This is a genomic window from Rhizobium sp. CC-YZS058, from assembly GCF_034720595.1.
Taxonomy (GTDB): Bacteria; Pseudomonadota; Alphaproteobacteria; order Rhizobiales; family Rhizobiaceae; genus Ferranicluibacter.
Genome location: NZ_JAYESJ010000001.1, coordinates 3,957,501 through 4,072,843, shown reverse-complemented (window position 1 = coordinate 4,072,843; position 115,343 = coordinate 3,957,501). Strand labels below are relative to the sequence as shown.

The following is a 115,343-nucleotide window of genomic DNA, read 5'->3' as shown; positions in this document are numbered from 1 at the left end:
GCGCGGGGCGGAGGTTCGGCTCAGTTCGGCAAGAATGACGTAATCCGGAACATGACCGCCCTGGAACGGGTTGCGGAGCGCCGGAACATGGGCAAGCGCCGCGCGGATGGCGGGCGCGGACATGCCTTCGAAGGCGGAGAGCATGTCGCCCAGCCGCTCCTCCATCATCCGCAGCAGCGGCATGACCGCATCGGCGCTGGACGGCACCAGATAGGCAGCCGCACTTTGCTGCGGCAGTCGCTCCAGGTTGAGGATGCACTCGGTGACGATGCCGAAGACACCGGAGGTGCCGATGAAGATCTGCTTCCAGTCGATGCCGGTGTTGTTCTTGCGCAGCGGCGATCCGAGGGTCAGAACCGAGCCCTCCGCATCGGCCAGTACCACGGTCAGGCCGAGCACGTTTTGCCGCACATCACCGTATTTCAGGAAGCGCGAGCCGCCGGTGTTGGTGGCAATCATGCCGCCGATCCTCGGATCCGCGCCGAGATCGATCGGGAAGAACAGCCCCTCGGCCTCCAGCCGCCGGTTGACCTCCGAAAGCGTGAAGCCGGCATCGAGCCGGACCGAGCGATTGTCGGCATCCAGCGCGAACTGCTTTGCCATCCGGTCGAGGCTGAGCACGATGGCTTCGCCGCTCATATCCGGCGTCGAGCCGGAGACGAGGCCGGTATTGCCCGACTGAGGCACCAGCGCGAGACCGTTCGTCACGCAATAGGCGACGGCTGCGGATACCTCCGCGGTCGAGCGCGGACGGAGAACTGCCATCGCCTGGCCCGCATCGTAGCGCGCTCCGGTGACATAGGCTGCCATGGCAGAGGGCTCGGTGAGGACGTCGCCCTCTCCGAGCAGACCGCGCAAGGCGGCAAGATGGACGTCTCGGCTCACTCAGCGGCCTCGGCATGGGCCGCACCGGAGCGGCAGGCCTCGAGCGAGGCGGCCTCGATGGCGGCATAGTGATCGAATTCGTCGAGAACGCTCTGCCCGAGATCGGTTTCGAAGCGCTTCTGGCTGGGGCTCGCGGTGAAATCCTGCGCCGCGGCATCGCCGAGGTTCGACTGGAAGATGCCGGCGGCGCTGACGGGGAGAAAGTCCTCGTAGACGATCGGATCGGCCTGGATCAGACCCTCGGCAAGCAGCGCATCGACGCTGCCGGTCGAAAGATCGGCGCCTCGGCCCAACTCGGTCGGGCTGTAGCGGAAATAGCCGAGCCCTTCGGCGCGAATCTCCTCCCAGCTGTCCGGGAAGGTTGCAAAAGCACTGGCAAGGGCGGCCTCATAGGCACGCGCATTCGACCCATCGGCGGCGGGACGCACGATCTTGCGGGACTCCTCAAGCAGCCGGTCATAGAGCGCGCGGCCCTTGGGGGTCAGGGCGATGCCGCGCTGCTCGATTTCCCCGAACCGGGCCGTGTGCGATCCCGGCTGCCAGGTGCCGTCCGTGCCCTGGAAGGAGACCGGCTCGTCCAGCGCCTTGAACGAGGTCTGGCGAAGGAGGATCGGGCAGGCGCGGGTCGGCGGTCCCTCGATCACGGCCTTCGGCTCGATGCCGCGCGCCGGCATCCGTGCCTGGACGGCATCGATATCGAGCGTGCGCGGGGTGAGGTGATTGATATGCGGCCCCTTGAAGGAGACGACATCGGCGATCAGCCGGTGCGTGTCGTGCAGACGGCGATACATCTCTGGGCTGACGATGGCCTTGTCATGCCAGCGGAAGGTTTCCAGCACCGCTTCGACGAAGCGCGTCGCCTCTTCGGCAGACAGGCCGCCTTCGGCCTCGGCCCTCTCTGTCAGTGCGATGGCTTCGGGCGTGAAGATCTGGCGTTCGGACAGAATGCGCTCCGCCTCGGCCCGTAGCGCCGTGTCCTCGATTAGGTCGAGCCGCAGCAGCGAGGTGAAGACACGGAAGGGATTGCCGCTCAGCGCCGCGGCGCCGACGGGCCGGAAGGCCGTGGAATGAACCGGGACGCCGGCAGTGCTCAAATCGTAGTAGCCGACCGGCATCATGCCCATGACGGCGAAAACGCGCCGCATCATGGCGAGCTCGGAGGGGAGGCCGAGGCGGATTGCCCCGTGTCGCTCGTCGGAAATGCGCGACAGCTGATCCGTCTCCGCAAGACGCGCCGCGAGATCTGGGTCCTTCGCCAGCGCCTCGGCATTGACCTCGGCCACGAGGTCCATCAGCGTGCCGTAAGCCGGCACTTCGCTGCGGTACATGGCGGACATGGCGGCGGAAAAGGCCGAGCGGATATCGTCGCTCGAAACGACGGTCTTCTCTTTCATGACGGCAAGCCTCGCGATATGGATCGGATGGGTCGATCATTCTCAATCCGGATCATATCTATCCGAAATGCGAATGGATTGCGACCGTTCTGACTATGGTCATGCGAGGGCGGAATGAGGTTGACGCGACGGCTGATCCCGGACATTGCGACGCTGCAGGCCTTCGAATGCGCGGCGCGCCACGGCAGCTTCACCCAGGCGGGCGCAGAGCTGAACCTGACCCAGAGCGCGGTGAGCCGGCAGATCAAGGATCTCGAAAGCCAGCTGGGCGTGCTCCTGTTCGAGCGCGTCCGCCAGCGGGTGGTGCTTTCCGATGCGGGGCAGCGGTTCCTGCCGGAGGTGCGCCGGCTGCTGGCGCAGTCGGAGGAGTTGATGGTGCGGGCCATGGGCGCCGCACGCTCCGACAATGCGCTGTCGATTGCGACATTGCCGACCTTCGGCAGCCGCTGGCTGACGCCGCGGCTCGCCGATTTCCTGTCCCGCCATCCCGATACGGTCCTCAACATCGCCTCACGCTCGCGGCCCTTCGATTTCGGCGAGGAGATGTTCGACCTTGCGATCCATTACGGCCAGCCGGTCTGGGCCCATGCGGCCTGCCACTATCTGTGCAGCGAGGTGACTGTGCCCGTCGCAAGCCCTGCCCTGCTCGAGCGCTTCCCTGCGACGCAGCCGGGTGAGCTCGCCGGTGCCCCCCTGCTGCATCTTGCGACTCGGCCGAAGCTCTGGGCGGAATGGTTCGAGGCCACGCATGCACCGATCGAGGGCGCCTATCGCGGCACCCGGTTCGATCAGTTTTCGATGGTCATCGAGGGCGCGATTGCCGGCCTCGGCTTCGCGCTCCTGCCGCGCTACCTGATCGAGCCCGAACTCGGCACCGGCGCCTTGCGCGTGGTCTTCGACCTGCCGATCCAGACGGAAAACAATTATTACCTGGTCATTCCGGACGGGAAGCTGGAGAACCAGGCGGGCCTTGCCTTCCGTGCGTGGATCATGTCGCAAATTTCGAACCCACCGGCATGAACACGCCCCTACTCCGCTTGAAACAGCGGGAACTTTTACAGCGACGCGGCGTTAACGCGGGGTTGAACTGTGCGCGGGCGGCGATGATGGGGCATGAACGGCCGTTCGGTACAGGAAAAGCGGCATGCCCGGCGCTGCAAACCGCTTGTCTTCCGGTCACTTGGGCGCGCCGCTGTCGCCTCCCCAGCTTGAAAGCGATGCGCGCAAAGGCTAAAAAATGCCGTCTTCACGTCTCACCCCCACGCCATGACCCAGCCTGTCGATCGGCCCTCGCGCACCGCTTACCGTTTTTGCCGAGCCCTATGCGTTCGACCCGGCCGCGCGTGATGTCCTGCAGTCCGGCATAGTCCTGCCAAACTTGACGAACACCCAGGCTTCGGCCTGACCCGGCTTCGGCCGCTCCTTGAAACACCGCTTTGGATCCAGAACCCGCTCCATGCTCCAGCACGCCACTCCCGCCACCGCGCCGCGCGACGCCCAGCCCGCCGCTCTCGATTACAACGACGCGATCCGCTCGACCTATATGTCGATCGAGGAGTTGCGCGCCTGTGGCGAGCATCTGGCCCGCAACGGCGCGGACAGCTTGCCGGCCTTCTTTCCCTTCGAGTTTCGCCAGCGGCATCGGGAAAATGAAACCGAGATCTTCAGGATCTACAAGATCACCGCGGCCGATGTGGAGCAGGGCGCACAGATCACGCCGGCCGCCGAATGGCTGCTCGACAACCACCATGTGATCGAAGAAGCGATCCAGGAAGTGCGGCGCGATTTTCCGCGCAAGTTCTATCGCCAGCTGCCGACGATCGATGTGGCGGGCACGACCATCCCGCGCACCATGGCGCTTGCCTGGCTTTATGTCGCACATACGCACAGCACCGTTTCGCGCGAAAGCCTGACGGCGATGGTCGAAGGCTTCCACGAAGGCGGCACCTTCAAGATCGGCGAGCTCTGGGCGCTTCCCTCCATCATCCGCTTCATCCTGATCGAGAATCTGCGCCGTGTGGCGATGCGCGTCGAGCGGTCGCGCGCCATGCGCCACAAGGCCAATGATGTCGCCGACCAGATCGTGCGGCTGAGCGATCCGGACAAGGCGCAGACGCTGCTCAAGGACTACGAGGCGCAGACGGCCGACAATACCTTCGTCGCCCAACTTCTGTACCGCCTGCGCGACGGCTCGCAGAGCGGCCGCGTCGTCATCGCCTGGCTGGAAGAACAGCTGGAGAAGCGCGGCAGCGATATCGAATCCGCACTGTTTGCCGAGCAGAACCGCCTTTCCTCCGGCAATGCGACGATGAGCAACATCGTGCGGTCGCTGCGCGAGATCGACGACAATGACTGGGCGGTCTGGTTCGAAAGCGTCAGCAAGCTCGATGCCGCCATGCGTGACGGCTCCGACTACATGTCGCTCGATTTCGGCTCGCGCAACAAATACCGCACCACGATCGAACAGCTGGCCAAGCGGTCCGGCCTGACCGAACTCGAAGTGACCGAGCGCGCTCTGGCCCGGGCCCGGGCGGATGCGTCGGTGATCGAGGAGGAAACCGGACAACCGGTCATGGCGCCGAATGTCGGCGACTATCTGGTCGGCAACCGCAAGATCGAATTCGAACAGTCGATCGGCTACACGCCGACCGTGCTGCAGCGCATCGTTCGCTTCGCCCGCAGCCTCGAATGGCTGGCGATCGCCGGGCCGAACATCGCGCTCACCGTTCTGGCGATGATCCTCGTCTATGCCTTCATCAGCCCGATGGCGATCCCGGCCGGTGCCAAGCTGCTGCTCCTGCTGCTCTTCGCCCTGCCGGCCTCCGAAGGCGCGGCTGGTCTCTTCAACACCGTCGTCACCTTCTTCGTCACGCCCTCACGCCTGGTCGGCTATGAATTTCTGAAGGGTATTCCGGCCGAGGCCCGTACGCTGGTCGTCGTGCCCTGCATGATCTCCAAGCGCGACCATGTGGACGAACTCGTCCGCAATCTGGAGGTCCACTATCTCGCCAACCCGAAGGGCGAAATCTATTTCGCGCTCGTCAGCGACTGGGCCGACAGCCCGACGGAAGAGACGGCCGCCGATCTCGACGTGCTCGACTATGCCAAGGGCGAGATCGCCGAACTGGTGAAGCGCTATGCCCATGATGGCCGCACGCGCTTCTTCCTGCTGCATCGCCGCCGCCTGTGGAACGAGAGCGAAGGCGCATGGATGGGCTGGGAGCGCAAGCGTGGCAAGCTGCACGAGCTCAACCTTCTGCTGCGCGGTGACCGCGACACGACCTTCATCGCCGGTACGGACAAGGTGCCGGACGGCGTGCAATATGTGATGACGCTTGATTCCGACACGCGCTTGATGCGCGATGCGGTGACCAAGCTCGTCGGCAAGCTCTACCACCCGATCAACCGTCCGATCGTCGATCCGAAGACCCAGAAGGTCACCTCGGGCTATTCGATCCTGCAGCCGCGCGTCACGCCCTCGCTCACCACCGGCAGCGAGGCGTCCGCCTTCCAGCGCATCTTCTCGGCCAATCGCGGCATCGACCCCTATGTCTTCACCGTCTCCGACGTCTACCAGGACCTCGCGGGCGAGGGCACCTTCACGGGCAAGGGTCTCTACCATGTCGACGCCTTCGAGGCAGCGATCAAGGGCAAGATCGAGGAGAACGCCATCCTCAGCCACGACCTTCTGGAAGCCTCGCTCGCCCGCTGCGCGTTGGTGACCGATGTCGAGCTGGTCGAGGATTTCCCGATCCGCTACGAGGTCGAAGTGTCGCGCCAGCATCGCTGGACGCGCGGTGACTGGCAGCTGCTGCCTTATATCTTCAACGCCGGCAACGGGCTGTCCATGCTCGGCCGCTGGAAGATGTACGACAACCTGCGCCGGTCGCTGATCCCGGTCGCCTGGCTCGGCGCCTCCGTGCTCGGCTGGTACGTGATGGAGCCGACCGCGGCGCTCATCTGGCAGGTGGTGCTGATCTTCTCGCTCTTCGTGGCGCCGACCCTTTCGCTGCTTTCGAGCCTGATGCCGCGCCGCAACGACATCGTCGCCCGCGCCCATTTCCACGCCGTGCTGGACGAAATCCGCTCGGCCAATGCCCAGGTCGCGCTGCGCATCGTCTTCATTGCCCATTCCGCCGGCATGATGGCCGACGCCATTGCGCGTGCGCTCTACCGCACCTTCGTCAGCCGCAAGCTGATGCTCGAATGGCGCACCGCCGCATCGGTGCAGAGCGCCGGCCACGGCACCGTACTCGATTATTACCGGACCATGTGGATCGCCCCGGTCCTGGCGATCATCGCCGTCGGCATCGCTGCCGTCTCCGCCACCGGCCTGCCCTTCATCGGCATTCCCTTCGCGCTGCTCTGGATCCTCTCGCCGGCCATTGCCTGGCTCGTCAGCCAGTCCGCCGAGACGGAAGACCAGCTGGTGGTCTCCGAAGACGTGAAGGCGGAGTTCCGCAAGATCGCCCGGCGCACCTGGCGCTATTTCGAGGATTTCGTCACGCCCGAGCAGAACTTCCTGCCGCCGGACAATTTCCAGGAAACGCCGCACCCCGTTCTTGCTGCCCGCACCTCGCCCACCAATATCGGCGTCTACCTGCTCTCCGCCATGTCCGCGCGCTCCTTCGGCTGGATCGGCTTCGAGGAGACGATCCGCCGGCTGGAGGAAACGGTGGCCACCATCGACCGCCTGCCGAAGTATCGCGGCCACCTCTTCAACTGGTACACGACCGACCGGCTGGAGACGATGGAGCCCAAATATGTCTCCGCCGTCGACAGCGGCAATCTCGCCGGCCATCTGATCGCCGTGTCCTCCATGTGCCGCGAATGGGCGGAGGCGCCTTCGGCGCATGTCCAGGGCAATCTGGACGGGATCGGCGATGTCGCGGCCATCCTCTCCGAGGTGCTGGCCGAGCTTCCCGACGACCGCAAGACGGTGCGCCCCCTGCGTCGTCGCGTGGAAGAACGGCTGATCGGCTTCCGCAATGCGCTGGAAGCAGTCAAGCGCGAGCACGAATTCGCGTCCATCCGGGTCATCAACCTTTCGGTTCTTGCCCGCGATATCGAGAAGCTGACGCTCAATCTGGATCACGAGGTGCAGAGCAAGGAAACCAAGGACGTGATCAAGTGGGCGCGCCTGCTGGTCAACACCTGCGAAGCCCATATTGCCGACAGCGTCTTCGACCTGAGCGCGATCGACGCGATGCGCGACCGGCTGATCGTCCTGCGCGACCGCACACGCGATCTCGCCTTCTCGATGGACTTCTCCTTCCTGTTCCGGCCCGAGCGGCGGCTGCTGTCCATCGGCTTCCGCGTCAACAGCGGCGAGCTCGATGAATCCTGCTACGACCTTCTCGCCTCCGAAGCCCGCCTGACGAGCCTGTTCGCCATCGCCAAGGGCGACCTGCCGACCGAGCACTGGTACAAGCTCGGCCGTCCGGTGGTGCCGATCGGGGCGCGGGGCGCGCTGATCTCCTGGTCCGGCTCGATGTTCGAATATCTGATGCCCCCGCTGGTCATGCAGGAGCGCCAGGGCGGCATTCTCAACCAGACCAACAATCTGATCGTACGCGAACAGATGAACCATGGCCGCCGTCTCGGCACGCCGTGGGGCATTTCGGAAGCAGCCTTCAACGCCCGCGACCATGAACTGACCTATCAGTATACGAATTTCGGCGTACCGACGCTGGGTCTGAAGCGCGGCCTCGGCCAGAATGCCGTCATAGCGCCCTATGCATCGATCCTCGCCAGCATGTACGAGCCGGAAGCCGCGCTGTCGAACCTCGAGCGTCTTCGTGCCGTCGGTGCGCTGGGCGTCTATGGCTATCACGATGCGGTGGATTTCACGCCGACGCGCGTGCCCGAAGGCAAGACCTGCGCCGTGGTGCGCAACTACTATGCGCACCACCATGGCATGTCGATCGCAGCGGTCGCCAACGTGGTTTTCAATGGGCAGCTGCGCGAGTGGTTCCACGCTGATCCGGTGATCGAAGCCGCCGAACTCCTGCTCCAGGAGAAAGCGCCGCGTGACATTCCGATCATGAACACCAAGCGCGAGCCGGAAGCGCTCGGCAAGGGTCAGGAAGATCTTCTGCGTCCGGAAGTTCGCACGATCAAGAACCCGATCGCCAAGGAGCGCGAGGCCGTCTTCCTGTCGAACGGTCATTACGCGCTGATGCTGACGGCCGTCGGCTCCGGCTATTCGCGCTGGAACGGCCAGACCGTCGTGCGCTGGAAGCCTGACCCGGTCGAAGACCGCACCGGCACCTTCATCTTTCTCAAGGACACGGCAAGCGGCGACTGGTGGTCGGCGACGGCCGAACCCCGGCGTGCGGAAGGCGAGAAGGCGACCGTCCGCTTCGGCGACGACAAGGCCGAATTCATGAAGGTCGTCGGCGATATCTCGACCGAGGTCGAATGCATCGTGGCCACCGAGCACGATGCGGAAGGACGTCGCCTGACGATCGTCAACACCGGCGCCGAGGATCGCTTCATCGAGGTGACCTCCTATGCCGAGCCGGTGCTGACCACCGATGACACCGACAATGCGCATCCGCTCTTTGCCAAGATGTTCCTGAAGACGGAAATCGATCCGAAGGGCGACGTGATCCGCGTGACGCGAAACAAGCGCACGCCTTCCGAGCCGGATATGCAGGTCGCGCATCTGATTGCCGACAATGCCGGCACCGATCGGCCGACCGAGGCCGAGACCGACCGTCGCCGCTTCATCGGCGAAGGCCGGACACTGGCAGAGGCCCGCGCCTTCGACGGCGACGTGACGCTGTCGGGAACGGACGGATTTACGCTGGATCCGGTGATGGCGCTGCGCCGCACGGTTCGCGTGCCGGCCGGCAAGAAGGTGAGCGTCATCTTCTGGACCATCGCCGCGCCGAACCGCGAGGAGATCGACCGCGCAGTCGAGCGCTATCGCCACCCGGACAGCTTTACCCACGAGCTGATCCATGCCTGGACCCGCAGCCAGGTACAGATGCGCCATGTCGGCGTCACCTCGCAGGAAGCCGCCAGCTTCCAGCTGCTCGGTCGCTATCTCGTCTATCCCGACATGCAACTTCGGGCCGACAGCGCCACGGTACGCGCCGGGCTTGGGCCGCAATCCGCCCTCTGGCCGCTGTCGATCTCGGGCGACTTCCCGATCTTCACCGTCCGCATCAATGACGACGCCGATCTTGCGATCGTGCGCGAAGGGCTGCGGGCGCAGGAATATATGCGGGCGCGCGGCGTGTTGGCCGATCTCGTCATCGTCAACGAGCGCGGCTCGACCTATGCGCAGGACATGCAGCACGCCATCGACTCGATGTGCGAGAACCTGCGTCTGCGCAGCCAGAGCGATGGCGCCCGGCCGCATATCTTCGCCGTCCGCCGCGACATCATGGAGCCGGCCACCTGGGCGGCGCTGCTGTCCGCCTCGCGCGCGGTCTTCCACGCCCGCAACGGCAAGATCTCCGACCAGATCGCCCGTGCAGAATCGCTCTACGCGTCGCCGGAGCTGAAGAAGGACAAGCCGCAGTCGATCGTGCCGCTGATCGCTGCGCCGACGGCGCTCTCGGTAGAGCCGGCCGAGATCTCCGGCGAGGGGCTGGACTTCTGGAACGGCTATGGCGGCTTCTCGACCGACGGCCGGGACTATGTGACCCGCCTGCGCGGCGGCGAAGCCACGCCGCATCCGTGGATCAACGTCATCTCCAACGATATCTTCGGCTTCCATGTGGCCGCCGAAGGTGCCGCCTTCACCTGGAGCCGCAATTCGCGCGACTATCAGCTGACCAGCTGGACCAACGATCCGGTTTCGAACCGGCCGGGCGAGGCGATCTTCATCAAGGATCTAACGAGCGGCGCGGTCCTGACGCCCTATGGCGCCCTGTCCAGGCGCACGGACGTCGCATTCGAAACTCGCCACAGCCAGGGCGTCTCGACCTTCTTGAGCGTTCAGGACGGGCTGGCGATCGAAGTGGTGCAGACCGTGCACCGCAGCCTGCCAGTGCGCTACAGCCGCCTGACGCTGCGCAATGATGCCAACGAGACGCGGCGGCTGCGGCTCTATGCCTATGCCGAATGGGTGCTGGGCAACAACCGCGCCCGCACTGCTCCCTTCGTCGTCACGCAGTTCGATGCGGAAGCCGGCATGATGTCGGCCACCAATCCCTACAGCGTGGACTATGCCGGGCGGACCGCCTATCTGGCGCTCAGCGACACGCCGACCAGCCACACCGGCAACAGGCGTGAATTCCTGGGCAAGACGGGGAGCATCTATGCACCGCAGTCCGTCCTGGAGGGCGCGACGCTCTCCGGCGGAACGGATGTGGATGGCGACCCCTGCGCCGCCCTCTCGCTCGACGTGACGCTGAAGCCAGGCGAAAGCCGTGAAATTCTGCTCTATATGGGCGATGGTGACAGCCGTGCCCAAGCGATCGAGCATCTGGAAGCCGCGCGCGGCATTCCGTTCTCGACCGTGCTGGACGAGAATGCTCGCTACTGGGACGCCTTCACCGGCGTCCTCCAAGTCGAGACACCGGACAAAGCCTTCAACAACCTCATCAACCGCTGGCTACCCTATCAGAGCCTCGGGTGCCGGATTCTCGCCCGCTCCGCCTTCTACCAGGCCAGCGGCGCCTTCGGCTTCCGCGACCAGCTGCAGGATACGCTGGCCTTCATCCTGCACCGGCCGGAGCTGGCGCGTGCGCAAATCCTCAATGCTGCCGCACGGCAGTTCGCGGAGGGCGACGTGCTGCATTGGTGGCTGCCCAACACCGGCGCCGGCGTTCGCACGCTGATCTCCGACGATGTGGTCTGGCTTGGCCATGCGACCGCGCATTACTGCACGGTCAGCGGCGATCGCGCCATCCTCAACGAGGAGATCGCCTTCATCGAGGGCGCGGCCCTCGAGCCCGGCCAGCATGACAGCTTCTTCCAGCCGAAACCGTCCGAGACCAAGGCCAGCCTCTATGAGCACTGCGCCCGCGCGCTCGATCTCGCGATCAAGCGCACCGGGGAGAACGGCCTGCCCCTGATCCTCGGCGGCGACTGGAACGACGGGATGAATCGCGTCGGGATCGAGGGCAAGGGCACGAGCGTCTGGCTCGGCTGGTTCCTCGCCACCACGCTGCGCAGCTTCCTGCCAATTGCCCAGGAACGCGGTGACCAGGCCCGCGCCGAGCGCTGGTCCGGCCATCTCGAAAGCCTGAAACAGGCGCTCGAAACGGCGGGCTGGGATGGCGGGCACTATCGTCGTGGCACCTATGACGATGGTACCCCGCTCGGTTCGGACGCGAGCGAGGAATGCCGGATCGATTCGATCGCGCAGTCCTGGAGCGTGCTCTCGGGCGAGGGCGATCCAGCCCGCGCCTCGCAGGCGATGGATGCGGTGATGGCGCGGCTGGCGGATGAGGAGCATCGGATCATCCGTCTCTTCACCCCGCCCCTCTCCGGCACCGAACAGGATCCCGGATACATCAAGGCCTATCCGCCCGGTGTGCGCGAGAATGGCGGGCAATATACCCACGCCGCCACCTGGGTCGTGCTGGCGCTCGCGAAGCTCAAGCGTTCCGACGATGCCTGGAAAGCCTTCCAGATGCTGAACCCGGTCACCCATGCGCTCACCCGCGACGAGGCCGATCTCTATCGGGTCGAGCCCTATGTCGTCGCCGCCGACGTGTATGGCGAGGGCGCCTTGACCGGCCGTGGCGGCTGGACCTGGTATACCGGCTCGGCCGCCTGGCTCTATCGCGTCGCGGTCGAGGGCATCCTCGGGCTGCGTCGCGAAGGCGATCGTCTGATCGTCGATCCGGCCCTCCCCTCCGACTGGACCGGCTTCACAGCCCGCCTGACGATCGGCGGCGCGACCCATGCGGTGACAGTGACGCGGGAAAACGGGGAAATCGTAAGCCGCGTTGATCAAACTGTCATAAAAAACGCGCATGATGGCACTTTGCTTGGTGCCCAAGACCAAGACAAACAAGACCAAGACGAACAAGACTGAGACGAACGCGGCCGCGCCCCACCGGCGCGGCCGCGCTCTCGACTGTGACAAGTCAGGACGGGGTTGCAGGGCGGGGGCGCCATAACCCGGACGAGACTTTCCTGATGCTGCAGAGACTGCGCACGGCGACACCCACCGCAAGCACCACCGTGATCGGGACCGTACCGGCCGCCTCCGGCGATCGCGATACGCGCCTCGATGTCTATCGCGCCCTGTGCCTGCTGATGATCTTCATCAACCACGTGCCGGGCCAATATCTTGAATATCTGACCTCGAAGAACTTCGGCTTTTCGGACTCGGCCGAGGCCTTCGTGCTGATCTCCGGCCTCTCTGCCGGGCTTGCCTATGGCGCAAAGTTCGTCCGCGGCCATCGACTGGCGGTGAGCGTGCGCATCTGGCGGCGGGCGTTCACGCTCTACACGGCCCATATCATGACCAGCATCATGACGCTCGCCATCTTCGCCGGCGGCGCGCTGTATTTCGGCCGGCAGGATCTGATCAGCGAAATCAACATCAAGCCGCTGATCGACAATACGGAGCAGGGCGTGGTGGCGATGGTGCTGCTCGGTCATCAGCTCGGCTACAACAACATCCTCTCCATGTATGCCGTGGTGCTGCTCATCCTGCCCGGACTGTTGTTGCTGAGGGCGATGAGCCCTTGGCTGGTGCTGGCTGTTTCCGCCACGCTCTGGTTGCTGGCCGGCCTGTTCCAGATCGTGCCGCTCAACGCGCTCGACCAGGGCTACTGGTTCTTGAACCCATGGTCCTGGCAGTTTCTCTTCGTCATCGGGCTGGTGGCGATGATGCGGTCGCGCGCGGGTCATCCCCTGCCCCGCCATCCGCTGCTCGTCGGGCTTTGCGCCTTCTATCTCGGCCTTTCCAGCCTGTGGGTGTTGTTTTCCTGGTGGAGCATCGACTTCTCGCTGGGTTTGCCGGCGGTTCTCACCGGCTTCGACAAGACCTTCCTCTCCACCCCTCGCCTGCTGCATGTCCTGGCGCTCGGCTATCTGCTGGCGGTTATTCCCGTCTTCTCCCGCTGGAGCCGGCTGCGTCTCGATCATCCGCTGGTCATGATCGGTCGCCACTCGCTGCCCGTCTTCATCTTCGGAACGATCCTTGCCATGATCGGCCAGGTCCTCCTGTTCGTGACCGGCAAGAATGCCATCTTGGGTACGCTCTTCGTCCTGGCCGGCATCGGCCTGCATTTCGCCTATGCCTGGTACCTCGATTGGCTGCGCGGGCTCACCCGGCCGGCCCGGGCCAAACCTTGATCATCCGCCGCCAGCGGCGTTGCCGGTTTGCACGACCTTCAGCACCGGCGCGGCCTCCGAGGTGCAGGCCAGCGATAGGGTGAACGCAGCCAGAAGGCAGAGAGGCAGGATCGGTCGCATCAGACACTCCTTCGGTCGGGCGGTACGCACCGCCCCAGGAGGGGAGCATCGCAGCGCCGCACCCTGAACGCTGTTTCGCGCGAAACAGCTTGGTGCGGTCTGAAATTCTCGACATCACGGATTTTCCTGCGGCTGACCATGCGCTAGAACGCCGGTCACATTTGGCGGGCACCGCCCGTTTTCCGCTCACTCGACCTGGAGGCTTCCCCTATGACCGTCCGCACGCTTTTCCTTTTGCCGGGTGACGGCATTGGCCCTGAAGCCATGGCCGAGGTCCGCAAGATCATCGCCTATATGAACGAAGCCAAGGGTACCGGTTTCACGGTCGATGAAGGCCTCGTCGGCGGCTCGGCCTATGATGCGCATGGCGCAGCCATTTCGGACGCGGATATGGCCAAGGCGATGGCTGCCGATGCCGTGCTGTTCGGCGCCGTCGGCGGGCCGAAGTGGGACGCGGTCCCTTATGACGTCCGGCCGGAAGCCGGTCTCCTGCGGCTGCGCAAGGACATGCAGCTCTTCGCCAATCTTCGCCCGGCGATCTGCTATCCGGCGCTGGCCGATGCCTCTTCGCTGAAGCCGGAGCTTGTCGAGGGCCTCGATATCCTCATCGTGCGCGAGCTCACGGGTGGGGTCTATTTCGGCGAGCCGAAGGAGATCATCGACCTTGGCAACGGCCAGAAGCGCGGCATCGATACCCAGGTCTACGATACCTACGAGATCGACCGCATTGCCGGCGTCGCCTTCGAACTTGCCCGCACGAGACAGAACCGCGTCTGCTCCATGGAAAAGCGCAACGTGATGAAGTCGGGCGTGCTCTGGAACCAGGTGGTGACCGAAACGCACAAGGCCCGCTATTCGGATGTGCAGCTCGACCATATGCTGGCCGATGCCGGCGGCATGCAGCTTGTACGCCAGCCGAAGCAGTTCGACGTCATCGTCACCGACAATTTGTTCGGTGACATGCTGTCCGACGTTGCCGCCATGCTGACCGGATCGCTCGGCATGCTGCCCTCCGCCTCGCTCGGCGCGCCTGATGCGGTCACCGGCAAGCGCAAGGCGCTCTACGAGCCGGTCCATGGTTCGGCGCCGGATATTGCCGGGCGGGGCATCGCCAATCCGATCGCCATGATCGCGTCCTTCGCCATGTGCCTGCGCTACTCCTTCAACCTCGTCGAGGATGCGGATCGGCTGGAAAAGGCGATCGCCGACGTGCTCGACCAGGGCATCCGCACCGGCGACATCATGGCGCCGGGCGCCCGGCAGGTCGGCACGACCGAGATGGGCGATGCGATCCTCTCCGCCTTCAAGGCTCTCTCGGCCTGAGACACGGCCGCCCGACACACAACGGCGCGTCTTTTCGGCAGAAAGGCGCGCCGTTTGTCATGATCGGCTGTTGAAAAGAGCGGGAGGATCGACACATGAGGCGGATGAAGAAGGACCTGAGATGAACCGCCCGCTTTCCTCCACTGTCTACATCCTCGTCGCCACCGTGCTTCTGGTTCTGGCCCTGGTGCCGTTCGATCCGCTGATCTCTCAGCGTGCGCAGGCGCTTCCCGAGCCGATCGTTCTCTTCAACCAGCGCATCACCGATTTCGGGACCTTTGCCTGGATGATCTACGGATCCGGCACGCTGGTGATCCTCGCCTTTATCGCAACCCGGACCGTGAAGGCGGAGAACACGGTGCAGAAGCTGCGCACGGGACGACGGCTCGCCTTGTACTTCCTGGTGACGATCGGCAGTGCCAGCGCGCTCGTGCATACGATCAAGTTCTTCATCGGCCGCGGTCGGCCGGAAGTCTTTGCCGACTATGGTGCCTATGCGCTGCAGCCTTTTGCCAGCGACTGGCTGTTCCAGAGCTTCCCATCCGGTCATTCGGCCGCCGTCGGCTCCTTTTTCGGCGCTTTTGCCATGCTGGTGCCACGTCTGCGCATCGTCTTTGCGCTTGGGGCGCTGACCATCGGGGTCACGCGCGTCATCGTGGGTGCGCATTATCCAAGCGACGTCGCGGCCGGGCTCCTGACCGGGCTCTGGACCGCGATCATGACCGCTTTCTTCTTCGCCCGCCGAAACTGGCTGTTCCGGTTGGATGAAAAGGGTTGGCCGCGGCCGAAATCGACCGCGCAGGGCCAGCCGGTTCCTCCCGAACCGAAATAGCGCACATCGGACCGGCACTGCCAGCGCTTGCCCTTGTCTGCCGGGTGTGGAACCATGGCGCCTCATGCGGTGTAAGGAGCTGATGTCATGGATCTTCTCGCCTCTCAGCTCTCCGATCCCTTTCGCATCGGCCTGATCCTGTTTTTGTTTCTGACAGCGCTGCGAACGCGGGCGGCAATGGGACTGCTCACGCCCCTGGCGCTCGGCATCGTGTTCGTCGCGGTGCTTCTGCCGCTGACGACAGGCGCGAGCGCGTTGGCCGACAATCAGGCCCGGTGGCTCGCGATCGGGTGGGGCCTGCTCTCGAATGCGATCATTCTCGCCTGTATCCTCGGCCTTTGGTCGGTTTGGGAACGCGTTCGCCGATAAGAATTCAAGCCCTTCCTCAGCTCTCTATCCAGGAACGAAAAGGACGCCGCACCCTTCGATGCGGCGTCCATGACGGTGGGGCATTCGCAAGCGCGATGCCGAGGCCGGCCGTGCAGCCGACCGATGCTGGTTCTAGCGCCTGTCGTCGGCGAAGATGTCCTTCTTGTGCGTGTTGCCAGGCACGAAGAGAACGCCGATGACCACCGTGGCGGCAGCGATGACGATCGGGTACCAGAGGCCACCATAGACATTGCCGGTCTGCGCCGAGATGGCGAAGGCCGTTGCCGGCATCAGACCGCCGAACCAGCCATTGCCGATGTGGTAGGGCAGCGACAGGCCGGAATAGCGGATGCGCGTCGGGAACATCTCGACCAGCATGGCAGCGATCGGGCCATAGACCATCGTGACCAGCAGGATGAGATAGGTCAGGATCAGGATGACCGCGATCTTCTGGCCGGTGAAGATGTCGAAGAAGCTCTGCGCCCTCACCACCGTGGTGTTGGCATCCGCCGAGATCGGGTAGCCGGCGGCCGTCAGCGCGTCGTTGACACTCTTGGTAAAGGCCGCCGTCGTCGTTTTCAGATCGTCGCCCGTCAGCGCACCGGCATCATAGGCCGGAATGACGGTGTCGCCGATCTTCACCTGGGCAACGGTGGCTGCCGGATCTTCGACCGTAGTGTAGTTGACCGAGCTTCGGGCCAGCGTTGCCTTGGCGATGTCACAGGACGAGGTGAACTTCGCCGTCCCGGTCGGGTTGAACTGGAACGAGCAGTCCTCCGGCGCGGTGGTGACGGTGACCGGCGTCTGCTGGGCCGCATAGAGCGCCGGGTTCGCCATCTGCGTCAGGAGCGGAAAGACGAAGTGGTAGGTCAGGGCGGCGATCAGGCAACCGGCGAGGATAATCGGCTTGCGGCCGATGCGGTCCGACAGGGCGCCGAAGAACAGGAACCCGCCTGTTCCGAGGATCAGCGACCAGGCAACCAGGACGTTCGCCGTGAAACTGTCGACCTTGACGACGTTCTGGATGAAGAACAGCGCGTAGAACTGGCCCGAATACCAGACGACGGCTTGGCCTGCGACGAGGCCGAACAAGGCGATCAGGGCAAACTTGCCGTTCTTCCAGGTGCCGAAGGCTTCGCGCAGCGGCGCCTTGGAGGCAGCCCCCTCCTCCTTCATCTTCTTGAAGGCTGGGGATTCATGCATCTGCATGCGGATATAGAGCGAGATCAGCAGCAGCACGATGGAGCCCAGGAACGGGATCCGCCAGCCCCACAGGTCGAAAGCCTTGATCATCTTCGCCGTGCCATCCGGGTTCATCACCGCAGCGCCGGCCGCATCGAGGACGGGCGTCGGCTCCCAGTTGCCGTTGACATAGCCTTGGACCGCAAGAATGACGATCAGCGACAGAAGCAGGCCGAGCGTCGCGGTGGTCTGGATGAAGGCGGTGAAGTAGCCGCGCTGGTTGGCCGGCGCGTGCTCGGCCACATAGACCGCGGCACCGCCATATTCACCTCCAAGCGCCAGGCCCTGCAACATGCGCAGCGCGATCAGGATCACCGGCGCCGCGGCGCCCCAGCTGCTGTAGGACGGCAGCAGCCCGACGAAGAAGGTCGAGAGGCCCATGATGAGAATGGTCATCAGGAAGGTGTATTTGCGCCCGACGATATCGCCCAGCGCACCGAACACCAGGGCGCCGAACGGGCGCACGATGAAGCCGGCAGCGAAAGCCAGAAGCGCGAAGACGTTGCGCGTCGCCTCGGGAAAGGCTGTAAAGAACTGCGCGCCGATGATCGCGGCCAGCGAGCCATAGAGATAGAAATCGTACCATTCGAAAATGGTCCCGGCGGACGAGGCCATGATGACCTTCCGCTCCTCCGCCGTCATGGGACGCGAGCGATCCCCAGCGTTCACCTCTGCTATTGCCATGAATGCTCCTCCGTGTTGGCCGGCGTCGCCGCGCGGCTCTTGCGTGCCCCTCACGGTCGAGCCGCTCCCTGACGGCATGACCGATCTCCCAAGACACAATTCCTCCACCTCAACGCGGCAGACTAGTTGAGACCGGGTCGGTGCCAAGCCCACGAATGGTCGTACGACGAAAGTCGAGTTCTACTTACGCGGAGCACCCGTTCTTGAATTTTCCGCTCCAGAGCCGAGCCTGCCAGCTCTCCGCTCGTCCTTCGTCTTGACACGCGCCTAGAAACGCCTAAGAGCAGCAGCGTCAAAGGGACACGCAATGCACCGGATCGGCTCGATGATCGACTGCGCGAACGAACCTGCTCAGGCAGGGGCGGCGCAAGCCATGTCCGGACGTTTCACATCCACGGCCAAAACGACGACGAAAACCGTCTGACGTCTCTGGCCAACCGCTCTCTCCCCGGCACGGCCGGGGACGCGAAGCCCGCGCGGCAGATGCCACGGGTTTCTCCCTGATCCCGCGGAGAGAAGAGAAAGAGAGCAAGACAATGGGTTTCAAGATCGCTGTGGCAGGCGCGACCGGCAATGTCGGGCGCGAAATGCTCAACATCCTTTCCGAACGCGGCTTTCCGGCCGATGAGGTCGTGGCGCTCGCCTCCGCCCGCTCGCAGGGAACCGAAGTCTCCTTCGGCGACAAGACGCTGAAGGTGAAGAACCTCGAGAACTATGATTTCTCCGACACGGATATCTGCCTGATGTCGGCCGGCGGCGCCGTGTCGCTGAAGTACTCGCCGAAGATCGGCGCGCAGGGCTGCGTCGTGATCGACAATTCCTCCGCCTGGCGCTACGACGCCGACGTTCCGCTGATCGTGCCGGAGGTCAATCCCGATGCGGTGACCGGCTTCACCAAGCGCAACATCATCGCCAATCCGAACTGCTCGACCGCCCAGCTCGTCGTGGCCCTCAAGCCGCTTCACGATGCAGCCAAGATCAAGCGCGTCGTCGTTTCCACCTATCAGTCGGTGTCCGGCGCCGGCAAGGAAGGCATGGACGAGCTGTTCAACCAGACCCGCGCCGTCTTCGTTGCCGATCCGATCGAGAGCAAGAAGTTCACCAAGCGCATCGCCTTCAACGTCATCCCCCATATCGATGTGTTCATGGAGGACGGCTACACGAAGGAAGAGTGGAAGGTTCTGGCCGAAACCAAGAAGATGCTCGACCCGAAGATCAAGGTGACCTGCACCGCGGTGCGCGTCCCGGTCTTCATCGGCCATTCGGAATCGGTCAACATCGAGTTCGAAAACGAGATCACGGCCGACCAGGCGCGCGACATCCTGCGCGAAGCGCCAGGCTGCCTGGTGGTCGACAAGCACGAGAACGGTGGCTACGTGACCCCGTATGAAAGTGCTGGCGAAGACGCAACCTACATCTCACGCATTCGTGAGGATGCAACCGTCGAAAACGGCCTCAATATGTGGGTTGTCTCGGATAACCTTCGCAAGGGCGCGGCGCTGAATGCGATCCAGATCGCCGAGCTTCTGGTCAGCCGCGGTTTGATCAAGGCCAAGCAACGCGCTGCCTGATCGCCAAGGATCAGGATGATGGTTTTCAGGCTCCGTCGATCCGAACCGGAACGGCGGGGCTTTCTTTGGTGACCCGAAGCTCCATCTTCGAGGTCGACGACAAACACGACGCCGGCACTCTGATGGACAGAGGCGGCACTTGCAGGCAACGGGGTTTTTGATGCGGAAAATCACACGGGTTCGGTCGGCTGTCTGGGCAGGCCTGATGACGGCGGCAGCCGCTGCCTTCGCGCCGGCTGCGGCTTCGGCGGCAAGCTGTGGCAACACGGCTGCGGGCTTCGACAACTGGGTCCAGGAGTTCAAGCAGCAGGCCGCAGGCCGTATCAGCCCGGCAACGCTTGACCGTGCCTTTGCCAATGTCAGCTACAACAAAGCCACCATCCGCGCCGATCGCGGCCAGAAGAGCTTCAAGCTCTCCCTTTCGCAGTTCATGGACAAGCGCGGCGGCGCGGCGATCATCTCGCGCGGCAAGCGCATGAAGGCGCAGAATGCGGCACTCTTCAATTCCATCGAAAGCCGCTACGGTGTGCCGGCTGGCCCGCTGATCGCCATCTGGGGCATGGAGACCGGTTTCGGCGGGTTCATGGGCAAGGAGCACACGCTCTCCGCCGTCTCGACGCTCGCCTTCGACTGCCGCCGCTCCGATTACTTTACCGACCAGCTCTATGCGGCCCTTACTCTCGTTCAGCGCGGCGATCTGAGCCCGGATGCCCGCGGCGCGGCGCATGGCGAGATCGGCCAGACGCAGTTCCTGCCCGCCAACGTGCTGAAATATGGTGTCGATGGCGATGGCAACGGCCATATCGACATGGTTCGCTCCAAGGCCGATGCCTTGGCCTCGACCGCAAACTTCCTGCGCGGCCATGGCTGGCGGCCGGGTGGCGGCTATCAGCCGGGTGAGGCGAACTTCGGCGCCATCCAGGGCTGGAACGCTGCGAGCGTCTACCAGCAGGCGATCGCCCAGATCGCTGCCGAGATCGACGGCGGCTGATCAAGCCGCTGAGAATGCGTAAAAAAGCCCTGCTCGCGCGTCGCAAGCAGGGCTTTTTCTTTGGTAAGCGTTGGCAGCCTTACCGGCCAGGGCGGGTGAAATCGCCACTGTCAGGGTTCATGACCCACAGCTCGCCGGTCGAGATATCGAACCAAGCGCCATGCAGGGACAGGTCGCCCTCCTCTTCCCGCGCCCGAATGTTCGGGAAGCTGCGGAGATTGAGGATCGAGTTGCGGATGGAGATCCGCTCCAGCGCGCGCTGCCGTTCGCCTGCCGTCAGAATGCTGTTGCTGCCGATCTGGGCTGCAGCAGGCTTGAGCAAATTCATCCACTTGCCGATGAAATCCCCGGGCGACAGCGGCTCGGCATCCTGGTCCAGTGCGGCCTTGATGCCACCGCAGCGGCCATGGCCCATGACGACGATGTTCTTGACCTGCAGGGCCTGAACCGCGAATTCCAAAGCCGCCGACGTGGAATGATAGTTGCCATCCGGCTCGTAGGGCGGAACGAGATTGGCGACGTTGCGAACCACGAAAAGCTCGCCCGGGCCGGCACCGAAGATCGTTTCCGGCGCGGCACGGGAGTCGCAACAGGCAATGATGAGCGTCTGGGGCTTCTGTCCGGTTTCTGCCAGAGCACGATATCGCTTTTCGTCCTCCGCATAGCGGCCGCTCATGAACTTCTCATAGCCGTCCAACAAATCCTGCGGAAAAGACTGCATCTCGCTTACCTCTCGGATAACCAGCGCATCCCAATGGCGCCTCTGCCGTTTAAGCGACGAACCGCTCCTCAGGCAAGCGCTTGTTGAGGCTTACCGGATCAACGTTTCGGCTTCTGGGCCGGATGCAGCAAATGCCGCATTTGCACAAGGGCCATGGGCCGGGAGAGACTGGCGGAGTCCTGCTGAAGCGTCAACTCATCGGCACCGCGGCGAACGGAACGCGAGACGATCTCGAAGACGCTGGCCGTCGCAAGTTGCAACGTCCGCTCCTCGTCATGCCCTTCGAGAAGCCGGGCGAGCAGAAGAGCCGCCATGAGATCGCCCGTGCCGTTCGGCGCTCCATCGATCATCCGGTGTTCGGCGAGCAGCGCATGGTGGCCGGAGAGATAAAGATTGCCGGTGCTGCCGCTCATCATCGCCACAGCGGAAGTCACCAGCATGCGTGGCGGCCCAAGCGCGAGAGCGGCATCGAGAATTTCGGCGTTGGAAGCAAGCGGGACGCCGCAGAGCCAGGAGAGTTCGAAGCGGTTGGGAGTTGCAATCGTGGCAAGGGGCAGAAGACGGTCACGAATGGCAGCGGCCACCGGTTCCGGTACATAGAGCCCTCCTTCGTCCCCGATAACCGGATCGCAGGCATAGATGACGGCCGGATTGCGTGCCTTCAGCGTTTCGACGAAATGTTCGACCGCGGCAACCTGGCCCGGACTGCCGAGATAGCCGGAAAGAACCGCCTTGACGTCGCCAGCCCATGGCGATGCCGCGAGTTCCTGAAGCATTGCGTCGAAACTCTCCGTCTCGAGCGTCACGCGGGTGGCGCGGCCGTGGCCCGGATGCCAGGGAAGGATGACCGTCGGAACGGCCCAGACGGTGAAGCCGAGACTTTCGAGCGCGAAGACGGCAGCGCGATTGCCGACGCTTCCGCGCATGACATGGCTTGAGATGACGATGATGATGCCGCTGGCTGCGTCGGACATGGCACTGTTTCCGATATCGATTGACGACTGATCGCCTTCTCTCCCGCATCCGTCAACCATTCCGGCGTCGTGACGCGCCGCAGTCATCATCCTAGTCAGGAAGAGTGGTCGCGAATTCACAGCACTCTGCTAGGGTCCGGCGAATCAAAGTCGATGGAGGACGACGCATGGTGGCGAAGCATCATCCGAAGCGGGAACGGCTGATCGAGCAGGTGACACGGGAGGCAGCATCGCTGGCGGGGACACCGCTTTCGCCGATGAGCCTGCTGGCCTATGCCAGCCAGGACGATCTCGAGCTCTACAATCCTACCATGCTTGCCCATGCCGCCATTCATGCGGGGAGAGAGCTGACGGCGTGGACAGGTGAGGGGCCGCGCATCACCATCACCCGCATTCCGGACATCGCACCCGGCGGAGAGCCGGTCTCGGTGCTGACCGTGACCGACCGCAACATGCCGTTTCTCTATGATTCCGTGATGGGCGAAGTAACGAGCCGCCACCGCGACCTGACGCTGGCCGTGCATCCGATCCTGGTCGTGGAAAAGGGCAGGGCGCCCATCCTGTTTGATCCCGACGCAGCCAGCGACCCGTCTGATCGCGTCAGCCATATCCACATCCATCTGGCCGAATTGACCGACGCGGAGGCAGAGGATCTCAAAGCCCGGCTGGAGGCTGTGCTTGCACAGGTGCATCAGGCTGTCGGCGACTGGGAGCCGATGAAGGCCCTGCTCGACGAGGCCATGGTGAACCTGGAAAACCATGCGCCCCGAAGGCGCCAGAGCGACCGCGACGAGGCGCTCGACTTCCTGAAATGGCTGCGCTCGGACAACTTCACCTTTCTCGGCATGCGCGATTATGGTTATTCCGGCGAAGGAGAGACCGCCGTGGTCGATCGCGGCACGGGGAAGGGCCTCGGCATCCTTTCCGACCCGAATGTCCGGGTGCTGCGCCAGGGCAATGACGAGGTGGTCACCACGCCGGAGATCCTTGCCTTCCTGCAGGGGCCGGACTTTCTGATCGTCACCAAGGCCAATGCGAAATCGGTGGTTCACCGGCGTGCCTATCTCGATTATGTCGGGGTCAAGCGCTTCAACGAGGCAGGGCAGGTGATCGGGGAGCTGCGCATCGTCGGTCTCTTCACCTCGACCGCCTACACCATGCCGGCCGCTGAAATCCCGCTGTTGCGGCTCAAGGTTCGGCGCATCATCGAGCATTTCGGCTTCGACCCGCGCGGTCATTCGGGCCGCATGTTGCTCAATACGCTCGAAGCCTATCCGCGCGACGATCTCTTCCAGATCGACGGCGGTCTCCTCGAAAGCTTCTGCGAGCAGATCAACGAACTGGCAGACCGCCCCCGCGTGCGCGTGCTGCCCCGCATCGACCGGTTCGACCGTTTCGTGTCGCTGCTCGTCTATGTTCCCCGCGAGCAATATGACTCCGACGTGCGCGAGAAGATCGGGCTTTATCTCAAGGACGCCTATGGCGGTCGGCTGTCGGCCTATTATCCGAGTTTCCCGGCGGGCAGTCTGGCCCGCGTGCATTTCATCATCGGCCGCACCGGCGGCAAGACGCCACAGATTCCGCAGGCGGTGCTGGAGCGCCAGGTGCGCGAGATCGTCACCGGCTGGAGTGATCGCTTCGCCCTCCTGGCGCGCGACCAGGATGTGACCCTGGCGGCCGGGCAGGCCTACCAGGCGGCCTTCACGCCGGCGGAGGCCTTCGAAGACCTTGAGGATATGGCAGCGGTCACGCCGGACGATCCGATCCGCATCGCCTTCTACACACGGCCGAGCGAGCCGGAGAACCGGCTGAAGCTGAAGATCTTCCATGCCGGCAACGCGGTGGCTCTTTCCGAACGGGTCCCGCTACTCGAAAATCTCGGCTTCCATGTCGTGAGCGAGCAGACCCACGAGCTCAATGTCGGCGATGCGGCAGGGCAGCGGGACGTCGTCCTGCATGATATGGAACTCATGCATCGCGACGGACAGCGGCTGGACCTGAGGAAGACGGGACCGCTTCTGGAAGAGGCCTTCCTCGCCGCCTGGACGGGGAGGGTGGAAAACGACGCCTTCAACCGCCTGATCCTGCTTTCGGGCATGAGCGCGCGGGAGGTGACGGTGCTGCGCGCCTATGCCCGCTACCTCCGGCAGGCCGGCATTACCTATTCCCAAGGGCTGATCGCCGACACGTTCAACAAATATCCTGCAATCTCGGCTTCGATCTTCCAGCTTTTCCTGGCGCGCATGGATCCGGTGCTCGAGGACAAGCCGCGGAACCGTCGGCTTGCCCAGCTGCAGGCCGGTCTCGACGAGGCACTGAACAGCGTTCCGAGTCTTGATGAGGACAGGATCCTGCGGCGCTGCATGAATGCTGTACAGGCAACGCTGCGGACCAATTATTTCCAGCGGGATCAGCAAGGGCTGCCGCCCGCCATGCTGGCCTTCAAGTTCGATCCGAAACTGATCGACGGCCTGCCCGAGCCGCGGCCGTTCCGCGAAATCTTCGTTTACGGCGTCGAGGTGGAAGGCGTGCATCTGCGCTTCGGCAAAGTGGCGCGGGGAGGCCTCCGCTGGTCGGACCGGGCGCAGGATTACCGGACGGAGGTGCTGGGGCTCGTCAAGGCGCAGCAGGTCAAGAATGCGGTCATCGTGCCCGTGGGCGCCAAAGGCGGCTTTTTCCCCAAGCTGCTGCCGGCCGGCGGCACGCGCGAGGAAATCTTCCGGGTGGGGACAGAGGCCTACAAGACCTATATCCGCACGCTCCTCTCCATCACCGACAACATTGTTGGCCAGGAGGTTGTCCCGCCTGCCGATACGCTGCGGCTCGATGGAGACGATCCCTACTTCGTCGTCGCCGCCGACAAGGGCACTGCGACCTTCTCCGACACGGCCAACGGGTTGGCACAGGATGCCGGCTTCTGGCTGGACGATGCCTTCGCGTCCGGCGGCTCCGCCGGTTATGATCACAAGAAGATGGGCATTACCGCCCGTGGCGCCTGGGAAACGGTCAAACGCCACTTCCGCGAGCTCGACCGCGACATCCAGACGAGCCCGGTCACCGTGGTCGGCGTCGGTGACATGTCGGGAGACGTTTTCGGCAACGGCATGTTGCTGTCACGCGAAATCCGCCTCATGGCAGCCTTCGACCACCGCGACATCTTCATCGACCCCGACCCGGATGCCGCCTTATCCTTTGCAGAACGGCAGCGTTTGTTCGCCCTGCCACGCTCGAGCTGGCAGGACTATGACCGCGCGCGTCTCTCCACGGGCGGGATGGTCATTGCCCGCAGCGAAAAATCAGTCGTCCTGACCACGCAGGCCGCCGCAGCCATCGGCCTCGACAAGACCGAGGCGACGCCGTTCGAAATCATGACAGCGATCCTCAAGGCCAAGGTCGACCTTCTCTGGTTCGGCGGCATCGGCACCTATGTGCGCGCCGCCAGCGAAACCGATGCGGAGGTGGGCGACCGCGCCAATGATGCGATCCGCATCACGGCCGAGGAGGTCGGCGCGAAGGTGATCGGTGAGGGGGCCAATCTCGGCGTCACGCAGCGCGGCCGCATCGCCTATGGCCTTGCAGGCGGGCGCTGCAATTCGGATGCCATCGACAATTCCGCCGGCGTCAATTCCTCCGACGTGGAGGTCAACATCAAGATCGCCCTGGCCTCGGCCCTGCGCGACGGACGCCTGACGCGGGAAAAGCGCAACACGCTGCTTGCCTCGATGACCGACGAGGTGGCGGCATTGGTGCTGGCCAACAACTATCGCCAATCGCTCGCCATTTCGCTCACCGAGATGCAGGGCCTCGCCAACCGCACCTCTCTTGCCCGGTTGATGACGCGGCTGGAAGCGGAAGGGCGGCTGAACCGCAGGGTCGAGGTGCTGCCGGGCGACACGGCATTGAGCGAACGCTACCAGGCCGGCAAGCCGCTGACCCGGGCCGAAATCGGCGTGCTTCTCTCCTATGCCAAGATCGTTCTCTTCGACGCGCTGGTGGAAAGCGATCTGCCGGATGATCCCTATTTCCACGAGACGCTGGTCGGTTATTTCCCGAAGAAGATGCAGAAGGCCCATGCCGCAGACATCGACGGACACCGGCTGCGCCGGGAGATCATCGCGACACTGCTTGCCAATGACGTGATCAACCGCGGGGGACCGGCTTTCGTCTCGACCATGATCGACCAGACCGGCTTCCTGCCGGCCGATGTGGTGAAGGCGGCGATCCTGACGCGGGACGGCTACGACCTGCGCCGGATCTATGCCGAGATCGATGCGCTCGACACCCGGTTGCCGGGCCTGGTGCAGAACGAACTCTATCAGGAAGTCGGCCGGATCTTCTCGATCGTCACCGAACGAACGCTGCGCACCCGCGCTGCGGCCGGTCCGCTTCAGGGCGCTGTAGAAACCCTCCACTCAGCGCTGGAGAAGCTGAAATCCGCCGCCCATGGCGCGATCCCGGAGGAGGCTGCGGCGGAAACGGCGGCCCGCGCGCAGGCGCTGATGGACAAGGGCGTGCCCGAGCCGCTGGCCCGCGAGATCGCCAGCCTGTTCCTCATCACGCTGGTGCCGGAGATCATGCAAGTTTCGGCGGCAACCGGAACCTCGCTTCCCCGCACGGCGGAAAGCTATTTTGCGGTGACCGAAGGACTGAAGGTCGGCAAGCTTTTGGCCGCGGCCGAGCGCGTCATGCCGACCGATACCTACGAAGCCATGGCTCTCGCCCGCAGCAGCAGCGATATCGGCAATGCGCGGCGCGCCATCACCATCGCCGCGCTGACCGATCGGAAGAGCGAGAAGAACCCCGTGGAAGCCTGGCAGCAGACCGATCTCGAACGGTTCAACCGCGTTCGCGACCAGCTGGTGCAGATGACGGAGAAAGGGGAGGTGACGCTTGCCAAGATCACCGTGGCAGCCGGGCTGCTGAACGACCTCGCGCAGACGCGAAGCGGCCTGTAAGACAGGGCGGCAACACAGCGCATGTGAACGAGGACGACGGGGATGAACGGCGAGAGGGGCGAAGAGCGGGGAGCGAAGGCGGGCCGTGCCGGGATCTGGGGCTGGATGCTCTTCGATCTCGCGGCGCAGCCCTTCTTTACCGTCGTCATCACCTTCATCTTCGGTCCCTATTTCGTCTCCGGCCTGACAGGCGATCCGGCGCTGGGCCAGGCTGCCTGGGGCTACACGCTGACGGTGTCCGGCCTGATCATCGCCGTCCTCTCGCCGGTGCTTGGTGCCCTTGCCGATGCCACGGGCCCGCGAAAGCCCTTCATTGCCGGCTTCGCGATCGTGAAGATCCTGGCCCTGCTCGCGCTTTATCTCGCAACGCCCGGCTCGCCGGTCCTGCTTGCCGCGCTCTGCATCATCCTTGCGTCCGTTGCGGCCGAGTTTTCCATTGTCTTCAACGATTCCATGATGCCACGGCTGGTTCCCCCCGAAGAGACCGGCCGCATCTCGAACATGGCTTGGGGCATCGGCTATCTGGGCGGCATGGTGGTGTTGATCGGCGTGGTAACGCTTCTGGATACGGACAGCTTTGCCGCTGCGCGGCTGACGGGACCGATTGCAGCCGGCTGGTATGCGCTCTTCATCCTGCCGATGTTTCTCTTCACGCCCGATGCACCGCGCACCGGCCATGCCCGAGGCGCGGCCGTACGAGCAGGCCTGCAGGACTTGAAGAGTGCGATCCTCAGCCTGAAGGAACGACGTGGCATTCTCCGATTCCTCGTCGCCCGCATGATCTTTCAAGACGGCGTGAACGGCTTGCTGGCGCTCGGCGGCACGTTTGCGGCCGGCATGTTTGCCTGGCAGACGAAGGAACTCGGCATCTACGGCATCATTCTGAACGTCGTGGCCATCGGCGGGTGCCTGGCTGCAAGCCGGCTCGACCGGGCGCTCGGCTCCAAGGCGATCGTGGTTCTGTCGCTTGTCTGCCTGATCGTCGCGACCATCGGCATCATTTCCACCGGCCCGGGATTTACTTTGTTCGGACTTGTTCCGCTCTCGACGGACGACAGCGGGGGTCTCTTCGGCACCGCGGCTGAGAAAGCCTATGTCCTTTTCGGGCTCCTGGTCGGCATCGCCTTCGGCCCTGTCCAGGCCTCGGCGCGGTCCTATCTGGCACGCAGCGTGACCGTAGGAGAGGCAGGGCGCTATTTTGGGCTCTACGCCCTCTCCGGCCGTGCGACCTCGTTCCTCGCACCGGCCAGCGTCGCCTCGCTGACGCTGGCAACCGGATCCGCCCGCATCGGCATGACGGCGCTGATCGTGTTTCTCGCCGTCGGTCTTCTGGTCCTGCTTGCAACACCCTATCCCGCCAACAAGCCGGTTCGCGGCTGAAGGCGGGATTGAAGCCATTCGCGGGCGTTAGTGGCGGAAGTGGCGCATGCCGGTGAAGACCATGGCGATGCCCGCTTCGTCGGCCGCGGCAATCACCTCGTCATCGCGCATCGAGCCGCCGGGCTGAATGACGGCAGTGGCACCGGCCGCAACCGCCGAAAGAAGCCCATCGGCAAAGGGCAGGAAAGCTTCCGAGGCGACCGCCGAGCCGATGGTCAACGGCTTTTCGAGACCCATGGCCCGGGCGGCATCTTCGGCCTTGATGGCGGCGATGCGCACGGAATCGACCCGGCTCATCTGGCCCGCGCCAATCCCGACTGTCTGTCCATCCTTCGCGTACACGACGGCGTTCGACTTGACGTGTTTGGCGACACGGAAGGCGAACTTCATGTCTTCGAGCTCTGTCGCAGTCGGCGCGCGCTTGGTCACGACCTTGAGATCAAGATCGTCGACCATGCCGTTGTCCCGGGTCTGAACGAGCAGGCCGCCAGCGACCGTCTTCGCTGTGAGGCCAGGAATGCGCGGGTCCGGCAGCCCGCCCGTGACGAGCAGGCGCAGATTGGCCTTGCGCGCGATGACGGCCCTGGCCGCTTCGCTGACAGCCGGTGCGATGATGACCTCGGTAAACAGCTTGACGATCTCTTCCGCCGTTTCGCCGTCGAGTTCCTGATTAAGCGCAATGATCCCGCCGAAGGCCGAGGTGGAATCGCAGCCCAGCGCCCGCCGATAAGCCTCGATCAGGCTGGCACCGGTGGCAACGCCGCAGGGGTTGGCGTGTTTGATGATGGCGCAGGCAGGGCCCTTCTCGGCCGGAAACTCGGCAACCAGCTCGAAGGCCGCATCGGTGTCGTTGATGTTGTTGTAGGAGAGCTGCTTTCCCTGCAGCAGTGTGGCCGTGGCGACGCCGGGCCGGTTCTCGCCGGTGACGTAGAAACCCGCCTTCTGGTGCGGGTTTTCGCCGTAGCGCATCTCTTCCTTCAGCACGCCGCCGATCGTGCGGTGCTGTGGCATCGGCGTGTCGAGCACCTCCGCAAACCAGCCGGAAATGGCGGTGTCATAGGCCGCGGTCCGCGCATAGGCCTTGGCCGCCATCTGCTTGCGGAAGGCAAGCGACGTTGCCCCCTGGTCAAGTTCCTCGATGAGCCGCGGATAGTCCCGCGCATCGGTCACGATCGTCACATAGGCATGGTTCTTGGCCGCCGCCCGAATCATGGCCGGGCCACCGATGTCGATGTTCTCGACCGTGGTCGCATAGTCGCCGCCCTTGGCCCGAACCTCCTCGAAAGGGTAGAGGTTGATGATCGCCAGGTCGATGCCGGCAATGCCATGGGCCTGCATGGCGGCCACGTGGTCGGCATCATCGCGAATGGCGAGCAGGCCGCCGTGAACGCCGGGGTGCAGCGTCTTCACCCGGCCATCCATGACCTCGGGAAACCCTGTCAGGTCCGAAACGTCGCGCACCGGCAGACCGGCCTCCGATAGCGCCTTGTGCGTGCCGCCGGTCGATACGAGCGCGATACCGCGCTGCGAAAGCGCGCGCGCCAGCTCGACGATGCCGGTCTTGTCCGACACGGAGAGAAGCGCGGTCTTGACGGTCACGCGATCAGGGGCAGGGATGTGCTTAGAGGCGACGGCCATGGGGAAGCTCCAGGCTGGGCAGGGCGACAGGCGGGAAGAAGGCGCCGCTGCAGGACGGACATGGCGCTGCCGTTAACACAGCTGGCCCGGTGAAGGAACAGCCAAGCCTAAACCTTGCGGGAAAGCAGCCACTGGATTTCGGCCGTGCTGCCGGCCGTGAAGGGCACCGCGAGCAGGCTCGACTGGCGAAGGCCCGATGCATCCGCGAAGAAGATATCCTCCTCGATCAGAATCTCGCCGTCGCGGCAGGTAAACAGCCAGCTGTCGCCATCCGGCGCGACCAGCCAGACCTCGTGTGGCCCCTGGCGCCGATAGGCGATGGCCGGGTGGAGATGGAAGCGGGCAACCGCCTCGGTGGTGTCGGCCGGATCAGGATCACTGCGATCGGCCCGCATCACACGGTCTCGTCCGCGCAGAACGGTGCCGGCAGGGTTGAGGCTGAGATCGCGCTCGTGCAGCAGGCCGAAGGCTTTGAGATAACCATCGTGATTGGCGACGACGCAGTCGCCCGAGGCGTTGCCTTCGCGCGTCACCTCGACGCGGGTCAGACCGCCGGTCATGATCGGTCCGAGAAAGCGGGATTCGGAGAGCCGGGCCGAGGACCGGTCTCCTATGGTGACCGTGGAATGCGCCGCCGTCAGGCGCGCCATCTGCCGGTAGCGCTCGCCGGCAAACCGGGGCGCACCGGCATTGACGATGAACCGGTGTCGACCGGAAGAGAGCTCGAAGGAGAGGCAGCCTGCATGGGCTGTGCGCGACAGGGCGGGAGAGAGCGGCGGGCCGGTATCGATCATCACCGCAACATCCTGGACCGAGAGGCGCTGGTAGTGGCTGTCCGGCAGAGCCTTGAAAGGCGCGCCGGCCGTCTCGTCGTAGCGCAGCACGGTCATCAGTTCGTTGGCCTGGCAGGAGGTCGATCCGTTGAACAGCGCCAGCTCGCCGCCCTGATGGCGGAAGAAGCGAAGGGCCGGATACATGCGGTCGATGCAGGGTATCAGCCGCGACGGCACATCATGGCCAAGATTGACATAGGTCTGGCGCAGCGGCAGGAGATCCAGGAGAAGATCGAGCGCCACACGGGGATTGCGCGAGACATGGCCGCCATCGGGCAGGATCTGGCGATCGAGCTCGAGATCGAGATGGCGCGCCGCCTTGCGGATCGACGAGGGAGAGGCGGGCATGGAGAGCGACGCGAAGGCCAGCGCGACACGGACGCGCAACCGCGCCTCGCCCTCCGGCGCAAGCGGCGCCAGCTGCTTGAGATAGCGCACATGAAAGGCGAGGCTTTTCAGATAGCGCCGGTAAAGGCCGTGATCGGCGGTCTTGAGGATGACCGGGGAGTGGGAAAGCCAGGCAATCAGCCGCTGTGCGGCGACCTCCGGTTCCCAGGCGATGCCCTTCACATAGCGGCCATGGGATGCGATCCAGCCATTGACGAGATATTTCAGCGTCAGCAGATCCTCTTCGCGCTTCAACGCGCGCATGTGCCGTACCCAGCCGAAGCCGTGAAGACGGAGCGCAAAATCCCGCGAAGGAAGATCGATCTCGAAGGGCGATTCGCCGTGAGTGTCGAGCACGCGACCCGAAAGCGGAAACCGGCCGTCGACGATTTCCTGGGCGATGAAGGGATCAATCTGTCGAAGATCCGTCGGTGCCACGATCAGTCGATCCGGCGCACTGCCGGAAAAGCGGAGCACGGATTTGCGGCCAAGCGCCCAGCGGCTGGAGGCACGTCGCCATGCCTCCTGCGCGTAGAGTGAAAACAATCGCCGACGCTCAAATACTGGCATTGTCTGTTTTGAAAACCTGTCCCGCCCCCCGAACGCCTGTCCGAAGCCCGACGACGATTATGGCACGTTAAGCCTGAGCTAACCATAAGAGATGATGGAGAAAGTACCCTTTGCCCGCTTTCGCGCAAGGGGTTTCAGGCAGGGCGGCGCAGGACGGCGGCGTAGAAACCATCCAGTCCACCGGCAAAACCGTCCGTTGCCGGCAGCATGGCCGGAGTGGTGCGGATCTCGCCCTTCGCCGTCACAGCGTCAGTCAGACCGGGGAAACGTGTGGAATCCACGGGGACGCGGTGGCAAAGACCGGCTGCAACGAGACGGTCCACCATCTCCTCGCCCTCCATCGGATCCAGCGAGCAGTTGGAGAAAACGACGAGCCCGCCTGGCTTGACGACCGTGAGCGCGTGGCGAAGCAGGCGCTCCTGCAGGCCGGCCAGCTTTTCTATATCGGCGGGCCCCTTGGTATAGGGAACGTCTGGATGGCGGCGGATCGTGCCGGTCGAGGAGCAGGGCGCGTCGAGCAAGGCTGCATCGAACAGCCGGTCAGGCGTGAACTCCGCCATGTTGATTTCGACCGTTTTTGCCGCGAAGCCAAGGCGCTCCAGATTGCCGCGCAGGCGGCGCATACGGTTTGGCGATTGATCGAGCGCGGTCACATCCGCCCCGGCTGCAATCAATTGGGCCGTCTTGCCGCCCGGAGCTGCACAAAGATCGACGACACGATGACCGGCAAGCGGACCAAAAAGCTGGGCAGGCAGAGAAGCCGCTGCATCCTGGACCCACCATTCTCCATCCTCGAAACCGGGGAGGGACGAGACTTGGCCTTCAAAGGCAGGAAGACGAACCGATCCTGTTGGAAGGACAGTTCCGCCCAGGCGCTCGGCCCAGACGGAAGGATCCCCTTTGACCGTGAGGTCGATCGCGCTCGGTTGCAGCTGCGCCTCACTTATTCGTTTCGCATGCGAATCGCCGTAAATGTCCGTCAGGCGCGCGTAGAACCATGCCGGGACTGCAGGAACCGAAGCGGCAACGGCGGGGAGCAAATCCTGCTTCTCCCGAGAAAGGCGGCGGAGAATGGCATTGGTCAGGCTGGCAAAACGGCGGCTTCGCGGATCGGCCTGCGCCTGCTCGACAGCAAGATCCACGGCAGAATGATCGGGGACGTCGAGATAGACGATCTGCGCAGCGGCGACGATCAGCGTATGCTGCAGTGCGCGGGCACCTTCCGGTAGCGGAGTGGAGACCAGGCCTGCCAGCATCGTTTCGATATGCGGCAAGTTGCGAAGGGAGGCATGAAGGATTGCTTTGACCAGACCGCGGTCCGCATCTGGGAGAGCACGGAATGCAGGATTGCCGCTGACAGGATCGAGCAGTCCGTCGAGCGAGACATGTTTGTCGAGGACGGCGCCAAGAAGCTTTCCGGCTGTCTGCCGCGCTTCCAACCCAGGCTTAGCTGCAGTCAGCGGTTTCGAAGGTTGTCGAGACCGTTTCGCGGCCGAATCGGAACGTTCTGACATTTAGGACCATGGGCCTCTTGGAGGGGTCGAGCGGCCGGGCCCCGTTGTGGGAACAGATCGACCAGTGCGCGTCGGCCTATCAGCTCGCACGGGCGAGGTCGAGCCAAAGGACGGTGTAGACGGAAATTCGCTTGCCATCTGCTGGAGCGCCGCAATCCGGTTTTCCGTCGCAGGATGGGTCGAAAACAGGTTGTCCATCCGCTGGCCGTTCAGCGGATTGATGATGAACATATGCGCGGTCGCCGGGTTCCGCTCTGCCTGCATGTTCGGGACTGCATGAGCGGCACCTGCAATCTTGTGAAGTGCGGAGGCAAGCGCAAGCGGCTTTCCGCAAATCTCCGCTCCCCGCCGATCCGCCGAATATTCGCGGGTGCGGCTGATAGCCATCTGGACCAGCATGGCCGCGAGCGGGGCGATAATGATCGCCGCCAGCGTGCCGATCACACCGAAGCCATTGTTGTTCTCCCGGTTTCCTCCGAGGAAGAATCCGAAATTGCCGATCATGGAGATCGCGCCGGCAAGGGTCGCGGTCAGGGTCATGGTCAGCGTGTCGCGGTTCTGCACATGCGCCAGCTCATGCGCCATGACGCCTGCGACTTCATCGTAGTTCAGGCTTTGGAGCAGGCCCGTCGAGGCTGCGACGGCAGAATTGTCCGGGTTGCGGCCGGTGGCAAAGGCATTCGGCTGCGGACTGTCGATCACATAGACGCGTGGCATCGGGAGACCGGCCCGTGCAGCGAGGTCGCGCACGATGCCGTAATACTCAGGAGCACTGCGTTCATCGACCTCCACAGCCCCATACATGCTCAGGACCATCCGGTCCGAGTTCCAGTAGGAAAAGAAGTTCATGCCCGCTGCGATGAGGAGAGCGACCATCATGCCGCCGCGTCCCCCGATCAGGAAGCCGACCGCCATGAACAGGGCGGTCATGAAGGCCAGCAGCATCGCGGTCCGAACGAGGTTCATGCAGCTCTCCAAAGCAAAGCCGGTTTCACGTGAATCACGGGATGCGAAGCGGGCGCTACGCGCCTATATGTCCGGCACATCCTCCTGCAAACGTGGGAAGCAGGAGCTGTTTCGTCAACTGTGGAAAGGATATCCTTATGCAGGATGATCAGGAGACCGGGGCACGGCCGATGGAGAAGGTTCTCTCGCCTGCTGCGCAGCGCGCCCTGAAGGAGGCAGAAGAGCGCCGTCGAGCCCAAGCCGAACTGGAGCTGCCGAAGGAGGTTGGTGGTCGAGGCGGCGCTGAGCCGGTCCGGTTCGGCGATTGGGAAATTGCCGGCCGCGCCATCGATTTCTAGCCGGAACGGACGCCGGCACGGCTGAGCCGCGCCGGCTTGGTCCTATGCGTGGCGTCGGTTCTGGCGGTTTTCGATCAGGTCCTCGACAACGGCAGGATCTGCCAGGGTGGAAATGTCCCCGAGAGCACCATAATCGTCTTCGGCGATTTTCCGCAGAATACGCCGCATGATCTTGCCGGACCGGGTCTTCGGCAGGCCTGGGGCGAACTGGATCTTGTCCGGCGAGGCGATCGGCCCGATCTCCTTGCGAACATGCGAGACGAGCGCCTTGCGGAGATCTTCCGATCCCTGTTGGCCAACCATCAGGGTCACGTAGCAATAGATGCCTTGCCCCTTGATGTCGTGCGGATAGCCGACAACGGCTGCTTCCGAGACGGAGTCATGGCTGACCAGGGCGGACTCGACTTCCGCGGTTCCCATCCGGTGGCCGGAGACGTTCAGCACGTCGTCCACACGGCCCGTGATCCAGTAATAGCCGTCGGCATCGCGCTTGCAGCCATCACCGGTGAAGTATTTGCCCTTATAGGTCGAGAAATAGGTCTGAACGAAGCGCTCGTGGTCGCCATAGACTGTGCGCATCTGGCCAGGCCAGCTATCGGCGATGCAGAGGTTGCCATCCGCCGCACCCTCGATCACGGTGCCCTCATTGTCGACAAGCTCTGGCTTGACGCCGAAGAACGGCTTGGTGGCTGAACCAGGCTTGAGAGCGGTCGCGCCGGGAAGGGGGGTGATCATGTGGCCACCGGTTTCCGTCTGCCACCAGGTGTCGATCACCGGACACCGCCCGTCACCGACAACATCGTAATACCACTGCCAGGCTTCCGGATTGATCGGCTCTCCCACCGTTCCCAGAATACGCAGCGATGCGCGCGAGGACCGCTTCACGAAACTGTCGCCTGCACCCATCAGGGAGCGGATCGCGGTCGGAGCGGTATAGAAGATATTCACCTGATGCTTGTCGACAATGTCCCAGAACCGGCCATGGTCCGGGAAATTCGGCACGCCTTCGAACATCAGCGTCGTCGCACCGTTCGCCAGCGGCCCGTAGACGATGTAGGAGTGGCCCGTGACCCAGCCGACATCGGCCGTGCACCAGTAGATATCGCCGGGGTGATAATCGAACACATATTCATGCGTCATTGCGGCATAGACGAGGTAGCCGCCCGTCGTGTGCAGGACGCCCTTGGGCTTGCCGGTGGAGCCGGACGTATAGAGGATGAACAGCGGATCCTCGGCAGCCATTTCGACCGGCGGGCAGGTGGCATCCACGGTGTCGACGGCCTCGTGGTGCCAGATGTCGCGACCGTCATTCCATGCGATCTTTCCGCCCGTACGACGGATGACGAGGACCGTCTCGACAGCGACATCCTGCTTGGCAGCAATTTCGACGGCCTTGTCGGTGTTCTGCTTGAGCGGGATCGACTTGCCACCGCGCACGCCTTCATCGCAGGTGATCACGAAGGTCGAACGGCAATCGACGATGCGGCCCGCCAGGGCATCGGGCGAGAAGCCGCCGAAGACGACGGAATGCACCGCGCCGATGCGGGCGCAGGCCAACATGGCGTAGGCAGCCTCCGGGATCATCGGCATGTAGATGGTGACGCGGTCGCCCTTCCTGACCCCACGCGCCAACAGCACATTGGCCATCCGGCAAACGCCGGCGTGGAGCTCGCGATAGGTAATCTTGCGATCGACAGAGGGATCGTCACCTTCGAAAATGATGGCGACCTGGTCGCCCCGTGTCTCCAAATGGCGATCGAGGCAGTTGTGCGACACGTTTGTCGTGCCGTCCTCGAACCACTTGATAGAGACATTCCCAAGGAAAGAGGTGTTCTTGACCTTGGTATAGGGTTTGAACCAATCGATGCGACGACCATGCTCGCCCCAGAATGCATCAGGGTCGCGAATGCTTGCCTCGTACCAGTCTTGGTAGGTGGCCTCGTCGATCAGCGCTTGGTCTTTGATTGCCTGTTCAATCGGATAGGTCTTGTCGGACATCCGCGTCATCCTCCCTGCGATACCCTCCCGACACGGCCCTCGTCGCGTCGTTTGCCCCCTACATATCAGCGCTGAAGAGGACGGCAATTAGACAATGGTCCGTTGCTCCATAAGAATTGCAATTCTGCGACAAAGCGCGTATGAGAGCCGCCTATTCCCGGAAATCAGTGGTATTCCACGGCCCGCGACACCGGCGCGGACGGACAGAAGGACTATATCTATGGCCCAACAGTTGCTGATGCCCAAGGCCACCGCCGTCTGGCTTGTCGACAACACGGCGCTGTCATTCGACCAGATCGCCCAGTTCTGCAAGCTGCACCCGCTTGAGGTCAAGGCGATCGCCGACGGCGAGTCCGCTCAGGGCATCAAGGGCCTCGACCCGATCGGCACCGGCCAGCTGTCGCGCGAGGAAATCGCCCGAGCCGAGGGCAATCCTGCCTACCGTTTGAAGCTTTCGGAGCCCAAGGTTCGTGTGCCTGAATCCAAGCGCAAGGGCCCGCGCTACACCCCCGTTTCCAAGCGACAGGATCGTCCGAACGCCATTCTCTGGCTGGTACGCAACCATCCCGAATTGAAGGATGCGCAGATTTCACGTCTCGTCGGCACCACCAAGTCGACGATCGAGCAGATTCGCGAGCGCACGCACTGGAACTCCGCCAACCTGACGGCGATGGATCCGGTGACGCTTGGCCTGTGCAGCCAGATCGATCTGGATCTCGAGGTCGAGCGCGCAGCAAAGGGCCGTCCGCTGCCGACCGCGGCAGAGATGGGCGCCACGCTGGAGCCAGCTCGCGAGACGGAAAAGTACGCCTTCGGCTATGACCGCGACGAGGAGAAAGAGCCGGAAATGGACGCCGACGCCGTCTTTGCCAAGCTCAAGTCGCTCAAGTCCACCACGCCGGACGACGAAGACGACGATCGCTACTAAGCGATCGCTCCGATTTTTGCCTGCAGAACCCGGCTCCGTGCCGGGTTTTCGTTTGCAGCATCTGCTTTCTAACGGGCACCGAAGAGCGCGGATCCCACCCGGACACTGGTCGCACCGAAAGCAATGGCGGTCTCGAAATCGCTGGACATACCCATGGAAAGCTTTTCCACGGCATTGTCTCGCGCAAGCTGCTCCAGAAGCGCGAAGTGCGGTCCAGGGTTTTCCTCCGCCGGCGGAATACACATCAGCCCTTCGATCGTCAGTCCAAGCTCGGCACGGCAGAGCGCAAGGAAGGCTGGCACCTCATCGGGCGCCACGCCGGCCTTCTGGGGCTCTAGCCCCGTGTTCACCTGAACATAGAGACGCAGGGTCCTGCCTTGGCGCGCCATTTCGTCCGCCACGGCCCGGGCGATCTTCTCGCGGTCGATTGTTTCGATCACATCGAACAAGGCTACGGCATCGCCTGCCTTGTTGGATTGCAGGGGGCCAATCAAATGCAGGACGAGACCCGGATAATCGGCTTTCAACGCCGGCCACTTTGCTTGCGCTTCCTGAACCCGGTTCTCGCCAAAGACGCACTGGCCGGCATTGAGGACAGGGCGGATCTCCTCTTCCCCGAAGGTCTTGGAGACCGCGACCAGCGTCACCGTCTCCGGCTGCCGATCGGATGCGCGACAGGCCGCTCCGATCCGGGCGGTGATCTCGGCATAGTTGTCGGCACTGCTCATGGATCGGCTCCCTGCTTCGAACTCTCGCTCTGCCTATAGGCGCAAGCTTCGTGAACGCCAACAGCGAGCCCGCGCGCACGTGCTCAAAAACTTGACGCTCACGCCGTTTCATGGTGAAGGTCTGCGCGCAAAACGCTCCGATGGCGACGCTTTGCAGGCGTTTGCCTGCAGCCTTCCAAGACATGCCGACGCCGGGGAATGACCGAGCCACCAATCCGGAAAATGACGCTTATGGCCACCGAACGCTACAATCCGCGCGACGCCGAGCCCCGTTGGCAGCGGGTCTGGGAGGAACGCGGCGTCTATACGACCGACAACGACGATCCGCGCGAGAAATACTACGTGCTGGAGATGTTCCCGTACCCCTCGGGGCGGATCCACATGGGCCATGTGCGAAACTATGCGATGGGCGATGTCGTGGCGCGGTACAAGCGGGCGCGCGGTTACAGCGTTCTTCACCCCATGGGGTGGGATGCCTTCGGCATGCCGGCGGAAAATGCGGCCATGGAACGCCATGTGCATCCGGCAGCCTGGACCTATCAGAACATCGCCTCCATGCGTGCGCAGCTGAAGGTCATGGGCCTGTCGCTGGACTGGAGCCGCGAATTCGCCACCTGCGATGTCGCCTACTACCAGCAGCAGCAGCACCTGTTCCTGGATTTTCTTGAAAAGGGCCTCGTCTACCGCAAGCAATCCAAGGTCAATTGGGATCCGGTCGATCATACGGTCCTCGCCAACGAGCAGGTGATCGATGGTCGTGGCTGGCGCTCTGGCGCCCTGGTTGAACAGCGCGAGTTGACGCAGTGGTTCTTCAAGATCACCGATTTCAGCCAGGATCTCCTCGACGCGCTGGACACGCTGACCGAGTGGCCGGAGAAGGTACGGCTGATGCAGAAGAACTGGATCGGCCGTTCGGAGGGCCTGTCCATTCGCTGGCCGCTGGTTGAAAGCCCGAAGGATTGCAACGACACCGAGATCGAGGTCTACACGACCCGTGCGGATACGCTGTTCGGCGCCTCTTTCGTCGCCATTGCCGCCGACCATCCGCTTGCCAAGGCGCTTTCAGCCGGTAACGGCGAGATTGACGCCTTCTGTGAAGAATGCCGCCGTGCGGGAACGTCTCTCGCAGCCCTCGAGACCGCCGAGAAGAAGGGTATCGATACCGGGCTGAAGGTTCGCCATCCACTCGACCCTTCCTGGGAACTGCCGGTCTATATCGCCAATTTCGTCTTGATGGATTACGGCTCTGGCGCGATCTTCGCCTGCCCGTCCGGCGATCAGCGCGACCTGGATTTCGCGCGCAAATACGGTCTGCCGGTCGTGCCGGTGATCATGCCGAAGGATGGGGACGCTGCGACCTTCGCCATCGGCGACACCGCCTATACGGGCGATGGCGTCATGATCAATTCCCGTTTCCTTGATGGACTCTCGACAGAAGAAGCCTTCGAGCGCGTGGCCAGTCAGCTCGAAGGCACAATGCTGGATGGCCGGCCACAGGCGGAGCGCAAGGTGAACTTCCGCTTGCGTGACTGGGGTATTTCGCGCCAGCGCTATTGGGGCTGCCCGATCCCGGTCATCCATTGTGACGCCTGCGGTGTGGTTCCGGTGCCGAAGGAAGACCTGCCGGTCAAGCTGCCGGACGATGTGACGTTCGACAAGCCGGGCAACCCGCTCGACCGCCACCCGACCTGGCGCCACGTCGCCTGTCCGCAATGCGGAGCCGATGCGCGGCGTGAAACCGACACGATGGACACGTTCGTCGATTCCTCCTGGTATTTCATGCGCTTCACCGCGCCGTGGGAAGCGCAACCGACCAACCCGGTTGCGGCGAACCGCTGGATGCCGGTGGACCAGTATATCGGCGGCATCGAGCATGCGATCCTGCATCTGCTCTATTCTCGCTTCTTTACCCGCGCCATGAGCGTGGCCGGCCATGCCGACATTGCGGAACCGTTCCGTGGATTGTTCACGCAGGGCATGGTTGTGCACGAGACCTACCGCCGAGCGGGAGAAAACGGGCGGGACTGGGTTTCGCCAGCCGAAGTGCGGATCGACGAGGTCGACGGGGTGCGACGCGCCGTGTTGATCGAAACCGGGGAACCGATCGAGATCGGCTCGATCGAGAAGATGTCGAAGTCGAAGAAGAATGTCGTCGATCCCGACGACATCATCGCCTCCTATGGCGCCGACACGGCCCGCTTTTTCGTTCTGTCGGATTCCCCGCCGGATCGTGACGTGATCTGGTCGGAGGCAGGCGTCGAGGGCGCGCACCGTCTGGTTCAGCGCATCTGGCGTTTGATCAGCGAAGCGGCACAGGCGCTCGCAGCCGCCAAGCCTGTACCTGCACGAGACGGAACGGGCCTTGCTGTGTCGCAGGCAGCGCATCGCATCTTGAAGGCAGTCGAGGCCGATTACGACCGCTTGAACTTCAACAAGGCCATTGCCCGCCTCTACGAGCTCGTCAACACGCTGGCCGGCCCGCTGACCGAACTGGCCAAGACCAGCGACGATGCTGCCATGGCTGGCGCCCTGCGGGATGCGGTCGAGATCCTCATCCATCTCTTTGCCCCGATCATGCCGCATCTGGCAGAACAGTGCTGGGTCGAGATCGGTGGAACCACTTTGATCGCCGAGTCTGCCTGGCCGCGCTATGATGATGCGCTCGTGGTCGAGAACACCGTCACCTTGCCCGTGCAGATCAACGGCAAGAAGCGGGGTGATTTGACAATCGCGCGGGATGCCGATCAGAGTGCCGTAGAGCGCGCTGCGCTGGAGCTCGAGGCCGTCCGCACAGCACTGGATGGCCGGGTGCCGAAGAAGGTTATCGTCGTTGCGCAGAGGATCGTGAATGTCGTCGTTTGATTTTGCTGCTCGCGCAAGACATTTGACCATGGCTGCTCTTGCAGCCTGCTTGACCCTTTCTCTGAGCAGCTGCCAGGTTCGGCCGCTCTATGCGGACGGCGCTGCCGGGGGCCCGGCCAAGGCGCTGGGGGCGATCGAGATTTCCGAAGCCACGGATCGCGTGGGTCAGCAGGTTCGCAACAGCCTGATCTTCCTCACCTCCGGAGGCGCTGGCGAGCCAGCGGTTGCCGACTACAATCTCGCCCTGACTGTCACGCATGAGACCCGCAACGTTCTCTATGACAAGCGCAACGATCGTGACATGGCCGCAGCTGGCCGGGTCGTCGTTCGGGCAGATTACAACCTGACGCGCGTCAAGACGGGTGAAACCATCCGGTCTGGTAGCCGATCGGCCATCGCGCTTGTCGATTTTCCGGTTCAGGAATTTGCCAAACTCCGCGCTATCCGAGACGGCCAGGACCGGGCAGCGAAAGAGCTCGCGGAAATCATCCGCGCCGATCTCGCAGCTGCACTTGGTCGGTAAGGTGCTGCCCCATCAGCGGGACCGGGAAGGGTGCTTGTCGTGAGCGAGGTCAAGTCGCATGAGTTTGACCGTCTGATCGAGCGTGACTTACCCAGTCAGCGCCTTTATCTGCTCTATGGGCCGGACCGGGGGTTGATCTCCGAACGCGCGGCAGCCATCGCTGCAAAAACCGGGGTCGATCTCAAAGATCCTTTTTCGTTGATCCGACTGGACGGGAGCGATCTGCAGCAAGCGCCTGGTCGCCTTGCCGACGAGGCCAACGCGCTTGGTCTTTTTGGCGGGCAGAGACTCGTTTGGATCAAGGCGAGCGGCTCTGAGAAAGGCCTGATCGAAGGATTTGCCCATCTCGCCGCCGAACCACCGCGCGACGCTTATCTCCTCATCGAGGCTGGCGACCTGAAGAAGACCGCTCCGTTGCGCAAAGCCGGCGAGACCGCACGATCCGTGTTGTCTATTGCTTGCTATGCAGACGATGCCCGTTCCCTGAATGCGCTGATCGATCAAGAGCTTGGGAAGGCAGGTCTGCGCGTGACCCCGGAAGCACGCGAACTGTTGCGTGACTCGCTTGGCGGCGATCGGATCGCATCGCGCAACGAAATCGCCAAGCTGGCACTCTATTGCCGCGATATGCCGGTCATCGAGGAAAGCCACATTTCCGAGATCATCGGCGATGCGAGTGCCGCCTCTGTGGACGATGCGGTCGACGCGGTGCTTAAGGGCGACATGGAACAGCTGACCGCCGCATTGCGAAAGATTACCGCATCCAAGACTCCCATCTTCCTCGTCCTTCAGTCCTGTCTAAGGCAGTACCAACAGCTGGACCTCATGCGAAGCGAGATGGACGCAGGGCGGCGTCAAGCTGGCGATGTGATTGCAACGCTGGGCCGGGGTCTTCACTTCCGACGGAAGCCTATTGTCGAGGCGGCTCTTCGCAGCGCGACGCCTGCCGGTCTGGCGCGTGACCTGAAACGACTACAGGCAGCGATTTTCCAGAGTCGTAGCCGGGCTGCACTGGAAGACGACATCGCTGCACAAGCTCTTCTGGCCGTCGCCGCCCAAGCCCGCCGCGGCTAGGACTTCAGGTCACCGACACCAGAGGACCGTGTGCTACGCCGGCCGACGGGCCCACTCGCGCAAGCCATTGGGCAAAGGCGCCGCTAAGACCGACGTTCGAGCAAGCGGCAGATTTCCTCGAGCTGGTCGAGCGTCTTGTAGCTGATCTTGAGGTGTCCGCCAGTCGCCTTATGGCTGACCGAAACATCCAGGCCGAGGCTGTCCGTCAGGGATCTTTCCAGCGCGATCGTGTCCGCATCCTTTTCAGGCCGCGACTTCGCCCCTTGGTCCGGAGCATTCTGCAGGCGGATATCGTTCTGTGCCAGCTTTTCCGTATCACGCACAGACAGACCCTTGGCGATGACGGCACGGGCCAAGGTTGTCGGGTCGGAGGTCGGAATAAGAGCCCGCGCGTGGCCAGCCGACAGGGCGCCGGCGGAGAGCATCTCTCGCACCGGCTCTGGAAGCTTTAGCAGTCGGAGACTGTTCGCAACATGGCTCCGGCTTTTGCCGACAATATCGCCGAGATCATTCTGTGTGTAACCATGCTCTTCCATGAGTTGATCATAGCCGAGCGCCTCTTCAAGCGGATTGAGATCGGACCGTTGGACATTCTCGACAATCGCAATTTCGAGCGCGGTTCGGTCGTCAACATCGCGGAGGATAACCGGGATCTCCGAGAACCCTGCGAGCTGCGCTGCCCGCCAACGCCGTTCACCGGCGATGATCTCATAACGATCGCCCGGCATCGGACGAACCACAACAGGTTGGACAATGCCATGCTGTCGAATCGACGTTGCCAGATCCTGCAGTTCTGCTTCATCAAAGGTGCGGCGAGGATTGCGCGGATTACGGCTGATGAACTCGATCGGTATCTTGCGGTCGGCAGCAACCGGCTTGGTCGGTTCGCTTTCCCTGCCAATTGGCTGGTCCATTTCGCCGATCAAGGCTGCAAGACCGCGGCCGAGCCGCCGGCGTGTCGGATCTTCACTCATCACTCAATCCACAATCGTTACAAAGCCGAATCGATCAGGCTGCCTTGCGCTGCCGTTCTCTTTGAATCACTTCAGACGCCAACTGGAGGTAGGCTTGGCTTCCTGCACATTTCAAGTCGTAGAGAATAGCAGGTTTACCATAGGAAGGGGCTTCCGATACGCGAACATTGCGAGGGATCAAGGTATGGTACACCTTGTCTCCCAGATGTGTCCGGACATCGCTCACGACCTGTTGAGCCAGGTTATTTCGGGAATCGAACATCGTAAGGACGATTCCTTGAATATCCAGCGAGGGATTCACGGTCCGGCGGATCTGGTCAACAGTTTCGAGCAACTGACTCAACCCCTCCAGAGCAAAAAACTCGCACTGCAATGGGACAAGCACCGAATGCGCGGCCGCCATCGCATTCATCGTCAACAGATTAAACGACGGCGGGCAATCGACGAGGATATAGTCGTAGGCCAAGGCGTCCGGAGCGTTCACAGCCTTTCGGAGCCGAAACACACGATCGGAATGGCTGGAAATTTCCATTTCCAGCCCAAGAAGATCCATCGTTGAGGGGACGATAGAAAGATTTGGAACAGCGGTCTTCAGGACAGTCTCCGCGATCCCGTGGGTTCCAATCATCAACTCGTAGGAGGAAACAAGTCGGTCACGACGGTTGATGCCTAGCCCGGTGCTGGCATTCCCCTGAGGATCAAGATCGATGATTAAAACCGATTCGCCGATTGCTGCGAGTGCCGTTGCGAGATTGATGGCCGTTGTGGTTTTTCCAACGCCACCTTTCTGGTTCGCGATGGTGATGATGCGGTTCTTATCGCGCGTCATGCCTAGCTCCTGCAGCAATAGGGCGCCGCGTCAGGCGAGAAATCTCAAGAACAACCGAATCCGGCTCGACCCTGCTTTGATGCTTTACCAGATCGAATTGGAACTTGCCACGCGCGTTAGCGATTTCGGATTCATAATCCCGCCCTTTATGGAGATAGCTGACAAGCTCTGTATTCCTGTTCGCCCATGGCACGATCATTTCCAGGAGAGATGGAAGGCTAGCAAGCGCCCGGGCAGACACGGCTTGAATGTCAGTGATGGCCTCATCAGCATCTTCGATTCGCACCGAATGCACACTGCCTTTCGCCCCAGTCTCCTGCAGGGCAACTCGGAGGAACGATGCCTTCTTGTGATTGCTTTCGACAAGATGCACCCATCCTCCTTCAACTTCACGAAGCAGGATGGCAGTCACCACACCTGGAAAACCGCCGCCGCTTCCAAGGTCCAGCCACTGAAGAGGGCTCGGATTCAGTGCAAAGAGTTGTGCACTGTCTTTAACGTGGCGATCCCAGACCTGTGACAGAGTGGACGGTGCCACCAGATTGATGTGCCGTGCCCATTTCTGGAACAACGCGACAAATTGCTCCAAGCGGGAATAGGTTTCACGTGAAACATGCGGAAGGAGGTCGAGACTCGTCATGCGCGCAACTCCGCGGGCGTCTGGCGTGGATCATCACGCCTGATGTGCCCGAGGATCAGCAGAGCTGCCGCAGGAGTCATTCCGTCAACTTGCTGTAGCTGAGCAAGATTTCGCGGTCTCACACGTCCCAGTTTCTGCTTGAGCTCGTTCGAGAGTCCGGGGAGCAGCAAGTAGTCGAAGCTATCGGGAATCAATCGCTCTTCCTCCCGCCGGACAACAGCAATGTCCGCGGATTGTCGTTCCATGTATACGGAGTATTGGGCTTCGGTTTCCAACGCTTCGCGAAGCTTGACCGGTATCTCGACGATCTCTGGCCAGATAGACGAAAGGCGATCCAGTGAGACCTCGGAATAGGAAAGAAGGTCAAAAGCTGTCCGCCGTTGCCCATCCTTGTTGATGTTCAGGCCGTAGTGAGAGGCTTCATTCGGTGTGAGAGAGACAGACTGCAAAAAGGTTTTCCATTCATGGAACGACGCAGACCACGCCGAGAAGCGCTCGCGCCTCGCCAAGCCAACACAGCCGAGTTCGTCGGCCTTCGGCGTCAACCGCATATCCGCATTGTCTGCGCGAAGTGATAGACGGTACTCCGCGCGCGATGTGAACATGCGGTAGGGTTCAGCCACACCACGAGATGTGAGGTCATCGACCATGACCCCGATGTAGGAGTCGGTCCGCGAGAACACGTAGGGTGCACGCGCTGCAGCGAAGAGCGCAGCATTCAGACCCGCGACAAGTCCTTGGGCAGCGGCTTCCTCATACCCGGTTGTACCGTTGATTTGCCCTGCCAGGTATAAGCCACTTACTTTCTTCAGGGCGAGTGTTGGCGAGAGCTCCCGCGGATCAATATGATCGTATTCGATGGCGTAGCCCGGTTGAAGGATTGTGACTGCTTCCAGCCCCGGGATGGTGCGTATGAACTTCTCTTGAATGGAGGCTGGCAGCGAGGTCGAAATCCCGTTTGGATAAACTGTGTGGTCGTCCAAGCCTTCGGGCTCAAGAAAGATTTGGTGACCATCCCGCTCTCCGAACTTGACGATCTTGTCTTCAATCGATGGGCAGTATCGTGGGCCAACACCTTCGATCTGGCCGCTGTACATGGCGGATTGCCCCAGGTTCTCTTCGATGATCCTGTGTGTTTCAGGCGTTGTTCGTGTAACACCGCAGTCGATCTGACGGTTCAGGATGTGATCGGTCATGAACGAGAAAGGCACAGGTTCTTCGTCCGGGCCTTGGCGTCCAATGCTGTCCCAACGAATGGTCCGACCGTCCAGGCGAGCAGGTGTGCCAGTCTTCAACCGGCCAAGCTTGACACCGAGGTTGGCAAAGGTTTGAGACAGGCCGATCGAGGGCGGCTCACCAACGCGACCCGCTGGGCGTTTCTCCTGACCGATATGAATAAGGCCTCGGAGGAATGTTCCTGTCGTGATCACCACTGCAGCGGCTTTGTAATGCTGCTCATCCGCAAGGATGACGCCGCGTATTGCCGAGCCGTCGCGGATCAAGTCAGTGACATCGCCTTCGATGACAGTCAGATTTGCAAGCGCCTCGATTTCCGCGCTCATGACTTCCCGGTAGAGCTTCCTGTCCGCCTGAGTCCTTGGTCCCCTGACTGCCGGACCTTTCCGTCTGTTCAGGAGCCGAAACTGAATTCCGGCGGCATCGGCGACGCGCCCCATGAGGCCGTCGAAGGCATCAACCTCGCGGACAAGGTGACCCTTGCCCAAGCCACCAATTGCAGGGTTGCAGGACATCACGCCAATCGTATCGCGCCGATGGGTGATGAGGGCCACTGCAGCGCCAAGGCGGCACGCAGCCGCGGCAGCTTCCGTACCAGCATGGCCGCCTCCAATGACAATCACATCGAAGCTCTTGATCATTTCGATTCCGATTCAATTGTTTCACGTGAAACGTACGAAGACTCGCTTACGTTGCGCTATTTGCCGATGCAGAACTCGGAGAAGATGACATCGAGGAGATCCTCAACATCAACCTTGCCTGTGATTCGACCTATAGCATGGGCTGCTTGACGAAGATGCTCTGCTTGCAGGTCAAGTTGACGGGCAATGAGAGATCTTCTGATCGCGTCGCTGACTTGCCGAAGATGATCTCTTTGCCTTTCACGCGATGGCAATGAGAATGATTCCATTCCAGACAGAGAAGGAAGAGCGTCTTCGAGGCGCGCTACAAGGTTTTCCATACCCTGTCCAGTGATCGTAGAGAGACCAATCACAGTTGGATCCGTATTCCACGAATCACGTCGCTGATCAATCTTGGTTGCCACGCGCACAATCGGTGCAGATGCATCCTCGATCTGCTGGAAGCCGTCGGACGTTTCTGAGAGTAGGAGAATGAGATGGGCGGAAAGGGCAGCCTCTCTCGCACGCCTTATTCCTTCTTGCTCGACCACATCGTCTGTTTCCCGAAGACCTGCGGTATCGACAAGTTTTACCAGGAATCCGGCTAAGGAAAGGTCTACAGAAATGATGTCCCGAGTCGTTCCTGGGACTGAGGTGACGATCGCCGCTTCCCGCCGAGCCAAGGCATTCAGCAGGCTCGACTTTCCTGCGTTTGGTGCGCCAATGATCACAACGTGTAGCCCGTCGCGAATGATCTCTGCTGCGTGCCCGGCAGCAAGATGGTGATCGATCTCCATCTGTAGAGCTGACATATCCTCCCAGATCCCCGCACTGACCGACCCGGGAACATCTTCCTCATCTGCGAAGTCGAGTTCAGCCTCGATCATTGCTCGAGCGTGGGTCAGGCGCTGAGCCCAGCCAGTGTAGAGACTGGAAAGAATGCCGCGCGCCTGCTCGCTGGCAAGCCTCCGCTGCATTTCAGTCTCTGCCGAGATCAGATCAGCCAGCCCTTCGATCTCAACGAGGTCAAGCTTACCGTTCAAGAATGCTCGGCGTGAAAATTCCCCAGCGTCTGCGTGGCGGGCACTCGGGAAGGAGGCGAGCTCGTCCAAGACTGCCTTTACCGTTGCACGGCCACCATGGAGATGCAGTTCCAGGCAATCTTCGCCCGTGAAGGATGCGGGTCCAGGAAACGGAATGACAATGCCTTGATCGAGAATATCTCCGTTTCGCGTGCGAATCGTTCTCAGGCTGGACAGCCGAGGTGGTGGAAGATCCCTGACGAGACTTGTTCCTATCGAGAAAGCTTGCCGTCCGCTGAGCCGGATGACCGCAACGCCGGAGGGCAGTCCGCCACTTGATAGTGCAAAGATCGTATCGCGGTTGCTCATCGTCATTCCTCCCTCTCAAACGCAAAATCCCCGGGCAGAGCCGGGGATCGCACAGAGATATTCCAGGCTTGTCCGATCAGGTGTTCATGGAGTCGAAGAAATCGCCGTTCGTTTTCGTCTGCTTCAGCTTGTCGATCAGGAACTCGATCGCATCCGTCGTTCCCATCGGAGCAAGGATACGGCGAAGCACGAAAATCTTCTGGAGATCCTGGCGCGGAACCAGCAGGTCTTCCTTACGTGTGCCGGACTTGAGAATATCCATAGCCGGGAAGATGCGCTTGTCGGCCACCTTGCGGTCGAGCACGATTTCCGAGTTACCGGTGCCCTTGAACTCTTCGAAGATGACTTCATCCATACGGCTACCCGTATCAATCAGCGCCGTGGCGATAATGGTCAGCGAGCCGCCTTCTTCGATATTTCGCGCAGCACCGAAAAAGCGCTTCGGCCGCTGCAGCGCGTTGGCGTCGACACCACCGGTCAGGACCTTACCCGAAGACGGAACCACGGTGTTGTAGGCACGACCGAGGCGCGTGATCGAGTCGAGCAGGATGACGACATCGCGTCCGTGTTCGACCAGGCGCTTCGCCTTCTCGATGACCATCTCCGCCACCTGCACATGCCGGGTGGCCGGCTCGTCGAAGGTGGAAGACACGACCTCCCCCTTCACCGAGCGCTGCATGTCGGTCACTTCCTCCGGGCGCTCATCGATCAATAGAACGATCAGGTAGCATTCCGGATGGTTGGCAGTGATCGAATGGGCGATGTTCTGGAGGAGAACGGTTTTACCCGTGCGCGGCGGCGCGACGATCAGACCACGCTGGCCTTTGCCCAGCGGCGCAACAAGGTCCATCACGCGTGGCGAAAGATCTTTCGAGGTCGGGATTTCGAGTTCCATCTTGAACCGCTCATTGGGGTAGAGCGGCGTCAGATTGTCGAAATGCACCTTGTGGCGGATCTTCTCTGGGTCCTCGAAATTGATCGTGTTGACCTTGAGCAGTGCGAAATAGCGTTCGCCTTCCTTGGGCCCACGGATCGGCCCTTCCACGGTATCGCCTGTTTTCAGCGAGAAACGGCGGATTTGCGAGGGCGAGATGTAGATATCGTCCGGGCCCGGGAGGTAATTGGCGTTGGCAGAGCGCAGGAAGCCAAAGCCATCCTGCAGAAGCTCGACAACGCCTTCACCGATGATTTCCACATCCTGTGCGGCCAGCATCTTCAGGATCGCGAACATCAGTTCCTGCTTGCGCATGACGCTGGCGTTTTCGACCTCAACTGATTCGGCGAAAGCCAGAAGGTCGGTCGCGGATTTGTTCTTGAGGTCTTGAAGCTTCATTTCAGCCATGAAGAGGGTCACACTTTAGCAAGGAGAACTGGAAGGGTGGGCGTAGTGTCTGAAGGAGCGGCAGGAGGAGCGCCGCTCTGAACTGAGAACACGAGCCTTGAAGACGGGATGGCGGGAAAATAGCGGTTCCGTCCGTGAGCTGCAAGGGCCTCCGCAAAAATCGCGCAGATTTGTCCGAAGGTGCAGTTGTCGTGATCAGAACGGCTTTACGACGACCAGGATAACGATCGCGATCATCAGCAGCGCCGGGACCTCGTTGACCATGCGCCAGTAGCGGGCTGTACGGCGCGGACCATCGTCCCTGAACCGCCGCGCCGCTGCTGAATAGTGCATATGAACACCGGTCAAAATAGCGACAAGGGCAAGCTTGGCATGCAGCCAGCCACCTTGAAAACCATAGACCGTCCAGGCGAGATAAAGCCCGAGCACCCATGTGATCATCATCGCAGGCGCCATGATGACGGTGAGCAGACGCTGTTCCATGACCTTGAAGGTTTCCGACTGGGCAGAGCCGGGGGCTGCATCGGTATGGTAGATGAAAAGGCGTGGCAGGTAGAGGAGCCCCGCCATCCATGAGATGACGGCCACGATGTGGAACGCCTTCATCCAGAGATAGAGATCCGACGGTTCGAACACCGTGACACAGGCGATGAAGCCGACGAACAGGACGATCGCGGCGAGTGCCTTCCGGTGGGCGCGACGTCCGACGCGCTGATCCGTCTGTCGTTCGGTCCCCTGTGGATGGTCACTCATCGTGCCCCTCTGACCCGTGCCACGAGCTGAGAGACGTGCTCGGGCTTGGCCTGGGGCGTGATCCCATGGCCGAGATTGAAGATCAACGGCCCCTGGCCAAGCGCTTCGAGGATCGCATCAATGCCCTCATCCAGAGCCTCGCCACCAGCCACCACGCGCAAGGGGTCGAGATTGCCTTGAACCGGTCCGTCCTTCTGGAGCTCGCGGGCGACGCTTAGCGGAACGGTCCAATCGAGACCGATCGCATCGGCATTCGTGGCCTGACGATAGGTCTTCAGCAGCAGGCCAGCGCCTTTTGCAAAGGCGATCACCTTGGCCTGGGGACGTTGCGAGCGAACACTGTCGACGATCCGGCGAACGGGGCGAGCCGCATAGCGCTCGAACTCATTCTCTCCCAGTACCCCGGCCCAGGAGTCGAAGATCTGCACCACCTCGGCGCCTGCATCGATCTGCGCCACCAGATACTCGGCGGACAGATCGGCCAGTAGATCGATCAAGCGCTGGAAGGCTTGCGGCTCGCGATAGGCGAAAAGGCGGGCAGGGGCCTGATCCGGCGTACCGTGCCCGGCGATCATGTATGTCGCAACCGTCCAGGGCGCCCCACAGAAGCCGATCAAGGCGGTTTCCTGCGGCAGGGCCGCCCGAATGCTCGCTACCGCCTCTATGACCTTCGTGAGGCGCTCTGCGACCGGTTCTGGATCGAGTGCAGCAATCCCGATCGCATCGATGGGCTCAAGCCGGGGACCATGCCCTTCTTCAAAACGCACGTTCCGGTCGAGCGCATCAGGAATGACCAGGATGTCCGAGAAGAGGATGGCGGCATCGAAGCCATAGCGACGGATCGGCTGCAGCGTCACTTCGGTTGCGAAGGAGGGCGAGTAGCAGAGATCGAGAAAGGATCCTGCTTCAGCGCGTGTGGCGCGATATTCCGGCAGATAACGGCCGGCCTGGCGCATCAGCCAGATCGGTGGCGGCGACACCGTCTCCCCTTCGAGAACCCGCATCAGTTTCCGCCTCTGAGCACTCACACACAGCGTCCTTCTTAAAACAAATCTGAATCTGAAAGAGTTTCTATTTCTTAGAGTCGGTGACTATCAAGGATTAAAGCCTGTACCCATGACATCCCCAACCCCTGTGTTCCCCCTATCCTTCATGTAAGGAAACCGGTTCCCTTGCGAAGAACGCGGGGACATAGAAATTTCAGGTTTTGAATCAGGTATGTAGCGCATAACCTGTCGTCGTCGAGCCTGTGGACAGGCTGGGGATTGCGAGCGGCAATCTGTCACGTCGCGAGTCTTCTCCACAAGAGCCATGACGCGAAACGAAGCTGTCCGTCACTTGTGAACAACTCGGCGGTTTTCCCCTTGCGCCTGTCTGGCCCCCGCCCGTAGGGTCCGCTCATCCACCGCCGTCAACAGGCCGGGAAGAACATCGTGGACAGCCACAAAAACTACTTCCATCTGCATCTTATTTCGGACTCGACGGGGGAAACCTTGATCGCGGCCGGCCGGGCCGCAGCTGCGCAATTCCAGTCCTATCATGCGCTGGAGCACGTCTATCCGTTGATCAGGAACCGCAAACAGCTGCTGCAGGTCATCTCCGCCATCGACGCGGCGCCCGGCATCGTTCTCTTCACCATCGTCGATCGGGAGCTTGCAGATTTGGTCAGTGAGGAATGCAAGCGGATCGGCGTGCCGTCCGTCTCGGTCCTCGATCCGATCATCGATCTCTTCCAGTCCTATCTCGGAATGGCCTCTCGTCGCCGGTCGGGGGCGCAGCACGTGATGGACGCAGATTATTTTGCCCGGATCGATGCGCTGAACTTCACCATGGATCATGATGACGGACAATTGCCTGCGGACTTCAATGATGCGGATGTCGTCCTGATCGGCATCAGCCGCACCTCAAAGACACCGACAAGCATCTATCTCGCCAACCGGGGCATCCGCACCGCCAATATTCCGATCGTCCCCGGCGTGCCGTTGCCCGAGCGACTTCTCGAAGCGACCAAGCCGCTCGTCGTCTGTCTTATCGCAACGGCCGACCGGATATCGCAGGTTCGACAGAACCGGGTCTTGGGCCAGACCAAGGGATTTCATGGCTCCGATTATACAGATCGCGCGTCGATCGCGGAGGAACTGAAATATGCTCGGTCCCTTTGCGCCCGGAACAACTGGCCGATCATCGATGTCACCCGGCGCTCGATCGAAGAGACGGCAGCAGCCATCGTTGCCCTCAGGCCGCGGCTGCGATAAATCCCGGCGGCATCAAAAGCCGCGACCTTCGTGCGATGAACGTGGATCCCCATGACCCCACCTCTTATACTCGCTTCTGCCAGTCCGTTCCGTCGCAGCCTGCTGGAGAACGCCGGCGTCGCATTTTCCTGGCAAGCTGCGTCGATCGATGAGCGGGCGATCGAGGAGGGTCTGGTCAGTGCAGGAGCCTCGCCGGAAGAGGTGGCTCTGCGCCTTGCGGAAGAGAAGGCCAGGGATGTGGCGTCACGATGCGAGGATGATGCGGTTGTCATCGGGTCCGACCAGACCTTGTCCCTTGGGTCTCGTGTCTTTCACAAACCGGCGGATCGGGCGGACGTGGTCTCGCATCTCAGATCGCTTGCCGGACAAACGCACCAGCTCAACAGTGCCGTGGTTCTGGTTCGTGGTGGCGAGGTGCTGTGGCAACATCTGTCCAGCGCACGCATGACCATGCGAGTTCCTTCAGAGGCGTTCCTGGAGCGACATATCGACAGGGTAGGCGATACGGTGCTGGGAAGCGTCGGGGCCTATCAGCTTGAAGGCGAAGGCATTCAGCTCTTCGAGCGTATCGAGGGAGACTACTTCACGATTTTGGGACTGCCGATGCTGCCTCTTCTTGAGGCCCTGCGTCGGATAGGAGGGATCGATGGGTGATTCACGTGAAACATTTGTTAACCATGCCTTCGTCATCGGTCATCCAATCCAGCATTCACGCTCGCCTCTCATTCATGGCCATTGGCTCAAGAAGATCGCTATCCCGGGTTCCTATCGCGCTGTTGAAGTCTCTCCGGCTGATTTGCCGCGCTTTATCGAAGAGCTGAAATCTGGGGCCTCCGGTTTCGTTGGCGGCAATGTCACGATCCCTCATAAGGAAGCAGTCTTCGGCCTTGCGGATGAGGTCGATGCGATCAGTGCGGAGCTCGGCGCAGCCAATACGCTGTGGCTCGAGGATCATCGTCTGCATGCCACCAACACGGATGGGATCGGCTTTGTGGCGAACCTCGATGCGCGCGCACCGGGGTGGGACAAGACGGATAGCGCGATTGTCCTCGGCGCAGGCGGAGCCAGTCGTGCCATCCTCCAGGCTGTGCGCGACCGGGGCGTCAAGACCATTCATTTGGTGAACCGCACGATGGAACGCGCGCAGGAGCTTGCCGATCGGTTCGGTCGGGATCGGATCCACGTCCATCCCATGGCTGCGATCGATGAGCTGATGCCGGAAGCAGGGCTCTTCATCAACACAACCTCGCTCGGAATGGATGGAACGCCGGTGCCGGACTTCGCCTTCGCACGCCTGAAGAAGAGCGCCATCGTGACGGATATCGTCTATGTCCCGCTCATCACCCCCATCCTCGCCCAGGCAGAGGCGCAGGGCGTGACGATCGTTGATGGACTTGGCATGTTGCTGCACCAGGCAGCTCCTGGGTTCAATCGCTGGTTTGGGCAGATGCCGGAGGTGACAGAGGCTTTGCGGTCGCTGGTCACCGCCGATATGGACCGGCACGGATGATCATTCTCGGGCTGACCGGATCGATCGGAATGGGCAAGTCGACAACGGCGGCGATGTTCATCGATCGTGGCATCCCGGTTCACGATGCCGATCGGGCTGTCCACATGCTTTACGAGAATGAAGCCGTTGTGCCGATCGAGGCTGCGTTTCCAGGCACAACGCTTTCCGGCCATGTCGATCGTGCTCTTCTTGGCAAAGCCCTGCAAAATGATCCTCGAGGCTTCCCACGGCTTGAAGCCATTGTTCATCCTCTTGTGCGCGCGAAAGAAGCCGCATTCCTGAGGCAGCATCGCGACGCAGGGGCGAAGCTTGTCGTTCTCGATATCCCGTTGCTGTTCGAGACCGGCGCTGAAGATCGCGTGGACGCGGTGGTCGTCGCTACCTGTGCGCTGGAGATCCAGCGCCAACGGGTCCTGTCACGGCCGGGGATGACGGAGGAAAAATTCGCGCTTATCCTTGCGCGCCAGATGCCTGACAGCGACAAGCGTGCACGAGCGGATTTTCTGATCGATACAGGGCTCGGCCTCGAGGCAGCGCGTCGTCAGGTCGATGATCTCGTCGAGCGATTGCTTGCACGCGCTGTGGGTTGAAAGGATTGTCATGCGGGAAATCATCTTCGACACGGAAACCACCGGGCTCGACAATCGTCTCGATCGCGTGATCGAAATCGGCGGCATCGAGCTCGACAATCATTTCCCAACCGGCCGCTTCTTCCACCGCTATATCAATCCCGGTGACCGCAAGGTGCATCCGGATGCTCTCGCCGTGCATGGGATCACCGACGAGTTTCTGAAGGACAAACCAAGCTTTGCGGAGCTCTGCGACGAGATCATCGCGTTCTTCGATGGCGCACGCTGGGTCGCCCACAACGCCACGTTCGACATGGGCTTCATCAACGCCGAGTTCGCCCGGCTGGAGCGTCCGCCCGTGTCACCGGACCTCGTGACCGATACGCTGGCCCTGGCACGACGCAAGCATCCGATGGGGCCGAACTCGCTCGATGCGCTGTGCCGGCGCTATGGGATCGACAACACACACCGCACCAAGCACGGCGCGCTTCTCGATTCCGAGCTCTTGGCGGAAGTCTATATCGAGATGATCGGCGGGCGGCAGGCAGCGCTCGGGCTGACCAGTCAGGACGGCGGTGGCGTGCGCGAAGAGCACGACGACGTGGTGGTCGCACCGCTGGCACGGCCGCGCCCGCTCGTGCCAAGGCTCACGCCGCAGGACGTTTCCGCTCACGAAGCGCTTATTGCCAAGATGGGCGAAAAGGCGATCTGGTCGCGCTATGCCCGCCCGAGCGTTGCTTCGGACAGCTGACATCAGTTCCTGATGCAAACAAAAACGCCCGGTTCCTTTTTCAAGGACCGGGCGTCGTCGTCGAGGCCAGCGTTTGCTCAGTTTGCGTTGGCGGAAACCTGCGAGCGAACCTTCTCTTCAGCCATGCGCTGGGTAAACATCTGCGCAAAATCGATCGGGTCGATCATCAGCGGCGGGAACCCACCATTGCGGGTCGCATCGGCGATGATCTGTCGCGCGAAGGGGAAGAGCAGCCGCGGGCATTCGATGAAGAGAAGCGGCAGCATGTGCTCCTGCGGGAAACCGGTGACGCGGAAGACCCCACCATAGGCAAGCTCGGTGTGGAACAGCGTCTTGTCACCATCCTTGGCATCGGCCGACAGGGTGAGGATCACGTCGAACTCGCTCTCGGAGAGCGGATTGGCGTTCACATTGACGTTGATGTTGATTGCCGGCGCCTTGTCACGAGCCTGGAGCGACCGTGGCGCGCCGGGATTTTCGAAGGACAGGTCCTTGATATATTGCGCGAGGATATTCAGCGACGGGCTTTCAGCGGCGCTGCCATTCGGGGAAGTATCGGTCATCAGCCTGTTCCTTGAGGTCTCTCTCGGCTTGGGCATCTAACATTTCGCCCGAAGCCTTACAACCGGCCCCGGACGGGGAGGTCGATCGGACAAGGCCGAGCGAACAAGATCTGCGTCGGCCCTACCGCGGATCACGCGGGTCTCTCTCGATTGTTGGTCCGGTCCCGCGTGAATAATCATCCTCGTCGAGTTCGATCACGCGGACCTCGCTCTGCTCGCGCGGACGAACGGGACCGGGCTCGGGATGACCGAAACCGGCCGTGGCGGAGGCGGAGAAACCGCCCGGCCGTCTGCGGGTCACGACGCTCATTCGGTCCCGGATCAGCCGCCAGCCTAAATCGCGTACCGCGGGGATGAACAGCAGGAAGCCGACAACATCGCTGAGGAAGCCGGGTAGGATCAGCAAGAAGGCGGCGATGACGATCATCGCGCCATGCACGATCTGTCGCCCCGGGTTCTCTCCCGTCTGCGCCGCGCTCTGCAGCTTGCGCAGCACGCCCAGTCCTTGGGTGCGCAGCAGCACGGCGCCGGCAACGCCGCTGGCGAGGATCAGGAGCAGGGTCCAGCCCACGCCGATCTCGCGGCCGACCATGATGAAGGTCGCGATTTCCGCCAAGGGAAGCAGGAGAAACAGGAGCGGGATGAAAGACAGTCGCATTCGGCTCACATTGTTGACGTGGTGGGGTTGAACTGACAAGGGCGCAGTGACAGACCGAAAAGGTCCGGTCACAAGAGGGTGTCCAGCCTGGAGATTGACCCAGGCACATTTGAATCAGATGTTCATCAGCACTATATGGGTATGAAACATCTCTGAAAAAGGCGGTATCGCACGGAAATGGGCTCCTTCGACTTCGTCACCTTGTTTTTCCTGGTCGCTGCCGTCGTGATCTTTCTCCAGCTGCGCAGCGTTCTGGGGAGGCGAACGGGGAATGAGCGCCCGCCCGTCGATCCTTTTTCTCCACGGGAAGCGCCTGATGCTCCGGAGAATGACGGCAAGGTCGTACAGCTTCCGCGCCGGGATTCAGTGTCCGACGAGGAGGGGCGCTATGGCGCTATCGACCGCTTCGCAAAGCCGGATACGCCTCTCAACGCCACGCTGCGTCGCCTGAAGGATTCCGATCCATCCTTCGATCCGAAAGAGTTCGTCGACGGTGCCAAGATTGCTTACGAGATGATCGTGACTGCCTTCGCCGAGGGTGATCGGAAGTCGCTGAAGACGCTGCTGTCCAAGGATGTCTTCGAAGGTTTCGACGCAGCGATTTCGGAGCGCGAAGCGCGAGGCGAAACGATCAAGTCGACCTTCGTGGGCATCGAGCGGGCCGAGATCGTCAGCGCTGATGTCAAGGACAGCGAGGCCGTCGTGACCTTGCGCATCTTGAGCCAGCTGATCTCCGCTACCTACGACAAGGCAGGCGCAGTCATCGATGGCGATGCCGAGGCAGTGTCGGAAGTCAACGATCTTTGGACCTTCGCGCGCGACACGCGCTCGCGGGACCCGAACTGGAAATTGATCGCCACGGAATCGGAAGGCTGAGTAGGCGGCATCATGGACTTCTCCCTTCGTCCGCTTGCCTTCGACGCCCTGCCAGGCTGGACCGAGGATGATCCAACCCCTTTGATCGCCGCGCTGCGCCGGTGCCACCGACAGGTGTCAACTGTCAAGCCGCACCGCACCGGTGCACTCGGCATCTCCAGTGCAGACCTTCTCCCCGCTTATGAAGCATCTCTCACTGCCGCTCCGAACAGTGGCGCGGAGGCACGAGCGTTTTTCGAAGCGCTGTTCGAACCGTTCCAATTGTCGAAAAGCGACGGCTCTCCCGGCTTCGTTACCGCTTTCTATGAACCGGTCGTCCCGGTCAGCGCAACGCCGGACGGCGTGTTCCGCTTTCCCTTCTACCGCCGCCCGGACGATCTCGTGGATATCAACGACACGAACCGCCCGCCCGGTTTCGACCCTGGCTTCACCTTCGGACGCGAGAGCGAGGATGGAGTCTGCGAATATCCGGACCGGCAGGCGATCGAGCAGGGTTATTTAAGCGGGCGCGGGCTCGAGATCGCCTATGCGCGCAGCAAGGAGGATGTGTTCTTCGCTCATGTTCAGGGTGCCGCGCGTCTTGTCTATCCGAACGGCACCACCACCCGCATCACCTATGCGGCGAAGAGCGGCCATCCGTTCAGCGCCATCGGCAAGCTTCTGATCGATCGCGGCGACATCGACCGCCAGACCGTTTCCATGCAGTCGATCCGCGCGTGGCTTACCGCCCATCCCGAACAGGCGGACGAAGTCTACTGGCACAATCGTTCCTTCATTTTCTTCCGGGAAGCGCCGGTGGAGGATGCCGATCTCGGACCGATCGCAGCGGCAAAGGTCGCGCTCGAGCCCGGGCGATCGCTTGCTGTCGATCGGCTGATCCATACGTTCGGGACGCCCTTCTTCCTGGCGAGCGATAGCCTGACGTCGATCGATGACGGAAAACCATTCCGCAAGCTAATGCTGGCCCTCGATACCGGTTCCGCGATCGTCGGCCCCACGCGCGGCGACATTTTCACCGGGTCGGGCGACCATGCCGGTTTCCTGGCTGGCGCGGTCCGCAACCCGGCAGACTTCTTCATTCTGATCCCGAAAACCGCAGCACCGCGCTATCGCTGAAGGGGGCGGAATGGGGAAGGACAAGACGCTCAGTCCGGAGGATCGGGTTCTCTGGAGCAAGGTCGCCCGCTCGACTCGAGCCCTGCCGGGTCGCATGGAACAGATCGCGACCTGGGAGGAACCTATGGAGCCGCAGGCCGCGCGTTCAACAGCCGCACCGGCCAAGCTGTCCCCTCCTGGAACGGCCATCCGGCTTTCGCCCGCGCCCGAGGCACCACGGCGCCATCATCCGCTCGAAAAGCCGGTCAAACGCAAGCTCGCCCGGGGTCATCTGCCGATCGACGCGCGGATCGACCTGCACGGCCTCGCGCAAAGCGAGGCACATGGACTGCTCCTGCATTTTCTGCTGACTGCCCACGAACGCGGCCTTCGCCATGTTCTGGTCATCACCGGCAAGGGAACGTCGATGGGCAGCGAAGGCGCATTGAAGCGGGCCGTTCCTCTCTGGTTCTCGCTGCCGGAGTTCCGGCCGCTGATCTCCTCGCACGAGCCGGCAGCGCGCAATCATGGCGGGGAGGGCGCTCTCTATGTGCGGCTGTCGCGCCAGAAAGGCGGAGCCTTTCCGTGAACCGCAAGGATCTGTCTTCTGCGGCGAGGGAGCGGGCATGACGCCGTTTGGTGAAGCGATGCAGGCGCTGCGTCGCGAGAAGGGCGTCACGCAGAAGCAGATGGCTGCCGCGCTTGGCGTGTCCGCTGCCTATCTCTCGGCCCTCGAACATGGACACAAGGGAACGCCGAGTTTCGATTTCCTCCAGCGGGTCGCTGGCTATTTTCATATCATCTGGGACGAGGCGGAAGCGCTGTTCGCGCTCGCTGCATTGTCCGACCCCCGCGTGGTGGTCGATACGATCGGGCTGTCGAGCGCTCATACTGTCTTTGCCAACCGGCTTGCCCGAGAAATCCGCAGTCTCACAGCGACAAGGCTGACGGAATTGACGGAGATTTTGGACAAAGCCGAGAAGGATGCTAAGGAGCGTCGGTAATCCCGGTTTTCCGGCCTTCGCACCCCTCCTCGCATTTGGAGTGCGGGTTCGGAATCCCTATATTCGGAAAGGCTGCGCGCAGTGATTCGCGGCCGCAAAAGATCCGGTCCGGCCCGCGTTCTGCCGGGCCGCAACGCGTGGAAAGACCCTTCATGACCGATTTGCCTGAAGCCGCCGGCGCCAATGCCGAATATGGTGCTGATTCCATCAAGGTACTGAAGGGTCTCGATGCCGTCCGCAAGCGCCCGGGCATGTATATCGGCGATACCGATGATGGCTCCGGTCTGCACCATATGGTCTATGAGGTGGTCGATAATGCGATCGACGAGGCTCTGGCCGGTCATGCGGATATCGTGACCGTGACCTTGAACCCGGATGGTTCGGTAACGGTGACCGACAATGGGCGCGGCATTCCGACCGACATCCACAAGGAAGAGGGCGTGTCAGCGGCTGAGGTCATCATGACCCAGCTGCATGCCGGCGGTAAGTTCGACCAGAACTCCTACAAGGTCTCCGGCGGCCTGCACGGCGTCGGCGTTTCCGTCGTCAATGCGCTCTCCGTCTCGCTCAAGCTGAAGATCCGTCGCGGCGGCAAGATCTACGAAATGAGCTTCACGCATGGTGTCGCGGATGCGCCGTTGAAAGCCACGGGTGAATGCGGAGCCGAGACCGGCACGGAAGTGACGTTCCTTCCGTCTGCCGAGACCTTTACCAAGACCGAATTCGATTACGGGACGCTTGAACATCGCCTGCGCGAGCTCGCCTTCCTGAACTCCGGCGTCCGCATCCTGCTTACCGACAAGCGCCATTCCGACATTCGCCAGGAAGAGATGATGTATGAGGGCGGGCTGGAAGCCTTCGTCGTCTATCTCGACCGTGCCAAGAAGCCGCTGGTGACGAAGCCGGTGGCGATCCGTGGCGAGAAGAACGGCATCACCGTCGAAGTCGCCATGTGGTGGAACGACAGCTACCACGAAAACGTGCTTTGCTTCACCAACAACATCCCCCAGCGTGATGGCGGCACCCATATGGCCGGCTTCCGCGGCGCGCTGACCCGCCAGGTCACCGCCTATGCCGACAGCTCGGGCATCACCAAGCGCGAAAAGGTCACCGTACAGCCGGAAGACTGCCGCGAAGGGCTGACGGCCGTGCTGTCGGTCAAGGTGCCGGACCCCAAGTTTTCCTCCCAGACCAAGGACAAGCTCGTCTCCTCCGAAGTCCGCCCCGTGGTGGAAAGCCTGGTCAACGAAGCGCTCAGCACATGGTTCGAAGAGCATCCCGCCGATGCCAAGATCCTGGTCGGCAAGGTTGCCGAAGCCGCTGCGGCCCGCGAAGCAGCCCGCAAGGCGCGCGAACTGACGCGGCGCAAGGGCGCTCTCGATATCTCCTCGCTCCCCGGCAAGCTCGCCGACTGCTCGGAGCGTGACCCCGCGAAATCGGAACTCTTTCTGGTCGAGGGTGACTCGGCCGGCGGGTCGGCCAAGCAGGGACGTTCGCGCGAGAACCAGGCAATCCTGCCGCTGCGCGGCAAGATCCTCAATGTCGAGCGCGCCCGCTTCGATAAGATGCTGTCCAGCCAGGAAATCGGCACGCTGATCACGGCCCTTGGCACATCGATCGGCAAGGACGAGTTTAATCCGGAAAAACTGCGCTACCACAAGATCATCATCATGACCGATGCCGATGTGGACGGCGCCCATATCCGGACCTTGCTGCTTACCTTCTTCTTCCGCCAGATGCCGGAGCTGATCGAGCGCGGTCACCTCTATATTGCCCAGCCGCCACTCTATAAGGTGACGCGCGGCAAGTCGGCGCAGTACTTGAAGGACGAGAAGGCCTTCGAGGACTATCTGATTTCCATGGGGCTGGAAGAAACCCGTCTCGAACTCGCGTCGGGCGAGGTAAGGGCAGGCCAGGATCTGCGCGAGGTCATTGCTGACGCGCTTCGCCTGCGCTCGCTCATCGACGGTCTCCACTCCCGCTACAGCCGCTCCGTGGTCGAGCAGGCGGCCATTGCCGGCGCGCTCAATGCGGAACGCCTGCAGGATGGCAGCCAATCCGAGCGGATCGTGTCGATGCTCGCCGAGCGGCTCGATCTCATCGCCGAGGAAACGGAGCGCGGCTGGGCCGGCGCAGTGACGGCAGAAGGCGGCCTGCGGCTCGAGCGCATGGTGCGTGGCGTGAAGGAGCTTGCTTTCCTCGACATGGCCCTGATCGGCTCGCAGGATGCAAGGTTGATCGACCAGCTTTCGCCGAAACTCGCCGAACTCTATGCCGCACCGCCGGTTCTGCGGCGCAAGGAAGAGGCACGCGAGATCAGCGGTCCGCGCGCCTTGCTCGACGCGATCTTCGCCAACGGCCGCAAGGGTCTCTCGATGCAGCGCTACAAGGGGCTTGGTGAAATGAATGCCGAGCAGCTCTGGGAAACGACGCTGGATCCGAATGTCCGGTCGCTTCTTCAGGTTCGCGTCAACGACGCGACCGATGCCGATGGTCTCTTCGCCCGGCTGATGGGCGACGAGGTGGAGCCGCGGCGCGACTTCATCCAGGAAAACGCGCTCAGCGTCGCCAATCTCGATATCTGATGCATCAACGGCCGCTCTTCAGCGGCCGTTCTTCTGTTTCGTCGCTCAATCAGCCTTGAAACTGCCCTTGAAGGCGGTTTCGGAAAGAGGGCGGCGAGGGCTCGGCGTTTCTCGGCCCTGCAGGCCTTCCGGCAGCGTGCTCTTGTTGCCCTGCCGGCCAATCGCGACGGCGGCTTCGACGCGGTAACCCTCGGGAATACGGAGCAGCCCATTGACCTTATCAAAATGGATCCCCGTCATGCCATGCGCCTGGAAGCCGGAGAGCTGAGCCTGGTGGGCGATGGCGCCCCAAGCGGCACCGGCATCGAAGCTGTGGCTGTAGGAAAACTTCTCCTCGGTTGCGCCCGGTGCTGCAAAATGCGTCTTCGATACGATGACGACCAGTGCCGAAGCCGATTTCGCCCAACCCTGGTTGAAGTCGTTCAGCACCGCGAACAGCTGATCCCATTCCGGCGTATCGCGCAGCGCATAGATGAAGCGCCAAGGCTGGAAATTGAAGGCGGATGGAGCCCAACGGCCGGCTTCGAGAATGGTTAGCAGCTCGGTCTCGCTCATCGGTTCACCGGTGAAGGCTCGCGGCGACCAGCGCTTTAGAAAGTCGGGCTCGATCGGATAATCAGCCTGGCGAAAGTTGCTTTGGATCGGCATCAGAGGTCCTTCCTGTCGTCTGCGGCGCTGTACGTCGCCTGTCTCCGGTGGATCATCTAGGCGCGACCGGCGCAGAGCAAAAGAGCGTTGCCGAGGACGAACCGTTTCCAGGGCGGCGACGATCGGCGTTGACCTGAAGCGTCGGCGGATTTGCGCCATCCGGCAAAGCGTTTATATCTCAGTCACAGCCAACCAAAGGACAGTTCGATGACCCCCACGCTCAAGGATCCGACGCTTCTCCGTCAGGCCGCTCTTGTCGGCGGCGACTGGATCGAGGCAGGCGGCGATGCGATCGCGGTGACGAACCCGGCCACAGGCGAAATCATCGGCCATGTCCCGAAGCTTGGCGCAGAGGAGACGCGTCAGGCCATCAAGGCGGCGGAACAGGCGCAGAAGGGTTGGGCGAAGCGCACCGCCAAGGAGCGCGCCGGCATCCTGCGGACCTGGTACGATCTGATGATGGCAAACAAGGAGGATCTGGGGTTGATTCTGACCCTGGAGCAGGGAAAGCCGCTGACCGAGGCTATCGGCGAGATCGCCTACGGAGCAAGCTTCATCGAATGGTTTGCCGAGGAAGGGCGTCGGCTTTACGGAGACACCATTCCCGGGCATCAGCCGGACAAGCGTATTCTCGTCCTCAAGCAGCCGATCGGCGTCGTCGCGGCGATCACGCCCTGGAACTTCCCCAATGCGATGATCACGCGCAAGGCCGGTCCGGCCTTTGCAGCCGGCTGCGCCATGGTCCTAAAGCCCGCCTCGCAAACACCGTTCTCGGCGATCGCCATCGCCCTTCTTGCCGAGCGTGCCGGCTTGCCCAAGGGGTTGTTCAGCGTGCTGACCGGCTCGGCCAGTGCGATCGGCGGCGAAATGACGGCAAGCCCCATCGTGCGCAAACTGACCTTCACCGGCTCGACCGAGATCGGCGCGAAGCTCTACGAACAGTCCGCCCCGACGATCAAGAAGCTGGGACTCGAGCTCGGCGGCAATGCTCCTTTCATCGTGTTCGACGATGCCGATCTCGACAAGGCTGTCGAGGGCGCGCTGATCGCCAAATACCGCAACAATGGACAGACCTGCGTCTGTGCCAATCGCCTCTATGTCCAGGATGCCGTCTATGATGCCTTCGCGGAAAAGCTGACGGCTGCGGTCGCCAGGCTCAAGATCGGTAACGGTCTGGACGAGGGCGTCGTACTTGGGCCTTTGATCGATCCAGCGGCGCTCGAAAAGGTCGAGGAGCATGTCGCCGACGCCGTGTCGAAAGGCGCTCGGATTCTCCAGGGCGGCAAGCCGCATGCGCTCGGCGGCACCTTCTACGAAGCAACCATTCTCGCCGATGTCACGCCGGAGATGGCGGTCGCGCGCGAGGAAACCTTCGGTCCGCTGGCACCGCTCTTTCGTTTCAAGGACGAAGCCGACGTCATCGCCCAGGCCAACGACACGGAATTCGGCCTCGCATCCTACTTCTATGCCAATGACCTTTCACGGGTCTTCCGGGTCGCCGAAGCGCTGGAATATGGCATGGTCGGCGTCAATACCGGGCTGATCTCCACGGCGGAAGCGCCGTTTGGCGGTGTGAAGCTTTCTGGCCTCGGCCGCGAGGGATCGCGCTACGGCCTCGAGGAGTTCACCGAGATCAAATATGTCTGCCTCGGCGGCATCGCCTGATCGGAAAAGCCCATGCCCGCACCCAGCAATCTCTTCAAGGCGGCCTTGGCGGAACGCCGGTTCCAGCTCGGCCTGTGGGTTGCGCTGGCGAGCCCCTATGCGGCCGGCATCTTGAGCGGAAGCGGCTATGACTGGCTGCTGATCGATGGCGAACATGCGCCGAATGATCTTCCTCTGCTTGCCGCCCAAGTACGAGCCGTACAGGCACGATCCAGCCATCCGATCGTGCGTCTTCCGGTCGGCGAGACCTGGATGATCAAGCAGATCCTCGACGCTGGCGCACAGACCCTCTTGATCCCGATGGTCGAAAGCGTCGAAGAGGCGGAACGGCTGGTGCGCGCGGTGCGCTATCCGCCACGCGGCGTGCGCGGTGTCGGCGCGGCGCTTGGAGCCGCGTCGGACTACAGCCGGATCGGCGACTATCTGGAAACGGCCGATCGCGAGATCTGCCTCCTCGTGCAGATTGAAAGTCGGGCCGGTCTGGCGGCGTTGGATGCCATCGCCGCACTGGACGGGATCGACGGGCTCTTCATTGGGCCGTCCGATCTCGCGGCCGATATGGGCCTGCTCGGCCAACCCGGTCATCCGGCTGTCACCGAGGCGATCAGGCATGGTTTTGCGCGCATCGCAGCCGCCGGAAAGGGGGCCGGCATCATGACCCTCGATCCCGCGCAGGCCCGGCTCTATCGCCGTCTCGGCGCCGACTTCATGGCGATCGGCACCGACGTGACGACGCTCGTTGCCGCCACGACGCGCTTGAGGCTCGATTTCGAGGCGGAGGAAGACGGCCCATCCGCCGAACACCCCTTCGCTGGCTATTAAGGCTTCGTCTTTACAGGATCTCAAAGCTTCTTTTCTATCTTGCTTATAGACAAGCGTTGACAGGGAAAGTCATCGGCCTAGCTTCAAGGAAAGCGCGTTCCAGTATTCTCTGTTTGAATCGTTCGAACATCAGGATCGGGCAAGGTGCTCCGCTGAAGGTAGAGATGACGGAGGAGTGGGATCGATGTTTTACCAGCTCTATGAAATCAATCATGCCATGATGGCGCCGTGGCGCGCGGCGGCTGATGCCATGCGCATGGCCTATACCAATCCGCTGAACCCGATTGCCCATACCTATATGGGCCGCAATCTGGCAGCCGGGCTCGAAGTCTTCGAGCGATCGACCCGCCGCTACGGCAAGCCCGAGTTCGGCCTGACCGAAACCATCATCGACGGCAAGGCGATCGCCATCGACGAGACGATCGTCTGGCGCCAGCCATTCTGCAACCTCATCCATTTCGAGCGCATCCTGGAACGCCCCGGCCGCAGCGACCCGCGTGTCCTGATCGTCGCGCCGATGTCGGGCCATTATGCCACCCTGCTGCGCGGCACGGTCGAGGCCATGCTGCCAAGCTCGGATGTCTACATCACCGACTGGATCGACGCGCGCATGGTGCCGCTGGCGGACGGCAGCTTCGATCTCGACGACTACATCGAATATGTCATCGACATGCTGCACTTCCTCGGGCCGGACACACATGTCATCGCCGTCTGCCAGCCGGCGGTGCCGGTTCTGGCGGCAGCCGCAATCATGGAAGGGCGCAAGGATCCGCTGGCGCCGGCTTCGATGACGCTGATGGGCGGGCCGATCGACACGCGCATCAATCCTACGGCTGTCAATCAGCTGGCCAAGGAGAAGCCGATCGAGTGGTTCCGTGACAATGTGGTCATGCCGGTTCCCTTCCCTCAGCCCGGTTTCATGCGCCCGGTCTATCCCGGCTTCCTGCAGCTTTCGGGTTTCATGTCGATGAATCTGGATCGGCATCTGATCGCTCAGAAGGATTTCTTCGACCATCTGGTCAAGAACGATGGCGACGCCGCCGAGAAGCATCGCGATTTCTATGACGAATATCTGGCCGTCATGGACCTTACGGCCGAGTTCTATCTGCAGACGGTGGACACGGTCTTCATGCGCCATGCCCTGCCCAAGGGCGAGATGATGTATCGCGGCGAGCGGGTGGACACGAGCGCGATCCGAAAGGTGGCGCTCTTCACCGTCGAAGGAGAAAACGACGATATCTCCGGCGTTGGCCAGACGGAGGCGGCGCAAACGATCTGCCCGAACATTCCGGACACGATGCGCCAGCATTACGTCCAGCCGGATGTCGGCCATTACGGCGTTTTCAACGGCTCCCGCTTCCGCCGCGAGATCGCGCCGCGGATCATGGCTTTCCAGAGGCAGCATGACCGCAAATCACGACCCGTCGCCGTGATCAAAGGCGGTAAATCGGCCTGACCCCTCTTGCTGGGCCGAAATTCGCAAGATCGGACAGACACTTGTCCGATTCCAATGAGCTCGGTCTTGCGAGCGAACTCACGCGTGGCCACATCGAGAAGCAAGGTTCGGATAACCGGACCCTGTTTTTCGACGAGGACATGTGACCATGAATCAATCTGCCCTGATCCGACCGGACTGGACGCCCGCGACCATCGCTTTGATGGTGCTGGGCTTCGTGGTCTTCTGGCCGCTCGGCCTTGCCATGCTCGCCTATATCCTGTTCGGCGAGCGCCTGAAGAGCTTCAAGCGCGATGCCAATGCATCTGTTGATACGGTCTTCTCCGGTCTCCGCGGGTTTGGCCGTGGCAGCCCCGTCGGCCGCACCGGCAATGTCGCCTTCGACGACTGGCGTGATGCAGAGCTGACGCGGCTCGACGAGGAGCGCCGTCGCCTGGATGAAATGCGCGAGGAGTTCGACGATTATGTTCGCGAGCTGCGTCGTGCCAAGGACCAGGACGAGTTCGACCGCTTCATGCGCGAACGCCGCAACGCCGGCACCGGCCCGATCACCGGCTACACCGGCAACTAAGCCAGCCGAGAATTGCCTCCGTGCTTCGCCGGTCTGCCCATCCAGGGCAGGCCGGTTTTTATTGGGCGCACCCTCCGTCGCCTGTCGCGAATCATCTATGGAAGGCCATGGTTCCGCTTTTGAGATCGTCCCTCCGCCTACGGCAGAAGCAGCCAGCGCCGCCCTCGACGCTGGTAATGACGATCGACGGACGCAGCGTGCCCCTGACGATCAAGGAAAACAGCCGTGCCACGCGGCTGACGCTGCGGATCGAACCGGGCGGACGTGCGCTTCGGCTGACGGTGCCAACCGGACTACCACAGCGGGAAGTCACGGATTTCCTCGATCGTCACCGCAGCTGGCTGACCGCCAAAATGGCGCGCTTTTCCGGTGAAAGTCTCTTGGAAGGAGGCGGCATGCTGTTCCTGCGCGGCGTCGCCCATCGCATTGCCCGCACCGGCCGTCTGCGCGGTATTACAGAAGCCGTGGTCGAGGATGGGGAGCCCGTGCTCAAGGTCAGCGGCGCGCCGGAACATCTGAGCCGCCGCATCGCGGATTTCCTCAAGAAGGAAGCACGGCTCGACCTGGAACGTCTTGCCACGGCGCATGCCAAAAACCTCGGCCGGCGCATCACCTCGCTGACGCTTCGCGATACGCGCAGCCGTTGGGGGTCCTGCGCGGTCGATGGCGCGCTTAGCTTTTCCTGGCGCATCGTCATGGCGCCGCCCTATGTGATCGACTACCTCGCCGCCCATGAAGTGGCGCATCTCGAACAGATGAACCACGGACCTGATTTCTGGTCGCTCTGCGAAAGGCTGTGCCCGATGACCCGGGAAGCCCGGCACTGGCTGAAGCGCAACGGAACGCTTCTGCACGCGATCGACTTTTCCTGAACCCGGCTGCGACAGCCTAACGCCTCGACTTCGACGCCTTTTCGTGCAAGGTCGCTCACCATGGCAATCGACGTAAAAATTTGTGGCTTGCGAACGCCGGAGGCGGTGGACAAGGCTGTGCAGCGCGGCGCCAGCCATCTCGGATTTATCTTTTTCGGTCCGAGCCCGCGCAATATCGAGCCGGATGATGCCGCGCGGCTAGCGGACCGGGTTCGCGGACGAACGAAGATCGTCGCGGTTACCGTCGATGCCGATAATGATATGCTGGACGAAATCGTCTCCCAGCTCGATCCCGACCTGTTGCAGCTTCACGGCCATGAAACGGCCGATCGCGTTCTGGAGGTTGGCGCCATTTATGGCAAGCCGATCATCAAGGCGTTCTCCGTCCGCGAGGCGGATGATCTTCGCGGCCTCGAGGCCTATCAGGGGATCGTCGAGCGTTTTCTCTTCGACGCCAAGGCCCCCAAGGGGTCGCTGCTGCCGGGTGGCAACGGCGTCTCCTTCGACTGGCGACTCCTTGCCGCGCTTGACGGCAAGGTGGATTACATGCTTTCCGGGGGCTTGAACGCTGACAATATTGGCGAGGCCCTGTCGCTGACAGGCGCGCATGCGGTCGATGTTTCCTCTGGAGTAGAAAGCGCGCCAGGCGTGAAGGATCTCTCGCGGATGGACGCATTTTTTGATGCACTCGATGCTGCGACGGCAGACGAGCGCGCAAGGAGCAGGATGTGAACGAGACCCCGAAGCCCAATTCCTTTAAGTCCGGTCCCGACGAGGACGGTCGTTTCGGCATTTTCGGTGGGCGCTTCGTCGCCGAAACGCTGATGCCGCTGATCCTGGATTTGCAGGAGGAATGGGCGCGGGCTAAGACCGATCCGGAGTTCCAGGCGGAGCTCAAATCGCTGGGCACGCATTATATCGGTCGTCCGAGTCCGCTTTATTTCGCCGAACGGCTTACCCAGCACCTCGGCGGCGCCAAGATCTACTTCAAGCGCGAAGAGCTGAACCACACTGGATCGCACAAGATCAACAATTGTATCGGGCAGATCCTGCTGGCCAAGCGCATGGGCAAGACCCGGATCATTGCCGAGACCGGCGCCGGCCAGCACGGCGTGGCCTCGGCCACGGTTGCCGCCCGCTTCGGCTTCCCCTGCGTCGTGTATATGGGCGCGACCGACGTCGAGCGCCAGGCGCCGAACGTGTTCCGCATGAAGCTGCTCGGCGCCGAAGTGAAGCCGGTCACAGCCGGCAACGGCACGCTGAAGGACGCGATGAACGAGGCGCTGCGCGACTGGGTCACCAATGTCGACAGCACCTATTATCTGATCGGTACGGCCGCCGGTCCGCATCCCTATCCGGAAATGGTGCGCGACTTCCAGGCCGTCATCGGCCAGGAGGCACGCGAGCAGATGCTGGAGGCGGAAGGCCGCCTGCCGGATCTCGTCATTGCTTCGGTCGGCGGCGGCTCCAACGCCATCGGCATCTTCCATCCCTTCCTCGATGATCCGTCCGTGCAGATCATCGGCGTCGAGGCCGGCGGCAAGGGGCTTAGCGGCGAAGAGCACTGTGCCTCGATCACCGCCGGCACGCCCGGCGTGTTGCACGGCAACCGCACCTATCTGCTGCAGGACCGCGACGGGCAGATCAAGGAAGGCCACTCGATCTCGGCCGGTCTCGATTATCCGGGCATCGGGCCTGAACATTCCTGGCTGAGCGACATCGGCCGCGTCCAGTATGTCCCGGCCATGGACCACGAAGCGCTGGAAGCCTTCCAGCTGCTCACCCGGCTCGAAGGCATCATCCCGGCGCTGGAGCCCAGCCATGCGCTGGCCGAAATCATCAAGCGGGCGCCGACCATGGGCAAGGACGAGATCATCCTCATGAATCTCTCCGGCCGTGGGGACAAGGACATCTTCACCGTCGGCAAAATCCTGGGAATGGGACTGTAACGCGTATGACCGAACGTATGGACACGCGGTTCGCCGCTCTTGCTGCCGAAGGCCGGCCGGCTCTCGTCACCTATGTGATGGGCGGTGACCCCGACTACGAGACCTCGCTCGCCATCCTCAAGGCCCTTCCGGTGGCGGGTGCCGATATCATCGAGCTCGGCATGCCGTTCTCCGATCCCATGGCCGATGGTCCGGCGATCCAGGTGGCCGGCCAGCGCGCGCTGAAGAATGGCCAGACGCTGGAGCGCACGCTCGCTCTCGCCCGCGATTTCCGTCGCAGCGACAACGACACGCCGATCGTGATGATGGGCTATTACAACCCGATCTATATCTACGGCGTCGCGCGCTTCGTCGAGGATGCCAAGGCCTCCGGCATCGACGGTCTGCTGATCGTCGATCTGCCGCCTGAAATGGATGACGAGCTGTGCATTCCGGCACTCGACAAGGGCTTGAACTTCATCCGCCTGGCAACGCCGACGACCGATGGTCGCCGCCTGCCGACGGTTTTGAAGAACACCTCCGGCTTCGTCTATTACGTCTCGATGAACGGCATCACCGGCTCGGCCCTGCCCGATCCTTCGATTGTCGGCGAAGCGGTGGCGCGGATCAAGCAGCATACCCACCTGCCGGTCTGCGTCGGCTTTGGCGTCAAGACTGCCGATCACGCGCGCGCCATCGGTGCCTCGGCGGATGGCGTCGTGGTTGGCACGGCTATCGTCAACCAGCTGGCCTCCAGCCTGGATGAACATGGCCAAGCGACGGCGGCCACCGTTCCCGGCATCGAGGCCATGGTGCGCAGCCTTTCGTCCGGCGTTCGCGCGGCCCGCCTTGCAGCGGCCGAATAAACGCCCACATTTCCCCGGACAGTCGCGTCTTGGCGACGCCGCAAGGAGCTTCATCCCGTGAACTGGATCACCAATTACGTCCGCCCGAAGATCAATTCGATGCTCGGTCGCCGCGAGGTGCCGGACAATCTCTGGATCAAATGCCCGGAAACCGGCGAGATGGTCTTCCATCGCGATCTTGAGGAGAACAAGTGGGTCATCCCCGCCTCCGGCTTTCATATGAAGATGCCGGCCAAGGCACGGTTGAAGGACCTGTTCGACGACGGCGTCTACGACGCCCTGCCGCAGCCCAAGGTGGCGCAGGATCCGCTGAAGTTCCGCGACTCCAAGAAATACACCGACCGCTTGCGTGACAGCCGCGCCAAGACAGAGCTCGAGGACACGATCCTTGCCGGTGTGGGCTCGGTCAAGGGCGTCAAGCTCGTTGCGGTCGTGCACGAATTCAACTTCATGGGCGGGTCGCTCGGCATTGCCGCGGGTGAAGCGATCATCAAGGCCTTCGAGCGGGCGCTGGCCGAGAAATGCCCGCTGGTCATCTTCCCTGCCTCGGGCGGCGCGCGCATGCAGGAAGGCATCCTGTCGCTGATGCAGCTGCCGCGCACCACGGTTGCCGTGCAGATGCTGAAGGAAGCCGGTCTGCCCTACATCGTCGTATTGACCAATCCCACCACCGGCGGCGTGACGGCATCCTATGCCATGCTCGGCGATCTGCATCTGGCCGAGCCCGGTGCGGAAATCTGCTTTGCCGGAAAGCGCGTCATCGAACAGACGATCCGCGAAAAACTTCCCGAAGGCTTCCAGACATCCGAATATCTGATGGAGCACGGCATGGTGGACATGGTGGTCAAGCGCCATGATATTCCGTCCACGCTCGCACAGGTCCTGAAGATCCTGATGAAGAAGCCGGTGGAGGCGACCAAACGTGAACCGGTCACCGCCATTGCGGCGCCGGCTGGCGTTCCGATCGCCGCCAGCGTCTGACGCCGATCATGGCGGGGCCCCTTCTGCCGGCGGCGCACAGCGAAGCCGCCGGCGAGATCGACACGCTGCTGGCCCTGCATCCGAAAGGCTTCGATCTTTCGCTGGAGCGGATCACGCGCCTGCTCGCCCGGCTCGGCAATCCGCAGGACCGTTTGCCACCGATCATCCATATCGCCGGCACCAACGGCAAGGGATCGGCCACCGCCTTCACCCGCGCCATTCTGGAAGCCGATGGACATGCCGTTCATGTCCACACCTCCCCGCATCTGGTCCATTGGCACGAACGCTACCGCATCGGGGTGAAGGGCGGCCGCGGGACGCTGGTCGAAGACGCCGTTCTGGCCGATGCGGTCCGGCGCGTGGCGGCTGCCAATGACGGCCAGTCGATCACCGTCTTCGAAATCCTCACTGCCGTGACCTTCCTGCTCTTTGCCGAGCATCCGGCCGATGTCGTCGTGCTTGAAGTCGGGCTCGGCGGCCGCTTCGATGCGACCAATGTCATCACCAAGCCGGCCGTCTCGGTCATCATGCCGATCTCGCTCGACCATCAGGCCTTCCTCGGCGACCGGGTCGAGCTGATCGCGGCCGAGAAGGCCGGGATCATGAAACGAGGCTGCCCTGTCGTGATCGGGGCGCAAGAGGACGAGGGCGCGCGCGCCGTGCTGATCGAGGCCGCCGAGCGGCTTGCCTGTCCCTACACGGTTTACGGCCAAGATTTTCTTGCCTACGAAGAATTTGGCAGGCTGATCTACCAGGACGAGTTCGGGCTCTCCGACCTGCCTCTGCCCCGCCTGTCCGGGCGCCACCAATATGCCAATGCCGCCGCCGCCATCCGCGCCGTCAAGGCGACCGGCCTGCAGCCGAGCGATGCGGCGATCGAAAAGGGTCTTGTCACCGTCGAGTGGGCCGGCCGCATGCAGCGGTTACCGGCGGGGCGGCTCGCGGGCCTGGCACCCAAGCACGCGGAAATCTGGATCGATGGCGGCCATAATCCCGGCGCAGGGAAGGTGGTGGCGGAGACGATGGTCGGAATGGAAGAGCGCGACCCGCGCCCGCTCGTCCTCATCATCGGCATGATCAACACCAAGGACCCCCTCGGTTATTTCACGGCCTTCGCCGGCCTCGCCGAGCAGGTGTTCACTGTTCCGATCCGCGGTTCGGATGCCTCGATCGACGCGGTGGCCCTGGCCGAAGACGCCGCCGATGCAGGGCTGAAAGTCGAGGCGGTCTCCTCCGTCGCCGAAGCGCTGGCGACAATCGCGGTGCTGTTTGATGGCAACGCACCGCGCATCCTGATCGGCGGCTCGCTTTACCTGGTGGGCGAGGTGCTTGCCGAGAACGGCACGCCGCCGCGCTGAAAAGCATCCAGTCGAAACACTGCGCATGAAAAAGCCCGGCTCGCGAGAACCGGGCTTCTTTGCATGGGATCGAACGCCCGATCAGGCGGCGCTGGCAATCCAGGAGCTCAGAGCGGTCTTCGGGGCTGCGCCTACCTTGATGTCCGCCACTTCGCCGGCCTTGAACATGGCAAGGGTCGGAATGGAGCGCACGCCGTACTGGGCCGCGATTTCCGGGTTTTCATCGATGTTGATCTTGGCGACCTTCACCTTGCCGGCGAGCTCGTTGGAGATTTCTTCCAGGCTCGGGGCGATCATCTTGCACGGACCGCACCACTCGGCCCAGAAATCAACGATGACCGGCTCCTGTGCGTTCAGAACTTCATCCTGAAAATTGGACGTATCGACTTTCACAGTCGCCATGGGCCTTCTCCTTTATGCGGTCGGCTTGTCTGGATGGCGCGCGGCATCGCGCGTCTTTGCGATGAGATGTGTGGGCAGGAAGCCCGCTTTTCAACGTCCGGTATCTCACTTTGTCGCGATCTCTTCAAGCGCGGCGTCCAGACGGTGGCTTTCCACCTCCATCACCTGCGGTCCCTCCGTGAAAATCAGGATGCAGCGGATGGTGTGGCCGGGGTAGAGCGGCGTCAGCAGCGCGCGATAGATGGCCAACTGTGCGCAGTAGACGAAGGGAATGTCGGCGGTGCTTTTCGGCACAGTCCGGTTGGTCTTGAAATCGACGATCGTGACGAACTTGTCCTCGACAGCCAGCCGGTCGATCCGGCCCGAGACCGCATGCTCGCTTCGGCCAAGCCGCAGCGTTCCCATGATCGAGACTTCCGCGCGGCTCGTCCCCGAGAAGAGGGGAGAGAGCGCCGGGGCGTCAAGGATGCGCAGCACGGCGTCGAGGATCCCGCGGCGCTGGCTTTCCGGCCAGCGAGGCAGGGCGCGGTGCAGATAGCGTTCGGCGGCAGCCTGGCGTTCACCCGGTGCAAGACCGGGCAGGACCTGAAGGAGACGATGCAGCACCGCGCCGCGCAGCAGCGAGGCACCATCGGACGATCGATCCTCCGGAAAGAGCCGCGAGCCGACCACGGTCTCGCTCGCGTCATCATCGACGGTCAGTCCCGCCCCGGAGGGGCTTAAGGGTCGGGGAAGGCGGCGTTGGGGCGGCAGCGGTGCCAGAAGGGTTGCGGGAACAGCCACGTCCTCCGCCATCGCCTTTTGGTCGGCGGGCTCGGACGGAAGGCTGCGGCGCGGGCTTTTGGCCAGCCAGCGGAAGCCCGACCATGCCAGCCCGCCGGCGGAGAACTGCATGGGCTCGAGCCGGCGATCCGGGTCGGCCGAAAGCCCGGCTTCCACCATGGCATGCCAGCTTTCGGGATTGAGCGTCTTGCCGCGATAGCCGCACACGATCAGCCGGTCGGCAGCCCGCGTCATGCCGACATACAGAAGACGCCGATATTCCTGCTCGGCCAGATCCTTCAGCCGGGCCTTGTCCCGGTCGAGAATGCTGTTCGAGGTGGAGCCGGGCGCCTGCCAGACCGGGAACCGCTCCCCACCCGCCTCCGGCTCGATCATGCGCAGGCTCGGCATATGCTGGGAAACGAATGCCTTGCCGCCGCTGTCGACGAGGAACACCACCGGCGCCTCGAGGCCTTTGGCCGCGTGAACGGTCATCACCCGGATCTCGTTGCGCTCCTTGTCCTGCTCGCGCTTGATGGTCGGTGCTTCGAGTTCCAGGCTGGCGAGAAAACTCTGAAGGCCAGGCAGCCCGTTCTCCTCATGGTCGAGACAGAAGCCCAGAAACTCATCGAGCACATCGCTCGCCTCGCTGCCGAGCCTGGCAAGGAAGGCGGCGCGTCCGCCACCCGCTCCAAGCAGCGTCGCATAGAAATCATGCACCGGCAGCCGTGCGGCATCGGACTGTAGCCGGCCGAGCCGCTCCATGAGCGGGCGCCACAGTCCATTCTCCGCCGCTGCCTTTTCCTGGAGCGCCGACCACAGGCTCGTGCCCGGCTCGCGCGGTGCGGCCAGCGATGCCAAGGCCTCCTCGCTCACCGAGAAGAGCGGGCTCTTCAGGCAGGCGGCCAACGACAGATCGTCCTGCGGCAAGACCAGAAACCGACCGAGCGCCACAAGATCCTTCACGGCGATATGATCGGTCAGCACCAGCCGGTCTGCTCCGGCAACAGGAATATCATGATTGGCCTTGAGCGCACGGGTCAGCGCCGTCACGAAGGCGTCGCGCTTGCGCACGAGCACGATGACGTCGCCGGGTCGCATCGCACGGGTCGTGCCGCGTTCGGTGATCGTCTCCTTGCCGATCCAGTCTGCCAGGCGCGCGGCAATCCGCTCGGCCAGCTGATTGGGCGGCGCGGTTTCCGGCGTCGCATCGAAGGCGGCCTCCCAATCCTCCTCCTCGTCGCCCGGCAGGGGTGCGATCGTGTCCCAAACCTCGACCAGGCCGGCATGGCCGATCCGGTTCGAGGCATGGGCGATCGGCTCTCCGGTCGCGCTCAAACCGCGGGCATGGGCCGGCGTCCGGAACACGCCGTCTACCGCCGTCAGCACATCTTCGGTCGAGCGGAAGGAGAGCTGCAGGCGAATGCGGCTGAAGGCGCTGCCGCTGCCTTGCACCAGTCTTTCCAGGCGGTCGGCCTCCTGCGAGAACTGCTCGGGCCGCGCGCCCTGGAAAGAATAGATCGACTGTTTTTCATCGCCCACCGCGAACATGGTGCGACCGCGCCGCGCCGATTCGCCGGCAAAGAAATCATCCGCGAGCGAGCCGATGATCGACCATTGCACGGGGCTCGTATCCTGTGCCTCGTCGACGAGAATGTGGTCAATGCCGCGATCGAGCTTGTAATGAACCCAGGCGCTGACATCGGAACGCATGAGCAGGCTCGCGGTCCGGCCGATGAGGTCGTCGAAATCGAGCTGGCTGCGGCTCTTCTTGATCTCCTCATAATCGCGGTTCAGCCGGTTCGCGAGGATCAGTGCCGCGCGGGTGGCGTCGAACATGTGCAGGACGCTCAGCCGGTCATTGAGCGCCACCAGGCGATCGCGCGCAGCAAGCACCAGTGCTTCCAGTTCCGGCGCAGCCTTGCGCAAGGCTGCGGAAACGAAGGCAGAGTCCGCCCTCGGCTTACCGGTCGAGGTCAGGAAGACGTCGCAAAGCGCATGATAGCGCTCGAGCGGCGTCGAGAGAGCTGCAGCGGCTGCAAGGCCGTCTGCAGCCTTGCCAACGGTCTTTCCGCCGATGGAGCGGCCGAGATCGATATAGTGAGAGAGCCTAGGGCCCGCCAGCGGCTCAAGCGGCCAGAAAGCCGAAAGCACGGTCTCGCTCGTTTCCTGCGGGGCGATCTCAAGGGCTTGGCGCAGCCGGGCCTCGACGCCGCCGTGGCGGTCCGCATCGTCGAAGAAGGACTGGAGGGCCGATCGGGCGGCAACGATCATCCCCATCAGCTTTTCGAGCCCGGTATCGTCGGCAAGCTCCAGCACAGTGGCAAAGGCATCGGTCAGCTCGGGATCGCCCCGGCTGGCGGCGGCAGTCAGCAGCAGCCGGCGCGCATCGGTTAGCAGAACCGCCGAGGCCCGGTCGTCAAGAACGGAGAAATGACCGGCGACATTGGCTTCCAGCGGAAACTGGTGCAGCAGCGCCTCGCAAAAGGCGTGGATGGTCTGGATCTTCAGTCCGCCTGGCGTTTCGAGGGCGCGGGCGAAGAGGCGGCGCGCCTCGGCAATCTTCATCGCATCCGGGGGCGCCCGCTCGATCGATTCGATCCGCGCGGCCAAGGTCTCGTCATCGAGCGTCACCCATTCGCCGAGCCGCTGAAAGATGCGGTTCGACATTTCGGCCGCCGCTGCCTTCGTATAGGTCAGGCACAGAATAGCCGAGGCGCGGCAGCCGGAGAGCAACAGCCGAATGACACGCTCGGTCAGCACATGCGTCTTGCCGGATCCGGCATTGGCCGAAACCCATGCCGAGCGTGTGGGGTCTGAAGCAAGCCCCTGCATGCGCGTGGTGAAGTCCAGCCAGTCGGCGGGCAGGGCCGAGACCGGCGGGTCGTGACGATCGTCAGCCATCCTCGCCCTCCTCGGCATCGCTGCTGCGCCACTCCGCCACGCGGGCCAGATGGTCGTAATCGCCGCCATAGTCGCGTTCCTTCTCAGGAACCACCCGCGAGGCAAAGCCGCGTTTGCCGGTCATGAGAGCCTGCAGCAATCCGGTCAACTGCTTGAGCGCCTCGGCAGCAAGATCCTCCGCGCTTACCGGCTCGGCGCTGCCGCGGGTCGGCTGGCCATCGGTGTTCACGCGGTCGGACTTGAACCGGTCGCCCGGTTTCAGCCGGACATAGAGGAGTTCGTCGACCGGATGCCGGCCGAGCGCGCGGAAGCCGCCCGCCTTCAGCGCGGCCGCTTCCAGCGCCAGCTGCGGATCCAGCAGGGAGCGGGCCTGTCTCGGCGTAGGGTTCGATCCGGTCTTGTAGTCGATGATCGTTGCGCGGCCGTTGCGGTCGAGATCGATCCGGTCCGCACGGCCTGTTAAACGAATCGTGTCGACGCCGAGCGGCATGGAAGCGGACTCTTCCAGGAAGGTCTCCAGGATCTCGCCCGGCCGGCCGCTCTCCCAGAGAAGAAAGGCGTCCCCCACCGCGCGGAAGCGGGGACGCCAGACGACATCGATATGAGGGGGCAGACCGGCCGAATCGAAGATGGCGTCGGTCAGCCGCCGCATCTCCACTCTCGCCTCGGTGGAGGAGGGATCGAGCCGCTGGCGGAGGAAAGCCTCGACGATGGCGTGATAAAGCGTCCCCCGCTCGGCCGCACCCGGATCGGCATTGAAGGGATCGATCGGCTCCAGCTTCAGGATCCGCCGCGCATAGACGGAATAGGGATCGCGCCTGAGCCGGCCGACCTCGCTGAAGGAATAGGAGCGCGGCTGCATGGCAAAGTCCGGCCTCGGTTCGGGCCGTTTGCCGATCGGCTCCGAAGGTCTTTTGTCCATCGCAGCGGCGTAGGCCAGTCGGTCGCGGCCGTTGGCGCGCAACTGGGCTGCCAGTTTCGGCCCGCCGACGGCCAGAAGGCGCTGCAGCCAGCGGGAGGCCACCGTCGGGGCCGAGCCCTGACGCAGCGCCCGGCTGAAGATCAGGCGACGGGTGCCGCAGGCCATTTCCAGATCATGGGCCAGCTGGCCGATCCGCCGCTCGGGCGGTTCCAGCCCGATCCCGGTCTTCATGCCCCGCGATAAAAAGGGGTCATTGGCGGTCTGACCGGGCCAGACCCCTTCGTTCATGCCGCCGAGCACCACCAGATCCACCGATTGCAGCCGGGCTTCCAGCGCCCCGAAAATGAAGACGCGCGGATGGCGCATGGCGCGTGGCTTGATGGCAGACCCGGCCATCAGGGCCTCCACAACCTCGCACCATTGCGCGCCGTCAGCCTCGATCTGCCCGTCGGCTTCGATCACCGAGCGCAGCAGATCGGCAAGCGCCCCGCCCGCATCGCCCGCCCAGAGAGGGCCGAGATCGCCGCTTTCGGCAATCGCGATGGCTTCCAGCGCTCGCCCGGTTCTTTCCGCCCAGTCCGACAGCGTCAGGGTACTGCTTGGTCCACCCCGGCCTTTCAGGCGGCGCGTGAGGTCCCCGGCGAGCGGCGCTACGGCATCGGCGATCCGAGCCGCCACCGAACGCGCAGCATCCAGTCGCGTCGCATCGATCGTGCCGACCCAGCGCGGCTTGTGGATGGCGCCGTCGAGGCGGGCGACCGCCTGGTCCAACGGGGTCAGCAGGTCGGCAAGGTCGGCGGGTTCGGTGCCGCCCCGCAGGGCATAGAGCTCCAATGTTTCGCGCGCCCGGGCAAACTCGTCCGGCTGCAGACCGAAGGCAGCCAGGGGATGTTTGAGCAGAGCGGCAACGGCGACGGGATCGCCAGGTTTCAGCACGGTGTCCAGCATCAGCCGCAGGAGCGTGCCCTGTGGCGTGGCGGAAAGCGGCGTTCCGGCCGTGTCGTCTGCTTCGATCCCGAAGCGCTGCAGTTCGGCGGCTACCCGTCGGGCGAGCTTGCGGTCGGGCGTGATCAGCGCCGCCTGGCAGTCGTCGTTCCTGGACAGGGCCATGCGCAGCGACAGGGCGATCGCCGTCGCCTCCTCCCGTTCGTTGACCGCTTCGATCAGCGCGGCATCGGCGAAGGCGGAAAGCACATCCTCGTCCTGCAGCGTCTGGCGTACCGCGTCCCAGCCGCTGGTGGCCTCGACCGGCAGGAAGGCATGGGACAAGGTTGCGGCGCGGTGGCGAAGGTCGGGCGCCGCCTCCGCCAGAGGCTCCACCTCTTCGCGCTCGACACCCATGCGCTTGAGCAGGCGGAAGAAGCCATATTGCGGATGGCTGCGGCTTGCCGGATCCTCGAAGGCGCGCAGGGGGTCGCCCTCCGGCGCGATCAGCGACCAATCGGCAGCGGACATGGTCTGGTCGAGGCCGGGCAGCACGATGGCGCCCTGCGGCAGCTTCTGCACGGCGAGGATGAGGCGCGTCGTCGCGGGAATGGAGCCGGTCGAGCCGGCAATGATCACGGGTCCGTCGATCGCCCCGTTCATGATGCGATGGCTTTCGGATTCCAGCACCGCACTGCGGTGGCGGGCAGGGGAGGAACGGTTCAACTCCTCCAGCCGCGCCGGCCAGAAGGCGCGGGCGATCTTCAAGAATTCGAGCGTCAGTTCCCACCAGCGCGCATGATCGCCGGCATCGAGCGTGTCAAGGCGCTCCCAGTCGAGCTCCTCGGTCTCGATATCATCGATGATCTGGGCAAGGTTGCGGGCAAGCCAGATGGCGTCGGCCGGGCTTGCCGGGGCAATCAGCGGGCTCTCGCCATGCAGTTCGGCCACCACACCGGGCAACGCATTGCGCCAGGCCAGGATCAGCCGCGCCAGCTCGATCAGCCGGGCTGGGCCCGAGAGCGGCGGGGCGAGATCCAGCACGGCCGGAACATCGGCATCGAAGAAGCCGCTGTCGTCGTCCGTTTCTCCCAAAGCGCGAATGGTGGGCAGAATGGCGGACCGCGCACCAAGGCAATCGACGAAATCGGAGCGCAGCACGCGCGCCGCACGGCGGGTCGGCACAAAGATGGTCACGCCAGCCAGCGAGAGCGGATCGGCCGGATCGTAGCGATAGCCGGGCACGATCCGCCCCTCGCACAGGCTGTGCACCAGGGTGGGCAGAAACGGAACGCCCGCCGGGATGGTGAAGACATTGCCGGGTCCGGTCGGGCCTGGCCGAGGTGAGGAGGCGGCCATCTCAGGCACTCTTGGCCAGGCGGGCGATCACCTCTTCCGCTTCCGAGACCGCCTCAGGCGTGCCGACGGTGATCCAATGGCCCTCCAGAATCAGGCCATGCAGCCGCCCCGCGGCGATCGCGTCGTTGAAGGTGACGTTGAGGTTGAAGGGTTCGGAAGGCGCATCGGCCAGAAGCCGGCTGTCCATGGCGATCGCGCCGGCATAGACGACGGGCTGCGGCAGGCCGTCGCGATAGCGCGTCAGGCGGCCATCGGCGCCGAGCGAGAAGTCCTTGGTGCCGTTGTGCCCTGTGGTGTCCTCGGGACGAGCGCAGAGCATCAGCATGTCCATCCGCGCCGGGTCGAAGGCCTCCGCAAGCCGGCGGAGATTGCTGCGGGGCTCGCCGAGCCAGAAAAGATCGGCATTCATGACCAGCACAGGCCCCGGCTCCAGCAAGGCGAGACCCTTGGCAAGCCCCCCGCCGGAATTCATCAGCTGGGCGCGTTCGTCGGAGAGAATAATCCGCGGCCGGGCCCGCTCCGCCAGATGCGCTTCCATCAGGTCGGCGAGGTAGTGGACATTGACCACCACCGTCTCGACCCCCGCCTCGACCAGAAGATCGAGCACGATATCGATCATGGGGCGGCCGGCAATCGGAACCAGCGGTTTCGGCAGCGTGTCGGTCAACGGGCGCATGCGGGTGCCGAGGCCGGCGGCCAGAACCATGGCATTCGTGATCGGCATGCGCGGCATTCCCAAGCGGCGAACCGGAAGTGATTCGCCCTAGAGGATTCGAACCTGTCTCAACCAGCCATGCAAGGGGGCAAGCGCCGGATGGGCAAGCGCGCGCTCCAGGTACTCCATCGTGCGCGGCATGTGCTGCATGTACCCCGGCTTCCCGTCCCGATCCTTCAGGCGCACCCAGATGCCGAGAAGCTTGCAGTTGCGCTGCGCTTCCATGACATGCAGATCGCGGCGGAACGTCACCTCGTCGAAGGGTCCGAGGCGTCGGCGTGCTGCGATATAGGCGTCGCACAGGCGGTCGCTCATCTCCGGTGCGATGTCGACCCGGGCATCCTGGATGAGAGAGGCGAGATCATAGGCCGTCGGGCCGATCATCGCATCCTGGAAGTCGATCAGGCCGACGCGGTCGATCCCGGTCTTGTCCGGGCGCCAGAGAATATTCGGCGAATGTACGTCGCGCAGCAGCAGGTTCGTCTCGCCATCGGAGATCCTGTCGATCAGCTGGTCCCAGACGGCGGAGTAGGAAGCCCGCTCTTCCTCGCCGGCCGGCGTGCCGCGGGCATGGGGCAGATACCAGTCGAGCAGCAGCCGGATCTCGATCTTCATCGCCCTGCGGTCGAAATCCGGGATCTCGTGCTGCGTTCCGTCCGGCAGGGGAATGCTCCGTCGAAAGGGTTGGGCATGGAGAGCCGCCAGGACTTCGGCCACGGCGTGATAACGATCCTCGATCGGGCGGCCTGCGCCATCCAGGATGCCGTCCCGGCCCAGTTCCTCGACCAGCAGCAGTCCCTGATCATACGCATCCGCCTCGATGCCCGGCACGGCAAACCCCCGGCTCGCGAGTTCGAGGTCGATGCCGACAAAGGCGCGGATATCTTCGGCGATATGAGCGAGCTGCTGATAGTACAGGCCGTCTTCGAGGATCGGGCCTGGCTTGGCGCGCGGTGAATCCATGAGCACGCGATCCGCTTCGCCCGTGATGCGGATCCGCTCATAGCCGCGAACAGAAGCGTCTCCCGTCAAATGGCGGCGCGTCGCGCCGACCAGACCGGCACGGTCCAGAAAGGCGCGAATCTCGAGACTGCGGGTCAAGCGCTGGAGAATCGCTGGGTCGCCGGAAACCGTCAGCCGACGGCCCTCGCCCTCCTGAGCAAAATCCAGCGTGGCGGCGCGCTTCGGCAGCCGTCCCTCGGCGCGTTCCGGCCATTCGATGAGGCAGATGCCGGTGTGCGAAAGCTCGTCCAGCCCCAGCTCGACAAGTTCGTCCGGATCGCCCAGCCGATAAAGGTCGAAATGGGCGACTGGTATCCTGAGCTCATAGCTCTGCACGAGCGTGAAGGTCGGGCTCGGCACCTCGAGATCGGGATCGTCTGCCATGGCGCGGATCAGCGCGCGTGCGAGCGTCGACTTGCCGGCACCGAGATCGCCCTGGAGCAGAAGCGTATCGCCGGGCTTCACGGCAAGCGCGAGATCTTCGCCAAGCTGCAGAGAGGCTGCCTCGTCGGGCAGGGCAATTTCGAAGGACGGGGCAGGAGAGGCGCTCATTCCGCAGCGGCAGCCTTGGGGATTTCGCCGTTCGGGATGCGGCAGATCACATCCGTTCCTTCACCCTCGCGGCTGAAGATCTTCACGGTCCCATGGTGCAGGCTGACGAAACTTTCGACGATCGAGAGACCAAGCCCGGCGCCGCCGCGCTGTCCATGGCTTTCGAAGCGGTGGAACACGGTCTTCAGCACCTCGTCGGGAATGCCGGGCCCGCGATCGGAGACGGTGAAGACGAATTCGGTCGGTGTCCGGCTGCAGACCAGATCGATCACGCCGCCTTCTGGTGAGAAATTGGCGGCGTTGGTCAGAAGTTTGATGAAGATCTGCTTGAGCCGCTGCCGATCCGCGACGAAGAGGCCGAGGGTTTCGGGCGCGTCGATCCGCAGCGTCACATTGCTTTCATGCAGACGCTCCGCCATCTGGCGGGAGACCTCGTCGAGGAAATCGCTGAGGTCGATCTCGCTGAAATCCAGCTGGATGATGCCGGCATCCACGGTCGCGAGATCGAGAATATCGTTGACGATGGTGAGAAGCAGGGCGGAAGACGAGGCGATGTGATCGACATATTCGGCCTGGCGCTCGCTCAAGGCACCGAAGGCCGGGGTCTTCAAGAGATCGGCGAAGCCGATGATGTTGGTGAGGGGCGAGCGCAATTCGTAGGAAACATGCTGGACGAAATCGTTCTTCAGCGCGTCCGCCATGCGCAATGCCTCGTTCTTCTCCGTCAGCGCGCGCTCGACGCGGACACTGTCGGTGATATCGACGAAAGTCAGCATGGTCTGGGCATTGGGCAGGGGAATCACGGCAAAGTCGAGGATCAGGCCGGTGCGAAGTTCCAGCATGCCGCGGCTCGAAGGGCGTTCGTCATCGAAGGAGGTGATGACGCTGGAGAAATGCTTCCAGCCATCCGCCCGGTCATAGGAGGCGGCGCAGATCTGCTCGACGGCACGGATGTGCGTGCCGGGCTTCACCTCTTCTTCCGTCACGTTCCACAGGGCGCGGAAGGCGGGGTTGGACAGGGTAATGCGTCCATCCGCCCCGAACACGGCAACGCCTTCGGACAGATGATCGATGGTGACGCCCTGCGTCTGCACCAAGGTGTTGTAGCGCGTTTCCAGATCCACATGTTCGGTCAAGTTTTCGAACACCCAGGTCGCGCCGCCTTGCGGGCGGGCTGTGGCAAAGACACGGAGCGTCTGCCCGTTCGGCAGATGCCAGAGGTCGCTTTGCGTGTCGATCTCCTGGTAAACGGACAAGGCATTGTCCTTCCACTGCTTCCAGTTCTGCGGCTCATGCAGCTGGCCGGCCTCGCGCAACCGGTCGAAGATTTCGCCATTGCCCGGATGACGCTCGAGAAACGCCGTCTCGAGCTTCCAGAGACGCTGGAAAGCCTGGTTGTAGAACTCCAGACGCTGCGCACCGTCGAAGGTTGCAACCGGCGTGCCAAGATGATCGAGCGTCTCGGCATGGCTCTTCAGCGTGCGCTTGAGCTCTTCGCGCACCAACTCGATGCCGCTGACGTCGATGGCAATGCCAGCGGAGCCTGCAGCACTTTTGGCGTCCACTACGTCGAAGAAGGTTCGTTCGCCGTGAACGACGGTGGAGAGCGTCTCGCGGAAGGCTGAATCATAGGTGGCGCCGGCCTTCATCTTTTCGCGGGCGACGGTGGAGAAGAGTTCACGGCGCTCGCTCAGGACGAGGGGAAGCGTCGCGGCCTCGACCGCATCGCGATAGGCCTCATTGACCCAGGTCAGCGCACCGTGCGGATCGCGCTGCCACACGGGCATGTCGATCGAATCCAGCAAGGCCTGCAGCGTGGTGATGGTGGTGCGCAACCGATCGCGCTCCAGCGTCAGCGTCGCCAGATCCTCTCGCAAATTCGCGAGCGCCACGAAGCGCACGAAGGCGCGGCCGCCGGAAACGCGGCCCTGTGTTTCGAGAATGGCGTTGCGGTTGGTCTCGACGATCAGGTCGAAGCTTTCCGCGGAGCTGCGCAACCGATCGATCGCGCGTTCCAGCTCGGCCGCGGAGGCGGGCGTAAGCCAGCGGCCGAAAGCCAGAAAGTCGCGATCCTCGACCGGAACACCGCAGTCCGGCGTCAGCTGGCCGAGGAATTCCGGCTTTTCCGTCGGCCCGTCCCACACGACGATCCGGCGGTTCTTGTCGGTCAGCAGGGCCTGGAAGCGGGCGATCCGTTGCTTGGCGTCGGAGAGGGCGGCCTTGAGGTCGCGATTGTCCGATTCAACCGAGCCGCGCTGGCGGATCAGCCAGACGGCCGAAATCATGGCGGCAGAGATGGCGCCGGTCAGAACCGAAAAGGCAATGATCTCTGAGGAGCGGAAGAAGGCGGCAGCCGCACTGTCGGCGGCAAGTGCCGGACCGGCGGCCAGCAGCGCCGAGCTGGCCGTGAGACGGGAAACGAGGGTGGGAAAACGGCCGAGCCGGCTTCTGGTTTCGGATCGCGCGGGGCCAAGTTCGCCGTCGCGCGCGCGTGAAGAAGCTCTGGTCATGAATGCGCCTGTCCCCGTTGCACGGCCTCGAAAAGGCGTCATTCGACGCCCTTCACGCACAGTCGGAGCACCGTCTTGAAGACGGGCACCCCTTCGCCGTCGGACCGGCATAGACGGCGTGGCTTGCCCGCCGCTTACGCAACGTCGCCACACGCACGCCCTTGTCCGAGCTCACCGTCCAGAACGCCGTTGTGCCGCATCGGCGTTCACGAATCGATGGCCGTAAGCTTAACGCTTCGCTGAAGTGTCGCAAAGCGGAACACAAAAAGAAGCCGCGCATCCGGTTTTCGGATACGCGGCGGTCTTTCAGGCTTGAGGCCGGATCAACTTAGTAGCGGTAGTGATCCGCCTTGAAGGGGCCCTGCGGCGTGACGCCGATGTAGGAGGCCTGCTCGTCCGACAGCGTCGTCAGTTTCACGCCGAGCTTCTCGAGATGCAGGCGCGCGACCTTCTCGTCGAGGTGCTTCGGCAGCACGTGAACTTTTTTCTCATACTGGTTCGACTTGGTGAACAGCTCCATCTGCGCCAGCACCTGGTTGGTGAAGGAGGCGGACATGACGAAGGAGGGGTGGCCCGTGGCATTGCCGAGGTTGAGCAACCGGCCTTCCGACAGAAGGATCATGCGGTTGCCCTTGGGGAACTCGACCATGTCCACCTGCGGCTTGATGTTCGTCCACTTCAGGTTCCGGAGCGCGGAAACCTGGATCTCGTTGTCGAAGTGGCCGATATTGCCGACGATCGCCATGTCCTTCATCTCGCGCATATGGTCCATGCGGATCACGTCGCGGTTGCCGGTGGTGGTGATGAAGATATCCGCGGTCTTGACCACGTCCTCGAGCGTCACGACCTCATACCCATCCATGGCGGCCTGCAGGGCGCAGATCGGGTCGACTTCGGTGACCTTCACGCGCGCGCCGGCGCCGGCGAGCGAGGCAGCCGAGCCCTTGCCGACATCGCCATAGCCGCAGACGACCGCCACCTTGCCGGCCATCATCACATCGGTGCCGCGTCGGATGCCATCGACGAGCGATTCCTTGCAGCCATATTTGTTGTCGAACTTCGACTTCGTCACGCTGTCGTTGACGTTGATCGCCGGGAAGGGCAGCAGGCCCTTGGCATGCAGCTGGTAGAGACGATTGACACCGGTGGTGGTCTCTTCCGTCACACCCTTGATCGCATCGCGCTGCTTGGTGAAGAAGCCGGGGGTTTCAGCAAGGCGCTTCTTGATCTGTGCGAAGAGAATCTCTTCCTCCTCGGACCCGGGATTGGACAGCACGTCCTCGCCCGCCTCGGCGCGGGCGCCGAGCAGGATGTACATGGTGGCATCGCCGCCGTCATCGAGGATCATGTTGGAGAGGCCGCCATCGGTCCACTGGAAGATCCGGTCGGTATAGGTCCAATATTCCTCGAGCGTTTCCCCCTTGACGGCAAAGACCGGGATTCCGGCTGCGGCGATGGCGGCCGCTGCGTGATCCTGGGTCGAGAAGATGTTGCAGGATGCCCATCGCACCTCGGCACCAAGCGCCACCAGCGTCTCGATCAGCACCGCCGTCTGGATGGTCATGTGCAGGGAACCGGTGATGCGCGCGCCCTTCAGCGGCTTGGCTTCGCCGAATTCGCTGCGGCAGGACATCAGCCCCGGCATTTCCGTTTCGGCGATGGTGATTTCCTTGCGGCCGAAGTCGGCCAGGCCGATATCGGCCACCAGATAGTCGTTGAAGGTGCTCATGGAGTCTCCGCTGAGAGTGGCGCGGCCGCAAACCGGGCGGCGCGGCCGCAACCGGACAGGTTGCGACGATCGGGGTCTTCTAGCAGATCCCGCCGCCGCTGGCAATCAGCACATAAAGAGGTCTTTATATGTTTATGCGATCACATCTCTTCGCCGAACCGGTCGCGCACGAGGGCGTCGAGCGCGTCGAGCGCTTCTTCGGCCTGCCGGCCAGAGCACGTGACGGAGATGGAACTGCCGGTACTGGCCGCGAGCATCATCAAACCCATGATCGACAGCCCGCCGACGGTCATGCCATCCTTCGTCACCGACACTTCGGCATCGAAGCCATCCACGGTCTGGACGAATTTGGCTGAAGCGCGGGCATGCAGACCGCGCTTGTTGATGATCTGGAGTTCGCGCGAAACGCTCATGAAGCTTTGCTTTACTTGCCGCTGAGAACGCGGCTGGCGACGTTGATGTATTTTCGCCCCGCTTCGGAGGCTTCGGCGAGCGCCTTGTCCATGTCGCTTTCGCCCCGCACGCCGGCGAGCTTGATCAGCATGGGCAGATTGACGCCGGCAATCACTTCGACCGTGCCGCTCTGCATGACGGAAATGGCGAGATTGGACGGCGTGCCGCCGAACATATCGGTGAGGATGATGACGCCGCTGCCCTCATTGGCGGCCAGCACGGCCTCCAGAATATCCTGGCGGCGCTGGTCCATGTCGTCCTCCGGACCGATGCAGACGGTTTCGATGAACTTCTGCGGCCCGACCACATGTTCGAGCGCGAGCCGAAACTCGTCAGCGAGCTTGCCGTGCGTGACAAGCACAAGTCCGATCATGATGTTCCTGCTCCAATCCCATTTCCAGACCGCCTGACCGAATACCGCAACGCAGCAATTTCGTCCACCGTCGGGGCGGCCATCTTGGCGAGGAAACGCGCAAGCGCAAGTTAAAAATCCCAAATACACGGCGGATTGAGCAAAATCCAGGCAGCTGTGATCAGCTTTCGGAGCATTTCAGCGGCATGATCGCAAGCAGGAGATCCAGGGGTTCTACCCCGTGGAGCAGCGGCAGAACCGCAAGCGGCAGGCTCGCTCCGGCGACCGGAAACACTTCCTCCTCAGGCGCCATCCGTTCGCCGAAGGGCGGCAAGAGAGGGCGGATGGCAAGGGAAAGCCGGGCCGCGGCAAGCGGCGTGACGGGAATGATGCCAAAACCGCGCAGCTCCGCAAGGCCCTTGATCGCGTGTGGCGCTCGGGCAATCAGGCTGCTGCCCGCCCGTGTCACGACCACGCGGTCATCGGCGACCAGGGACGCGAAGAGCCCGCGCTGCCGGGCGGCGCAGATGCAGGCGAGCGCCGTGCTGCTTTTGCCGCTTCCCGACGCGCCGACGAAAAGAACACCGGTCGTCCCGATGACGATGGCGGTTGCATGAATGGTGGGCGCGGTCACGCCGCCGTCTCGACCGGCAGGGACAGGATGAAGCGCGCACCACTGATGCCGCCGTCCTTGTCGGTCATGTTCTCGGCCTTCAGCGTGCCGCCATGGGCTTCGGCGATCTGGCGCGAGATCGACAGACCGAGACCGGAATTCTGACCGAAATCCTCGCCCTCCGGCCGGTCGGTGTAGAAGCGTTCGAAGATCCGGTCGATGTCTTCGGCCTGGATCCCGGGGCCATTGTCTTCGACGAAGACCAGGCAGCTGTGCTTGCGCCGCGTCAGCCGGACCACAATGCGCCCGCCGTCTTCCGGAACGAAGGAGCGGGCATTCTCGATCAGGTTGGTGATGATCTGGCCGATCCGCAGCTCATAGCCGTTCACGTCGAAACGCGTCTTCGGATCCTTCCGATCGACCACGAAATTCAGGAGAACGGACTTCTTCTTGTTGCGGATCTGGCGGGAGATTTCAACGAGGTCGCCGAGCAGCTTTTCGAGATCGACCACCTGCGCGTCGCTACGGGCCAGTTCGGCATCGAGCCGCGAGGCATCCGAGATATCGCTGATCAGCCGGTCCAGTCGGCGCACATCATGCTGGATGACGTCGAGCAGCCGCTGCTTGGACTCCTCGGTGCGGGCAAGCGGCAGGGTCTCGACCGCGCTGCGCAGCGAGGTCAGCGGATTCTTCAGCTCGTGGCTGACATCGGCGGCAAAATTCTCGATCGCGGCGATCCGGTCGTAAAGCGCACCGGTCATTTCGCGAAGGGCAACGGACAGGTTGCCGATCTCGTCCTGACGGGAGGAGAAATCGGGGATTTCCTCCCGCTCCTTCGCACCGCCGCGGCGCACGCGGATGGCCGCGGCGGAAAGCCGGCGCAGCGGATTGGCGATGGTGCTGGAAAGAAGCAGCGACAGGATGACGTTGACCAGCGCGGCCACCCCGAAGACACGAATGATCGCCAGGCGCTCGGCATGGACGATCTTGTCGATATCGCCGGCCTGGGTGGAGAGCAGCAGCACGCCGAGCACGGCGCGGAAACGCTGCACGGGAACGGCGACGGAGACGATCAGCTCGCCCTGTTCGGTCACGCGCACCACGGCGCCGCGCACGCCGGTCAGCGCATTCATCACCTCCGGATAGATCGAGCCGTTGCCGCCCGGCGGCTCCTTGTAAAGCGGGAGATTGCTTGGCTGCAGCATGCGATTGAACCAGGTCGCAACCCGGTTGGTCATCGACGGGTCGTCCGGCTCGATCGGCGGAAGATCGAAGCGCAGCACCTGGCCGCCGGTATAAAGATGGCGGGAATCGAGCAGCAGATCGGCATCGGCATCGAAGAGGCGGGCGCGGGTGCGTGTGGGCGAGATCAGCCGCCGCAGAACGGGGGCCACCCGCTCCTGGGTGATCGGGAATTCGAGATCCTCGTCGCGCGGCAACGGCGTGATGCTCTGGCCGGCCTGCAGCTCGAGCAGCTTCTCCGGGTCGATGGTGATGGAGTTGGTATCGACCGAGGCGGAGGCCGCAATCGCGCCTGCGATAATTTCACCCTGGGTCAGAAGGCTCTCGACACGGGCATCGATCAGCCCCTCGCGGAACTGGTTGAGGTACATGATGCCGCCGACCAGAACGACCAGCGCGACCAGGTTGAAAAACAGGATGCGCCGCGTCAGGCTCGAAAACACGGCATTGCCGAACAGGCGCCGGATGATGGTGAACGGATGCACCCACCGCCGGCCGCCGGCCACACGCCCTTCGTTGTCTTCGGCGTCGCTCTGTCCTGATCTGTCGATCACGCCCGTCCGGTCCGTGGCTTCACGCTGTTTCGCGGAAGCGATAGCCCACGCCATAAAGCGTTTCGATCATGTCGAAGTCGTTGTCCACCATCTTGAACTTCTTGCGCAGCCGCTTGATGTGGCTGTCGATGGTGCGGTCGTCCACATAGACCTGTTCATCATAGGCGGCATCCATCAGCGCATCGCGGCTCTTGACCACGCCCGGGCGCTGGGCCAGCGAATGAAGGATGAGGAACTCGGTGACGGTCAGCGTCACCGGCTCGTTCTTCCAGGTGCAGGTGTGGCGCTCCTGGTCCATGGCCAGCTGGCCGCGTTCCAGCGAACGGGCCTGCACATCGTCCTTGGTCTTGGGTGCGCCTGAGGCACTGGCCTGGGCCGCGGCCTCGCGATTGGCGGAGCGGCGCAGGATCGCCTTGACCCGCTCGACCAGCAGTCGCTGGGAGAAAGGCTTGGTGATGAAGTCATCGGCACCCATCTTCAAGCCGAACAGCTCGTCGATCTCTTCATCCTTGGACGTGAGGAAGATGACGGGGATGTCGGACTTCTGCCGCAGGCGGCGCAGCAGCTCCATGCCATCCATGCGCGGCATCTTGATATCGAAGATGGCAAGCTGCGGCGGGCGTGCCAGCAATCCGTCCAGTGCGGAGGCGCCATCGGTGTAGGTTTCGACCTTGTAGCCTTCCGCCTCCAGCGCAATCGAGACCGAGGTCAGGATGTTGCGGTCGTCGTCTACAAGGGCAATCGTCTGCATCGTCATTCGCTCCGTCATTCGCTTGCGCCTCCGACCTCAAGGCAATGGGTGGCATGAGGACCTGCCGAACCGGGCGCGTTCTGGAGTATAAAGGTGGAACAAATTGTGGCGAAGCGAAATCGACGCCGCGCTGCACGAGTCCTGTCTGCGCCGTGAAGGGCAAAAAGCACCAGCTCAAAAGGCCAATTAAAACGATTTAGAAAAGAAAGTTTTTGTTTAAATCGATTAATACACTGATATCATTGTGCTTTTAAAGATTCGCTGCTTGTGGTTTCTCGAAACTGCTGTCATGGTCGGCTTGCCAAACAACGGCAGGGACGGAAAGGGACGGCAGCGCATGAAGGAAATTGGCATTCGCAATCAGGCTCTCGAGCTGCATTCTCTGGGTTTCACCGACCTGGCCGCGGTGCGTTACAACCTGCTGCCGGCCGAACTCTACGAGGAGGCGCTGCGTCTCGGCGAGGCTCAACTGACCGCCGATGGCGCCTTGCGGGCCCTGACCGGGCAGCACACCGGCCGCTCGGCCAAGGACAAGTTCGTGGTGCGTGACGCGACCACGGACGGGCAGATCTGGTGGGACAACAACAAGGCGATGTCCCCTGATCATTTCGAGGCTCTGCGTCTCGACATGATGGAGCATGCCCGCGGCCGCTCGCTCTATGTTCAGGACCTGATCGGTGGCGCGGATCGCGACAACGCACTGCCGACCCGCGTCATCACCGAATTTGCCTGGCATTCGCTCTTCATCCGCAACCTCTTGATCCGTCCTGAGCGGGCGACCCTGGCAGACTTCCAGCCGAAGCTCACCATCATCGACCTGCCGCATTTTCGCGCCGATCCCGCGCGGCACGGCTGCCGCAGCGAAACGGTGATCGCCTGCGATCTCGTCAATGGCCTCGTGCTGATTGGCGGCACTTCCTATGCCGGCGAGATGAAGAAGTCGGTCTTCACGGCGCTCAACTATCTGCTGCCGGAAAAGGGCGTCATGCCCATGCATTGCTCGGCCAATGTCGGGCCGGAGGGAGATGCGGCCGTGTTCTTCGGCCTGTCGGGCACCGGCAAGACCACGCTTTCGGCCGACCCCAGGCGCACGCTGATCGGCGACGACGAGCATGGCTGGGGTGCGGAAGGCATCTTCAACTTCGAGGGCGGCTGCTACGCCAAGACCATCCGCCTGTCGGCCGAAGCCGAGCCGGAGATTTACGCAACCACGCGTCGCTTCGGCACCGTGCTCGAAAATGTCGTGCTCGATGACAATCGCGTGCCGGATTTCAACGATGGATCGCTGACCGAGAACACGCGCTGCGCCTATCCGCTGAACTTCATTCCCAATGCCAGCGAGACCGGTGCGGCCGGGCATCCGAAGACGATCATCATGCTGACGGCCGATGCCTTCGGCGTCATGCCGCCGATCGCCCGTCTCACCGCCGATCAGGCCATGTACCATTTCCTGTCCGGCTATACCGCCAAGGTGGCCGGCACGGAAAAGGGCGTCACCGAACCGGAGGCGACCTTCTCCACCTGCTTTGGCGCGCCCTTCATGCCCCGTCATCCCAGCGAATACGGCAATCTGCTGCGCGCTCTCATCGCGCGCCATGGAGTCACCTGCTATCTGGTCAACACCGGCTGGACAGGAGGCGCCTACGGGACAGGCCGCCGTATGCCGATCAAGGCGACGCGGGCCCTCTTGTCCGCGGCACTCGATGGCTCGCTGGCAAGCGCCCACATGCGAACCGATCCGCATTTCGGCTTCGAGGTCCCGGTCGCCGTCGAGGGGGTCGATTCGTCGATCCTCGATCCCCGCTCCACCTGGGCCAATCCTGCTGCCTATGACGCGCAGGCCCGCAAGCTTGCCCACATGTTCGTCGCCAACTTCACGAAGTTCGAGAACCATGTGGATGGCGGCGTACGCGATGCCGCGCCTGGTTTGGCGCTCGCGGCCGAATAGGCGCCGGGTCGCCGACCGCCGTTCAGCCCGGCCGCGGGCGTCTGCGGCCCGGTCCTGTCGTCCGGCGGCATCTTGCCCTTGGCCGTCTCCCCATGGGATAGACGGTGACGAAAGGCAGTCCGACCATGGCAAGCGACCCCCTCCCCATCAATGATCGGATCGTGATTGCCGGCTGGGAGCTGACCGAGCAGTTCGTGCTTGCCGGCGGTCCGGGCGGGCAGAACGTCAACAAGGTCGCCACCGCCGTCCAGCTCTTCTTTCCCATCGCCACATCGCCCTCGCTGCCCGAGCGTATCCGCGACGCGGCCATCCGCTTGGCCGGCAGGAAGGTCTCGAAGGAGGGCGTGCTGATGATCGAGGCGAGCCGCTTCCGCAGCCAGGAGCGCAACCGCGAGGATGCGCGCGAACGGCTGAAAGCCCTGATCCTCGAAGCCGCACTTCCGCCACCGCCGCCGCGGCGGAAGACCAAGCCGACCCGCGGCTCCGTCGAGCGCCGCCTGAAAGAGAAAAGCGGGCGCGGCGCGATCAAGCGCATGCGCGGCCGGCCGGAGGGAGACTAGGGGATGCAGGTGCTGCCCAAGGGCTTCCGCCATCTGCCCGGCTTTCTCGATCGCGCCGCCCAGGAGGCTCTGGTGGAGGAGATCCGTGCCGTCGTTGCCGCCGCGCCACTCTACACGCCGGAAATGCCACGAACCGGCCAGCCGCTCTCCGTGCGCATGACCAATTGCGGCGCGCTCGGCTGGGTCACGGACCGCACGCAGGGCTATCGCTACCAGCCGACCCACCCGGTCACCGGCGCGGCCTGGCCGCCGATCCCGCCATCTCTCCTGGCTCTCTGGCAGAGCCTGCTCGCCACCTCGAAGCCACCCGAAGCCTGCCTCGTCAATTTCTACAGCGATACAGCACGGATGGGCCTGCACCAGGACAAGGACGAGGCGGATCACGAAACACCGGTTCTCTCGCTGTCGCTCGGCAACACCTGCCTCTTCCGTCTTGGCGGACAGGACCGCAAGGACCGCACCCTGTCGCTGAAACTGGCGAGCGGCGACGTCGTCGTTCTTGGCGGCGATAGCCGCATGGCCTTTCACGGGGTCGACCGGATCTACCCAGCCACCTCGACGCTGCTCAAGAACGGTGGTCGCATCAACCTGACCCTGCGACGCGTGACCATCTAGGCCTTCCGGCTCACAGCTTGCGCAGCGCCACCGTTTCGATCAGGTGGTTGCGACCCTTGCGCAGGATCAGATCGGCGCGCGGGCGGGTCGGCAGGATGTTCTGCCGCAGGTTCTTCAGATTGATGGTCGACCATAGCCCTTCGGCGATCGCCAGCGCTTCCGCCTCACCCGCCTGCGCATAGCGCTTGAAGTAGGAGTCCGGATCCTTGAAGGCGGTCTGGCGCAGCCGCATGAAGCGGTTGACATACCAGGAATGGATCAGCGCTTCGTCGGCGTCGATATAGATCGAAAAGTCGAAGAAGTCCGACACCATCGGCACGATCTTGCCATCGGCCGGGAGATGGCGCGATTGCAGGACATTGATGCCTTCGAAGATCAGGATATCCGGCCGATCGACGGTCTGGAACTGATCAGGCACCACGTCATAGACGAGATGCGAATAGGTCGGCGCCTGGACATTCGGATGCCCGGCCTTGATGGCCGAGAGGAAACGTAGCAGGGCGCCGGTGTCGTAGCTTTCGGGAAAGCCCTTGCGGTCCATCATCTGCTCGCGCTGCAGAATCGCGTTGGGAAAGAGGAAGCCGTCGGTTGTGACGAGATCGACCTTGGGGCTCGAGGGCCAACGCGAGAGAAGCTCGGCCAGAATACGTGCGGTCGTCGATTTGCCGACCGCCACCGAGCCGGCGATGCCGATGACGAAGGGGGTTTTGGTCTCGCCCGACATGCTGAGAAACCGCTTGCGCTGCTCGAACAGAAGCTGCGAGGATTCCACATGGGCCGAAAGCAGCCGGGACAGCGACAGGTAGATCCGGCGCACCTCGTCGAGATCAATGGGATCATTGAGCGAGCGGAGGCGATGCACCTCGTCGGCGGTCAGCGTCAGCGGCGTATCGGCGCGGAAGTGCGACCATTGCTCGGCCGAGAAGAAGTGGTAGGGCGCCGGGGCGCGCCCGTCGGCGCCGGTCTCCAGGCCATGTGGCAGCCCGGTTCTTTCACCCATCATGCCCGTCAAGCCGGGAATATCCTTGGCCGCAATCGTCATGAACCCTGCCGGTTCGCCTTTTCGCTCAGGCCCGATTGGGCCGTGCGGCCTTCCAGTTCCCGCATGACATCCTCTAACGGAATGCCGGCGATTTTCAATACGACCATCAGATGATAGAGCAGGTCCGCGCTTTCCGAAATCAGCGCACTCCGGTCACCCTCGATGGCGGCAATGACCGTTTCCACCGCTTCCTCTCCCAGCTTCTTGGCCGCCCGGGATTGACCCTTGGCGACCAGCTTGGCGGTCCAGGATTCCTCCGGCGAGACCCCGGCGCGGCGTGCCACGATGGTTTCGAGATCGGTCAGGGTAAAGTCTGTCATGCTCTGCGTCCTCATGTCCGCCAGGCCTTGGCCAGAAGGGATGGCGCTCAGTCCAGCCGCATGGCGATGCCGTTGTCGGCCATGTAGCGCTTGGCCTCGCCAATGCTGTGCGTCCCGAAATGGAAGATCGAGGCTGCGAGAACGGCTGTCGCATGGCCGTCGCGAATGCCTTCCACCAGGTGATCCAGCGTGCCGACGCCGCCAGAGGCGATGACCGGCACCGGGACCCGATCGGCAATCGCCCGGGTGAGCGCAAGGTCGTAACCGCTCTTGCGGCCGTCCCGGTCCATCGAGGTCACCAGCAGTTCGCCCGCTCCGCGCTCCACCATCTGTTCGGCAAAGCTCAGGGCGTCGATGCCTGTGGCAGTCCTCCCGCCATGGGTAAAGAGTTCCCAGCGTGGCGTTTCGCCGGCCGATGAGACCTGTTTGGCGTCGATCGAGACGACGATGCACTGGTTGCCGAATTTGTCGGCCGCCCGCGCCACGAATTCGGGATCCCGTACGGCGGCCGAGTTGATCGACACCTTGTCGGCGCCGGCCAGCAGCAGCCGGCGGATGTCTGCGATAGCCCGCACGCCGCCGCCGACGGTCAGCGGCATGAAACAATGATCGGCCGTGCGCGCCACCACCTCGACAATCGTATCACGCTCGTCGGAGGAGGCGGTGATGTCGAGAAAGCAGAGCTCGTCGGCGCCGGCGGCATCGTAGGCCTTGGCGGATTCGACGGGGTCGCCGGCGTCGATCAGGTCGACGAAGCTGACACCCTTGACCACCCGTCCGTCCTTGACGTCCAGGCAGGGAATGACGCGTGCCTTCAGGCTCATGCGGCCGCTCCTTTCGCAGCGTTCAGGAGGGCGAGCGCTTCGCGCGGGTCGATCCGTCCATCATAAAGCGCCCGACCCGAAATCGCGCCTTCAAGCCGGGCCATGGCCGGATCGGCGAGGCGGCGAATATCCTCCATGGAGGCGAGGCCGCCCGAGGCGATGACCGGGATCGACACGGCGTTTGCCAGCGCCAGCGTCGAGTCCCAGTTGATCCCGGCCAGAATGCCGTCCCTGTCGATATCGGTGTAGATAATGGCGGCCACGCCGGCTCCCTCGAACCGCTGGGCAAGCTCGATCACGCCAAGCTCGGAGGCTTCCGCCCAGCCTTCGACGGCGACCTTGCCGCCCTTGGCGTCGATACCGACAGCCACCTTGCCGGGAAAAAGGCGGCAGGCCTCGATGACCAGCGCCGGATCGCGCACCGCAACCGTGCCGAGGATCACGCGGGCGAGCCCCTTGGCGAGCCAGGACTCGATATGGTCGAGCGAGCGGATGCCGCCGCCGAGCTGCACCGGATTGCGTGTCGCCGCCAGGATCGCTTCCACGGCCGCGCCATTGACGCTTTCGCCGGCAAAGGCGCCATTCAGGTCCACGACATGCAGCCAGGAGAATCCCTGATCCTCGAAGGCGCGAGCCTGATCGGCGGGATCGGGATTATAGACGGTCGCGGCTGCCATATCGCCGAGCTTCAACCGCACGCACTGCCCGTCCTTCAGGTCGATGGCAGGAAAAAGGATCATGTCACGGCGTCCAGCGGAGGAAATTGGTGATGAGGGCGAGGCCGAGGGTCTGGCTTTTCTCGGGGTGGAACTGGGCACCAGCCTTGTTGCCATGGGCAACGAAGGCGGCGACGGCGCCGCCGTAATCGGTGGTCGCGACCAGATCGCCTGAGTTCTCTGTAGCCAGATGGTAGGAATGGACGAAATAGGCGTGCAGCCCGTCCGGGCCGGTCGGGATACCGGCAAAGAGCGCGTGCGGGCGATGCAGCGTCAACGTGTTCCAGCCGATCTGCGGCACTTTCAGGCCCGGATCGTCCGGCGTCATATGCACGACAGCGCCCGGGATCCAGCCGAGACCGCGCGTCACCCGCTTCTCCCGGCCTTCGCTCGCCATCAACTGCATGCCGACACAGATGCCAAGGAAGGGGCGGCCCTTGCGCTCCACGCTCTCGACCAACGCCTCATTCATGCCGGAAACCGCATCGAGCCCGGCGCGGCAATCGGCATAGGCGCCGACGCCCGGCAGCACGATGCGGTCGGCGCTGGCCACGCGATCCGCCCGGTCGGTCAGGTCGATCTCGGCATCGAGACCGGCTTCGCGCGCGGCCCGTTCAAACGCTTTCGTGGCCGAGCGCAGATTGCCGGACCCATAATCGATGATCGCGACACGCATGTCATCGGCTCCCATAACTGTCGAAGAGGCCCAGCGACGGCCCCGAGGCCCGGCGGGACGAGGCCGCATCGGGCGAAAGCTTCATGAGCGGCTCAGAGACGTTTTGCACCGGCTGGTCGACGGCGGCGCCATAGATCTCTTCGGCCGTGGCCAGATCGGGCGCCGGAATGATCGCTTCCAGAGTGTGTCCGCGCGCTTCCAAGCGGCGGGCGTGGAAGGCGGGACCTTCCAGTGCGACCAGCAACCGCAGCGCCAGCTCCGCCAGCAGGCCGGCCAGGGCCGCACCCGGCATGCCGCTGCCGATGGTGATCAGCCCCTGGCAGAGGAAGACCGCGATGCCCGGCAGCCACAGTCGCTTTGCGAGCAGCCAGAAGGCCGGGAAGAGAAAGGCGACCCAGGCGAACTGGTCGGCAATGAAGACCGCCCTGTCACTGTTGCGCGGGGCACCCTTCTGGAGAAGCACGAGATAGGTGGCCATCAGCGCACCCCTTCCTGGTTCAGCCTAGTCGCGGCTGCGCTGCCCGGTTCAGGCCAGCGTGCCCTTGGTGGAGGGAACGCGCCCGGCCTGGCGCGGGTCGATTTCGGTTGCCTGGCGCAGCACGCGTGCCACGGCCTTGAAGCAGGTTTCGGCGATGTGATGGTTGTTGGCGCCGTAAATGTTCTGGATATGCAGCGTGATCCCGGCGTTCTGGGCCAGCGCCTGGAAGAATTCGCGCACCAGCTCGGTGTCGAAGCTGCCGATCTTCGGCGCGCTGAAGGCCACGTTCCAGACAAGAAAGGGCCGGCCGGAGACATCCACCGCAGCGCGCGTCATCGTCTCGTCCATGGCGAGATCGATCGAGGCATAACGCGTGATGCCCCGCCGGTCGCCCAGCGCCTTGGCGATCGCCTGGCCGATGGCGATGCCCGTATCTTCCACCGTGTGGTGATCGTCCACATGGCGATCGCCCTCGGCGTTGATCTCCATGTCGATCAGCGAATGGCGCGACAGCTGGTCGAGCATATGGTCGAAGAAGCCGACACCGGTCGAAATCGTCGAGGCGCCGCTGCCGTCGAGATCGACGGTGACGGCGACGGATGTCTCGTTGGTCTTGCGGCTGATCTGGCCGGTGCGGCGGGCTGCCTCTGCCATCAGGGTCTCCGGACGTTCTGTTCGGGCCCTGATATCAGGCCGTTTCGCAAATATCGAGCGGATTTTCCCCCAGGGAGCCCACCCCTTTGCATTCCGCTTTGCCGTTCTTACATTGGCCGGGACACGGACATTCATCGCCCGCGCCAGATGCCGAATTGGCACGAAAGGCGGCGGGCCTTCAAGGATCCCCGATGAGCGAACACAATCCCTATGGTACCATGCATGCGACCACCATCATCACCGTGCGCAAGGGCGGTCAGGTGGTCATGGCCGGCGACGGCCAGGTGAGCCTTGGACAGACGGTGATGAAGGGCAATGCGCGCAAGGTGCGCCGGCTTGGCAAGGGCGATGTCATCGCCGGTTTTGCCGGCGCCACCGCCGATGCCTTCACGCTGTTGGAGCGGCTGGAAGCAAAGCTCGAGCAATATCCCGACCAGCTGATGCGGGCCGCCGTCGAGCTGGCCAAGGATTGGCGCACCAACAAATATCTGCGCAATCTCGAAGCAATGATGCTGGTGGCCGACAAGACGATCACGCTCGCCATCACCGGCAATGGCGATGTGCTGGAGCCCGAACATGGCACGATCGCCATCGGCTCGGGCGGCAATTATGCCTATGCCGCAGCCCGGGCGCTGATGGACAGTGACAAGACGGCCGAGGAAGTGGCGCGCCGCGCCATGGAGATCGCCGGCGACATCTGCGTCTATACCAACGGCAATATCGTGGTCGAGACCCTGGATGCCGCCTGACCCGACCTGTCGGGCCTATCGCTTCCGACCGGTCACGCGGGCCGATCTGCCGCGTCTGGCACTTTGGCTTGCCCAGCCGCATATCCAGGCCTGGTGGGGTCCGGTGGACGACGAGATCGACGGCATCGCGGCGGCGATCGACAGCGTCGAGACACGCCCGATGATCGTCGAGCTGGATGGCGAGCCGATCGCCTACGCCCAGAGCTACGATCCGCATCTCCAAGCGGGCCATCCTTATCAGGACCAGCCCAAGGGAACGCTCGGCATCGACCTGTCGATCGGCCCGGCCGACCGTCTCGGGCAGGGGCATGGCTCGGCCATCGCGCGGGCGCTTGCTGCCAAGCTCTTCGCCGAAGGGACGACGCGGATCGTCATCGACCCGCATCCCGACAACAGCCGGGCAATCCGCGCTTACGAGAAAGCCGGTTTCCGTTTGCTTGACCGGCGCACCACGATTTACGGTCCGGCCCATTTCATGGCGCTGGACGACGAGACCCAGAGATTGGATGAAGAATGACCACCTTTTCCCCAAGAGAGATCGTTTCCGAACTCGACCGCTTCATCATCGGCCAGCATGACGCCAAGCGCGCCGTGGCGATCGCGCTGCGCAACCGCTGGCGGCGCCAGCAGCTTTCCGACGAGCTGCGCGACGAGGTGATGCCGAAGAACATCCTGATGATCGGGCCGACCGGTGTCGGCAAGACCGAGATTTCCCGCCGCCTGGCCAAGCTTGCCGGCGCGCCTTTCATCAAGGTCGAGGCGACGAAGTTCACCGAAGTCGGCTATGTCGGCCGCGATGTCGAGCAGATCGTGCGCGACCTGGTCGAGGTCGGCATCGGCCTGGTGCGCGAAAAGAAGCGCGCGGAAGTGAAGGCCAAGGCGCATCAAAATGCCGAGGAGCGCGTGCTCGACGCCCTGGTCGGCGCCACCGCCTCGCCTGCGACGCGCGACAGTTTTCGAAAAAAACTGCGCGCCAACGAACTCGACGACAAGGAGATCGACATCGAGGTTGCCGATACCGGCACCCCGGGCGGCGGCTTCGAGATTCCCGGCATGCCGGGCGCCAATATCGGCGTGCTGAACCTGAGCGAAATGTTCGGCAAGGCCATGGGCGGGCGAACCAAGAAGGTGCGCACCACGGTCAAGGATTCCTATGACATTCTCGTCAATGACGAATCCGACAAGCTGCTCGACATGGAGGCGATCCAGCGCGAGGCCGTGCGTTCGGCCGAAAATGACGGCATCGTCTTCCTGGACGAAATCGACAAGATCGCCGCACGCGATGGCGGCATGGGAGCCGGTGTCTCCCGCGAGGGCGTGCAGCGCGACCTGCTGCCGCTCGTCGAAGGCACGACGGTGGCGACGAAATATGGGCCTGTGAAGACCGACCACATCCTCTTCATCGCCTCCGGCGCCTTCCACGTGTCAAAGCCATCCGATCTGCTGCCCGAATTGCAGGGCCGACTGCCGATCCGGGTGGAGCTGAAGGCGCTGACCAAGGAGGACTTCCGCCGCATCCTGACGGAAACCGAGGCGAGCCTGATCCGCCAGTATCGGGCTTTGCTCGACACAGAAGGCGTGACGCTGACCTTCTCCGACGATGCGCTGGATGCGCTGGCGGATGTCGCCGTGCAGCTCAATGCCAGCGTCGAGAATATCGGCGCCCGGCGGCTGCAGACGGTGATGGAGCGTGTGCTCGACGAAATCTCCTTTGCCGCGCCGGACAAGTCGGGCGAAGAACTGACGATCGATGCCGATTACGTTCGCAAGCATGTCGGCGATCTCGCCAAGAACACCGACCTGTCGCGCTACATTCTCTGAAAGGTGATCGCGCCCGGCGTTTTCAACCGGGCGCGATGTCCTGTAGAGCGGGGCAGGCGGTGCTCGCGGCTTGATTCCGACATCATTGTCAAGCATGAGCCCGCACCACCTCTTGTGCATTTTAGCGATCCGGAGTTGATACCCTTGCGCCTCGCCTTGTCTGCCCTCCTCGTCACGGCGCTGCTCGCCGTTTCTCCCGCCCGCGCCGAAGTTCGCGTGGTGCCGGAGGGCAATCGCAATGCCGAGCAGCCGCAGGTGCCGGGCGCGTCCGCCCGCCGCACCAAGGCCGGCAAGACCACCTTCGATGCGAAGTATGAGAAGGTGGTGGGACTGCTTGCGCGCGATGCCAAGCTGATGAGCAAGATCAAGGCGACGGCGCGTGCCTATGGCATCGCGCCCATCCACATGATCGGCGCCATCGTCGGTGAGCACACCTATAATGTCGATGCCTATGACCGGCTGCAGTCCTACTACGTCAAGGCGGCCGGCTATCTCGGCGACAGCTTCCGCTTCGATTACAAGGGGGAGCGGGTCGATGACTTCGTCGCCCGGCCGCAGTTTGCCGAATGCGCCGGCAAGAAGGGCTCCTATGCGCTGTGGACGTGCCGCGAAACTGTCTGGGAGCGCGATTTCCGTGGCCAGACCGTGGGTGGCGTCAGCTATCCGAACAACCGTTTCTCCGCCGTGTTCTTCCAGCCCTTCTATGCCGGCCAGACCTTCGGCCTCGGGCAGATCAATCCTCTCACGGCACTGATGCTGACCGACACGGTCTCGCGCATTTCCGGGCTGGAAAAGCTCGACGAGAACGACGCGCAGGGCGTCTATCAGGCGATCATGGATCCCGATCAATCGCTTGCCTATATGGCGGCAGCGATCCGCAGGTCGATCGATGCCTATCGCCAGATCGCGGACATGGATATTTCCAACAATCCCGGCATTACCGCGACACTCTATAATATCGGCAATCCCGACCAGCGGGCCGCGGCGTTGGCCGCGCGCAACCGTGGCGGCGCCGTGCAGTGGCCGGAAGAGAATTATTATGGCTGGCTGGTGAACGACCGGCTCGCCGAACTCCAAGCACTGCTCTGAAGCGGCGGCAGGCAGTTTCGGTACCTGCTGCACGAAACCGTCCTGCAGCTTCGGGCAGGGAGACTCCTATGGATATGAAGCCTGTCCCGTTTGAGCCGCCGGCTCCGATCCCGCATCGCGACCAGCCCTCCAAGCTGCAGATCACCCGGATCGCGCTGCGAAACCCGCTGGAGCTTTGGCGGGAGGACAGCTTTCGCTTGCCGTGGATCGAGACGCGATTTCTCGGACAGCGCACCTTGATCGTCAATCATCCGGGCCTGATCCGGCATGTGCTGGTCGAAAATGTAAGCAATTATGCCATGTCGCAGGTGCGCCAGCTCGTTCTGCGGCCGATCCTGCGCGATGGCCTTCTGACGGCGGAGGGGGAGGTGTGGAAGCGCTCGCGCAAGGCCATGGCGCCGGTCTTCACGCCCCGGCATGCAAAAGGGTTCGCGGCCCAGATGCTGGAGCGCGCCGAGGTTCATGCGGAACGCTACGCCTCGGTCAGCCTCGCCGGCGGCACCGTCAATCTCGCTGCCGACATGACCGAACTCACCTACGACATCCTGGCCGAGACGCTGTTTTCCGGCGAGATTGCGGCCGAGACGGAGAGCTTTACCCGCAGCGTCGAGGAATTGCTGCAGCGCATGGGGCGGGTGGACCCCATGGATCTGATGCTGGCACCCCGCTGGATACCGCGCCTCACCCGGTTCGGCAGCGGGCGGATGATGCGCCGCTTCGCCGCCATCGTCACGGAGACCATGGATCGACGTCGGGCCCGCATGAAGGCCGATCCCGGCGCCGTCCCGCAAGATTTCCTGACCCTCCTCCTCGAGCGCGAGGGGCCCGACGGACTGCTGACCGAGGAGATCGCCGACAATATCCTCACCTTCATTGGTGCGGGTCATGAAACCACGGCGCGGGCGCTGGCGTGGACCTTCTATCTCGTCGCCCATGCGCCGCAGTTCCGCCTGCTCATGGAGGCGGAGATCGATGCGGTGCTGGCAAGCGGCGTCGAGCCGGTGGAGTGGGCCGAGCGCATGCCGCATGTCCGCGCCGCCTTCGAGGAATCCATGCGGCTTTATCCCCCGGCTCCCTCGATCAACCGCGAAGCGATCGGCGACGATGAATGGACATCGCCCGAAGGTGAACGGGTGGTCATCCCCAAGGGCAACACCGTCCTCGTCATGCCGTGGACGCTGCACCGGCATGAGCTCTACTGGGAGAAGCCCAAGGCCTTCATGCCCGAGCGCTTCCTGCCGGGGGCGCGCGACGCGATTGCCCGTTTCCAATATCTTCCCTTCGGCGCCGGCCCGCGCGTCTGCATCGGCGCCACCTTCGCCCTGCAGGAGGCGGTGATTGCGCTCGCGGTGCTGATGCGTCGCTACCGCTTCGATGTGACGGCGCACACCAATCCCTGGCCGGTCCAGCGCCTGACCACCCAGCCGAAGGGTGGCTTGCCCATGCAGGTGACGCGGCGGGAATAGCGAAGCGCCGGCTTTTGCCCTATGTCGGCTCTCACCTGCCGGCCCGCCGGCGCAAGCCCGGACATGGCCCGTGACTGACAGACTTCTTCTCGGCATCGATACCGGCGGCACCTATACCGATGCCGTGCTCCTGCGCGAGGGCGAGACGCCCAGGATCATCGCACGGGCCAAGGCGCTCACCACCCGCCACGACCTCGCCATCGGCATCGCCGGGGCGGTCGAGGCGGTGCTGCGCGAGGCTGCCGTCCTGCCGGCGCAGGTGGCGCTCGTGTCCCTGTCGACCACCCTTGCCACCAATGCCCTCGTCGAAGGGCAGGGCGGGCGCGTCGGGCTCGTCATGGTCGGCTTCGCGCCGGAGGATCTTGCCCGCGATGGCCTCGCCGAAGCGCTGGGGCGGGATCCGGTGGTGTTCCTCAAGGGCGGGCACGATGTCCATGGCACGGAAACCCCGCTCGACCTCGAGCCTCTCGACCAAGCCTTCTTGCAGGCGGGCTGCTCCGCCTTTGCAGTCGCCGGCTATTTCGCCACGCGCAATCCCGCGCATGAACAGCGGGTGCGGGATCATCTGATCGAACGCACCGGGCTGCCCGTCACCTGCAGCCATGAACTGGCCTCCAAGCTCGGCGGGCCGCGCCGCGCGCTGACGACCCTGCTCAATGCCCGGCTCGTTTCGCTGATCGGCCGGCTGATCGGCGCCTGCGAAGGGTTTCTCTTGCAACGGGGCATTGCCGCGCCCTTGATGGTGGTGCGCGGGGATGGCGCGCTGATCTCGGCCGCGGAGGCCAAGCGCCGGCCGATCGAGACCATTCTGTCCGGGCCGGCTGCAAGCCTCGTCGGTGCGCGGTTCCTCACCGGCCTCTCCCAGGCCGTCGTGTCGGACATTGGCGGAACCACCACCGACGTGGCGGTGCTGGAAGGCGGGCGGCCCCGGCTCGACGAGGAAGGTGCGGTCGTCGGCGGCTTCCGCACCATGGTCGAGGCGGTGGCCATGCGCACCTTCGGACTGGGTGGCGATTCGGAAGTCGAGATCGACGAGCGCGGCCTTGTTGCGCGCCTGCACCTCGGCCCCCGCCGCCTGCTGCCTTTGAGCCTTATGGCGACGGAGCATCCCGACGCGGTGCTGCCGGTGCTGGAGCGTCAGCGGCGCGCCGGCCGCACGGGACGGCTGGATGGACGGTTCGCTCGGTTGAGCGGCCATCCCCTGCCTGAAAGCGGCGATGCCTCCGGGCTGACCGGGCAGGAGCTGGCGCTGCTTTCTCGCCTCACCCCGGTGCCGCAGCCGCTTGATGCGCTGCTTGGCGTCCATGCCCAGGCTGCCACGCTCGACCGGCTGGTGGCGCGCGGCCTCGTGCAGATCGGTGGCCTCACGCCTTCGGATGCGCTGCATGTGCTTGGGCGCCAGAGCCAGTGGGACGCGGAGGCTGCGCGGTTCGGGGCAGCCCTAGCCGCCGCGCGGCGCGATGGCGCCGGACGACCGATCGCCGCCGATGCCGAGGCGATGAGCCTGATGATCGTCGACCAGATGACACGGCAATCGGCCGAAGTCATCCTCTCCGCCTGCTTGGGCGAAGATGGAGCCGGCATCGACCCCGCCACCTCCAAGGCGGTGGATCGTGCCCTGACCCGGCGCCCCGGAATCGTGCGCTTCGCGCTGTCGCTCGATCGGCCGCTGGTGGCACTCGGCGCGTCGGCGCCGGTATACTATCCGGCGATTGCCGCCTTGCTAGACGCCGACGCGGCAATCCCCGCCGATGCCGGGGTCGCCAATGCGATCGGCGCCGTCGTCGGCCAGGTGCGAAAGAGCGTGAGCGTGACCGTGACCATGCCGGAAGACGGGGTGTTCCTTCTCATGGGTGGCGGAGAGCAGACGCGGCTGGGAAGCGAAGCGGAGGCGCTGGAGCGGGCCCGGCAGCAGGCGCGGGCGGCGGCCAAGGCCGAGGCTCTCGCCAGCGGCGCGGTCGACCCTGTCGTCTCGCTGGACGAAACGATCCGTGCGCCCGAAATCGAGGGACGCCGTCGGCTGGTCGAAGCGGTCATTACGGCCGTGGCCACCGGGCGTCCGCGCATCGCCGATCCCGCCTAATCGAACCTTCGGCTGATTGACAGCCCAGCCCGGCCCACGCATTGCTCTCTCCACGTCGAGAGAAGAGGAGCCTGCGATGAGCCGTGTGTCTGTGAACGGACTGATGATCGATGAAGCCTTGCACAGGTTCATCCTCTCCGAAGCGCTTCCCGGGACGGGCGTCGAGCCCGATCGCTTCTTCTCCGAATTCGCCCGGTTGATCCACGATCTGGCACCGAAGAACCGGACCCTGCTGGAAACGCGGGACCGGATGCAGGCGGAGATCGACACATGGTACCGGACGAACGGTGCGCCCCAGGATCTTGGTGCCTACACCGGTTTTCTGAAGCAGATCGGCTATCTCTTGCCCGAAGGGCCGGACTTCACCGTGTCGACGACCGGCGTCGATCCCGAGATCGCCAGTATCGCCGGGCCGCAGCTGGTCGTGCCGGTCATGAACGCCCGCTACGCGCTGAACGCCGCCAATGCGCGCTGGGGCTCGCTCTATGACGCTCTCTACGGCACGGACGCCATTCCCGAAGCGGACGGCGCCGAGAAGGGCAGGGGTTACAATCCGCAGCGTGGCAGCAAGGTCATCGCCTGGGCCCGCCATTTCCTCGATCAAAGCGTGCCGCTCGCCGAGGGAGACTGGAGCGCGGTAACCGGTTTTGCGCTGGCCGATGGCGACCTGGCGATCCATGGCGGCAAGCTGGCCGATCCCGACCAGTTCGTCGGCTTCACCGGCGAGGCGGCCAAGCCCACGTCACTGCTCTTCCGTCGCAATGGGTTGCATGTCCAGCTGGTGCTGGACGCGACGACAGAGATCGGCAAGGCCGATGCCGCCGGTATTTCGGATATCGTGCTCGAATCGGCGCTGACCGCGATCATGGACTGCGAGGATTCGATTGCGGCCGTCGATGCCGCAGACAAGACGCTGGTCTATCGCAACTGGCTGGGGCTGATGAAGGGGGATCTGACCGAGGAGGTCGAGAAAGGCGGCACGCGCTTTACCCGCCGGCTCAATCCCGATCTCGCCTTCACCCGTCCGGATGGCAGCGCCGGGCAGCTCAAGGGCCGGGCCCTGATGCTGGTGCGCAATGTCGGCCACCTGATGACCAATCCGGCCGTGCTCGACCAGGATGGCCGCGAGGTTCCCGAAGGCATCATGGACGCCATGATCACCAGCCTGATCGCGCTGCATGATATCGGCATCGGCGGCCGGCGGCAGAATTCCGTCGCCGGCTCGCTCTATATCGTCAAGCCGAAGATGCATGGGCCGGACGAGGTAGCCTTCGCCTGCGAAGTCTTCTCCCGCGTCGAAGCCGCGCTCGGCATGGCTGCGAACACGATCAAGATGGGCATCATGGACGAGGAGCGCCGCACGACGGTGAACCTCAAGGAAGCGATTCGAGCGGCACGGGAGCGCGTCGTGTTCATCAACACCGGCTTCCTCGACCGCACGGGCGACGAGATCCACACCGCCATGGAAGCCGGACCGATGATCCGCAAGGGCGACATGAAGCAGGCGGCCTGGATCGCGGCGTATGAAAACTGGAATGTCGACATCGGGCTTTCCTGCGGGCTAGCCGGCCATGCGCAGATCGGCAAGGGCATGTGGGCCATGCCCGATCTGATGGCAGCCATGCTGGAGCAGAAGATCGCTCATCCGAAGGCCGGCGCGAACACCGCCTGGGTTCCCTCGCCAACCGCCGCGACGCTGCACGCCACCCACTACCACGCCGTTGATGTCGCCGCCGTGCAGGAGAGCCTGAAGAGCCGGCCGCGCGCCCGGCTCGAGGATATCCTGTCCATCCCCGTCGCCACCCGGCCGAACTGGACGGCGGAGGAAATCCAGCGTGAACTCGACAACAATGCCCAGGGTATCCTGGGTTACGTGGTTCGCTGGATCGACCAGGGAGTCGGCTGCTCCAAGGTGCCGGATATCAACAATGTCGGGCTGATGGAGGACCGCGCCACGCTGCGCATCTCTGCCCAGCACATGGCCAACTGGCTGCATCACGGTGTCGTCTCGCCCGATCAGGTGCGCCAGACGCTGGAGCGCATGGCCGCCGTCGTCGACCGGCAAAACGAAGGCGATCCCGTCTATCGCCCGATGGCGCCGGATTTCGCCGCCTCCATCGCCTTCCAGGCGGCCTGCGATCTTGTCTTCAAGGGGCGCGAACAGCCGAACGGCTATACCGAACCGGTGCTCCACCGCCGCCGTCTGGAGCGGAAGGCCGCGTCCTGACCTGCCGCTTCGTCCTTTAGCCGACACTTTCAAACAACATAGGTCCGCGGCATTGCTGCCGCGGCCCACGAGGTCTGAAGGGACAGGATTTCCCCCGCCCGCCCGCCTTACTGCTGAACGATGACCCGGGCGCTCTTGCCCGGACGGACGCGCGAATAGAGGTCGATGATATCCTGGTTCATCAGGCGGATGCAGCCGGACGACGCGGCGGTGCCGATCGAGGCCCATTCCGGCGTGCCGTGCAGGCGGAACAGCGTGTCCTTGCCTTCATCGTTGAAGAGATACATGGCGCGGGCGCCGAGCGGGTTGCGCAGCCCCGGACCCATGCCGTCCTCGACATATTGCGCGACATCCGGACGGCGCACGGCCATTTCCTTCGGCGGGTGCCAGGTCGGCCATTCCTGCTTCCAGGCAATATAGGCGCGGCCCTGCCAGGCAAAGCCCTGCTTGCCGACGCCGATTCCGTAGCGCACGGCCTTGCCGCCCGGCAGCACGTAATAGAGGAAGCGGTTCGGCGTGTTGACGACGATGGTGCCCGGCGGTTCCTGCGTCGCATAATCGACGATCTGACGATGGAAGCGCGAATTGACCCGCTGAATCGGAATGGCCGGCAGCGCATAGCCGTGGTCCTCGACCGGGCCATAGCTGTCGGAGAAGATCTGGTTGGTGGCCACTCTTTCGCCGATCGGTGCCGAAGAACCGATCGGCGTCGTCGAGCAACCGGCGAGCGCCAGGCTGGCCACCAGGCCGCCCAGGAGGAATGCATTGCGGAAGCGCATGGGAATCTCTTAAAAGGGAGCGAAGAAGACTAGGTCGATTCGACCATCAGCCGGTCCGGTTATTTTCCAAGACGGCAGCGCTTGCAAAAGGAATGCGGCGGTGCACCGAGCATGCTCGTGCAAATCACGGCCCGCATGGTTTTTTTGCAACAAGCGATCGCTCATAGACCCCGGTCTTGTGCCGGGAACAAACGGGGAGACCCCGATGGCCATAATTTCGCTCCACAAGGACACGCCCCTGATCGACGGCCGGCAATCGGCCCGCGCAATGATGGTGCGCCGCGGCGTCCAGCGCCATCTCTACGAGCTGCGCCATGCCGTGCTGCCGGAATTGACTCTGTCGGGAGGGCGTCGGGCCGATCTCGTCTCGCTGTCGCCCAAGGGCGAGCTCTGGATCGTGGAAATCAAGACTTCGATCGAGGACTTTCGTGTGGACCGGAAATGGCCGGACTACCGGATGCATTGCGACAGGCTGTTCTTCGCCACCCATGCGGCCGTTCCGCTCGATATCTTTCCCGAAGACTGCGGTCTGATCCTCTCCGACGGCTATGGTGCGGAGATGCTGCGCGATGCGCCGGAGCACAAGCTTTCCGCCCACAGCCGGAAGGCCGTGTCTCTCAACTTCGCCCGCGCCGCCGCGCAGCGGCTGATGCTGGCCGAATGGTATGCCGACCGGCATCCCGATGCGCAAGCCGACCGGGCCGATTCGCTCTCCGACATCATCTCCGGCGCACGGGACGACAGCCTGTCCTGAGCTGCTATTTGGGGGCGCGCTTGGCGAGGATGCGCTGCAGGGTCCGGCGGTGCATGTTGAGCTGGCGCGCCGTTTCCGACACGTTGCGCTCGCAGAGCTCATAGACCCGCTGGATATGCTCCCAGCGCACCCGGTCCGCCGACATCGGATTCTCCGGCAACATGGCCCGCTCGTCGCCGCGCTGCAGGAGGGCGTTGAAGATATCGTCGGCATCGGCCGGCTTCGCAAGGTAGTCGATCGCGCCGAGCTTCACCGCCGTCACCGCCGTCGCGATATTGCCGTAGCCGGTCAGGATGATGATGCGCGTGTCGTCGCGTCTGGCACGGATGGTCTCGATGACGTCGAGCCCGTTGCCATCGCCGAGCCTGAGGTCGATCACCGCATGTTTGGGTGGCCTGGCCGCAGCGCGTGCCCGCCCTTCCGCCACCGATTCGGCAATCTCGACCGCAAACCCCCGCGCTTCCATGGCGCGCGCCAGCCGGCGCACGAACGGTCCGTCATCGTCGACGATCAGCAAGGAGGGATCATCCCCGATGTCGCTCGCACCCTCGGTCGTTGCCACGGCCCTGTCGCCGGCCGTGATGGCGTCGGATCTATCGATCATCGCCCGTCATCCTCGTCATCTCTCATCTGCTGCGTAGATAGGCAACAGCGTGCCATGTTGGAAGCTGCGGATCCCTAATTGCCGGCTCCGGCCTCGATTGCAGCCCGCGGCCATACGACGCGCACCTGTGCGCCCGGCCGCTCGGCGCCGCCATTTTCGAAGGTCAGCATCGCTCCCGAGCGTTCCAGCAACGTCTTGGCAATGAACAGGCCGAGCCCCAGCCCGCCGGCGCTGTCTTCCTTCAACCGGCGCGTCACATAGGGTTCGCCGATCCGCGCCAGAATATCGGGCGCATAGCCATCGCCATCGTCGCCGATGGTCACCGCCACCAGATCGGCGGTGGAACGCACGGTCACGGTCACCGCGCTCTTGGCGTAATCCACGGCGTTTTCGATCAGATTGCCGAGGCCATACAGGATGCCGGGATTGCGCGTGGTCACCGGTTCGCGCGTGCCGTCGCCCTCGTTCACCAGCCGGATCTCGATCCCGAATTCGCGATGCGGGGCGATCACCTCCTCGATCATGGAGGAGAGCGGCAGGTTGCGCATATGGGCCTCGTCGCTCGAAGAGAGCGTCGTCAGCCGCCGCAGGATGTCGCGGCAGCGCTCGGCCTGGCTGCGCAGCAGCTGCACATCCTCGCCGAAGCGCGGATCGGCGCCGAGCTCGCGCTCCATCTCCTTGGCGACAACGCTGATGGTGGCAAGCGGGGTGCCAAGCTCGTGCGCCGCTGCGGCTGCCAGCCCATCGAGCTGGGACAGATGCTGCTCGCGCTGCAGCACAAGCTCGGTCGCCGCCAGAGCCTCCGCAAGCTCGCTGGCCTCCAGCGACACGCGATAGGTGTAGAACGCGGCAAAAGCGGTGGTGGAGACGATCGCCGACCAGAAGCCGAGCATGAGGGCCGACGGGATGGCCAGCACCGTGCCGCCATACCAGGGCAGCGCAAAGGGCGAGAAGGCAAGCGCGGTGACACCCAAGACGGCGAGCAGGGCCAGCGCCACGCTGTACCATTTCGGCTGGGATGCGGAGGAAATGATGACCGGTACGCTGACCAGCGGCGCAAAGGGATTGGCTAGGCCGCCGGTGATGAACAGCAGCGCCGTCAGCTGGGCAAGGTCGATGCCGAGCAGCGTGAAAGCGGCTGCCGGCGGCAGCCGGTGGGCCGGCGGGTAGCGCAGCGTCAGGTGGATGTTGACCGCCGCCAGCAGGGCGATCAGCAGGAAGGAGGGAATGAGCGGCATCGGAAACCGCATCCACAGGGCCACGATCACGACGGCGATCGACTGCCCGGCCACCGCCAGCCAGCGAAGCCGCACGATGGTTTGCAGCCGCAGCGAGCGACTGGTGGTCGGATCGTCGGGTTCCCGCGTTCCGGTTGTCACCGCGCCGAGATCCACCTCCTGCTGCGTCATCGAAACATCCTTCCTGCCGGCGCCTTGTTGCGACGCGCCTCTTGCTGCCCTGTCGAGCTTCTCATGTGCCGCGCGGCTTGGCGCGGGCGGTCGGGGCCGCCTCCGCCGGGTCTTCCGGCCAGGGATGCCGGGGATAGCGGCCGCGCATCTCCGCCCGCACATCCTTCCAGCTTCCGGTCCAGAAGCCGGGAAGATCCCGGGTCATCTGGATCGGCTTCTGCCCCGGCGAGATCAGCTCGAGCAGCAGCGGCAGCCGGCCGCCGCCGATCGTCGGATGCCGCTTCAAGCCGAACAGTTCCTGAACCCGGATCGAAAGCACCGGCTCCTCGCCTTCATAGCGGATCGGGTGCCTGTTGCCGGTCGGCGCCTCGAAATGGCTCGGCACCAGACGGCCGATCTCCTGCAACGTCGTAAAGGGCACGAGCGCCAGAAGACCGGCCTGCAGCGTACTGGGCTCGATATCCTCCAGACTTCGCACTCCGTTCTGAAAGGGGACGAACCAGTGGTCCAGCTGATCGAGCAATGCGGCGTTGGAGACGTCCGGCCAAGGTTCGCCGAGATGCCGGTGCAGAAAGCCCAGCCGATCCCGCAGCTGCCGACCGTCCTTCGAGAAAGGAAGCGCCTTCAGCCCGAGCGCGCGAAGGCCATCCGCCAGGGCTTGCGCCGTCGCAACGTCGCGCGGCAGGGCCACCGGCTGGTCTTCGAGCACGATCGCACCCAGTCGCGTCACCCGTCTTGCGCGCACCTGCCGGCTCTCCTTGTCGAACCGGATCTCGGTGCCGCTCGCGATCGCGTCGGGCAGGACCGCCTCGACATCGCTCCGGCGAATCTCGGCGGCGGCGAGGATCCGCTGCCGGCCGGCCGAGCCCGTCAGGTCGGCGATGACCAGCATGTCGGCTCCCGCCAGGCGCTCCGTTTCGGGAAGCTCCGCACCCCGACCGTTCGCCATGACGAAGCGGCCGCGGCCGCCGCGCTGAAGGGCAATGCGGTCGGGAAAGGCGGAGACGAGCAATGCGCCAGCATGCAGGGGATCGGAGGGACCGGGCCTCGTGCCGGCAACACTGTCGGCCATGCGGCGGGCAAGACCGCGTGCGCCCTCGGCCCGCGGCCCCTTTTCGCTCTTGAACCGGCGCAGCCGCTCTTCGAGATCGACGCTGCCGCCGCCAAGGCCCTGTTCACCGAGGAGCACGGCCAGAAGGCTTGCCTCGCGCGCCTGACCTTCCGCGGCGGCGGCCACCACCATGGCGGCAAGGCGCGGCGGCAGGGCCAGCGCCCGCATGCGCCGCCCGACTTCGGTGAGCCGGCCGGTCGCGTCCAGCGCACCAAGCGAAACGAGCAAGGCCCGTGCTTCGCCCCAGGCAGCGGCCGGCGGCGGGTCGAGGAGAGCGAGGGCTGCAGGATCGCTCACGCCCCAGGCGGCGAGATCGAGCACAAAACCGGAAAGGTCGCTGGCGAAAACCTGGGGTGGCGTGAAGGCTGGCAGGGCCGCCGTCTGTCCGGCATGCCACAACCGAATCGCAATGCCGGGCTCGGTCCGTCCGGCTCGCCCAGCCCTCTGGTCGGCGGAGGCTCTGGACACCCTTACAGTCTCAAGCCGGGTGATCCCGGTCGCAGGCTCGAAGGCGGGCAGCCGCTGCAGCCCGCTGTCGATCACCACCCGCACCCCGTCGATGGTGATCGAGGTCTCGGCCAGAGCTGTCGCCAGCACAACCTTGCGCCGCCCAAGGGCTGCCGGACGGATCGCCTGATCCTGCTCGCCTTGCGTGAGAAGGCCATAGAGCGCGATGACATCCGTCGTTGCCGGCAGTCTGCCCTCGAGCCGCTCGGCCGTGCGAAGAATTTCAGCCTGGCCGGGAAGGAAGGCGAGAATCGAGCCCTCTTCGTCACGATGGGCAGAGAGAATCGCCTGCGCCATGGCATCCTCGATTCGCTCAGCCGGGTCGCGCGGCTGATGCCGGATCTCGACCGGAAAGGCGCGCCCCTGGCTCTCGATCACCGGCGCATCGCCCATGAGGCTTGCGATCCGCGCGCCATCAAGTGTTGCCGACATCACCAGGATACGCAGATCCTCGCGCAACGCGCCGCGCACGTCGAGCGCCAGGGCGAGCCCGAGATCGGCGTCCAGCGAGCGCTCGTGAAACTCGTCGAACAGCACCGCAGCCACGCCCGACAGTTCCGGGTCGTCGAGGATCATCCGGGTGAAGACCCCCTCGGTCACGACCTCGATACGGGTGCGCGCGGAAATCTTCGTGTCCAGACGCATGCGATAGCCCACCGTCTCGCCGACAGCTTCGCCGAGAAGCGCCGCCATGCGTCCCGCTGCCGCGCGGGCTGCCAGCCGACGCGGCTCGATCAGGATGATCCGCCGATCCTCACGCCAGGGTGCCGAAAGCAGATCGAGGGGAACCAGCGTCGTCTTGCCTGCGCCGGGAGGGGCCGAGAGAACGGCAAGCCCGCGCGTCTCGAGTGCCGTCTGAAGCGCGGCCAGAACAGCGCTGACAGGGAGCTGTGGAAGAGCAGGTAAAGGACGGCTCATGGCGCGGCACGGAAGCAGGATCTCATTCACGCTTCATAGCCCGAACGCCTGCCTTGAACCAGCATGCGGGCATTCCCACATTGTCGCTACGGGCCGGAACGCAGCTTCGTCTCTGCTTCGCAGCGAAAACCCCCGATTTCGTCCCGAACTCCGCCGCTTTTGGCCTTGCTTCTGTGCCGAAACACGGAATTTCCGTTTCCGATCAGCGACTTACAAAAAACTTTGCGATTTTGTTTTTTGGTGTGTTGACTTGGAAAAGGGGGTTCGCCTATAAACCGCTCACCAACGAGGGCGGCGGCGCTGCTGGCGACCGACGAACTCGCTCTGAAGTTTCTGACTTTTGGCGGCGGGTTTTGGG

The 115,343-nt window shown here is 63.4% G+C and carries 91 protein-coding genes (1 of these 91 only partly in view); 46 read left to right on the top strand and 45 right to left on the bottom strand.

The genetic code is table 11. From position 1 onward, the window contains the following. On the bottom strand, positions 1 to 885 hold the 5' portion of the coding sequence (locus U8330_RS19345; RefSeq protein ID WP_323106883.1) for an FAD-binding oxidoreductase. It extends 537 nt beyond the left edge of the window; 885 of the gene's 1,422 nt are visible here — the first part of the coding sequence; the start codon lies at positions 883 to 885; its stop codon lies beyond the left edge, outside the window. Further along, the gene (locus U8330_RS19340; protein ID WP_323106882.1) at positions 882 to 2,279 is read right to left on the bottom strand and encodes a VOC family protein; all 1,398 of its coding nucleotides are present in this window, start codon (positions 2,277 to 2,279) and stop codon (positions 882 to 884) included. Before U8330_RS19340 ends, U8330_RS19345 begins: the two co-directional genes overlap by 4 nt. A 114-nt stretch (positions 2,280 to 2,393) precedes the next feature. On the opposite strand from U8330_RS19340, the gene U8330_RS19335 reads away from it, so the two are divergent. The 6 genes from U8330_RS19335 (at position 2,394) to U8330_RS19310 (ending at position 16,194) form a co-directional block, all read left to right on the top strand. Further along, the gene (locus U8330_RS19335) at positions 2,394 to 3,299 is read left to right on the top strand and encodes a LysR family transcriptional regulator (protein ID WP_323106881.1); all 906 of its coding nucleotides are present in this window, start codon (positions 2,394 to 2,396) and stop codon (positions 3,297 to 3,299) included. A 436-nt stretch (positions 3,300 to 3,735) separates the two neighbouring features. Beyond that, positions 3,736 to 12,279, top strand: coding sequence for a GH36-type glycosyl hydrolase domain-containing protein (locus U8330_RS19330; RefSeq protein ID WP_323106879.1), 8,544 nt, complete (start codon positions 3,736 to 3,738; stop codon positions 12,277 to 12,279). A gap of 104 nt (positions 12,280 to 12,383) precedes the next feature. Continuing rightward, positions 12,384 to 13,550, top strand: coding sequence for an OpgC family protein (locus U8330_RS19325; RefSeq protein WP_323106878.1), 1,167 nt, complete (start codon positions 12,384 to 12,386; stop codon positions 13,548 to 13,550). Between the two features lie 330 nt (positions 13,551 to 13,880). Then, a complete protein-coding gene (leuB, locus tag U8330_RS19320) occupies positions 13,881 to 14,993 on the top strand; it encodes a 3-isopropylmalate dehydrogenase (RefSeq protein WP_323106877.1) in 1,113 nt (370 codons plus the stop codon). Between the two features lie 121 nt (positions 14,994 to 15,114). Next, positions 15,115 to 15,825 (top strand): phosphatase PAP2 family protein, encoded by a 711-nt coding sequence (locus U8330_RS19315; protein WP_323106876.1) that lies wholly within the window; start codon positions 15,115 to 15,117, stop codon positions 15,823 to 15,825. Between the two features lie 87 nt (positions 15,826 to 15,912). After that, a complete protein-coding gene (locus U8330_RS19310) occupies positions 15,913 to 16,194 on the top strand; it encodes a hypothetical protein (RefSeq protein WP_323106875.1) in 282 nt (93 codons plus the stop codon). A 132-nt stretch (positions 16,195 to 16,326) separates the two neighbouring features. On the opposite strand, the gene U8330_RS19305 is transcribed toward U8330_RS19310, so the two are convergent. Beyond that, positions 16,327 to 18,078 carry an MFS transporter gene (locus U8330_RS19305; protein WP_323107372.1) on the bottom strand — a complete coding sequence of 584 codons (1,752 nt, stop codon included), beginning with the start codon at positions 18,076 to 18,078 and terminating at the stop codon, positions 16,327 to 16,329. Between the two features lie 578 nt (positions 18,079 to 18,656). Here U8330_RS19305 and U8330_RS19300 point away from each other — a divergent pair. Together U8330_RS19300 and U8330_RS19295 are read left to right on the top strand one after the other, a co-directional pair. Then, entirely contained in the window at positions 18,657 to 19,691 is a 1,035-nt protein-coding gene (locus U8330_RS19300) for an aspartate-semialdehyde dehydrogenase (protein ID WP_323106874.1), read from the top strand. Between the two features lie 169 nt (positions 19,692 to 19,860). Further along, entirely contained in the window at positions 19,861 to 20,682 is an 822-nt protein-coding gene (locus U8330_RS19295; RefSeq protein ID WP_416236942.1) for a lytic murein transglycosylase, read from the top strand. Positions 20,683 to 20,761: 79 nt separating this feature from the next. Here U8330_RS19295 and U8330_RS19290 read toward each other — a convergent pair whose 3' ends face one another. Then, the gene (locus U8330_RS19290) at positions 20,762 to 21,403 is read right to left on the bottom strand and encodes a carbonic anhydrase (RefSeq protein WP_323106873.1); all 642 of its coding nucleotides are present in this window, start codon (positions 21,401 to 21,403) and stop codon (positions 20,762 to 20,764) included. Positions 21,404 to 21,501: 98 nt separating this feature from the next. Further along, positions 21,502 to 22,377, bottom strand: a complete 876-nt coding sequence (pdxY, locus tag U8330_RS19285; protein WP_323106872.1) for a pyridoxal kinase PdxY — start codon at positions 22,375 to 22,377, stop codon at positions 21,502 to 21,504. Positions 22,378 to 22,544: 167 nt separating this feature from the next. Here pdxY and U8330_RS19280 point away from each other — a divergent pair, with 167 nt between their 5' ends. Both U8330_RS19280 and U8330_RS19275 read left to right on the top strand, forming a co-directional pair. Beyond that, complete coding sequence (locus tag U8330_RS19280; protein WP_323106871.1) at positions 22,545 to 27,332, top strand: NAD-glutamate dehydrogenase; 4,788 nt, start codon at positions 22,545 to 22,547, stop codon at positions 27,330 to 27,332. 42 nt (positions 27,333 to 27,374) lie between these two features. Continuing rightward, positions 27,375 to 28,712 carry an MFS transporter gene (locus U8330_RS19275; protein WP_323106870.1) on the top strand — a complete coding sequence of 446 codons (1,338 nt, stop codon included), beginning with the start codon at positions 27,375 to 27,377 and terminating at the stop codon, positions 28,710 to 28,712. A 27-nt stretch (positions 28,713 to 28,739) separates the two neighbouring features. Here the strand turns inward: U8330_RS19275 and purH are convergent, their stop codons facing one another. The 4 genes from purH to htpX all read right to left on the bottom strand — a co-directional run bounded on the left by purH (position 28,740) and on the right by htpX (position 34,620). After that, entirely contained in the window at positions 28,740 to 30,350 is a 1,611-nt protein-coding gene (gene purH / locus U8330_RS19270; RefSeq protein ID WP_323106869.1) for a bifunctional phosphoribosylaminoimidazolecarboxamide formyltransferase/IMP cyclohydrolase, read from the bottom strand. 107 nt (positions 30,351 to 30,457) lie between these two features. Further along, positions 30,458 to 32,140, bottom strand: coding sequence for a heparinase II/III family protein (locus tag U8330_RS19265; RefSeq protein ID WP_323106868.1), 1,683 nt, complete (start codon positions 32,138 to 32,140; stop codon positions 30,458 to 30,460). 134 nt (positions 32,141 to 32,274) lie between these two features. Further along, entirely contained in the window at positions 32,275 to 33,654 is a 1,380-nt protein-coding gene (locus tag U8330_RS19260) for an RsmB/NOP family class I SAM-dependent RNA methyltransferase (protein ID WP_323106867.1), read from the bottom strand. Continuing rightward, positions 33,655 to 34,620, bottom strand: a complete 966-nt coding sequence (gene htpX / locus U8330_RS19255; protein ID WP_323106866.1) for a zinc metalloprotease HtpX — start codon at positions 34,618 to 34,620, stop codon at positions 33,655 to 33,657. It lies immediately after the preceding gene. Between the two features lie 137 nt (positions 34,621 to 34,757). Between htpX and U8330_RS19250 the strand changes: the two genes are divergently transcribed. Next, positions 34,758 to 34,958, top strand: a complete 201-nt coding sequence (locus U8330_RS19250) for a DUF1674 domain-containing protein (protein WP_323106865.1) — start codon at positions 34,758 to 34,760, stop codon at positions 34,956 to 34,958. 42 nt (positions 34,959 to 35,000) lie between these two features. Here the strand turns inward: U8330_RS19250 and acs are convergent, their stop codons facing one another. Then, entirely contained in the window at positions 35,001 to 36,956 is a 1,956-nt protein-coding gene (acs, locus tag U8330_RS19245; protein ID WP_323106864.1) for an acetate--CoA ligase, read from the bottom strand. A 220-nt stretch (positions 36,957 to 37,176) separates the two neighbouring features. Between acs and U8330_RS19240 the strand changes: the two genes are divergently transcribed. Next, the gene (locus U8330_RS19240) at positions 37,177 to 37,884 is read left to right on the top strand and encodes a DUF1013 domain-containing protein (protein WP_323106863.1); all 708 of its coding nucleotides are present in this window, start codon (positions 37,177 to 37,179) and stop codon (positions 37,882 to 37,884) included. 68 nt (positions 37,885 to 37,952) lie between these two features. Here U8330_RS19240 and U8330_RS19235 read toward each other — a convergent pair whose 3' ends face one another. Beyond that, positions 37,953 to 38,612, bottom strand: coding sequence for a YggS family pyridoxal phosphate-dependent enzyme (locus U8330_RS19235; RefSeq protein WP_323106862.1), 660 nt, complete (start codon positions 38,610 to 38,612; stop codon positions 37,953 to 37,955). A 231-nt stretch (positions 38,613 to 38,843) separates the two neighbouring features. Here U8330_RS19235 and leuS point away from each other — a divergent pair, with 231 nt between their 5' ends. From leuS to holA, 3 genes are read left to right on the top strand one after another with little or no spacing between them, the layout of a single operon-like run. Next, the gene (leuS, locus tag U8330_RS19230; RefSeq protein ID WP_323106861.1) at positions 38,844 to 41,474 is read left to right on the top strand and encodes a leucine--tRNA ligase; all 2,631 of its coding nucleotides are present in this window, start codon (positions 38,844 to 38,846) and stop codon (positions 41,472 to 41,474) included. Next, on the top strand, positions 41,461 to 41,997 hold the full coding sequence (locus tag U8330_RS19225) for a hypothetical protein (RefSeq protein ID WP_416236883.1): 537 nt from the start codon (positions 41,461 to 41,463) through the stop codon (positions 41,995 to 41,997). Before leuS ends, U8330_RS19225 begins: the two co-directional genes overlap by 14 nt. 39 nt (positions 41,998 to 42,036) lie before the next feature. Further along, positions 42,037 to 43,071 (top strand): DNA polymerase III subunit delta, encoded by a 1,035-nt coding sequence (gene holA, locus U8330_RS19220; protein ID WP_323106859.1) that lies wholly within the window; start codon positions 42,037 to 42,039, stop codon positions 43,069 to 43,071. Between the two features lie 83 nt (positions 43,072 to 43,154). Here the strand turns inward: holA and U8330_RS19215 are convergent, their stop codons facing one another. The 8 genes from U8330_RS19215 to hemE form a co-directional block, all read right to left on the bottom strand. Next, the gene (locus tag U8330_RS19215) at positions 43,155 to 44,045 is read right to left on the bottom strand and encodes a ParB/RepB/Spo0J family partition protein (protein WP_323106858.1); all 891 of its coding nucleotides are present in this window, start codon (positions 44,043 to 44,045) and stop codon (positions 43,155 to 43,157) included. 34 nt (positions 44,046 to 44,079) lie between these two features. Then, positions 44,080 to 44,874, bottom strand: coding sequence for a ParA family protein (locus U8330_RS19210; protein WP_323106857.1), 795 nt, complete (start codon positions 44,872 to 44,874; stop codon positions 44,080 to 44,082). Then, complete coding sequence (gene rsmG, locus U8330_RS19205) at positions 44,861 to 45,514, bottom strand: 16S rRNA (guanine(527)-N(7))-methyltransferase RsmG (protein ID WP_323106856.1); 654 nt, start codon at positions 45,512 to 45,514, stop codon at positions 44,861 to 44,863. The genes U8330_RS19210 and rsmG overlap by 14 nt, the downstream gene beginning before the upstream one ends. Then, the gene (gene mnmG / locus U8330_RS19200; protein ID WP_323107370.1) at positions 45,511 to 47,388 is read right to left on the bottom strand and encodes a tRNA uridine-5-carboxymethylaminomethyl(34) synthesis enzyme MnmG; all 1,878 of its coding nucleotides are present in this window, start codon (positions 47,386 to 47,388) and stop codon (positions 45,511 to 45,513) included. Before mnmG ends, rsmG begins: the two co-directional genes overlap by 4 nt. 59 nt (positions 47,389 to 47,447) lie before the next feature. Beyond that, the gene (mnmE, locus tag U8330_RS19195; RefSeq protein WP_323106855.1) at positions 47,448 to 48,761 is read right to left on the bottom strand and encodes a tRNA uridine-5-carboxymethylaminomethyl(34) synthesis GTPase MnmE; all 1,314 of its coding nucleotides are present in this window, start codon (positions 48,759 to 48,761) and stop codon (positions 47,448 to 47,450) included. A 76-nt stretch (positions 48,762 to 48,837) separates the two neighbouring features. Next, entirely contained in the window at positions 48,838 to 50,103 is a 1,266-nt protein-coding gene (rho, locus tag U8330_RS19190) for a transcription termination factor Rho (RefSeq protein WP_323106854.1), read from the bottom strand. Positions 50,104 to 50,298: 195 nt separating this feature from the next. Next, a complete protein-coding gene (hemJ, locus tag U8330_RS19185; RefSeq protein WP_323106853.1) occupies positions 50,299 to 50,856 on the bottom strand; it encodes a protoporphyrinogen oxidase HemJ in 558 nt (185 codons plus the stop codon). Continuing rightward, positions 50,853 to 51,884, bottom strand: coding sequence for a uroporphyrinogen decarboxylase (gene hemE, locus U8330_RS19180; RefSeq protein ID WP_323106852.1), 1,032 nt, complete (start codon positions 51,882 to 51,884; stop codon positions 50,853 to 50,855). Before hemE ends, hemJ begins: the two co-directional genes overlap by 4 nt. A gap of 405 nt (positions 51,885 to 52,289) precedes the next feature. Between hemE and U8330_RS19175 the strand changes: the two genes are divergently transcribed. The 5 genes from U8330_RS19175 to dnaQ are packed head-to-tail and all read left to right on the top strand — an operon-like array spanning position 52,290 to position 55,941. Next, positions 52,290 to 53,111, top strand: coding sequence for a pyruvate, water dikinase regulatory protein (locus tag U8330_RS19175; RefSeq protein ID WP_323106850.1), 822 nt, complete (start codon positions 52,290 to 52,292; stop codon positions 53,109 to 53,111). A 51-nt stretch (positions 53,112 to 53,162) separates the two neighbouring features. Next, the gene (locus U8330_RS19170) at positions 53,163 to 53,765 is read left to right on the top strand and encodes a Maf-like protein (RefSeq protein ID WP_323106848.1); all 603 of its coding nucleotides are present in this window, start codon (positions 53,163 to 53,165) and stop codon (positions 53,763 to 53,765) included. Next, positions 53,758 to 54,621, top strand: a complete 864-nt coding sequence (locus U8330_RS19165) for a shikimate dehydrogenase (protein WP_323106847.1) — start codon at positions 53,758 to 53,760, stop codon at positions 54,619 to 54,621. Before U8330_RS19170 ends, U8330_RS19165 begins: the two co-directional genes overlap by 8 nt. Then, positions 54,618 to 55,211 carry a dephospho-CoA kinase gene (coaE, locus tag U8330_RS19160; RefSeq protein ID WP_323106846.1) on the top strand — a complete coding sequence of 198 codons (594 nt, stop codon included), beginning with the start codon at positions 54,618 to 54,620 and terminating at the stop codon, positions 55,209 to 55,211. Before U8330_RS19165 ends, coaE begins: the two co-directional genes overlap by 4 nt. A gap of 10 nt (positions 55,212 to 55,221) precedes the next feature. Next, positions 55,222 to 55,941 carry a DNA polymerase III subunit epsilon gene (gene dnaQ, locus U8330_RS19155; RefSeq protein ID WP_323106845.1) on the top strand — a complete coding sequence of 240 codons (720 nt, stop codon included), beginning with the start codon at positions 55,222 to 55,224 and terminating at the stop codon, positions 55,939 to 55,941. Positions 55,942 to 56,018: 77 nt separating this feature from the next. Here dnaQ and secB read toward each other — a convergent pair whose 3' ends face one another. Together secB and U8330_RS19145 are read right to left on the bottom strand one after the other, a co-directional pair. Beyond that, positions 56,019 to 56,507 (bottom strand): protein-export chaperone SecB, encoded by a 489-nt coding sequence (gene secB, locus U8330_RS19150; RefSeq protein WP_323107369.1) that lies wholly within the window; start codon positions 56,505 to 56,507, stop codon positions 56,019 to 56,021. Between the two features lie 118 nt (positions 56,508 to 56,625). Beyond that, complete coding sequence (locus U8330_RS19145; RefSeq protein WP_323106844.1) at positions 56,626 to 57,162, bottom strand: FxsA family protein; 537 nt, start codon at positions 57,160 to 57,162, stop codon at positions 56,626 to 56,628. Positions 57,163 to 57,339: 177 nt separating this feature from the next. On the opposite strand from U8330_RS19145, the gene U8330_RS19140 reads away from it, so the two are divergent. From U8330_RS19140 to gyrB, 5 genes are all read left to right on the top strand, one after another. After that, on the top strand, positions 57,340 to 58,038 hold the full coding sequence (locus tag U8330_RS19140) for a Tim44/TimA family putative adaptor protein (RefSeq protein WP_323106843.1): 699 nt from the start codon (positions 57,340 to 57,342) through the stop codon (positions 58,036 to 58,038). A gap of 12 nt (positions 58,039 to 58,050) precedes the next feature. Next, positions 58,051 to 59,154 carry a murein transglycosylase A gene (locus U8330_RS19135; RefSeq protein ID WP_323106842.1) on the top strand — a complete coding sequence of 368 codons (1,104 nt, stop codon included), beginning with the start codon at positions 58,051 to 58,053 and terminating at the stop codon, positions 59,152 to 59,154. A gap of 10 nt (positions 59,155 to 59,164) precedes the next feature. Further along, on the top strand, positions 59,165 to 59,722 hold the full coding sequence (locus tag U8330_RS19130; RefSeq protein ID WP_323106840.1) for a Smr/MutS family protein: 558 nt from the start codon (positions 59,165 to 59,167) through the stop codon (positions 59,720 to 59,722). A gap of 37 nt (positions 59,723 to 59,759) precedes the next feature. Further along, complete coding sequence (locus U8330_RS19125) at positions 59,760 to 60,137, top strand: helix-turn-helix transcriptional regulator (RefSeq protein ID WP_323106839.1); 378 nt, start codon at positions 59,760 to 59,762, stop codon at positions 60,135 to 60,137. A gap of 152 nt (positions 60,138 to 60,289) precedes the next feature. After that, on the top strand, positions 60,290 to 62,722 hold the full coding sequence (gene gyrB / locus U8330_RS19120) for a DNA topoisomerase (ATP-hydrolyzing) subunit B (RefSeq protein WP_323106838.1): 2,433 nt from the start codon (positions 60,290 to 60,292) through the stop codon (positions 62,720 to 62,722). Between the two features lie 45 nt (positions 62,723 to 62,767). Here the strand turns inward: gyrB and U8330_RS19115 are convergent, their stop codons facing one another. Next, positions 62,768 to 63,370 carry a nitroreductase family protein gene (locus U8330_RS19115; protein ID WP_323107368.1) on the bottom strand — a complete coding sequence of 201 codons (603 nt, stop codon included), beginning with the start codon at positions 63,368 to 63,370 and terminating at the stop codon, positions 62,768 to 62,770. Between the two features lie 207 nt (positions 63,371 to 63,577). Between U8330_RS19115 and gabD the strand changes: the two genes are divergently transcribed. From gabD to U8330_RS19065, 10 genes are all read left to right on the top strand, one after another. Further along, on the top strand, positions 63,578 to 65,035 hold the full coding sequence (gabD, locus tag U8330_RS19110; protein ID WP_323106837.1) for an NADP-dependent succinate-semialdehyde dehydrogenase: 1,458 nt from the start codon (positions 63,578 to 63,580) through the stop codon (positions 65,033 to 65,035). Between the two features lie 12 nt (positions 65,036 to 65,047). Further along, complete coding sequence (locus U8330_RS19105; protein ID WP_323106836.1) at positions 65,048 to 65,857, top strand: HpcH/HpaI aldolase/citrate lyase family protein; 810 nt, start codon at positions 65,048 to 65,050, stop codon at positions 65,855 to 65,857. Positions 65,858 to 66,041: 184 nt separating this feature from the next. Then, positions 66,042 to 67,313: a polyhydroxyalkanoate depolymerase gene (gene phaZ / locus U8330_RS19100; RefSeq protein WP_323106835.1), complete on the top strand. Its 1,272-nt coding sequence runs from the start codon at positions 66,042 to 66,044 to the stop codon at positions 67,311 to 67,313. Between the two features lie 148 nt (positions 67,314 to 67,461). Next, entirely contained in the window at positions 67,462 to 67,884 is a 423-nt protein-coding gene (locus tag U8330_RS19095) for a DUF2852 domain-containing protein (protein WP_323106834.1), read from the top strand. 107 nt (positions 67,885 to 67,991) lie between these two features. After that, positions 67,992 to 68,756 (top strand): M48 family metallopeptidase, encoded by a 765-nt coding sequence (locus tag U8330_RS19090; protein WP_323106833.1) that lies wholly within the window; start codon positions 67,992 to 67,994, stop codon positions 68,754 to 68,756. 60 nt (positions 68,757 to 68,816) lie between these two features. Then, entirely contained in the window at positions 68,817 to 69,488 is a 672-nt protein-coding gene (locus U8330_RS19085) for a phosphoribosylanthranilate isomerase (RefSeq protein WP_323106832.1), read from the top strand. Further along, the gene (gene trpB, locus U8330_RS19080) at positions 69,485 to 70,705 is read left to right on the top strand and encodes a tryptophan synthase subunit beta (RefSeq protein WP_323106831.1); all 1,221 of its coding nucleotides are present in this window, start codon (positions 69,485 to 69,487) and stop codon (positions 70,703 to 70,705) included. Before U8330_RS19085 ends, trpB begins: the two co-directional genes overlap by 4 nt. A 5-nt stretch (positions 70,706 to 70,710) precedes the next feature. Continuing rightward, positions 70,711 to 71,550 (top strand): tryptophan synthase subunit alpha, encoded by an 840-nt coding sequence (gene trpA / locus U8330_RS19075; protein WP_323106830.1) that lies wholly within the window; start codon positions 70,711 to 70,713, stop codon positions 71,548 to 71,550. Positions 71,551 to 71,607: 57 nt separating this feature from the next. After that, positions 71,608 to 72,531, top strand: coding sequence for an acetyl-CoA carboxylase, carboxyltransferase subunit beta (gene accD / locus U8330_RS19070; protein ID WP_323106829.1), 924 nt, complete (start codon positions 71,608 to 71,610; stop codon positions 72,529 to 72,531). 8 nt (positions 72,532 to 72,539) lie between these two features. Beyond that, positions 72,540 to 73,889 carry a folylpolyglutamate synthase/dihydrofolate synthase family protein gene (locus tag U8330_RS19065; RefSeq protein ID WP_323106827.1) on the top strand — a complete coding sequence of 450 codons (1,350 nt, stop codon included), beginning with the start codon at positions 72,540 to 72,542 and terminating at the stop codon, positions 73,887 to 73,889. An 81-nt stretch (positions 73,890 to 73,970) separates the two neighbouring features. Here the strand turns inward: U8330_RS19065 and trxA are convergent, their stop codons facing one another. The 12 genes from trxA to U8330_RS19005 all read right to left on the bottom strand — a co-directional run bounded on the left by trxA (position 73,971) and on the right by U8330_RS19005 (position 91,635). Beyond that, entirely contained in the window at positions 73,971 to 74,291 is a 321-nt protein-coding gene (gene trxA / locus U8330_RS19060) for a thioredoxin (RefSeq protein ID WP_323106825.1), read from the bottom strand. A 105-nt stretch (positions 74,292 to 74,396) separates the two neighbouring features. Continuing rightward, positions 74,397 to 77,957 (bottom strand): double-strand break repair helicase AddA, encoded by a 3,561-nt coding sequence (gene addA, locus U8330_RS19055; protein ID WP_323106824.1) that lies wholly within the window; start codon positions 77,955 to 77,957, stop codon positions 74,397 to 74,399. After that, positions 77,950 to 81,162: a double-strand break repair protein AddB gene (gene addB / locus U8330_RS19050; protein WP_323106822.1), complete on the bottom strand. Its 3,213-nt coding sequence runs from the start codon at positions 81,160 to 81,162 to the stop codon at positions 77,950 to 77,952. The genes addA and addB overlap by 8 nt, the downstream gene beginning before the upstream one ends. Position 81,163: 1 nt before the next feature. Beyond that, the gene (locus U8330_RS19045; protein WP_323106821.1) at positions 81,164 to 81,886 is read right to left on the bottom strand and encodes a nucleotidyltransferase family protein; all 723 of its coding nucleotides are present in this window, start codon (positions 81,884 to 81,886) and stop codon (positions 81,164 to 81,166) included. Positions 81,887 to 81,925: 39 nt separating this feature from the next. Continuing rightward, positions 81,926 to 83,431 (bottom strand): tRNA (adenosine(37)-N6)-threonylcarbamoyltransferase complex ATPase subunit type 1 TsaE, encoded by a 1,506-nt coding sequence (gene tsaE / locus U8330_RS19040; protein ID WP_323106820.1) that lies wholly within the window; start codon positions 83,429 to 83,431, stop codon positions 81,926 to 81,928. Further along, positions 83,428 to 85,941: a sensor histidine kinase gene (locus U8330_RS19035; RefSeq protein ID WP_323106819.1), complete on the bottom strand. Its 2,514-nt coding sequence runs from the start codon at positions 85,939 to 85,941 to the stop codon at positions 83,428 to 83,430. Before U8330_RS19035 ends, tsaE begins: the two co-directional genes overlap by 4 nt. Before the next feature lie 328 nt (positions 85,942 to 86,269). Next, entirely contained in the window at positions 86,270 to 87,670 is a 1,401-nt protein-coding gene (gene ahcY, locus U8330_RS19030; protein ID WP_323106818.1) for an adenosylhomocysteinase, read from the bottom strand. 140 nt (positions 87,671 to 87,810) lie between these two features. Continuing rightward, complete coding sequence (locus U8330_RS19025) at positions 87,811 to 88,083, bottom strand: HPr family phosphocarrier protein (protein WP_323106817.1); 273 nt, start codon at positions 88,081 to 88,083, stop codon at positions 87,811 to 87,813. Positions 88,084 to 88,094: 11 nt separating this feature from the next. Then, the gene (locus U8330_RS19020) at positions 88,095 to 88,496 is read right to left on the bottom strand and encodes a PTS sugar transporter subunit IIA (RefSeq protein ID WP_323106816.1); all 402 of its coding nucleotides are present in this window, start codon (positions 88,494 to 88,496) and stop codon (positions 88,095 to 88,097) included. Between the two features lie 160 nt (positions 88,497 to 88,656). After that, entirely contained in the window at positions 88,657 to 89,109 is a 453-nt protein-coding gene (locus tag U8330_RS19015) for an HPr kinase/phosphatase C-terminal domain-containing protein (RefSeq protein WP_323106815.1), read from the bottom strand. Then, complete coding sequence (locus U8330_RS19010; protein WP_323107367.1) at positions 89,106 to 90,881, bottom strand: sensor histidine kinase; 1,776 nt, start codon at positions 90,879 to 90,881, stop codon at positions 89,106 to 89,108. The genes U8330_RS19015 and U8330_RS19010 overlap by 4 nt, the downstream gene beginning before the upstream one ends. Before the next feature lie 22 nt (positions 90,882 to 90,903). Beyond that, positions 90,904 to 91,635, bottom strand: a complete 732-nt coding sequence (locus tag U8330_RS19005; RefSeq protein WP_323106814.1) for a response regulator transcription factor — start codon at positions 91,633 to 91,635, stop codon at positions 90,904 to 90,906. Positions 91,636 to 91,972: 337 nt separating this feature from the next. Between U8330_RS19005 and U8330_RS19000 the strand changes: the two genes are divergently transcribed. The 3 genes from U8330_RS19000 to U8330_RS18990 all read left to right on the top strand — a co-directional run bounded on the left by U8330_RS19000 (position 91,973) and on the right by U8330_RS18990 (position 94,758). Continuing rightward, on the top strand, positions 91,973 to 93,583 hold the full coding sequence (locus tag U8330_RS19000; protein WP_323106812.1) for a phosphoenolpyruvate carboxykinase: 1,611 nt from the start codon (positions 91,973 to 91,975) through the stop codon (positions 93,581 to 93,583). Between the two features lie 125 nt (positions 93,584 to 93,708). Further along, positions 93,709 to 94,143, top strand: a complete 435-nt coding sequence (gene arfB / locus U8330_RS18995; protein ID WP_323106811.1) for an alternative ribosome rescue aminoacyl-tRNA hydrolase ArfB — start codon at positions 93,709 to 93,711, stop codon at positions 94,141 to 94,143. 3 nt (positions 94,144 to 94,146) lie between these two features. Continuing rightward, positions 94,147 to 94,758, top strand: coding sequence for an alpha-ketoglutarate-dependent dioxygenase AlkB (locus U8330_RS18990; protein WP_323106808.1), 612 nt, complete (start codon positions 94,147 to 94,149; stop codon positions 94,756 to 94,758). 10 nt (positions 94,759 to 94,768) lie between these two features. Here U8330_RS18990 and coaA read toward each other — a convergent pair whose 3' ends face one another. From coaA to hisB, 7 genes are read right to left on the bottom strand one after another with little or no spacing between them, the layout of a single operon-like run. Continuing rightward, a complete protein-coding gene (gene coaA / locus U8330_RS18985) occupies positions 94,769 to 95,758 on the bottom strand; it encodes a type I pantothenate kinase (RefSeq protein ID WP_323107366.1) in 990 nt (329 codons plus the stop codon). 38 nt (positions 95,759 to 95,796) lie between these two features. Continuing rightward, positions 95,797 to 96,120 (bottom strand): phosphoribosyl-ATP diphosphatase, encoded by a 324-nt coding sequence (locus U8330_RS18980; RefSeq protein WP_323106807.1) that lies wholly within the window; start codon positions 96,118 to 96,120, stop codon positions 95,797 to 95,799. Positions 96,121 to 96,167: 47 nt separating this feature from the next. Next, positions 96,168 to 96,944 (bottom strand): imidazole glycerol phosphate synthase subunit HisF, encoded by a 777-nt coding sequence (gene hisF, locus U8330_RS18975; RefSeq protein ID WP_323106805.1) that lies wholly within the window; start codon positions 96,942 to 96,944, stop codon positions 96,168 to 96,170. Further along, positions 96,941 to 97,684: a 1-(5-phosphoribosyl)-5-[(5-phosphoribosylamino)methylideneamino]imidazole-4-carboxamide isomerase gene (gene hisA, locus U8330_RS18970; RefSeq protein ID WP_323106803.1), complete on the bottom strand. Its 744-nt coding sequence runs from the start codon at positions 97,682 to 97,684 to the stop codon at positions 96,941 to 96,943. Before hisA ends, hisF begins: the two co-directional genes overlap by 4 nt. A gap of 1 nt (position 97,685) precedes the next feature. Then, entirely contained in the window at positions 97,686 to 98,336 is a 651-nt protein-coding gene (gene hisH, locus U8330_RS18965; protein ID WP_323106801.1) for an imidazole glycerol phosphate synthase subunit HisH, read from the bottom strand. A gap of 1 nt (position 98,337) precedes the next feature. Next, on the bottom strand, positions 98,338 to 98,814 hold the full coding sequence (locus U8330_RS18960) for a DUF2628 domain-containing protein (protein WP_323106800.1): 477 nt from the start codon (positions 98,812 to 98,814) through the stop codon (positions 98,338 to 98,340). Positions 98,815 to 98,862: 48 nt separating this feature from the next. Next, positions 98,863 to 99,468, bottom strand: coding sequence for an imidazoleglycerol-phosphate dehydratase HisB (gene hisB / locus U8330_RS18955; protein WP_323106799.1), 606 nt, complete (start codon positions 99,466 to 99,468; stop codon positions 98,863 to 98,865). Positions 99,469 to 99,659: 191 nt separating this feature from the next. On the opposite strand from hisB, the gene hslV reads away from it, so the two are divergent. The 7 genes from hslV (at position 99,660) to U8330_RS18920 (ending at position 108,903) form a co-directional block, all read left to right on the top strand. After that, positions 99,660 to 100,217: an ATP-dependent protease subunit HslV gene (gene hslV / locus U8330_RS18950; protein ID WP_323106798.1), complete on the top strand. Its 558-nt coding sequence runs from the start codon at positions 99,660 to 99,662 to the stop codon at positions 100,215 to 100,217. Then, a complete protein-coding gene (locus tag U8330_RS18945) occupies positions 100,207 to 100,734 on the top strand; it encodes a GNAT family N-acetyltransferase (protein ID WP_323106797.1) in 528 nt (175 codons plus the stop codon). Before hslV ends, U8330_RS18945 begins: the two co-directional genes overlap by 11 nt. Then, on the top strand, positions 100,731 to 102,038 hold the full coding sequence (gene hslU, locus U8330_RS18940) for an ATP-dependent protease ATPase subunit HslU (RefSeq protein ID WP_323106796.1): 1,308 nt from the start codon (positions 100,731 to 100,733) through the stop codon (positions 102,036 to 102,038). The genes U8330_RS18945 and hslU overlap by 4 nt, the downstream gene beginning before the upstream one ends. 156 nt (positions 102,039 to 102,194) lie before the next feature. Further along, positions 102,195 to 103,127, top strand: a complete 933-nt coding sequence (locus U8330_RS18935) for a DUF1402 family protein (RefSeq protein ID WP_323107365.1) — start codon at positions 102,195 to 102,197, stop codon at positions 103,125 to 103,127. Between the two features lie 68 nt (positions 103,128 to 103,195). Beyond that, a complete protein-coding gene (locus U8330_RS18930; RefSeq protein WP_323106795.1) occupies positions 103,196 to 104,593 on the top strand; it encodes a cytochrome P450 in 1,398 nt (465 codons plus the stop codon). Between the two features lie 70 nt (positions 104,594 to 104,663). After that, entirely contained in the window at positions 104,664 to 106,676 is a 2,013-nt protein-coding gene (locus U8330_RS18925) for a hydantoinase/oxoprolinase family protein (RefSeq protein ID WP_323106793.1), read from the top strand. A gap of 76 nt (positions 106,677 to 106,752) precedes the next feature. Continuing rightward, entirely contained in the window at positions 106,753 to 108,903 is a 2,151-nt protein-coding gene (locus U8330_RS18920; RefSeq protein ID WP_323106792.1) for a malate synthase G, read from the top strand. Between the two features lie 107 nt (positions 108,904 to 109,010). Here U8330_RS18920 and U8330_RS18915 read toward each other — a convergent pair whose 3' ends face one another. Beyond that, a complete protein-coding gene (locus tag U8330_RS18915) occupies positions 109,011 to 109,682 on the bottom strand; it encodes a L,D-transpeptidase (RefSeq protein WP_323106791.1) in 672 nt (223 codons plus the stop codon). Positions 109,683 to 109,887: 205 nt separating this feature from the next. Here U8330_RS18915 and U8330_RS18910 point away from each other — a divergent pair, with 205 nt between their 5' ends. Then, positions 109,888 to 110,436 carry an MmcB family DNA repair protein gene (locus U8330_RS18910; protein WP_323106790.1) on the top strand — a complete coding sequence of 183 codons (549 nt, stop codon included), beginning with the start codon at positions 109,888 to 109,890 and terminating at the stop codon, positions 110,434 to 110,436. 4 nt (positions 110,437 to 110,440) lie between these two features. Here U8330_RS18910 and U8330_RS18905 read toward each other — a convergent pair whose 3' ends face one another. The 3 genes from U8330_RS18905 to hrpB form a co-directional block, all read right to left on the bottom strand. Beyond that, a complete protein-coding gene (locus U8330_RS18905; RefSeq protein WP_323106789.1) occupies positions 110,441 to 111,040 on the bottom strand; it encodes an ActR/PrrA/RegA family redox response regulator transcription factor in 600 nt (199 codons plus the stop codon). Positions 111,041 to 111,114: 74 nt separating this feature from the next. Beyond that, complete coding sequence (locus U8330_RS18900) at positions 111,115 to 112,449, bottom strand: ActS/PrrB/RegB family redox-sensitive histidine kinase (RefSeq protein ID WP_323106786.1); 1,335 nt, start codon at positions 112,447 to 112,449, stop codon at positions 111,115 to 111,117. 61 nt (positions 112,450 to 112,510) lie between these two features. Then, positions 112,511 to 114,985: an ATP-dependent helicase HrpB gene (gene hrpB, locus U8330_RS18895; RefSeq protein ID WP_323106785.1), complete on the bottom strand. Its 2,475-nt coding sequence runs from the start codon at positions 114,983 to 114,985 to the stop codon at positions 112,511 to 112,513. Positions 114,986 to 115,343: the final 358 nt, after the last annotated feature.

Excerpts from the sequence above, each read along its gene's own strand:
- U8330_RS19315 (WP_323106876.1), top strand. The coding sequence starts at position 15,115 with ATGAACCGCCCGCTTTCCTCCACTGTCTACATCCTCGTCGCCACCGTG.
- U8330_RS19045 (WP_323106821.1), bottom strand. The coding sequence starts at position 81,886 with ATGCCGATCACGAATGCCATGGTTCTGGCCGCCGGCCTCGGCACCCGC.
- hrpB (WP_323106785.1), bottom strand. The coding sequence starts at position 114,985 with ATGAGCCGTCCTTTACCTGCTCTTCCACAGCTCCCTGTCAGCGCTGTT.
- gabD (WP_323106837.1), top strand. The coding sequence starts at position 63,578 with ATGACCCCCACGCTCAAGGATCCGACGCTTCTCCGTCAGGCCGCTCTT.
- hemJ (WP_323106853.1), bottom strand. The coding sequence starts at position 50,856 with ATGAGTGACCATCCACAGGGGACCGAACGACAGACGGATCAGCGCGTC.
- U8330_RS18920 (WP_323106792.1), top strand. The coding sequence starts at position 106,753 with ATGAGCCGTGTGTCTGTGAACGGACTGATGATCGATGAAGCCTTGCAC.
- U8330_RS19145 (WP_323106844.1), bottom strand. The coding sequence starts at position 57,162 with ATGCGACTGTCTTTCATCCCGCTCCTGTTTCTCCTGCTTCCCTTGGCG.
- U8330_RS19095 (WP_323106834.1), top strand. The coding sequence starts at position 67,462 with ATGAATCAATCTGCCCTGATCCGACCGGACTGGACGCCCGCGACCATC.
- U8330_RS19215 (WP_323106858.1), bottom strand. The coding sequence starts at position 44,045 with ATGAGTGAAGATCCGACACGCCGGCGGCTCGGCCGCGGTCTTGCAGCC.
- coaE (WP_323106846.1), top strand. The coding sequence starts at position 54,618 with ATGATCATTCTCGGGCTGACCGGATCGATCGGAATGGGCAAGTCGACA.
- hisF (WP_323106805.1), bottom strand. The coding sequence starts at position 96,944 with ATGAGCCTGAAGGCACGCGTCATTCCCTGCCTGGACGTCAAGGACGGA.
- U8330_RS18905 (WP_323106789.1), bottom strand. The coding sequence starts at position 111,040 with ATGATCGATAGATCCGACGCCATCACGGCCGGCGACAGGGCCGTGGCA.
- U8330_RS18960 (WP_323106800.1), bottom strand. The coding sequence starts at position 98,814 with ATGGCCACCTATCTCGTGCTTCTCCAGAAGGGTGCCCCGCGCAACAGT.
- hslU (WP_323106796.1), top strand. The coding sequence starts at position 100,731 with ATGACCACCTTTTCCCCAAGAGAGATCGTTTCCGAACTCGACCGCTTC.
- U8330_RS19000 (WP_323106812.1), top strand. The coding sequence starts at position 91,973 with ATGAAGGAAATTGGCATTCGCAATCAGGCTCTCGAGCTGCATTCTCTG.
- U8330_RS18910 (WP_323106790.1), top strand. The coding sequence starts at position 109,888 with ATGGCCATAATTTCGCTCCACAAGGACACGCCCCTGATCGACGGCCGG.
- addB (WP_323106822.1), bottom strand. The coding sequence starts at position 81,162 with ATGGCCGCCTCCTCACCTCGGCCAGGCCCGACCGGACCCGGCAATGTC.
- leuS (WP_323106861.1), top strand. The coding sequence starts at position 38,844 with ATGGCCACCGAACGCTACAATCCGCGCGACGCCGAGCCCCGTTGGCAG.
- U8330_RS19310 (WP_323106875.1), top strand. The coding sequence starts at position 15,913 with ATGGATCTTCTCGCCTCTCAGCTCTCCGATCCCTTTCGCATCGGCCTG.
- U8330_RS18930 (WP_323106795.1), top strand. The coding sequence starts at position 103,196 with ATGGATATGAAGCCTGTCCCGTTTGAGCCGCCGGCTCCGATCCCGCAT.
- trpA (WP_323106830.1), top strand. The coding sequence starts at position 70,711 with ATGACCGAACGTATGGACACGCGGTTCGCCGCTCTTGCTGCCGAAGGC.
- hisB (WP_323106799.1), bottom strand. The coding sequence starts at position 99,468 with ATGGCAGAGGCAGCCCGCCGCACCGGCCAGATCAGCCGCAAGACCAAC.
- trxA (WP_323106825.1), bottom strand. The coding sequence starts at position 74,291 with ATGGCGACTGTGAAAGTCGATACGTCCAATTTTCAGGATGAAGTTCTG.
- U8330_RS19265 (WP_323106868.1), bottom strand. The coding sequence starts at position 32,140 with ATGCCAGTATTTGAGCGTCGGCGATTGTTTTCACTCTACGCGCAGGAG.
- U8330_RS19210 (WP_323106857.1), bottom strand. The coding sequence starts at position 44,874 with ATGACGCGCGATAAGAACCGCATCATCACCATCGCGAACCAGAAAGGT.
- gyrB (WP_323106838.1), top strand. The coding sequence starts at position 60,290 with ATGACCGATTTGCCTGAAGCCGCCGGCGCCAATGCCGAATATGGTGCT.
- U8330_RS19260 (WP_323106867.1), bottom strand. The coding sequence starts at position 33,654 with ATGTCAGAACGTTCCGATTCGGCCGCGAAACGGTCTCGACAACCTTCG.
- U8330_RS19330 (WP_323106879.1), top strand. The coding sequence starts at position 3,736 with ATGCTCCAGCACGCCACTCCCGCCACCGCGCCGCGCGACGCCCAGCCC.
- rsmG (WP_323106856.1), bottom strand. The coding sequence starts at position 45,514 with ATGACGAGTCTCGACCTCCTTCCGCATGTTTCACGTGAAACCTATTCC.
- tsaE (WP_323106820.1), bottom strand. The coding sequence starts at position 83,431 with ATGAGCGCCTCTCCTGCCCCGTCCTTCGAAATTGCCCTGCCCGACGAG.
- U8330_RS18900 (WP_323106786.1), bottom strand. The coding sequence starts at position 112,449 with ATGACGCAGCAGGAGGTGGATCTCGGCGCGGTGACAACCGGAACGCGG.
- U8330_RS19020 (WP_323106816.1), bottom strand. The coding sequence starts at position 88,496 with ATGATCGGACTTGTGCTTGTCACGCACGGCAAGCTCGCTGACGAGTTT.
- U8330_RS19130 (WP_323106840.1), top strand. The coding sequence starts at position 59,165 with ATGGGGAAGGACAAGACGCTCAGTCCGGAGGATCGGGTTCTCTGGAGC.
- pdxY (WP_323106872.1), bottom strand. The coding sequence starts at position 22,377 with ATGTCCGACGCAGCCAGCGGCATCATCATCGTCATCTCAAGCCATGTC.
- U8330_RS19125 (WP_323106839.1), top strand. The coding sequence starts at position 59,760 with ATGACGCCGTTTGGTGAAGCGATGCAGGCGCTGCGTCGCGAGAAGGGC.
- U8330_RS19235 (WP_323106862.1), bottom strand. The coding sequence starts at position 38,612 with ATGAGCAGTGCCGACAACTATGCCGAGATCACCGCCCGGATCGGAGCG.
- U8330_RS18915 (WP_323106791.1), bottom strand. The coding sequence starts at position 109,682 with ATGCGCTTCCGCAATGCATTCCTCCTGGGCGGCCTGGTGGCCAGCCTG.
- htpX (WP_323106866.1), bottom strand. The coding sequence starts at position 34,620 with ATGAACCTCGTTCGGACCGCGATGCTGCTGGCCTTCATGACCGCCCTG.
- U8330_RS19335 (WP_323106881.1), top strand. The coding sequence starts at position 2,394 with ATGAGGTTGACGCGACGGCTGATCCCGGACATTGCGACGCTGCAGGCC.
- U8330_RS19300 (WP_323106874.1), top strand. The coding sequence starts at position 18,657 with ATGGGTTTCAAGATCGCTGTGGCAGGCGCGACCGGCAATGTCGGGCGC.
- U8330_RS18945 (WP_323106797.1), top strand. The coding sequence starts at position 100,207 with ATGCCGCCTGACCCGACCTGTCGGGCCTATCGCTTCCGACCGGTCACG.
- dnaQ (WP_323106845.1), top strand. The coding sequence starts at position 55,222 with ATGCGGGAAATCATCTTCGACACGGAAACCACCGGGCTCGACAATCGT.
- U8330_RS19290 (WP_323106873.1), bottom strand. The coding sequence starts at position 21,403 with ATGCAGTCTTTTCCGCAGGATTTGTTGGACGGCTATGAGAAGTTCATG.
- U8330_RS19340 (WP_323106882.1), bottom strand. The coding sequence starts at position 2,279 with ATGAAAGAGAAGACCGTCGTTTCGAGCGACGATATCCGCTCGGCCTTT.
- U8330_RS19305 (WP_323107372.1), bottom strand. The coding sequence starts at position 18,078 with ATGACGGCGGAGGAGCGGAAGGTCATCATGGCCTCGTCCGCCGGGACC.
- U8330_RS19135 (WP_323106842.1), top strand. The coding sequence starts at position 58,051 with ATGGACTTCTCCCTTCGTCCGCTTGCCTTCGACGCCCTGCCAGGCTGG.
- U8330_RS19005 (WP_323106814.1), bottom strand. The coding sequence starts at position 91,635 with ATGCAGACGATTGCCCTTGTAGACGACGACCGCAACATCCTGACCTCG.
- U8330_RS19025 (WP_323106817.1), bottom strand. The coding sequence starts at position 88,083 with ATGAGCGTTTCGCGCGAACTCCAGATCATCAACAAGCGCGGTCTGCAT.
- phaZ (WP_323106835.1), top strand. The coding sequence starts at position 66,042 with ATGTTTTACCAGCTCTATGAAATCAATCATGCCATGATGGCGCCGTGG.
- hisA (WP_323106803.1), bottom strand. The coding sequence starts at position 97,684 with ATGATCCTTTTTCCTGCCATCGACCTGAAGGACGGGCAGTGCGTGCGG.
- U8330_RS19165 (WP_323106847.1), top strand. The coding sequence starts at position 53,758 with ATGGGTGATTCACGTGAAACATTTGTTAACCATGCCTTCGTCATCGGT.
- acs (WP_323106864.1), bottom strand. The coding sequence starts at position 36,956 with ATGTCCGACAAGACCTATCCGATTGAACAGGCAATCAAAGACCAAGCG.
- purH (WP_323106869.1), bottom strand. The coding sequence starts at position 30,350 with ATGGCCGTCGCCTCTAAGCACATCCCTGCCCCTGATCGCGTGACCGTC.
- hisH (WP_323106801.1), bottom strand. The coding sequence starts at position 98,336 with ATGCGTGTCGCGATCATCGATTATGGGTCCGGCAATCTGCGCTCGGCC.
- ahcY (WP_323106818.1), bottom strand. The coding sequence starts at position 87,670 with ATGAGCACCTTCAACGACTATCTGGTGGCCGATATCGGCCTGGCCGAC.
- U8330_RS19115 (WP_323107368.1), bottom strand. The coding sequence starts at position 63,370 with ATGCCGATCCAAAGCAACTTTCGCCAGGCTGATTATCCGATCGAGCCC.
- U8330_RS19140 (WP_323106843.1), top strand. The coding sequence starts at position 57,340 with ATGGGCTCCTTCGACTTCGTCACCTTGTTTTTCCTGGTCGCTGCCGTC.
- leuB (WP_323106877.1), top strand. The coding sequence starts at position 13,881 with ATGACCGTCCGCACGCTTTTCCTTTTGCCGGGTGACGGCATTGGCCCT.
- U8330_RS18980 (WP_323106807.1), bottom strand. The coding sequence starts at position 96,120 with ATGACAGACTTTACCCTGACCGATCTCGAAACCATCGTGGCACGCCGC.
- U8330_RS19090 (WP_323106833.1), top strand. The coding sequence starts at position 67,992 with ATGGTTCCGCTTTTGAGATCGTCCCTCCGCCTACGGCAGAAGCAGCCA.
- U8330_RS19085 (WP_323106832.1), top strand. The coding sequence starts at position 68,817 with ATGGCAATCGACGTAAAAATTTGTGGCTTGCGAACGCCGGAGGCGGTG.
- rho (WP_323106854.1), bottom strand. The coding sequence starts at position 50,103 with ATGGCTGAAATGAAGCTTCAAGACCTCAAGAACAAATCCGCGACCGAC.
- coaA (WP_323107366.1), bottom strand. The coding sequence starts at position 95,758 with ATGGGTGAAAGAACCGGGCTGCCACATGGCCTGGAGACCGGCGCCGAC.
- U8330_RS19240 (WP_323106863.1), top strand. The coding sequence starts at position 37,177 with ATGGCCCAACAGTTGCTGATGCCCAAGGCCACCGCCGTCTGGCTTGTC.
- U8330_RS18990 (WP_323106808.1), top strand. The coding sequence starts at position 94,147 with ATGCAGGTGCTGCCCAAGGGCTTCCGCCATCTGCCCGGCTTTCTCGAT.
- U8330_RS19280 (WP_323106871.1), top strand. The coding sequence starts at position 22,545 with ATGGTGGCGAAGCATCATCCGAAGCGGGAACGGCTGATCGAGCAGGTG.
- mnmE (WP_323106855.1), bottom strand. The coding sequence starts at position 48,761 with ATGAGCAACCGCGATACGATCTTTGCACTATCAAGTGGCGGACTGCCC.
- U8330_RS19275 (WP_323106870.1), top strand. The coding sequence starts at position 27,375 with ATGAACGGCGAGAGGGGCGAAGAGCGGGGAGCGAAGGCGGGCCGTGCC.
- hslV (WP_323106798.1), top strand. The coding sequence starts at position 99,660 with ATGAGCGAACACAATCCCTATGGTACCATGCATGCGACCACCATCATC.
- addA (WP_323106824.1), bottom strand. The coding sequence starts at position 77,957 with ATGGCTGACGATCGTCACGACCCGCCGGTCTCGGCCCTGCCCGCCGAC.
- U8330_RS19250 (WP_323106865.1), top strand. The coding sequence starts at position 34,758 with ATGCAGGATGATCAGGAGACCGGGGCACGGCCGATGGAGAAGGTTCTC.
- U8330_RS19035 (WP_323106819.1), bottom strand. The coding sequence starts at position 85,941 with ATGACCAGAGCTTCTTCACGCGCGCGCGACGGCGAACTTGGCCCCGCG.
- U8330_RS19325 (WP_323106878.1), top strand. The coding sequence starts at position 12,384 with ATGCTGCAGAGACTGCGCACGGCGACACCCACCGCAAGCACCACCGTG.
- arfB (WP_323106811.1), top strand. The coding sequence starts at position 93,709 with ATGGCAAGCGACCCCCTCCCCATCAATGATCGGATCGTGATTGCCGGC.
- U8330_RS19170 (WP_323106848.1), top strand. The coding sequence starts at position 53,163 with ATGACCCCACCTCTTATACTCGCTTCTGCCAGTCCGTTCCGTCGCAGC.
- U8330_RS19065 (WP_323106827.1), top strand. The coding sequence starts at position 72,540 with ATGGCGGGGCCCCTTCTGCCGGCGGCGCACAGCGAAGCCGCCGGCGAG.
- U8330_RS19225 (WP_416236883.1), top strand. The coding sequence starts at position 41,461 with ATGTCGTCGTTTGATTTTGCTGCTCGCGCAAGACATTTGACCATGGCT.
- U8330_RS19105 (WP_323106836.1), top strand. The coding sequence starts at position 65,048 with ATGCCCGCACCCAGCAATCTCTTCAAGGCGGCCTTGGCGGAACGCCGG.